The organism is Castellaniella defragrans 65Phen, from assembly GCF_000612685.1.
Lineage (GTDB): Bacteria > Pseudomonadota > Gammaproteobacteria > Burkholderiales > Burkholderiaceae_B > Castellaniella > Castellaniella defragrans.
In genome coordinates, this window is the sequence record NZ_HG916765.1 from 2202293 (window position 1) to 2313936 (window position 111644).

Annotated in this window: 106 protein-coding genes, 4 pseudogenes and 1 riboswitch (2 of these 111 running past the window's edge); of the genes and pseudogenes, 48 read left to right on the forward strand and 62 right to left on the reverse strand. The window is 67.7% G+C overall.

Annotated elements, in window-relative coordinates:
• Positions 1 to 73, reverse strand: partial view of a hypothetical protein gene (locus tag BN940_RS18985; RefSeq protein WP_148304940.1) — the start only. Its footprint begins 320 nt before the window's first position; only the first 73 of its 393 coding nucleotides appear in the window; the start codon lies at positions 71 to 73; its stop codon lies off the left edge, out of view.
• A gap of 140 nt (positions 74 to 213) precedes the next feature.
• Between BN940_RS18985 and tnpA (BN940_RS20310) the strand changes: the two genes are divergently transcribed.
• The 5 genes from tnpA (BN940_RS20310) (at position 214) to BN940_RS19225 (ending at position 4939) form a co-directional block, all read left to right on the forward strand.
• The gene (gene tnpA, locus BN940_RS20310; RefSeq protein WP_043679159.1) at positions 214 to 567 is read left to right on the forward strand and encodes an IS66 family insertion sequence element accessory protein TnpA; all 354 of its coding nucleotides are present in this window, start codon (positions 214 to 216) and stop codon (positions 565 to 567) included.
• Positions 567 to 923, forward strand: coding sequence for an IS66 family insertion sequence element accessory protein TnpB (tnpB, locus tag BN940_RS09835; RefSeq protein WP_043682583.1), 357 nt, complete (start codon positions 567 to 569; stop codon positions 921 to 923). Before tnpA (BN940_RS20310) ends, tnpB (BN940_RS09835) begins: the two co-directional genes overlap by 1 nt.
• 21 nt (positions 924 to 944) lie before the next feature.
• Positions 945 to 2678, forward strand: coding sequence for an IS66 family transposase (gene tnpC / locus BN940_RS09840; RefSeq protein ID WP_084330628.1), 1734 nt, complete (start codon positions 945 to 947; stop codon positions 2676 to 2678).
• Positions 2679 to 3060: 382 nt separating this feature from the next.
• A complete protein-coding gene (locus tag BN940_RS09845; protein ID WP_148304855.1) occupies positions 3061 to 4575 on the forward strand; it encodes an IS5 family transposase in 1515 nt (504 codons plus the stop codon).
• 190 nt (positions 4576 to 4765) lie between these two features.
• Positions 4766 to 4939, forward strand: a complete 174-nt coding sequence (locus BN940_RS19225; RefSeq protein WP_158386271.1) for a hypothetical protein — start codon at positions 4766 to 4768, stop codon at positions 4937 to 4939.
• A 24-nt stretch (positions 4940 to 4963) separates the two neighbouring features.
• On the opposite strand, the gene BN940_RS17955 is transcribed toward BN940_RS19225, so the two are convergent.
• The 9 genes from BN940_RS17955 to BN940_RS09890 form a co-directional block, all read right to left on the reverse strand.
• The gene (locus BN940_RS17955) at positions 4964 to 5590 is read right to left on the reverse strand and encodes a HutD/Ves family protein (RefSeq protein WP_052355768.1); all 627 of its coding nucleotides are present in this window, start codon (positions 5588 to 5590) and stop codon (positions 4964 to 4966) included.
• Positions 5591 to 5613: 23 nt separating this feature from the next.
• Positions 5614 to 6549, reverse strand: coding sequence for a formimidoylglutamase (gene hutG / locus BN940_RS09855; RefSeq protein ID WP_043682587.1), 936 nt, complete (start codon positions 6547 to 6549; stop codon positions 5614 to 5616).
• Positions 6546 to 7331: an amino acid ABC transporter ATP-binding protein gene (locus BN940_RS09860; RefSeq protein WP_043682590.1), complete on the reverse strand. Its 786-nt coding sequence runs from the start codon at positions 7329 to 7331 to the stop codon at positions 6546 to 6548. The genes hutG and BN940_RS09860 overlap by 4 nt, the downstream gene beginning before the upstream one ends.
• A complete protein-coding gene (locus BN940_RS09865; RefSeq protein ID WP_043682593.1) occupies positions 7328 to 7996 on the reverse strand; it encodes an amino acid ABC transporter permease in 669 nt (222 codons plus the stop codon). The genes BN940_RS09860 and BN940_RS09865 overlap by 4 nt, the downstream gene beginning before the upstream one ends.
• Positions 7993 to 8736, reverse strand: a complete 744-nt coding sequence (locus BN940_RS09870; protein ID WP_043682595.1) for a transporter substrate-binding domain-containing protein — start codon at positions 8734 to 8736, stop codon at positions 7993 to 7995. The genes BN940_RS09865 and BN940_RS09870 overlap by 4 nt, the downstream gene beginning before the upstream one ends.
• A 34-nt stretch (positions 8737 to 8770) precedes the next feature.
• Positions 8771 to 9529: an IclR family transcriptional regulator gene (locus BN940_RS09875; RefSeq protein WP_043682598.1), complete on the reverse strand. Its 759-nt coding sequence runs from the start codon at positions 9527 to 9529 to the stop codon at positions 8771 to 8773.
• A gap of 162 nt (positions 9530 to 9691) precedes the next feature.
• Positions 9692 to 10627 carry a LysR substrate-binding domain-containing protein gene (locus BN940_RS09880; RefSeq protein ID WP_043682600.1) on the reverse strand — a complete coding sequence of 312 codons (936 nt, stop codon included), beginning with the start codon at positions 10625 to 10627 and terminating at the stop codon, positions 9692 to 9694.
• 67 nt (positions 10628 to 10694) lie between these two features.
• Positions 10695 to 11867, reverse strand: coding sequence for an ABC transporter substrate-binding protein (locus BN940_RS09885; protein WP_043682602.1), 1173 nt, complete (start codon positions 11865 to 11867; stop codon positions 10695 to 10697).
• Positions 11868 to 11904: 37 nt separating this feature from the next.
• Positions 11905 to 13797, reverse strand: coding sequence for an FAD-dependent monooxygenase (locus tag BN940_RS09890; protein ID WP_043682605.1), 1893 nt, complete (start codon positions 13795 to 13797; stop codon positions 11905 to 11907).
• A 271-nt stretch (positions 13798 to 14068) separates the two neighbouring features.
• On the opposite strand from BN940_RS09890, the gene BN940_RS09895 reads away from it, so the two are divergent.
• The 3 genes and pseudogenes from BN940_RS09895 to BN940_RS09905 all read left to right on the forward strand — a co-directional run bounded on the left by BN940_RS09895 (position 14069) and on the right by BN940_RS09905 (position 17133).
• Positions 14069 to 14908, forward strand: a complete 840-nt coding sequence (locus BN940_RS09895; RefSeq protein WP_052355769.1) for a universal stress protein — start codon at positions 14069 to 14071, stop codon at positions 14906 to 14908.
• 86 nt (positions 14909 to 14994) lie between these two features.
• A pseudogene (locus BN940_RS09900) lies at positions 14995 to 15960 on the forward strand (zinc-dependent alcohol dehydrogenase family protein); the annotation flags it as partial.
• Positions 15961 to 16377: 417 nt separating this feature from the next.
• Positions 16378 to 17133, forward strand: coding sequence for a helix-turn-helix domain-containing protein (locus BN940_RS09905; RefSeq protein WP_084330841.1), 756 nt, complete (start codon positions 16378 to 16380; stop codon positions 17131 to 17133).
• 108 nt (positions 17134 to 17241) lie between these two features.
• Here the strand turns inward: BN940_RS09905 and BN940_RS09910 are convergent, their stop codons facing one another.
• A complete protein-coding gene (locus tag BN940_RS09910; protein WP_409360337.1) occupies positions 17242 to 18519 on the reverse strand; it encodes an arsenic transporter in 1278 nt (425 codons plus the stop codon).
• A complete protein-coding gene (locus BN940_RS09915; RefSeq protein ID WP_043686760.1) occupies positions 18519 to 19094 on the reverse strand; it encodes a TMEM165/GDT1 family protein in 576 nt (191 codons plus the stop codon). Before BN940_RS09915 ends, BN940_RS09910 begins: the two co-directional genes overlap by 1 nt.
• 79 nt (positions 19095 to 19173) lie before the next feature.
• Positions 19174 to 19316: riboswitch (yybP-ykoY riboswitch) on the reverse strand.
• 123 nt (positions 19317 to 19439) lie between these two features.
• On the opposite strand from BN940_RS09915, the gene nadA reads away from it, so the two are divergent.
• Positions 19440 to 20576, forward strand: coding sequence for a quinolinate synthase NadA (gene nadA, locus BN940_RS09920; protein WP_043686762.1), 1137 nt, complete (start codon positions 19440 to 19442; stop codon positions 20574 to 20576).
• A 58-nt stretch (positions 20577 to 20634) separates the two neighbouring features.
• The gene (nadC, locus tag BN940_RS09925; RefSeq protein WP_043682612.1) at positions 20635 to 21510 is read left to right on the forward strand and encodes a carboxylating nicotinate-nucleotide diphosphorylase; all 876 of its coding nucleotides are present in this window, start codon (positions 20635 to 20637) and stop codon (positions 21508 to 21510) included.
• A gap of 78 nt (positions 21511 to 21588) precedes the next feature.
• Here the strand turns inward: nadC and nadB are convergent, their stop codons facing one another.
• The 3 genes from nadB to BN940_RS09940 form a co-directional block, all read right to left on the reverse strand.
• Complete coding sequence (gene nadB, locus BN940_RS09930; protein WP_043682616.1) at positions 21589 to 23223, reverse strand: L-aspartate oxidase; 1635 nt, start codon at positions 23221 to 23223, stop codon at positions 21589 to 21591.
• A gap of 275 nt (positions 23224 to 23498) precedes the next feature.
• Positions 23499 to 26366, reverse strand: a complete 2868-nt coding sequence (locus tag BN940_RS09935) for an adenosylcobalamin-dependent ribonucleoside-diphosphate reductase (RefSeq protein ID WP_043682618.1) — start codon at positions 26364 to 26366, stop codon at positions 23499 to 23501.
• Between the two features lie 137 nt (positions 26367 to 26503).
• Positions 26504 to 26836, reverse strand: coding sequence for a c-type cytochrome (locus BN940_RS09940; protein WP_043682620.1), 333 nt, complete (start codon positions 26834 to 26836; stop codon positions 26504 to 26506).
• A 222-nt stretch (positions 26837 to 27058) separates the two neighbouring features.
• Between BN940_RS09940 and BN940_RS09945 the strand changes: the two genes are divergently transcribed.
• Positions 27059 to 27550, forward strand: coding sequence for a thioredoxin domain-containing protein (locus BN940_RS09945; protein ID WP_043682622.1), 492 nt, complete (start codon positions 27059 to 27061; stop codon positions 27548 to 27550).
• Here the strand turns inward: BN940_RS09945 and BN940_RS09950 are convergent.
• The 6 genes from BN940_RS09950 to BN940_RS09975 form a co-directional block, all read right to left on the reverse strand.
• Positions 27507 to 28295, reverse strand: a complete 789-nt coding sequence (locus BN940_RS09950) for a slipin family protein (RefSeq protein WP_409360336.1) — start codon at positions 28293 to 28295, stop codon at positions 27507 to 27509. The genes BN940_RS09945 and BN940_RS09950 overlap by 44 nt on opposite strands.
• Complete coding sequence (locus BN940_RS09955; RefSeq protein WP_052355770.1) at positions 28292 to 28621, reverse strand: NfeD family protein; 330 nt, start codon at positions 28619 to 28621, stop codon at positions 28292 to 28294. The genes BN940_RS09950 and BN940_RS09955 overlap by 4 nt, the downstream gene beginning before the upstream one ends.
• A 136-nt stretch (positions 28622 to 28757) precedes the next feature.
• Positions 28758 to 29138 (reverse strand): DUF488 domain-containing protein, encoded by a 381-nt coding sequence (locus BN940_RS09960; RefSeq protein WP_043682624.1) that lies wholly within the window; start codon positions 29136 to 29138, stop codon positions 28758 to 28760.
• A 103-nt stretch (positions 29139 to 29241) separates the two neighbouring features.
• Positions 29242 to 30645, reverse strand: coding sequence for a class II fumarate hydratase (fumC, locus tag BN940_RS09965; RefSeq protein ID WP_043682625.1), 1404 nt, complete (start codon positions 30643 to 30645; stop codon positions 29242 to 29244).
• A gap of 4 nt (positions 30646 to 30649) precedes the next feature.
• Positions 30650 to 31765 carry a type I glyceraldehyde-3-phosphate dehydrogenase gene (locus BN940_RS09970; protein WP_043682627.1) on the reverse strand — a complete coding sequence of 372 codons (1116 nt, stop codon included), beginning with the start codon at positions 31763 to 31765 and terminating at the stop codon, positions 30650 to 30652.
• A gap of 18 nt (positions 31766 to 31783) precedes the next feature.
• Positions 31784 to 32764 (reverse strand): D-2-hydroxyacid dehydrogenase, encoded by a 981-nt coding sequence (locus BN940_RS09975; RefSeq protein ID WP_043682630.1) that lies wholly within the window; start codon positions 32762 to 32764, stop codon positions 31784 to 31786.
• 210 nt (positions 32765 to 32974) lie between these two features.
• Here BN940_RS09975 and BN940_RS09980 point away from each other — a divergent pair, with 210 nt between their 5' ends.
• Positions 32975 to 33586 carry a glutathione S-transferase family protein gene (locus BN940_RS09980; protein ID WP_043682633.1) on the forward strand — a complete coding sequence of 204 codons (612 nt, stop codon included), beginning with the start codon at positions 32975 to 32977 and terminating at the stop codon, positions 33584 to 33586.
• A 138-nt stretch (positions 33587 to 33724) separates the two neighbouring features.
• Here the strand turns inward: BN940_RS09980 and BN940_RS09985 are convergent, their stop codons facing one another.
• From BN940_RS09985 to proC, 6 genes are all read right to left on the reverse strand, one after another.
• Complete coding sequence (locus BN940_RS09985; protein WP_043686770.1) at positions 33725 to 34426, reverse strand: ABC transporter ATP-binding protein; 702 nt, start codon at positions 34424 to 34426, stop codon at positions 33725 to 33727.
• A 2-nt stretch (positions 34427 to 34428) separates the two neighbouring features.
• Positions 34429 to 35193, reverse strand: coding sequence for a high-affinity branched-chain amino acid ABC transporter ATP-binding protein LivG (livG, locus tag BN940_RS09990; protein WP_043682637.1), 765 nt, complete (start codon positions 35191 to 35193; stop codon positions 34429 to 34431).
• Positions 35190 to 36425, reverse strand: a complete 1236-nt coding sequence (locus BN940_RS09995) for a high-affinity branched-chain amino acid ABC transporter permease LivM (protein WP_043682640.1) — start codon at positions 36423 to 36425, stop codon at positions 35190 to 35192. The genes livG and BN940_RS09995 overlap by 4 nt, the downstream gene beginning before the upstream one ends.
• A complete protein-coding gene (livH, locus tag BN940_RS10000; RefSeq protein WP_043682642.1) occupies positions 36426 to 37355 on the reverse strand; it encodes a high-affinity branched-chain amino acid ABC transporter permease LivH in 930 nt (309 codons plus the stop codon).
• 93 nt (positions 37356 to 37448) lie between these two features.
• A complete protein-coding gene (locus tag BN940_RS10005) occupies positions 37449 to 38567 on the reverse strand; it encodes a high-affinity branched-chain amino acid ABC transporter substrate-binding protein (protein WP_043682644.1) in 1119 nt (372 codons plus the stop codon).
• Between the two features lie 196 nt (positions 38568 to 38763).
• On the reverse strand, positions 38764 to 39597 hold the full coding sequence (gene proC / locus BN940_RS10010; protein ID WP_043682647.1) for a pyrroline-5-carboxylate reductase: 834 nt from the start codon (positions 39595 to 39597) through the stop codon (positions 38764 to 38766).
• Positions 39598 to 39796: 199 nt separating this feature from the next.
• On the opposite strand from proC, the gene ugpB reads away from it, so the two are divergent.
• The 4 genes from ugpB to BN940_RS10030 all read left to right on the forward strand — a co-directional run bounded on the left by ugpB (position 39797) and on the right by BN940_RS10030 (position 44059).
• Positions 39797 to 41107, forward strand: a complete 1311-nt coding sequence (gene ugpB, locus BN940_RS10015; RefSeq protein ID WP_043682649.1) for a sn-glycerol-3-phosphate ABC transporter substrate-binding protein UgpB — start codon at positions 39797 to 39799, stop codon at positions 41105 to 41107.
• A 20-nt stretch (positions 41108 to 41127) separates the two neighbouring features.
• Positions 41128 to 42009, forward strand: coding sequence for a sn-glycerol-3-phosphate ABC transporter permease UgpA (gene ugpA / locus BN940_RS10020; protein ID WP_043682652.1), 882 nt, complete (start codon positions 41128 to 41130; stop codon positions 42007 to 42009).
• 105 nt (positions 42010 to 42114) lie between these two features.
• Complete coding sequence (gene ugpE, locus BN940_RS10025; protein WP_043682655.1) at positions 42115 to 42957, forward strand: sn-glycerol-3-phosphate ABC transporter permease UgpE; 843 nt, start codon at positions 42115 to 42117, stop codon at positions 42955 to 42957.
• Between the two features lie 28 nt (positions 42958 to 42985).
• Positions 42986 to 44059, forward strand: a complete 1074-nt coding sequence (locus BN940_RS10030; RefSeq protein ID WP_043682657.1) for a sn-glycerol-3-phosphate import ATP-binding protein UgpC — start codon at positions 42986 to 42988, stop codon at positions 44057 to 44059.
• A 132-nt stretch (positions 44060 to 44191) separates the two neighbouring features.
• On the opposite strand, the gene BN940_RS10035 is transcribed toward BN940_RS10030, so the two are convergent.
• From BN940_RS10035 to BN940_RS10060, 6 genes are all read right to left on the reverse strand, one after another.
• Positions 44192 to 45313, reverse strand: coding sequence for a branched-chain amino acid ABC transporter substrate-binding protein (locus BN940_RS10035; protein WP_043682660.1), 1122 nt, complete (start codon positions 45311 to 45313; stop codon positions 44192 to 44194).
• Between the two features lie 124 nt (positions 45314 to 45437).
• Positions 45438 to 45965: a Dps family protein gene (locus tag BN940_RS10040; RefSeq protein ID WP_043682663.1), complete on the reverse strand. Its 528-nt coding sequence runs from the start codon at positions 45963 to 45965 to the stop codon at positions 45438 to 45440.
• Positions 45966 to 46057: 92 nt separating this feature from the next.
• Positions 46058 to 47014 carry a LysR substrate-binding domain-containing protein gene (locus BN940_RS10045; RefSeq protein WP_043682665.1) on the reverse strand — a complete coding sequence of 319 codons (957 nt, stop codon included), beginning with the start codon at positions 47012 to 47014 and terminating at the stop codon, positions 46058 to 46060.
• 21 nt (positions 47015 to 47035) lie between these two features.
• Positions 47036 to 49102, reverse strand: a complete 2067-nt coding sequence (gene recG / locus BN940_RS10050; RefSeq protein ID WP_148304941.1) for an ATP-dependent DNA helicase RecG — start codon at positions 49100 to 49102, stop codon at positions 47036 to 47038.
• 28 nt (positions 49103 to 49130) lie between these two features.
• Positions 49131 to 49517 (reverse strand): Rid family detoxifying hydrolase, encoded by a 387-nt coding sequence (locus tag BN940_RS10055; RefSeq protein WP_043682667.1) that lies wholly within the window; start codon positions 49515 to 49517, stop codon positions 49131 to 49133.
• Positions 49518 to 49662: 145 nt separating this feature from the next.
• Positions 49663 to 50439 (reverse strand): ferredoxin--NADP reductase, encoded by a 777-nt coding sequence (locus BN940_RS10060; RefSeq protein WP_043682669.1) that lies wholly within the window; start codon positions 50437 to 50439, stop codon positions 49663 to 49665.
• Between the two features lie 270 nt (positions 50440 to 50709).
• Here BN940_RS10060 and BN940_RS10065 point away from each other — a divergent pair, with 270 nt between their 5' ends.
• Genes BN940_RS10065 through BN940_RS10075 form a run of 3 tightly spaced genes read left to right on the forward strand, consistent with a single transcriptional unit; the run spans position 50710 to position 54223 of the window.
• Positions 50710 to 51750 carry a Fe(3+) ABC transporter substrate-binding protein gene (locus tag BN940_RS10065; RefSeq protein WP_043682671.1) on the forward strand — a complete coding sequence of 347 codons (1041 nt, stop codon included), beginning with the start codon at positions 50710 to 50712 and terminating at the stop codon, positions 51748 to 51750.
• A 10-nt stretch (positions 51751 to 51760) separates the two neighbouring features.
• Positions 51761 to 53431 carry an ABC transporter permease gene (locus BN940_RS10070; RefSeq protein WP_043682673.1) on the forward strand — a complete coding sequence of 557 codons (1671 nt, stop codon included), beginning with the start codon at positions 51761 to 51763 and terminating at the stop codon, positions 53429 to 53431.
• A 9-nt stretch (positions 53432 to 53440) separates the two neighbouring features.
• Positions 53441 to 54223, forward strand: a complete 783-nt coding sequence (locus tag BN940_RS10075; RefSeq protein WP_043682674.1) for an ABC transporter ATP-binding protein — start codon at positions 53441 to 53443, stop codon at positions 54221 to 54223.
• 26 nt (positions 54224 to 54249) lie between these two features.
• Here the strand turns inward: BN940_RS10075 and ntrC are convergent, their stop codons facing one another.
• From ntrC to rph, 6 genes are all read right to left on the reverse strand, one after another.
• Positions 54250 to 55818: a nitrogen regulation protein NR(I) gene (ntrC, locus tag BN940_RS10080; protein ID WP_043682675.1), complete on the reverse strand. Its 1569-nt coding sequence runs from the start codon at positions 55816 to 55818 to the stop codon at positions 54250 to 54252.
• A gap of 64 nt (positions 55819 to 55882) precedes the next feature.
• Positions 55883 to 56836: a nitrogen regulation protein NR(II) gene (gene glnL / locus BN940_RS10085; RefSeq protein ID WP_043682676.1), complete on the reverse strand. Its 954-nt coding sequence runs from the start codon at positions 56834 to 56836 to the stop codon at positions 55883 to 55885.
• A gap of 11 nt (positions 56837 to 56847) precedes the next feature.
• Positions 56848 to 58260 (reverse strand): type I glutamate--ammonia ligase, encoded by a 1413-nt coding sequence (glnA, locus tag BN940_RS10090; protein ID WP_043682679.1) that lies wholly within the window; start codon positions 58258 to 58260, stop codon positions 56848 to 56850.
• A gap of 432 nt (positions 58261 to 58692) precedes the next feature.
• Positions 58693 to 59913: a radical SAM family heme chaperone HemW gene (gene hemW, locus BN940_RS10095; protein ID WP_084330632.1), complete on the reverse strand. Its 1221-nt coding sequence runs from the start codon at positions 59911 to 59913 to the stop codon at positions 58693 to 58695.
• Complete coding sequence (rdgB, locus tag BN940_RS10100; protein ID WP_052355771.1) at positions 59910 to 60557, reverse strand: RdgB/HAM1 family non-canonical purine NTP pyrophosphatase; 648 nt, start codon at positions 60555 to 60557, stop codon at positions 59910 to 59912. Before rdgB ends, hemW begins: the two co-directional genes overlap by 4 nt.
• A gap of 55 nt (positions 60558 to 60612) precedes the next feature.
• Positions 60613 to 61365: a ribonuclease PH gene (rph, locus tag BN940_RS10105; RefSeq protein ID WP_043682682.1), complete on the reverse strand. Its 753-nt coding sequence runs from the start codon at positions 61363 to 61365 to the stop codon at positions 60613 to 60615.
• Between the two features lie 84 nt (positions 61366 to 61449).
• Between rph and BN940_RS10110 the strand changes: the two genes are divergently transcribed.
• From BN940_RS10110 to BN940_RS10125, 4 genes are all read left to right on the forward strand, one after another.
• Positions 61450 to 62361, forward strand: coding sequence for a YicC family protein (locus BN940_RS10110; protein WP_043682684.1), 912 nt, complete (start codon positions 61450 to 61452; stop codon positions 62359 to 62361).
• A gap of 376 nt (positions 62362 to 62737) precedes the next feature.
• Positions 62738 to 63001, forward strand: a complete 264-nt coding sequence (locus BN940_RS10115; protein ID WP_043682687.1) for a hypothetical protein — start codon at positions 62738 to 62740, stop codon at positions 62999 to 63001.
• Positions 62998 to 63981 carry a c-type cytochrome gene (locus tag BN940_RS10120; protein ID WP_084330633.1) on the forward strand — a complete coding sequence of 328 codons (984 nt, stop codon included), beginning with the start codon at positions 62998 to 63000 and terminating at the stop codon, positions 63979 to 63981. The genes BN940_RS10115 and BN940_RS10120 overlap by 4 nt, the downstream gene beginning before the upstream one ends.
• A gap of 13 nt (positions 63982 to 63994) precedes the next feature.
• Positions 63995 to 65710 carry a cbb3-type cytochrome c oxidase subunit I gene (locus BN940_RS10125; protein ID WP_198408264.1) on the forward strand — a complete coding sequence of 572 codons (1716 nt, stop codon included), beginning with the start codon at positions 63995 to 63997 and terminating at the stop codon, positions 65708 to 65710.
• Here BN940_RS10125 and BN940_RS10130 read toward each other — a convergent pair.
• Positions 65692 to 66603, reverse strand: coding sequence for an urea transporter (locus BN940_RS10130; protein WP_158386273.1), 912 nt, complete (start codon positions 66601 to 66603; stop codon positions 65692 to 65694). The two genes, BN940_RS10125 and BN940_RS10130, sit on opposite strands and share 19 nt — an antisense overlap.
• Before the next feature lie 220 nt (positions 66604 to 66823).
• Here BN940_RS10130 and BN940_RS10135 point away from each other — a divergent pair, with 220 nt between their 5' ends.
• Together BN940_RS10135 and BN940_RS10140 are read left to right on the forward strand one after the other, a co-directional pair.
• Positions 66824 to 68041 (forward strand): MFS transporter, encoded by a 1218-nt coding sequence (locus BN940_RS10135; RefSeq protein WP_043682690.1) that lies wholly within the window; start codon positions 66824 to 66826, stop codon positions 68039 to 68041.
• Positions 68038 to 69264, forward strand: coding sequence for a CynX/NimT family MFS transporter (locus BN940_RS10140; RefSeq protein WP_052355772.1), 1227 nt, complete (start codon positions 68038 to 68040; stop codon positions 69262 to 69264). The genes BN940_RS10135 and BN940_RS10140 overlap by 4 nt, the downstream gene beginning before the upstream one ends.
• Before the next feature lie 96 nt (positions 69265 to 69360).
• On the opposite strand, the gene fabB is transcribed toward BN940_RS10140, so the two are convergent.
• The 4 genes from fabB to BN940_RS10160 all read right to left on the reverse strand — a co-directional run bounded on the left by fabB (position 69361) and on the right by BN940_RS10160 (position 73421).
• The gene (gene fabB / locus BN940_RS10145) at positions 69361 to 70578 is read right to left on the reverse strand and encodes a beta-ketoacyl-ACP synthase I (RefSeq protein WP_043682693.1); all 1218 of its coding nucleotides are present in this window, start codon (positions 70576 to 70578) and stop codon (positions 69361 to 69363) included.
• An 11-nt stretch (positions 70579 to 70589) separates the two neighbouring features.
• Positions 70590 to 71102 carry a 3-hydroxyacyl-[acyl-carrier-protein] dehydratase FabA gene (gene fabA, locus BN940_RS10150; protein ID WP_043682696.1) on the reverse strand — a complete coding sequence of 171 codons (513 nt, stop codon included), beginning with the start codon at positions 71100 to 71102 and terminating at the stop codon, positions 70590 to 70592.
• Between the two features lie 271 nt (positions 71103 to 71373).
• Positions 71374 to 71823, reverse strand: a complete 450-nt coding sequence (locus tag BN940_RS10155) for a hypothetical protein (protein WP_043682698.1) — start codon at positions 71821 to 71823, stop codon at positions 71374 to 71376.
• Positions 71820 to 73421, reverse strand: a complete 1602-nt coding sequence (locus tag BN940_RS10160; RefSeq protein WP_052355773.1) for a methyl-accepting chemotaxis protein — start codon at positions 73419 to 73421, stop codon at positions 71820 to 71822. Before BN940_RS10160 ends, BN940_RS10155 begins: the two co-directional genes overlap by 4 nt.
• Positions 73422 to 73605: 184 nt before the next feature.
• Between BN940_RS10160 and BN940_RS10165 the strand changes: the two genes are divergently transcribed.
• Positions 73606 to 74370, forward strand: a complete 765-nt coding sequence (locus BN940_RS10165; protein ID WP_043682701.1) for an NRDE family protein — start codon at positions 73606 to 73608, stop codon at positions 74368 to 74370.
• Positions 74371 to 74517: 147 nt separating this feature from the next.
• A complete protein-coding gene (locus tag BN940_RS10170; protein ID WP_043682704.1) occupies positions 74518 to 74979 on the forward strand; it encodes a GatB/YqeY domain-containing protein in 462 nt (153 codons plus the stop codon).
• A gap of 12 nt (positions 74980 to 74991) precedes the next feature.
• On the opposite strand, the gene BN940_RS10175 is transcribed toward BN940_RS10170, so the two are convergent.
• Entirely contained in the window at positions 74992 to 76014 is a 1023-nt protein-coding gene (locus BN940_RS10175; protein ID WP_043682708.1) for an alkene reductase, read from the reverse strand.
• 227 nt (positions 76015 to 76241) lie between these two features.
• Between BN940_RS10175 and BN940_RS10180 the strand changes: the two genes are divergently transcribed.
• The 8 genes and pseudogenes from BN940_RS10180 to BN940_RS10215 form a co-directional block, all read left to right on the forward strand.
• Positions 76242 to 76898: a potassium channel family protein gene (locus tag BN940_RS10180; protein ID WP_043682710.1), complete on the forward strand. Its 657-nt coding sequence runs from the start codon at positions 76242 to 76244 to the stop codon at positions 76896 to 76898.
• A 66-nt stretch (positions 76899 to 76964) separates the two neighbouring features.
• On the forward strand, positions 76965 to 78329 hold the full coding sequence (locus BN940_RS10185; RefSeq protein ID WP_052355774.1) for a TrkH family potassium uptake protein: 1365 nt from the start codon (positions 76965 to 76967) through the stop codon (positions 78327 to 78329).
• A 163-nt stretch (positions 78330 to 78492) separates the two neighbouring features.
• Positions 78493 to 79311, forward strand: a complete 819-nt coding sequence (locus tag BN940_RS10190; protein ID WP_043682712.1) for a transporter substrate-binding domain-containing protein — start codon at positions 78493 to 78495, stop codon at positions 79309 to 79311.
• Between the two features lie 97 nt (positions 79312 to 79408).
• Entirely contained in the window at positions 79409 to 80125 is a 717-nt protein-coding gene (locus tag BN940_RS10195) for an ABC transporter permease (RefSeq protein WP_043682715.1), read from the forward strand.
• The gene (locus BN940_RS10200) at positions 80122 to 80805 is read left to right on the forward strand and encodes an ABC transporter permease (RefSeq protein WP_043682716.1); all 684 of its coding nucleotides are present in this window, start codon (positions 80122 to 80124) and stop codon (positions 80803 to 80805) included. Before BN940_RS10195 ends, BN940_RS10200 begins: the two co-directional genes overlap by 4 nt.
• A 111-nt stretch (positions 80806 to 80916) precedes the next feature.
• The gene (gene abiEi, locus BN940_RS10205) at positions 80917 to 81465 is read left to right on the forward strand and encodes a type IV toxin-antitoxin system AbiEi family antitoxin (protein WP_043682719.1); all 549 of its coding nucleotides are present in this window, start codon (positions 80917 to 80919) and stop codon (positions 81463 to 81465) included.
• Positions 81462 to 82388 carry a nucleotidyl transferase AbiEii/AbiGii toxin family protein gene (locus BN940_RS10210; RefSeq protein WP_043682720.1) on the forward strand — a complete coding sequence of 309 codons (927 nt, stop codon included), beginning with the start codon at positions 81462 to 81464 and terminating at the stop codon, positions 82386 to 82388. Before abiEi ends, BN940_RS10210 begins: the two co-directional genes overlap by 4 nt.
• Positions 82389 to 82398: 10 nt before the next feature.
• Positions 82399 to 82578 (forward strand): annotated as a pseudogene (locus BN940_RS10215) (YchJ family metal-binding protein); the annotation flags it as partial.
• 172 nt (positions 82579 to 82750) lie between these two features.
• Here BN940_RS10215 and BN940_RS10220 read toward each other — a convergent pair.
• Positions 82751 to 84064, reverse strand: a complete 1314-nt coding sequence (locus BN940_RS10220) for an IS1380 family transposase (RefSeq protein WP_043680954.1) — start codon at positions 84062 to 84064, stop codon at positions 82751 to 82753.
• 159 nt (positions 84065 to 84223) lie between these two features.
• On the opposite strand from BN940_RS10220, the gene tnpA (BN940_RS20315) reads away from it, so the two are divergent.
• The 5 genes from tnpA (BN940_RS20315) to BN940_RS10245 all read left to right on the forward strand — a co-directional run bounded on the left by tnpA (BN940_RS20315) (position 84224) and on the right by BN940_RS10245 (position 87677).
• On the forward strand, positions 84224 to 84577 hold the full coding sequence (tnpA, locus tag BN940_RS20315) for an IS66 family insertion sequence element accessory protein TnpA (RefSeq protein ID WP_043679159.1): 354 nt from the start codon (positions 84224 to 84226) through the stop codon (positions 84575 to 84577).
• Positions 84577 to 84933 (forward strand): IS66 family insertion sequence element accessory protein TnpB, encoded by a 357-nt coding sequence (gene tnpB / locus BN940_RS10230; RefSeq protein WP_043679156.1) that lies wholly within the window; start codon positions 84577 to 84579, stop codon positions 84931 to 84933. Before tnpA (BN940_RS20315) ends, tnpB (BN940_RS10230) begins: the two co-directional genes overlap by 1 nt.
• A gap of 21 nt (positions 84934 to 84954) precedes the next feature.
• Entirely contained in the window at positions 84955 to 86688 is a 1734-nt protein-coding gene (gene tnpC / locus BN940_RS10235; RefSeq protein ID WP_084330628.1) for an IS66 family transposase, read from the forward strand.
• Positions 86689 to 86770: 82 nt separating this feature from the next.
• Complete coding sequence (locus BN940_RS18555) at positions 86771 to 86962, forward strand: YchJ family metal-binding protein (RefSeq protein WP_158386323.1); 192 nt, start codon at positions 86771 to 86773, stop codon at positions 86960 to 86962.
• Positions 86963 to 87029: 67 nt separating this feature from the next.
• The gene (locus BN940_RS10245) at positions 87030 to 87677 is read left to right on the forward strand and encodes a glutathione S-transferase family protein (protein WP_198408266.1); all 648 of its coding nucleotides are present in this window, start codon (positions 87030 to 87032) and stop codon (positions 87675 to 87677) included.
• Between the two features lies 1 nt (position 87678).
• Here the strand turns inward: BN940_RS10245 and BN940_RS10250 are convergent, their stop codons facing one another.
• From BN940_RS10250 to BN940_RS10265, 4 genes are all read right to left on the reverse strand, one after another.
• A complete protein-coding gene (locus BN940_RS10250) occupies positions 87679 to 88779 on the reverse strand; it encodes an NAD(P)-dependent alcohol dehydrogenase (RefSeq protein ID WP_043682723.1) in 1101 nt (366 codons plus the stop codon).
• 126 nt (positions 88780 to 88905) lie between these two features.
• Positions 88906 to 90357 (reverse strand): flagellin N-terminal helical domain-containing protein, encoded by a 1452-nt coding sequence (locus tag BN940_RS19775; protein WP_043682726.1) that lies wholly within the window; start codon positions 90355 to 90357, stop codon positions 88906 to 88908.
• Between the two features lie 120 nt (positions 90358 to 90477).
• Complete coding sequence (locus BN940_RS10260; RefSeq protein WP_043682728.1) at positions 90478 to 91533, reverse strand: glycosyltransferase; 1056 nt, start codon at positions 91531 to 91533, stop codon at positions 90478 to 90480.
• 100 nt (positions 91534 to 91633) lie between these two features.
• Entirely contained in the window at positions 91634 to 92635 is a 1002-nt protein-coding gene (locus BN940_RS10265) for a DUF4351 domain-containing protein (protein WP_052355776.1), read from the reverse strand.
• Between the two features lie 192 nt (positions 92636 to 92827).
• Here BN940_RS10265 and BN940_RS19780 point away from each other — a divergent pair.
• The 4 genes and pseudogenes from BN940_RS19780 to BN940_RS10275 form a co-directional block, all read left to right on the forward strand.
• Positions 92828 to 93022 (forward strand): annotated as a pseudogene (locus BN940_RS19780) (Arm DNA-binding domain-containing protein); the annotation flags it as partial.
• Positions 93023 to 93081: 59 nt separating this feature from the next.
• Positions 93082 to 93702 carry a tyrosine-type recombinase/integrase gene (locus BN940_RS19785; RefSeq protein WP_420864829.1) on the forward strand — a complete coding sequence of 207 codons (621 nt, stop codon included), beginning with the start codon at positions 93082 to 93084 and terminating at the stop codon, positions 93700 to 93702.
• A 48-nt stretch (positions 93703 to 93750) separates the two neighbouring features.
• Complete coding sequence (locus BN940_RS19790; RefSeq protein WP_242404171.1) at positions 93751 to 94089, forward strand: site-specific integrase; 339 nt, start codon at positions 93751 to 93753, stop codon at positions 94087 to 94089.
• A 219-nt stretch (positions 94090 to 94308) separates the two neighbouring features.
• The gene (locus BN940_RS10275; protein WP_043682731.1) at positions 94309 to 95160 is read left to right on the forward strand and encodes a flagellin N-terminal helical domain-containing protein; all 852 of its coding nucleotides are present in this window, start codon (positions 94309 to 94311) and stop codon (positions 95158 to 95160) included.
• A 156-nt stretch (positions 95161 to 95316) separates the two neighbouring features.
• On the opposite strand, the gene BN940_RS10280 is transcribed toward BN940_RS10275, so the two are convergent.
• From BN940_RS10280 to BN940_RS10285, 3 genes and pseudogenes are all read right to left on the reverse strand, one after another.
• Positions 95317 to 98400 (reverse strand): glycosyltransferase, encoded by a 3084-nt coding sequence (locus tag BN940_RS10280; RefSeq protein ID WP_242404172.1) that lies wholly within the window; start codon positions 98398 to 98400, stop codon positions 95317 to 95319.
• 171 nt (positions 98401 to 98571) lie between these two features.
• Positions 98572 to 98946: pseudogene (locus tag BN940_RS20320) on the reverse strand (glycosyltransferase family 2 protein); the annotation flags it as partial.
• Positions 98947 to 98971: 25 nt separating this feature from the next.
• Entirely contained in the window at positions 98972 to 99640 is a 669-nt protein-coding gene (locus tag BN940_RS10285) for a class I SAM-dependent methyltransferase (protein ID WP_043682734.1), read from the reverse strand.
• A gap of 96 nt (positions 99641 to 99736) precedes the next feature.
• Here BN940_RS10285 and BN940_RS10290 point away from each other — a divergent pair, with 96 nt between their 5' ends.
• From BN940_RS10290 to BN940_RS10300, 3 genes are read left to right on the forward strand one after another with little or no spacing between them, the layout of a single operon-like run.
• Entirely contained in the window at positions 99737 to 100888 is a 1152-nt protein-coding gene (locus BN940_RS10290; protein ID WP_277355900.1) for a DegT/DnrJ/EryC1/StrS family aminotransferase, read from the forward strand.
• Complete coding sequence (locus BN940_RS10295; protein WP_043682740.1) at positions 100885 to 102162, forward strand: ATP-grasp domain-containing protein; 1278 nt, start codon at positions 100885 to 100887, stop codon at positions 102160 to 102162. Before BN940_RS10290 ends, BN940_RS10295 begins: the two co-directional genes overlap by 4 nt.
• Before the next feature lie 17 nt (positions 102163 to 102179).
• A complete protein-coding gene (locus BN940_RS10300; protein WP_043682743.1) occupies positions 102180 to 102638 on the forward strand; it encodes an adenylyltransferase/cytidyltransferase family protein in 459 nt (152 codons plus the stop codon).
• A 28-nt stretch (positions 102639 to 102666) separates the two neighbouring features.
• On the opposite strand, the gene BN940_RS19235 is transcribed toward BN940_RS10300, so the two are convergent.
• The 3 genes from BN940_RS19235 to istA form a co-directional block, all read right to left on the reverse strand.
• Entirely contained in the window at positions 102667 to 102957 is a 291-nt protein-coding gene (locus BN940_RS19235; RefSeq protein ID WP_158386277.1) for a hypothetical protein, read from the reverse strand.
• Between the two features lie 78 nt (positions 102958 to 103035).
• A complete protein-coding gene (istB, locus tag BN940_RS10310) occupies positions 103036 to 103833 on the reverse strand; it encodes an IS21-like element helper ATPase IstB (protein ID WP_173424572.1) in 798 nt (265 codons plus the stop codon).
• On the reverse strand, positions 103830 to 105149 hold the full coding sequence (gene istA, locus BN940_RS10315) for an IS21 family transposase (RefSeq protein WP_084330434.1): 1320 nt from the start codon (positions 105147 to 105149) through the stop codon (positions 103830 to 103832). Before istA ends, istB begins: the two co-directional genes overlap by 4 nt.
• Before the next feature lie 122 nt (positions 105150 to 105271).
• Here istA and BN940_RS10320 point away from each other — a divergent pair, with 122 nt between their 5' ends.
• Positions 105272 to 106168: a CDP-glycerol glycerophosphotransferase family protein gene (locus BN940_RS10320; protein ID WP_052355778.1), complete on the forward strand. Its 897-nt coding sequence runs from the start codon at positions 105272 to 105274 to the stop codon at positions 106166 to 106168.
• Positions 106169 to 106172: 4 nt separating this feature from the next.
• Here the strand turns inward: BN940_RS10320 and BN940_RS10325 are convergent, their stop codons facing one another.
• The 6 genes from BN940_RS10325 to BN940_RS10350 form a co-directional block, all read right to left on the reverse strand.
• A complete protein-coding gene (locus BN940_RS10325; RefSeq protein WP_043682747.1) occupies positions 106173 to 107198 on the reverse strand; it encodes a glycosyltransferase family 2 protein in 1026 nt (341 codons plus the stop codon).
• 56 nt (positions 107199 to 107254) lie between these two features.
• Positions 107255 to 108277 carry a glycosyltransferase family 2 protein gene (locus BN940_RS10330; protein ID WP_158386279.1) on the reverse strand — a complete coding sequence of 341 codons (1023 nt, stop codon included), beginning with the start codon at positions 108275 to 108277 and terminating at the stop codon, positions 107255 to 107257.
• Between the two features lie 92 nt (positions 108278 to 108369).
• Positions 108370 to 109236: a glycosyltransferase family 2 protein gene (locus BN940_RS10335; RefSeq protein ID WP_052355779.1), complete on the reverse strand. Its 867-nt coding sequence runs from the start codon at positions 109234 to 109236 to the stop codon at positions 108370 to 108372.
• A gap of 51 nt (positions 109237 to 109287) precedes the next feature.
• Positions 109288 to 110775 carry a glycosyltransferase family 2 protein gene (locus BN940_RS17970; protein ID WP_052355780.1) on the reverse strand — a complete coding sequence of 496 codons (1488 nt, stop codon included), beginning with the start codon at positions 110773 to 110775 and terminating at the stop codon, positions 109288 to 109290.
• A gap of 30 nt (positions 110776 to 110805) precedes the next feature.
• Positions 110806 to 111591, reverse strand: a complete 786-nt coding sequence (locus tag BN940_RS10345; RefSeq protein ID WP_043682752.1) for a cephalosporin hydroxylase family protein — start codon at positions 111589 to 111591, stop codon at positions 110806 to 110808.
• 22 nt (positions 111592 to 111613) lie between these two features.
• Positions 111614 to 111644, reverse strand: the final stretch of a protein-coding gene (locus BN940_RS10350; RefSeq protein ID WP_043682755.1) for an NAD-dependent epimerase/dehydratase family protein. Its footprint extends 785 nt past the window's final position; only the last 31 of its 816 coding nucleotides appear in the window; its start codon lies beyond the right edge, outside the window — the gene reads right to left on this strand; the stop codon is at positions 111614 to 111616.

Consider the following 111644-nt stretch of genomic DNA (forward strand, 5'->3'; position numbering starts at 1 on the left):
CTTTAGCTTGCCATGCCTTGCGAGCTGATAACACACGACTGGGGTGGTCCCAACCCAGTTCGAGCTCTTCCAATGCGCGCTCATATGGACACTTATAGCCCCAATGTGGCCAGCCACGCGGGTTGACCGTAAGCGCTCCATCTCCTCCATAATTGTTCGCTCTCGGGCCTTCCGGCATCGTATCGGTGTTGAACAAATACCGGAGAATCGAGAATGTCAGATGGAAAGGAAAGGGATCAGGCTTACTGGGAATCTCATCTGGAGTCGATCACCCGCGAAGGGATCGGCACCAAGGCTTACGCCCAACGTGAGGGTATTGCCGTCTGCAGCCTGTATTATTGGCGCCGACGTCTGAAGGCTCAGTGCCATGGGCCGCAGTTGCCGACCCAGAGCGCGAATGCCACGGCCGCACGGTTGTTCGTGCCTGTGAGCATGGACGCCGGCAGCGTCCCGGTCAACCGCTATATCCTGTCGCTGGGCTGCGACCTGCGCCTGGAGCTACCCGGGCTGCCCAGCCCACAGTGGCTGGCCCAGGTCAGTCAGGCGCTGCAAGGGCAGGCGCGCTGATGCACCCGGGCGCTTCAATCGGGCAAGTCTACCTGTGCTGCCTGCCCGTGGACTTCAGAAAGCAGATCGACGGCTTGGCGGCGCTGGTGGAAAGCGAGCTGGAGCTGAACCTGTTTGGCGATGCGCTGTTCGTGTTCGCCAATCGGCAACGCAGCCGGATGAAGATTCTTTACTGGCATCGAAACGGCTTTTGCCTATGGCAAAAGCGGCTGGAGAAAGCACGTTTTGCGTGGCCGGCGCCGGGCTCTGGCCCCACTGTAACGCTCACGCCCAAGGAGCTGGAGTGGCTGCTGGAGGGCTTCGATCTATGGGCAAATTATCCTCACAAAACTCTGAAATATCAATCAGTTATGTAATATTTTGAGGTATAATGTCGCATGTCTGAACGCCATGCGATTCCCCTCCTATCGAACGTCGAAACGGCGCCCCAACCGGGGGGGTTGCCGACCACCATCGAGGCCTTCCACCTGGCCTTACAGGCCGAACGCGAAAAGGTGTTGGCTGAACTGCGGCCTACGCTTGAGCGCGAAATCACCGAACACGTCACGGCACAAATCGAACGCACCGTGGCCGCACAAGTCGAAGCGCATCGCCAGGCCCTTGAGGCGAGCTTCGATCAACGGGTCGCCGCTGGCGTTGCACAAAAGGTTCAGGAAATCCTTGAGCAGTGGCGCCTGAGCCGCCACCGGATGTTCGGCCCCAGTAGCGAGTCACATCAAGGCGAACTGTTTAACGAAGTCGAAGCCCTGGCTGACCAGGCCGCCGGCACTGAAGACGAGCACGAAGGGGAACCAGCGCCTGTACAAGACAAGGCCCGCCCCAAACGCGGCCACCGCCGTGCATTGCCGCCGGAACTGCCGCGCGTTGAGCTCGTGATTGATGTACCCGAAGATGAGCGCCAGTGCCCTTGCGGCACACCTATGGTGCGCATCGGCGAAGACGTGAGTGAACAACTGGACATCGTGCCGATGCAGATCCGTGTCATCCGCACGGTGAGGCCGCGCTACGCCTGCCCCAAGGGCGACCAGGCTCCGGTGCAGCCACCGGCACCGGCGCAGATCCTGCCGCGCAGCAACTTCAGCGCCGGCTTCCTGGCGATGATGGCGGTGGTGAAATACGTGGACGGCCTGCCGCTGGCGCGCTTTGAAAAGGTCTTGGCTCGCCACCAGGTCGAGGTGCCGCGCCAGAGCATGGCGCGGGCCATGATCAAGCTTGCCCAGGCCTTGCAGCCGCTGCACAATCTGGCGCGCGACACCTTGTTGGAGGCGCCGGTCATCTACATGGACGAAACCACGGTGCAGGTCTTGAAAGAACCGGGGCGAAGTCCGACGGCAAAAAGTTATATGTGGGTGCAGCGCGGGGGGCCGCCGGGGCGTACGGCGGTGCTGTTCGATTACGACAAGAGCCGTTCGGGGAAGGTACCGTTGCGTCTGCTGGAGGGCTGGCAGGGCTACCTGATGACGGACGGCTACGAAGGCTATGCGCCGGTGGCCCGCTTGCCCGGTGTGGAGCACCTGGCGTGTGCAGCGCACGCGCGGCGAAAGTTCGTCGAGGCCAAACGCTCCAGCCCCAATGGCAAGAGCGCCCGCGCCGACTACGCGCTGGATCTGTTTGCCCGGCTTTACCGTATCGAGGCCAAGGTGAAAGACGCGAGCGATGCGCAGCGCTTCGAGGCGCGCCAGACGCACAGCTTGCCGATCCTGCAGAAATTGCGCGCCTGGCTGGATGAGACCTTGCCGCTGGTCACCCCCAGGAGCAAGCTGGGTGAGGCGCTGGGGTATTTGTGCAAAGTGTGGCCGCGCCTGATCCGTTACACCGAACGCGGCGACCTGCCCATCGACAACAACCTTCTGGAAGGCGGGGCGATCAAGCCGTTTGTGATCGGACGAAAGGGGTGGCTGTTCAGTGACACCCCCGCCGGGGCGCATGCCAGTGCGGTGCTGTACTCGTTGCTGCAGACGGCAAAGGCCAATGATCGCGAACCCTATGCGTGGCTGCGCTTCGTGCTGGAACGCCTGCCGCTGGCAAGAACGGTCGATGAAATTGAGGCCTTGTTGCCGTGGAATACCCATGACCAGGATTTAGCCATGAATCTGGCTGCCTCGGAATAATGGGGTAGATGCACCGCTTACAGAGCACCTTCGTCGGGGCGCTTCCAGCCGGAGGTGCCGAGATCCCCTTCGTTGCAGCGGCGACTGTATCTTCCCATCTTGCACCCGTTGGTCGTTACGGTTGTGGGAACGGCTGACGATAGAAACTATACAGTTTTGCTAGAAAAGTTGGAAGTAGCAGTGTTTTACCCGAACAATTTTCAAGTAAAACTATGAGCCATCAGAACAAAAGCAGCTTAAAGTCAATGGCTTACATAAGAAATCGGCCCTGAATTATAAATAACTCATTGATTTTATTGTAAAATAAAGCCACTCCAGACTATCAAATCCCCCAAAAACAGCCCGCTGGGGCTCATTTTCTGGGAGATTGCCCCGAAACCGCATGAGCCAGATTGACGATTTTTTCCGCAGCCGCCTGGACCAGATGATTGATCTGCGTAAACCCCTGGCGGTGCTTGCCACGCATATTCCTTGGCAGGAACTGGAGGCGGCTGTCGCACACCGTTTTGCGCGTCAGGTGCGCACCGGCCGGCAGGTTGAGGATATTGATCTGTTTGGCCCGACGATGGCCGTGGTAGGGGCCGGCCATTCAAACGCGGGGCGTCCCCGGCTGCCGATGCGGCTGATGATTTCGCTGCTGTATCTGAAGCACACCTTCAACGAGAGCGATGAAGGCGTCTGCGAACGCTGGAGCGATGCACCCACCTGGCAGTATTTTTCGGGGCAGGAGTATTTCGAGAATCGCCTGCCGTGCGATCCCAGCGCCATCAGCCGATTCCGGGGGCTGTTGGGTGAGGAAGGCGTCGAAGAGCTGCTGGTGCAGACTTTGGTGGTGGCCATCAAGCTGGGGCTGATCGAGCGCACGGCGATGCAGTCGGTGATAGTGGACAGCACCGTGCAAGCCAAGGCGGTGGCGCATCCCACCGACAGCCGTTTGCTGGAGGTGGCGCGCCAGAAGATCGCCTGCGCGGCCAAGGCGCACGGCATTGCGTTAAAGCAGAGCTACGCCAAGGAAGGCCGGGAGCTGGCCAGGAAAGCGGGCCGCTATGCGCATGCCAAGCAGTATCGGCGCATGCATAAGACGATCAAGCGCCAGCGCACGATTCTGGGTCGTCTGGCGCGTGACATTGAGCGCAACAAGACAGTGCTGGCGCAGAGCATCCAGGACGCCTTGGACCCGTTATTGGCTCGCGCACATAAGATCGCGGCTCAGAGCCGTCGGGGCGCGAAGGTGAAGGGAAAAGACAAGGTCTACAGCTGGCACGCCGATGAGGTGGAGTGCATCAGCAAGGGCAAGGCCCGTACGCCCTATGAGTTTGGAGTGAAGGTGGGCATTGTCACCACCTTGAAGGGGAATCTGATCGTGGGAGCACGCAGCTTCCCTGGCAATCCGTACGATGGCCACACACTGGCCGAGCAGTTGGAGCAGTCCCGCATCCTGATGGAGGCGGTGGACGTGGCTCCGCAGACCGTCTACACGGATCTGGGCTATCGAGGCGTTGATGCCGAGATCCCGGAATATAGCCTTAAACACCGAGGCAAATTCAAACGTCTCACCGACCAGGAGCGCCGAATGCTTAAACGGCGCCAGGCGGTGGAGCCGGTCATTGGGCATCTGAAAAGCGATCATGGAATGAATCGCTGTCATTTGAAAGGCCAAACGGGTGATGCGATCCATGCGGTGTTGTGCGCGGCAGGCTTCAATATCAAGTGGCTGCTGCGCATGATTGCCCGCAAGGGCATCGGCCCTTTATTTTTGTGCCGATTTATTGCGTGGATTGGTCGTCAGATTCAACGCCTGATGCCCATGATGGGCTCAAGAGGCGATTGGGTTGATCCGGTGGGCTGCCTGCCCTATCGAAATCCGTGGCCTCGGATCGCCGGAAATTCGGCCTGAAACAGGACAAATGAATTTTTCAGGGACGACTAAGAAGCTATCGACAGAGTTTTACTTGTATGAACGTCTACCTGTTCACGATCTTCCTGTGGCCGATCACGGTGCTTGCCGTGCTCTGGACACGGCTCGCTGCACTCCGCGATGCGCGGCATCGATGACGCGCCCTTGACCGCTACCGGAGGCCGACGCCATGACAGAGAAAGACACCCGTCCGGATGCCGCACGCAAGACTCCCGAACGTCTTCGGGAATCGCAGCCGCTGTGCCCGCAGTGCGGCGAGCCGATCGAGGCCTGCGATTGCGCGCAGCGCTGGGAGAACGAAGGCGGAGCGCCGTACCCGCGGAAAAACGGGAAACCCGGCTGACTTTTCGCCGTTCGCGCCGGCAATTCAAGCGGTCTCGATCCGCACGGCGATCAGGCAGGCGTCGCGGGATTTCGGCGTCAGCCTCAGGATCGGGCGGTCGCCCGCCGCCACGCAAAGATGCAGCGTGTCGCCGGCTTCCAGCACGCCGCGGCTCAGGCGGCCGGGCATGTCCACCTCGTAGGCTCCGCGCCAGCCGTGCCACAGCCAATGTCCCGGGGCGAGGCGCCGGGCGAGCGCGCCGTGGAACGCCTGCGCGTGGCCCTGCGCCTTCGTGCGCCGCAGCATCAGGTTGAAATCCCGCACGGGACCGGCGAGCAGTTCGCAGCGGTAAGGCTCCTCGCCGGCGAAGCGGAAGCCCTGGCCGGCCGGCAGGATGATGGCGCGTTCCGTGCGCTCCTGGATCAGGCGGATCGGGCCGCCCCGGGTGACGAGCAGCACGCGGTCGACACCCTCCCAGTGCGAGAACGGCCCGGGCGCCGCGACGTCGGCGGCGCTGACGCGCCACAGGAAATCGTCCATGCCCGCTCCGGCGGGATGGACCGCGATCTCGCGCGTGACGCCGCCGCCGTTCTTCCAGGGACTCTTGCGCAGCTCGGCGGCGCGGATGAAGCGCAGCCAGGTCGCGGCCGATCCGCCGCGGGACATCGACATGACGGGGATGCCTTCGGAATCCGCTAGGGCCTCAGCAGATGCCAGGCCAGCCGGGCGGCGGCGCGGGCCGTGTGGTGATCGACGTCGTGGTCCGGGTTCATCTCCGCGATGTCGGCCAGGCGCACTTTGCCGCTCTTCTTGACCGCCAGCACGCAGGCCTCCACGACGCTCAGGGGCACGCCCAGGGCGGCGGGCGCCGACACGCCGGGCGCCACGCCGGCGGGCAGCACGTCCAGGTCGATCGTCAGGTAGACCAGATCGGCCTCGGCCAGCAGGCCGTCGATCTGCCGCAGGCGTTCGGGCAGGTGGCGCTCCTGCATGTCCATGTCTTCGACGTGAAAGACGTCCAGTGCCCGGGCGTGATCGTACAGCCCCCGGGTATTGCCCACGGGCGACACGCCAAGGCACGCGTAGCGGATGGGCAGCCCGTGGTCGCGGCCGTATTCCAGGATCTGGTCGAAAGGAGTCCCCGACGACCCCGGCCGGCTGGTGCGCAGGTCGAAATGCGCGTCCAGGTTGACGACCAGGATGCGCGGCGGCGCCCCGCCCTCTCCTTCCAGATGGGCGGCCAGCCCCTGGAAGCTGGCCCAGGCGACCTCGTGCCCGCCGCCGAGCGTGACGGGACGCGCGCCCGCGTCCAGCACGGCGGCGACCTTGCGCGCCAGCGCCCGCTGGGCTTCTTCCAGCGCGTCGCCCTCGCAGGCCACGTCGCCCGCGTCCCAGAAACGTTCCAGGTCGTGCGCGGGCAGGTTCGCCAGCATGCGCCGGATCGCCCCGGGCCCTTTCGCGGCGCCCGGACGGCCGTGGTTGCGCCGCACGCCCGCGTCGCTGGCGAAGCCCAGCAGGACGGCGTCCCCCGCCCCGCAGCCGTCCAGCCCGGTGCGCACGATCTGGTGCAGCCGGCGGGTGTCCCCGCTTTCGGACGCGTCGTCGCGCCCCGTCCAGAGTGTGTCGCTCATGATGCGCCCGCCTCCATGGGACCCTTGCTGAGTACCGCCTGCAGGAACGAGCGGGTGCGCTCGTGCCTGGGCTGCTGGAAGATGACGTCCGGGCGGTCCGCCTCGATGACCCGGCCGTAGTCCATGACGACCACGGTGTCGGCCATTTCCCGGGCGAAGCCCATTTCATGGGTGACGACCATCATCGTCATGCCTTCCTTGGCCAGCAGCTTCATCACCTGCAGGACCTCGCCGACCAGTTCCGGATCCAGCGCCGAGGTGGGCTCGTCGAACAGCATGACCTCCGGCTCCATGGCCAGCGCCCGGGCGATGGCCACCCGCTGCTTCTGCCCGCCCGACAGGCTGTTGGGCATGGCCCGGGCCTTGGATGCGAGCCCGACCTTGGTCAGCAGCGCCAGCCCTTTTTCGTCGGCCTGCGCGGCCGAAGCGCCCCGCAGGGTGCGCGGGCCGATGGTGACGTTCTCCAGCACGGTCAGGTGCGGGAACAGGTTGAAGGACTGGAACACCATGCCCACGCGGGTGCGCAGGTGGTTCAGGGCCTTTTCGGGCATCAGCGCGCCCTCGTCGAGCAGGCGCTCGCCGCAGAGTTCGATGGTGCCCCGCTCGGCGACCTCCAGGCCGTTGCAGCAGCGCAGCAAGGTGCTCTTGCCCGAGCCGCTGGGGCCGATGACGACCACGACCTGGGACCGGTCGACCTCCAGGTCGACTCCTTTCAGGACCGCATTGTCGCCATACGACTTGTGGAGATCGCGGATCCTGATCATGACGTCGGACGTACTCATTGCACCATGCCTCCGGCCTGCAGACGCAGCTCGACGCGGCGCAGGATTTTCGATGTGGCGCTGGTGAGGATCCAGTAGATCAGCGCGATCACGAGATAGACCTCCAGCGAGCGGTAGGACACGCTGATGATCTTCTGGCCCTCGTGCATGACGTCGTGGATGGTGACCAGGGAAACCAGCGCCGAATTCTTGATCAGGGCGATGAACTCGTTGCCCAGCGGCGGGATCATGCGCACGACCGCCTGCGGCAGGATGATCTTGGCCATGGCCTGGGCCGAGGACATCCCCAGGGACCGGGCCGCCTCCATCTGCCCCTTGTCCACGGACTGGATCGCGCCGCGCACGACCTCAGAGACGTAGGAGGCCGAATACATGCCCATGCCCAGCACCCCGCAGACGAAGGCCGGCAGCAGGATGCCGAAGCGGGGCAGCCCGAAGAACCAGATGAAGAGCTGCACCAGCAGCGGCGTGCCGCGGAAGCAGGACAGGTAGACGCTGCATGCCTTGTAGACGATCCTGCGCCGGGGGTTCAGGCGGCCGATGCCGATCAGCAGGCCCAGGCAGCAGGAAAGCAGCAGCGCGCACACGGTGACCTCCACCGTCACCCAGGTGCCACGCAGCAGGTCTTCCCAGCCGGCGAGCGCGGGCGTGAAGTCCAGGTTCATTTCTTCCCCTCGAACCACTTGTCGACCAGGCGCTGGTACACGCCGTTGGCCTGGATGGTCTTGAGCGCCTGGTTCAGGTCCTTGGTCAGCCCGGGCTCGTTCTTGCTCACGGCGATGCCGTATTCCTCCGTCGTGATCTGCTCGTCCAACACCGTGAAGCCGGGATTCTGCTGCGCGAACAGCTTGGCGGCCGGCTTGCCGGTCACCGCCGCGTCCGCGCGGCCGATGTCCACCAGGTTGAACATTTCCTGGTTCTTCTCCACCTCGACCCGCTGCACCTTGGGATAGTGCTGCTGCATGTAGTTCACGGACTTGGTGCCGACCTGCACCGTGACGCGCCGGCCGTCCAGGTCCTTCAGCGTCTTGATCGGGCCGCCGCTCTTGGTCAGCACCACGAGCCCGCCGGCATAGTACGGATCCGTGAAGTCCACGGCCTGCTTGCGCGCGTCCGTGATGTAGATCGCCGACATGGCGGCGTCGGCCCGGCCGGACAGCACCGCGGGGATGAGCCCCTTGAAGTCGATGTCGGTCCAGGCGATCTTCTTGCCCATGGCCTGGGCCAGGGCCTCGGTCAGCTCGATGTCGAAGCCCGTCCGCTTGCCGTCCACGGTCATTTCCATGGGCGGGAACGTCGGGTCGGTCACCACGCGGATGGTGTCGGACGCCGCCTGGCTGGCGGCGGACGCGCCGCCCAGCGCCAGGGCCAACAGGGTGATTCGGAAGGTCTGGGAAAATTTCATGGAGAGTCTCCTCGGTGTGTGGGCTTGTCTCGGGTCAAAGGCTCTGCAGCCGCGATGAAATGTGCGCCGCCCCGCGCACGATCATCTCGATGAATCGTTCTTCCTGTCCTTGCGCCCGCAGCGAAGGCGCCATCAGGGTGATGACGGCCACGGCGGCATGGCCGTCATGCTGGAACAGGGGCGCGCTCGCCCCCCAGACGCCGGCGTCGACTTCGCCGTTGGTGACCGCGTATCCCTGGATGCGGATCCGCTCCAGCTGGTGTTCCAGGTCGGCCCGCGCGGCATCGTCGAGCAGTTGGTCGCGCTGCAATTGATCCAGCACGGCGCGCCGCCGCTCGACGTGCATGAACGCCAGCAGCGCCTTGGCCGAGGCGCCCTTGCACAGCGGCAGCATCCGTCCCTTGACGAAGGAGCAGCGCAGCGGATGCCGGCTTTCCACCATGTCGAGACAGACGATCTGGTGCTTGACGGCCATGAGCAGCCCGATCGATTCCCCGCTGAGGTTCGACAGGGCTTCCATTCTTTCGTGGGATTCGAGCGTGAGGAACGAGGACTGGTCGAATCCCCAGGCCAGGGGCACGCACATCGGTCCGGGCGAGAATTCGTTGTCCCGTCCGATCACGAAGCCCCAGCGCCGCAGCAGGGACAGCTGGCGGTACAGCGTGCTTTGCGCCAGGCCCGTCAGGTCCATCAATTCGGCGATCGTGGCGCCGCGTCCGAGCCGGGCCAGCGTCGCCAGGACGTGCAGGACCCGCTCTGCGCTGCCTTTGGCCACGGCGTGATCTTCTTGCATGCGGATGGGCCCTCGCGGAGGAAATGGCTGGCGGCGAAACCGTGGCGGCACGAGGCGGATCCTTGGCCGGCCCCCCCTGTCCCGCACGGAATGAAGCCCATCATAAATATTTTTTGATAATTTCTTGTCTTGTATTCTTATCCAGTGAGAATATAAGGGAAATCACTGAACCGCGCCAGGCTCGCGCAGCACGTGGCGGATGCAGTCCAGCGCCAGTTCCACCGCTTTCGGGCGGTATTCGTCCCGCCGCCAGTACATCGACACCGAGCCGAAGACCTGCAGCTTCAGCGGCAGGATGCGCAGCAGGTTCATGTCCGCCAGCGCGCTGGCCGAACGGTGCGAGGCGACGCCGATCGCGTCGCTGTTGCTCAGCAGCGCGATGTTGGCGATGACGGAGTTGGATTCGATGTAATTGGGCGGCAGACTCAGGCCCGCCGCGGCCAGCGCGGTCTCCAGCGCCTTGCGGATCGGCGATCCGCGCGGCCAGACGACCCAGCGGTACTGCCGGACGTCGTCCCAGCCGATCTCGGCGCGGCCGATCAGGGGGTGGTCGCGGCGCACCGCCAGATCGACCGGCTCGGTGTACAGGAGTTCGGCATCGAAGCCGGCCAGGCTCGCATCGTCTTCCATCGTGCGGCCGATGACGATGTCCAGGTCGCCCTGGCTCAGCAGATTGAGCAGCAGGTCCATGGTGCCTTCGACCAGGTCGATGCGCAGGGTGGGCATGCGCGCGGCCATTTCCAGCACGGCGAGCGGCCCGGCCTCGGTCGCCGCCACGCCGGAGGCCCCCAGGGCCACGCGCCCCGCCCCGCCCTCTCGCAGGATGTTCATGTCGGCCGCCGCCCGGTCGAGCTGGGCCTCGATGCGGCGCGCGTGCGCGATCAGCGCCTGGCCGTGCACCGTGGGTGTCAGCCCGCGGGCGTGGCGCTCGAACAGCGTCAGGCCGACGTCGCTTTCCAGGTCCTTGAGCCATTTCGACAGGCCGGGCTGCGTGGTGTGCAGCGCGGCCGCCGAGTGGCTGAGATTGCGCGTCTGGGCCAGGCTGAGCAGGAACCTGAGGTTGCGCAGGCGGATGCGGTCGGTCCAATCGCTACCCATGACGGGCTCCTGGAAGGCGGCGCGCCGCCGGCGCGGGGCACGCCGGCGGCACGGGACGGTCTCACGGCTACTTCTGCTTGCCCGGATCCTTCACGGCCTCGAAGGTGGCGAATTCGACGTTGCGCAGTTCGCCATCGACCCGCTCCAGCCTGCGGATGTATTCGTTCTGGATGATGTCGCGGGTGTCGGGATCGATCTGCACGGGGCCGCGCGGGCTTTCCCACTTCAGGCCCCGGGCGGCCGCGATGAAGGCGTCGCCGCTCGCGTCGCCGCCGGTCTTCTCCAGGACCTTGTAGATGAGCTGCATGCCGTCATAGCCGCCCACCGACATGAAGTTCGCGCTGTCCCGGTGGGCCTTGGCGTAGGCGGCGACGAAGGCCTTGTTCGCCGGCGAATCGTGCGCGGTCGAATAATGGAAGGCGGTGATCATGCCCAGCGCGTTGTCCCCCAGGGCCGGCAGGGAATTTTCGTCGGTCATGTCGCCGGGGCCCATTTCCTTGATGCCGAGCTTGTCCAGGCCCATCTCGCGGAAGTTCTTCGCCAGGGCCACCATCGAGCTGCCCGGCGGCACGAAGAAGAACAGCGCATCCGGCCGGCTGTCCTTCACGCGCTGCAGGAAGGGCGCGTAATCCGGCGTGTTGACCGGCGTGCGGACCTCGCCCACCACCTTGCCGCCCAGCTCGGTGAAAGTCTTCTTGAACTGCTCCTGGGCGTCGTGCCCGGGGCCGTAGTCCGCCACCAGGATGTAGGCCGAGCGGATGTCGTTCTTGACGGCCCACTGGGCGATGGCCCAGGAGCTCTGCGGCAGCGTCATCGAAACGCGCACGATGTAGGGCGACTTCTCGGTGATCGAGGAGGTGGCGGCGTTCATCACGATCATGGGCACCTTGGCCTCGGTGGCCAGGGGGGCGACCGAGAAGGCGTTGGGCGTCAGGTCGAATCCGGCGAGGATGTCGACCTTGTCCTTGATGAGCAGTTCCTGGGCCTGGCGCTTGGCCACCGCCGGCGCGATGCCGGTGTCGTCCTTGACGATCAGCGTGACCTTGCGGCCGGCCACCGTGTCGCCATGCTGGGCGATGAAGGTCTCGATGCCGTTCTGGATCTGCTTGCCGTAGTCCGCATACGGCCCCGACACCGACAGGACCAGGCCGATCTTCAGATCCTTGGCCTGGACCGGCAGCGCGAGCGCCACCCCGCCGATGGACAGGGCCGCGACGCCCAGGATTGTGCGCAGTTTCATTGTCTCTCTCCTTGGTTGACGAAATTCGTTGTCGCCGTCATCGCTGCCGGATGGCGAAGGTCCGCAGGAAGCCCGCCAGTGCGTCGGTGTCCGTCAGTGCCAGCACGCCGGCGACGTACTGGTCGGGGCGCACGATCACGATAGCACCTTGCCGGTCGATGCCGCGCAGCTGGAAGATGTCCTGGTCGGGCAGCGCCGCGTAGACGTTTTCCAGATCGGTCAGCTGGTAGGGGCCGACGCGCGGCAGGAACGCCCGGGGGACTCCGCCGATGTCCACCGCGGTGTGGTCCTGCTGGTAGACGACCTTGACGTCGAACCAGGCGTTCTCGTCCAGGCCGGCCGGCGTGTAGCCCCGGATGGGCGAATCGGGGGACTCGTCCAGCCAGCGCCCCAGGGCCGCCAGCGGCGAATCCTCGCCGGCGCGCGCCGCGTCGGCGAACACGTAGATCCGCCAGCGGCCGTCGGCGCGGGCCTCGTGCCCCAGGTGCAGGCGGTTGGCGTCGGCCACCCGCATCACCTCGGCGGAGCGGAAGCGCTTGCCGACCGGATAGCCCGTGGCCAGCGCCTGGCGGCTGTCCGCCAGCGTGATCATCGACGGCTCGTACTGGGTCATGAAGCCCTGGGCGAACTCGGTGATGCGCAGGTAGGCCTGCTCGAACTCGGCATGCGAGGCGAAAGCTTCCGCGGACTTGGCCATCTGCGTCGCCCAGCGCAGGTCCTGGTCGATGAGCGACTGGCCGACCTTCTGGCGCTCGGCGGAATAGGTGTCGAGCAGGCCGGCGGGGCTGCGGCCTTCGAGGACGTGGCCGAGCTTCCAGCCCAGATTGAAGCCGTCCTGCATCGAGGCGTTCGTGCCCTGCCCCGCCTTGGCGCTGTGGGTGTGGCTCGCATCCCCGGCGATGAAGACGCGCGGCATGCGGTGGCCCACCTGCTCCGGCGGCACGTCGTCGAAGTGGTCGCACAGGCGGTGGCCCACTTCGTACACGCTGTGCCAGGCCACGTGGCGCACGTCCAGCCGGTAGGGATGGAAGATGCGCTGCGCCCGGGCGATGATCTGCTCGACCGGCGTGCGGCGGATGGCGCCGCCGTCGTCCGGGGCCACGTCGCCCAGATCGACGTAGACGCGGAACAGGAAGCCGCCCTCGCGCGGGATCAGCAGGATGTTGCCGTCGGATTCGGACTGGATCGCGCACTTGGTGCGGATGTCCGGGAAATCGGTGTCGGCCAGCAGGTCCATGACGCCCCAGGCGTGGTTCGACGACACGCCGCGCAGCGTCTGGCCGATGGCCTTGCGCACGCCGCTGTGGGCGCCGTCCGACCCGAGGACGTAGCGGGCGCGCACGACGCGCTCCTCGCCGGCGTGGTCGCCCGTGCTGCGCTTCAAGGTGACCGTCACGGGATGGTCGCCTTCATCGGCGACCGTCAGGCCCACGAACTCGTAGCCATAATCCGGCTTCATGCGCGTGGGGGCGTTTTCCATGAATTCGGCGAAGTAGTCCAGCACCCGGGCGTGATTGACCGTCAGGTGGGGATATTCGCTGACGTTCTGCGGGTCCTCGTCGACGCGGGACACGCGCACGATGTTTTCGGGCTGCGCGGGATCGGGCTTCCAGAATGCGGTTTCGGTGACCTGGCAGGCCTCGGCGATCAATTGCTGCGCGAAGCCGAACGCCTCGAAGGTCTCGATGCTGCGCTTCTGCATGCCGTCGGCCAGGCCGATTTCCAGGCGCCCCGCCCTGCGTTCGACGATGCGGGTGACGATGCCGGGAAACTGGGACAGCTGGGCCGCCGCGATCATGCCGGCCGGCCCCGCGCCGACGATGAGGACGTCCACCTGGTCGGGCAGATCCTCCGGGCGGTCGATGCCGGCGCCGGCCGGCGGCTGGATGCGCGGGTCGGACGAAACGTAGCCGTGGTGATGATATTTCAAAGCAGTCTCCTGAGGGATTTTGTGGAGATCTTTTCGCGAGAAGAACTGCTGAATATTCTAGGGTTGAATCACGTCTATGTCATATTTTTATGAATGAAATATTCCTATCATCCATATGAAAAAAGATATACCTCGGGGCGGAAGAAGGAGCCCGGTGCGATGCCTCGCGGGGGGCATCCCGTCGGGACATTGCGTCATGTCAACGTCGAACGGCCGCCGCAGGCGTAGATTGGATTTCGAGATCCGATTGCTTCGCCGACAGGAGGCCGCCATGCTCGAACGTATTGCCCTCGACCTGACCAAGGACGCCAACCAGGCGCGCCGCGTGCAGCTGGCCATCCAGCTGGCGGCGCGCCACAAGGCCGAGCTGATCGGCATCTGCACCGATCCGCCCCTCCCGCGGTACATCTACGACGAGGGCGGCATTTCGCAGCAGATCCTGGCCAAGCTGCAGGAGCAATCCACGCAGGAAAAAATCGAGACCAAGACCCATTTCCTGCAGCAGGCCGCGCTGGCGGGCATCCAGGCTCAATGCCGGATGCCCCAGAGCCCCATCGAGGAAGCCCTGGCGGCGCATGCCCGTTCATGCGATCTGCTGATCATGAGCCAGACGGACACGGCGCAGGCGAACTGGGCCATACCGCCCAGCGTGGTCGATTCCGTGATCACGGCGGCCGGGCGGCCCGTGCTGGTCGCCCCCTACATCGGAGACGCGCATCGGCCCATCGGCCGGAAGGTGCTTTTCTGCTGGGATTACGGCCGCCGGGCCGCGCGGGCGCTGGCCGATGCCGCCCCGCTGCTGCGCGAGGCATCCGAGCTCACCGTCCTGACGGTCGATCCGCAGCCGGACATGCTGCGGGCGCTGGACATCCAGCCGGGAGACCTGGCGGCCTACTGCGCCGCGCATGGCTATCCCGCGCCCCGGACCGTGCACACGATGAGCGAAGGCGTCGGAGTCGGCAATGCCATCCTGAACGCGGCCACGGATTACGATTGCGACATGATCGTCATGGGCCTCTACAACCGCAGCCGCGTGCGCGAATGGATCCTGGGCGGCACGTCCAAGACCCTGCTGCAATCGATGACCGTTCCGATCCTGTTTTCGCACTAGCGCCCCGCCGCCCCGGGAATCCGCATTTTCCGGGCGCCGGCGGGCTTCAATGAGGAGCGGCAGCCATGACAGCGGAACGGCATCGCATGCAGGCGATGGTCCTGCATCGGACGGGGCGGGACCTGCGCTTCGAGGAACGGGACATTCCCTCTCCCGGGCCTGGAGAGGTGCGCGTGCGCGTCGAAGCCTGCGCCGTGTGCCGCACGGACCTGCACGTCGTGGATGGAGAACTGCCGGACCAGCGGGTGCCCATCGTGCCGGGGCACGAGATCGTCGGGATCGTCGAGGCGGCCGGGTCGGGCGTCGCCGGCATCGCGCCGGGCACGCGGGTCGGGGTGGCGTGGCTGGCCGGCACGTGCGGCGTCTGCGCGTACTGCCGGGAAGACCGCGAGAACCTCTGCGAATCGGCCGCGTTCACCGGCCATACGCGCGATGGCGGATTCGCGAGCCACGTGATCGCGGACGCCGCCTATGTGTTTCCCTTGCCTCCGGATGCCGACCCCGTCAAGCTGGCTCCCCTGATGTGCGCCGGCCTGATCGGCTGGCGCTGCCTGCGCGCGCTGGGCGCGGCGCGGAACGTCGGCCTGTACGGCTTCGGCGCGGCCGCGCATCTCGTCGCGCAGGTGCTCCGCTGGGAAGGCAGGGCGTTCCACGCCTTCACGCGTCCCGGGGACGAGCAGAGCCAGGCGCTGGCGCGATCCCTGGGCGCGGCCTGGGCCGGCGGCTCGGATGCCCTGCCGCCGGTGCCGCTGGACGGCGCCATCATTTTCGCGCCCGTCGGGTCGCTCGTGCCGGCGGCGCTGGGCGCCGTCCGCAAGGGCGGCCGGGTGGTGTGCGGCGGCATCCACATGTCGGACATCCCCTCGATGCCCTACCGCCTGCTCTGGGGGGAAAGGGAACTCGTCTCCGTGGCGAACCTCACCCGGCGCGATGGCCGGGAATTCCTCGAACTGGCCGGGCGGATCGGCATCGCGCCCAAGACGACCCCCTACGCCCTGCGGGACGCCAACCGCGCGCTGGACGATCTGCGCTCACCCGGCGCGATGGCCGGGAATTCCTCGAACTGGCCGGGCGGATCGGCATCGCGCCCAAGACGACCCCCTACGCCCTGCGGGACGCCAACCGCGCGCTGGACGATCTGCGCTCACCCGGCGCGATGGCCGGGAATTCCTCGAACTGGCCGGGCGGATCGGCATCGCGCCCAAGACGACCCCCTACGCCCTGCGGGACGCCAACCGCGCGCTGGACGATCTGCGGCAGGGACGGATCGACGGCGCGGCCGTCCTCGTTCCCTGACGGTCTTTTTCGCGCCGGCGGGCCGGCGTAGAATTGCAGCATGTCCGACCTGTGGCTCGCGGCGATGAATCCGCCTGCCCGATCCCTCGGGATCCAGCAGGATCGGGCGGTTCATGGGGGATGGTGCAATGGAGAATTTCGACGCAAGCCCTCCGGTTCCGCCGATGGCGCGCATGCCTCGTCCATCCGGACCCGGCCCCGCTTCTCCCGCTCCATGCAAACTGGCCGCCACGGGCGCCTGCCTGGTCCCCGGGCTATGCCGCAACCCGAAGACGGCGGTCGCCAGCCGTGCGAATGGCGGCCGGCCGCCCTCCCCGGCCGGCGGCGTCACGCGCCGCATCGTCCATCGGGGGCAGTCCCTGTACCGTGCCGGCGACGCCTTCGCCAATCTGTACCAGCTGTATGCGGGCTCGATGAAGCTGCGCATCACCAACAGCGCCGGCATGGAGCAGATCGCGTCGTTTCCCATCGCCGGCGCACTGCTGGGCCTCGATGGCATAGACACCGGACACTACGCGTGCGACGCCATTGCCCTGGAAGACTCCCTGACGTGCATCCTGCCGTTTGCCGACCTGGTGGCCCGCTCCAGGGCCGATGCGCCGTCGGCGCTGCAGCTCAGCAGAGCGATCGCGCAGGAGACGAACCATTACCGGCGCCTGATCATGGTGCTGGCCGGCATGAACAGCGAAGAGCGCGTCGCCCATTTCCTCCAGGACATCTCGGAGCGGATGGCCGCCGGCGGCTATTCCTCGCGGGAGTTCGTCCTGAAGATGACGCGCGCGGACATCGCCCGCTACCTGGGCATGAAGATCGAGACGGTCAGCCGCGCGTTCACCCGCCTGCACCTGGCGCGCATCCTGGACGTGCGCGGCCGGCACCTCCGCATACGCGACCCGGACGCCCTGCGCCGGCTGGGCGCCGGCCGCTGAGGGCGGCCCTCCGCTGGAGCGCTCCCCGCTCCGATGCGTCCTCGCGGCGCCAGGTCCGCCCCCCCGGCCGCCCGGCGCGGGAAGGGTGCCGGGCGCCGCCGCGCCCGCTCAGCCGATCCGCCAGGCCAGCGCCGCCAGCGCGGCGGCCAGCACCGGCAGCGTCAGCGCCAGCCCCATGCGGCAGTACTGCCCCCAGCCGATGCGGATGTCCCGGCCGCGCAGCACGTGCAGCCACAGCAGCGTGGCCAGGCTGCCGATGGGCGTGAGCTTGGGCCCCAGGTCGCAGCCGATCACGTGCGCGTAGACCATGGCCTCGCGCACCACGCCCTGCGCCTGGGACGCCTCGATCGAGAGGGCGCCGATCAGCACCGTGGGCAGGTTGTTCATCAGGGACGACAGGACCGCGCTCAGCAGGCCCGTGCCCAGGGTGGCCGTCCAGACGCCCTGCCCGGCCAGCCAGTCCAGCGCCTGCGTCAGGAATCCCGTCAGGCCCGCGTGGCGCAGGCCGTAGACCACCAGGTACATCCCCAGGGCGAACACGATGATCTGCCAGGGGGCGCCGCGCACCCGGCGCAGCACCGGGATGCGCCCGCCCCGGGCGGCGACCAGGGCCAGGGCCAGGGCGCCGGCCGCCGCCGTCGCGCTGACCGGGATGCCCAGGGGCTCCAGCACGAAAAAGCCCAGCAGCAGCCACGCCAGCACGCCCCACCCCGCCCGGAACGTCGGTCGGTCGCGCACGGCGGTCGCCGGCGCCGGCAGCCGCTGCACGTCGTAGCGCGCCGGGATGGCGCGGCGGAACACCCCGCCCAGGACCGCCAGCGAGGCGAGGATGGCGGCGAGATCGACCGGCGCCATGATGGCCGCGTAGCGGGCGAAGCCGATGCCGAAATAATCCGCCGTGACGATGTTGACCAGATTGGACACCACCAGCGGCAGGCTGGCCGTGTCGGCGATGAAGCCGGCCGCCATGACGAAGGCCAGCGTCGCGCGGGGCGAGAAGCGCAGCGCCGCCAGCATGGCGACGACGATCGGCGTCAGGATCAGCGCCGCGCCGTCGTTGTTGAACAGCGCGCTGACGCCGGCGCCCAGCAGCACCATCAGGACGAACAGGCGCCCGCCCCGGCCCCCGCCCCAGCGCGCCATGTGCAGGGCGGCCCACTCGAAGAAGCCGGCGGCCTCCAGCAGAAGGCTGATGATCACGACCGCGACGAAGGTGCCGGTGGCGTTCCAGACGATGCCCCAGACCACCGGGATGTCCGCCGGCCGGATGACGCCGGTGAGCAGCGCCAGCCCGGCGCCCAGACAGGCGCTCCAGCCGATGCCCAGGCCGCGCGGCTGCCAGACGACCAGCGCCAGCGTCAGGACGAACAGAGCCAGGGCGAGCATCAGGCCCCCAGCCCGCCGGCGGCGTGCAGCAGCGTCAGGCCGCCCAGGCCCGCGAACAGCACGGCGGCGATGCTGTGCACCAGGCGGACGGGCAGGCGGTCGGCGGCGCGGGCGCCGAAATACACGGCCGGGACGTTGGCCAGCATCATGCCCAGGGTGCTGCCGCCGACGACCGCGACGAGGCTGTCGTAGCGCGCCGCCAGGGCCACCGTGGCGATCTGGGTCTTGTCCCCCATTTCCGCCAGGAAAAACAGCACGAGGGTGGCCGTCAACACGCCCAGGCCGCGCATCGGCCTGGGCGCCTCGTCGAGCTTGTCGGGGATCAGCAGCCAGCCGGCCATGAGCAGAAAGGAGATCCCCAGCACCCACTGCAGGACGACGGGATCGAGCAGCTGGGCCACGAGCTGGCCGGCCAGGCCCGCCAGGGCGTGGTTGGCCAGGGTGGCGATCAGCACGCCCAGACAGATCAGGACGGGCCGGTGGTAGCGGGCGGCCAGCACCATGGCGAGCAGCTGGGTCTTGTCGCCGATTTCACCCAGGGCGACCACGCCGGTGGAAACGAGGAAGGCATCCATGAAGAGGAACATCCGGGGGCTGACGCGACTACGCCCCCGCCGGCCCCATGCGGCGGGAAACGCAGTCAGCGGTCTTGCCAGGCCCGGGTATGCGGATGCGGATACCGGCGGGCCGCGCGCGCCATGGCCGGACGGCCAAGCGTGTTGACGCATGCACCCGCGCATGGCGCGCCGTCCTGGACGGGCCTGTGCGCGAGTCGGCTACTCCCCGATGACGGGTGGCGCGAATTATACCGGGGATTTCCTTCCTCCCGATTCCCGCTTCGCGCGCAAGGGCGCGCCGGACGATGCGGGCGGCTTTGTCGTATGATGGTCTTCTACCCGTTTCTCCCCCTTCATACCATCATGCCCTCAGGTACCCGAATCGTCGAATTCGACCGCCCGGACATGGCCGTCGGCACCCATACGGTGGCCGAGGCCTGGGCCCGGGTGAATCCGCCGCTGTCCCCCCAGGAACGCGAATTCCAGAAGGACCGCGTCCGGCGCCTGCTGAAATCCCGCAACGCCGTCCTGGTCGCGCACTACTACGTGGACGCCGACATCCAGGACCTGGCCGAGGAAACCGGCGGCTGCGTCTCCGATTCCCTGGAAATGGCGCGCTTCGGGCGCGATCACGCGGCCGACACGCTGGTGGTCTCGGGCGTGCGCTTCATGGGCGAGACGGCCAAGATCCTCTCCCCCGAAAAACGCATCCTGATGCCCGACCTGGACGCCACCTGTTCCCTGGATCTGGGCTGCGACCCGGTGGCCTTCGCCGCGTTCCGGGCGCAGCACCCCGACCGCACCGTGGTGGTGTACGCCAACACCAGCGCCGCCGTGAAGGCCCAGGCCGACTGGATGGTGACCTCCTCCATCGGCCTGGACATCGTCGCCGAGCTGCACCGCCAGGGCAAAAAGATCCTCTGGGCGCCCGACCGCCACCTGGGCTCCTACATCCAGCGCGAGACCGGCGCGGACATGGTGCTGTGGCAGGGATCCTGCACCGTGCACGACGAATTCAAGGGCATCGAGCTGGACCTGATGCGCAAGGAGCACCCGGACGCCCTGGTGCTGGTGCACCCCGAATCGCCCGCCCCCGTCGTGGCCCAGGCCGACGTCGTGGGCTCGACCTCGCGGCTGCTGGCGGCCGTGACCGAATCGCCGGCCACGACCTTCATCGTCGCCACCGACCAGGGCCTGCTGCACAAGATGCGCCTGGCCGCGCCGGACAAGACTTTCATCGCCGCGCCCACGGCCGGCGAATCCGCCACGTGCAAGAGCTGTGCCCACTGCCCCTGGATGGCCATGAATTCCCTCAAGGGCGTGGCCGACGCGCTGGAATTCGGCAGCAACGAAGTCCACCTGGACCCGGCCCTGGGCCGCCGGGCCAAGGTCTGCATCGACCGCATGCTGGATTTCGCCGCCGCGCGCCGCCGCGACACGCGCCCCGGCCCCGACCTCGCCCAGGAGCAGGCCCTGTTTTCGGGGATCGGTCCGGCATGAGCACGCACAGCCGCTTTCCCTTCGGCCGCAACCCGGCGCGCCATGCCAGGGGGGCCGCATGAGCCCCGCGCCCTCCACGCTGCGCAACCCCTACGCCCCCTTTCCGCCCGCCCTGCAGACGTCCTTCGAGGCCAACATCGAGCGCGCCCTGGCCGAGGACGTCGGCACGGGCGACGTCACCGGCCTGCTGATCCCGGATGACCAGGTCGAGGCCGCCCGCGTCATCGTGCGCGAACCCGCCGTGCTGTGCGGCGCGCCCTGGTTCGAGGCCGTGATGCACCGGGTGGACGAGCGCATCCTGCTCGACTGGGCCTACGCCGAGGGCGACCTGATGGAGGCCGACTCGGTGGTCTGCCGCCTGCACGGCCCGGCGCGCGCGCTGCTCACCGCCGAGCGCACCGCCCTGAATTTCCTGCAGCTGCTCTCCGGCGTGGCCACGGCCACCCGCCGCTACGTGGACCTGATCGCCGGCACGCGCGCGGCCATCCTGGACACGCGCAAGACGCTGCCCGGCCTGCGCCTGGCGGAAAAATACGCCGTGCGCGTGGGCGGCGGCCGCAACCAGCGCCTGGCCCTGTACGATGGCATCCTGATCAAGGAAAACCACATCATGGCGGCCGGCGGCATCGCCGCCGCCCTGCGGGCCGCGCGGCAGGTCTCGGGCGGCGTTCCGATCCAGATCGAGGTGGAATCCCTGGACGAACTGCGCCAGGCGCTGGACGCCGGGGCCGAGTCCGTCCTGCTGGACAACTTCAGCCTGGACGACCTGTCCGCGGCGGTCGCGCTCAATGCCGGCCGCGCCCTGCTGGAGGCATCCGGCGGCATCCGCCACGACACCGTGCGCGCGATCGCCCGCACGGGCGTGGACCGGATTTCCATCGGCAGCCTGACCAAGGACGTCCGCGCCGTCGATTATTCCCTGCGGATCGTGTAGCCGGGGGCACCGCGGCCCCAGCCCGCGCGCCGGACGCGCCCGTGCGCCGAAGCCAGCCGGATGCGCCGCGGCCGCGCCTCAGCGGAAGCCGTCTTCCGGCGTCATCACCGTGGGCAGCGCCCGCGGCAGCGTCCAGGGGAAGTCCTGGCAATAGTGCAGGCCGCGGCTTTCCTTGCGCGACAGCGCGGCGGCCACCACCAGGGCGGCGACCTGGATCAGGTTGCGGCATTCCAGCAGGTCGCTGGTGACGCGGTGCTCCTGGTAATACGCCTCGATTTCCTGGTCCAGCAGGCTGATGCGCTGGCGCGCGCGGCCCAGGCGCTTCTGCGTGCGCACGATGCCGACGTAGTTGGACATGAGGCGCCGGACCTCGTCCCAGGCGTGCGTGACCAGCACGGCCTCGGAGCTGTCGCGCGCCCGGCTGTCGTCCCAGTCCGGCACCCGGCCGGCCAGGGGCTCCGCCGCGGGCTGGGCGTCGATGTCGTGCGCGGCGTTGCGGCCGATCACCAGGCATTCCAGCAGCGAATTGCTGGCCAGGCGGTTGGCGCCGTGCAGGCCGGTGTAGGCCGTTTCCCCCACCGCGTACAGGCCGGGGATGTCGGTGCGGCCGTTCATGTCGACCACCACCCCGCCGCAGGTGAAGTGCATCGCCGGCACCACCGGGATCGGCTCGCGGGTCATGTCGATGCCGAATTCCAGGCAGCGGGCGTGGATGGTGGGGAAGTGCTCGCGGATGAATTCGGCCGGCCGGTGGCTGATGTCCAGGTCCACGTGGGTCAGGCCGCGCTTCTTGATCTCGAAGTCGATGGCGCGGGCCACCACGTCGCGCGGCGCCAGTTCCAGCCGCTCGTCGTGCCACTGCATGAAGCGCTCGCCCGCCTGGGGGCCGGCCGAGGCCGGCAGGCGCAGCACCCCGCCTTCCCCGCGCACGGCCTCGGAGATCAGGAAGGACTTGGCCTGCGGGTGGTACATGCAGGTGGGGTGGAACTGCATGAATTCCATGTTGGCCACGCGGCAGCCCGCCCGCCAGGCCATGGCGATGCCGTCGCCGGTGGAGGTGTCGGGATTGCTGGTGTGCAGGTAGACCTTGCCCGCGCCGCCCGTGGCCAGCACGACGCGGGGCGCCAGAATGGTGTGCACGCGGTCGGCGCGCTCGTCGTAGACGTAGGCGCCCAGGCAGCGGGCCGGCTGGTGGGCGGCCACCGGCGCCTCGCCGTCCAGGATGCGGCTGGTGATGAGCTCGACCCCGGAATGGTATTCCAGCAGGGTGATGTTGCGGTGGGCCCGCACCTGCTGCTCCAGGGTGAGCTGGACCAGGTGGCCGGTGGCGTCGGCGGCGTGGATGATGCGCCGCTGGCTGTGGCCGCCCTCGCGGGTCAGGTGGAAGCCCAGTTCGGCGCCCTGGTCGGGGGTGAAGGGCACGCCCAGTTCGATCAGCCAGTCGATGGCCGAGCGGCCCTGCTCGACGATGTGGCGCGTGGCGTCGGTGTCGCACAGCCCGGCGCCCGCGACCAGCGTGTCGGCGATGTGCTCGTCATGGCTGTCCTGGGAGTCCAGCACGGCGGCGATGCCGCCCTGGGCCCAGTTGCTGGATCCGTCCAGCAGGGCCTTTTTCGACAGCACGACGACCTTCTTGTCGGCCGCCAGGTGCAATGCCACCGTCAGGCCGGACAGGCCGCTGCCGATGATCAGGACGTCGTATTGGTGATTCATGACACTTCTTGGTTGAGTGATCGAGTCCCCGGTCTCCCCGAGCCGGGGGAGTCATTCTATCCCTGTTTCCTCCACCTCGCCGCTTGCAGGCCGCTCGGATTCGACAGGCGGAATGTTCTCAAAGAGCGGCATCCCTCCACCTCGCGGCCTGCAGGCCGCTCGGATTCGACAGGCGGAATGTTCTCAAAGAGCGGCATCCCTCCACCTCGCGGCCTGCAGGCCGCTCGGATTCGACAGGCACGGGACAGTCCGCAGGGACTGTCCCGTGTCCTGTCTCATCCACATGCCCCTGTGTACCCGCAGTGGGTGCAGAACTGGCAGCCGTCCTTCTTGATGACGCTGTGCAGGTGGCATTCGGGGCACTCGGCGCCGTTGATGACGGGCGCCGGACCGGCCGGACGGGCGGGCGCGGCGGCGTCGGACTCGGCCTGCACCACGCCCATCTGCTCGACCGGCTCGCCGTGCTCGTCCAGGATGCCGAGCATCGCGTAGCGATGGATCAGCAGGCGGGCGATGTAGGCCTCGGTGGAGGGGAAGGAGCTGGACTTGTCGGCGCCGGGCACGCGGGCCAGGAAGTCGCCCTGGGGTTCGGCGTAGTTCATCAGCTTGCGCAGCTTCATGGCGATCCAGGCCGGATCGACGATGCGCATGTCCAGGCTCAGCAGCTTGAACAGGCCCTCGAAGGCGCGCGGGAACTTGCCGGCGCCCCAGACGGAATACGGCCGGGTGGAGCCGTCGGGCATGCGCAGTTCCTTGACCATCAGCACGAAATCGTCGCCCGTGACCGGATTGAGGACGTCGCAGATCCAGCCCATCGTCCCGTCCGGGCCGGTCTTGGGCTCGCGCGGCGCGATCAGGGCTTCCATCATGGCGGACTTGGCCTGGACCGAGGCGTCGATGCCCAGGGTGCGGTGGCGGAACGCCACCAGGCGCGCCAGGGCGGCCACGGTGGAGGGCACCCAGATCGGCTCGCCGGTTTCCGGATCGAGGATCTGGAAGGCCGTGCCCCCGTTGGTGCCGGCCAGGACTTCCAGCTTGCGGCTGAGCCAGGGGAAGTCGTCGGTGTACATGTCCAGGCTGAGCATCTTGGCCACGGAACCCAGGCCGCGCGGCGGACGGGCGCCGTTGACCCAGACCTCGAAGGGCCGGTTCTGCAGGTCGGACACGAAGACCACGAAGCTGCCTTCCGGGGATTCGATGGCGTCCGACGCCCAGCAGGACGCGCCGCGCGGCAACCGCGGGCGGTTGGGCCAGCGCAGGCTGTTGAGCACCGGCTCGATGACGCGCTTGAGCACCAGCCGGCGGTCGGCCTCGGACAGGGAGATGGCCTCGGGCTGGGCGGGCGCGTCGGCCGCCGGGGCGACCGACAGCACGGCGGCGCGCTTGCCGCTGGGCCGGTAGGTGGTGATGCCCTTCAGGCCGAGCTTCCAGGCCTGCATGTACAGGTCCTTGAAGTCCTCGTAGGGATAGTCCGCGGCCACGTTCACGGTCTTGGAGATCGCGGCGTCGACGTAGTCCTTGACGGCGGCGACCATCAGCGCGTGGTCGCGCGCGGAGATCTCCAGCGCGGTGCGGAAATACGGCGGCAGCGCGCCGGACACGTCGCCCCCCATCAGGCGGTAGAGGCGGTAGGCGTGGTCCTCGACCACGTAATCCTGCTTGCCGCCGTCGGCCATGCGCTTGGTGCGCGTGTAGGTCCAGGAAAACGGCGGCTCGATGCCGTTGGAGGCGTTGTCGGCGAAGGCCAGGGAAATCGTGCCCGTCGGGGCGATCGAGGTGAGGTGGCTGTTGCGGATGCCGTGTTCCGCGATGGCGGCGCGGATGTCCTCGGGCAGGCGCCGGGCGAAGCCGCTCGCCAGGTAGGGCCCCGCCTGGAAGCCGGGGAAGGGGCCGCGCTCGCGGGCCAGCTCGACCGAGGCGCGGTAGGCGGCATGGGCCACCTCGCGGGCGAAGCGGGCCGCCATGGCGCGCGCCGGCTCGCTGTCGTAGGCCAGTTTCAGCATGATCAGCGCGTCGCCCAGGCCGGTGACCCCCAGGCCGACGCGGCGCTTGTGGGCGGCTTCCGCCGCCTGCTCGGGCAGCGGCCAGACGGTGGCGTCGAGCACGTTGTCCAGCATGCGCACGGCCAGTGCGACGACCTCGGCCAGGCCGTCCCAGTCCACGGAGGGCTCGCCCTGCAGGCCGAAGGGGCTGCGCACGAAGCGCGTCAGGTCGATGGAGCCCAGGCAGCAGCAGCCGTAGCCCGGCAGCGGCTGTTCGCCGCAGGGGTTGGTGGCGTCCAGCGTTTCCAGGTAGTGCAGGTTGTTCTCGCCGTTGATCCGGTCGTGGAACAGCACGCCGGGCTCGGCGTAGTCGTACGTGGACTGCATGATGCGGTCCCACAGCGCGCGCGCCCGGATCTCGCGGTAGACCCACAGGCCGTCCTCGCGGCGATGGGCGCCGGCGGCCTTGAGGTCGTCCGAGGGCTCGGCCGCGTGGGTCAGGGGAAACAGCGCGTCGTCCTCGACGGCGCGCATGAACGCATCGGTGACGTTGACCGACACGTTGAAATTGGTCAGCTCGCCGGCCGTCTGCTTGGCCTCGATGAAGGCCTCGATGTCGGGATGGCCGACGTCGAGCACGCCCATCTGCGCGCCGCGCCGCGAGCCGGCCGATTCCACGGTTTCGCAGGAGCGGTCGAACACGCGCATGTAGGACACCGGCCCGGAGGCCTTCGAGGCCGTGCCCTTGACGATGGCGCCCGCCGGGCGGATGTGGCTGAAGTTGTACCCCACCCCGCCGCCGCGGCGCATCGTCTCGGCGGCCTTCTGCAGGGCGTCGTAGATGCCCGGCCGGCCGTCCACGGGATCGGACACGGAGTCCCCCACCGGCTGGACGAAGCAGTTGATGAGCGTGGCGGCGAGCTCCGTGCCGGCGGCCGAATTGATGCGCCCGGCGGGGATGAACCCGCGCTGCTGCGCATCCAGGAACGCGGCCCGGTAGCGCGCGCGCTGCTTGGGCTTTTCGACCGCGGCCAGCGCGCGCGCCACGCGCTGCTGGATCTCGACGATCGAGGTTTCCGCGCCCTTGGCGTATTTTTCCCGCAGGACTTCGACGGAAATGGATTGGGTTTCCAGGCCCGAGAAAACATCGACTCGGTTCATGCCGGCTCCTGTGATGAAAGACGATGATTGAAAAAACCCTGCGGCGGCCGACGGCCGCGCGCAGGGTCTCCGGACGCGCCCGGGGCCGTCCGGCCCGGCGATGGCCGCCAGGCCGGGGCCCCGCGAGGACCGGACGATCAGTGCGGGGCGCCCGCCACCAGCCAGTCGACCACCGTCTTGATGTCGGCATCGGAAATGCCGACATTGGGCGGCATCGGGATCGGACCGTAGACACCCGAGCTGCCGCCCTTGATGTGCTTGGTCAGGACTTCGGCGGCGTCCGCCTGGCCCTTGTGCTTGGCAGCGACTTCTTCGTACGCCGGCCCGATGACCTTCTTGTCGACCGCGTGGCAGGCCAGACAGGCGTTCTTGGTCAGGATGTCCTTGACCTGGGCGAAATCCGGCGCTGCGTGGGCGGCCTGGCCCACGACCAGCAGGGAAAGGCTCAGGGCGAGAGCGGACAGTTTCATGTGTGAATCTCCGTCAGACAGGGAAGTTTCCGATGGGCGCCCCACGAGCGCCCTGCATCACCCGCCGCCGGCGAAATGGCGGCGGAACCGCCTCATTACACCACGGGCGGCGGGCGGGCGGAAGATTACCACTACGATTTATAGGTTTTCGCACGCGGCGGCTTTTCGCCGGCGGGCGCCCGTCCTATCATGGAGCCACAGACCTCTGCGCGGAGCCTCATCATGATCAACGGCGCGCTGCCGCCCCCCTGGGACATCGAGACCTGGCTGAACGTCCACGACGCCCCGCCGACGCTGGAGTCGCTGCGCGGGTCGGTGGTGGTGGTGCACGCCTTCCAGATGCTGTGCCCGGGCTGCGTCTCCCACGGCCTGCCGCAGGCCAAGGCGATCCACGAGTCCTTTCCGCCCGGGCGCGTCCAGGTGATCGGACTGCATACGGTCTTCGAGCACCACGCCGCCATGGGCGAAGTCGCGTTGCGGGCCTTCCTGCACGAATACCGCATCCGCTTCCCCGTGGGCATCGACCGCCCCGCCCCGTCCGGCAATCCGATCCCCCTGACCATGCAGGCCTGGGGCCTGCAGGGCACGCCGTCCCTGGTGATCCTGGATGCGCGCGGCGGCGTGCGCCTGCATCATTTCGGCCGGCTGGACGACCTGCGCACGGGCGCCGTCATCGGTCAGCTTCTGGCCGAGGCGGACGCGATGGCCCCATGAACCCGGCCAGCAGGTCGATGGGAATCGGGAACACCAGGGTGGAGGATTTGTCGCCCGCCACCTGGGACAGGGTCTCCAGGTAGCGCAGCTGCATGGCGGAGGGTTCGCGGGCCAGCGTATGGGCCGCGTCGGCCAGCGCCTGGGCCGCCTGGCGCTCGCCTTCGGCGTGGATGACCTTGGCGCGGCGGTCGCGCTCGGCCTCGGCCTGGCGCGCCATGGCCCGCACCATGGTCTCGTTCAGGCCGATGTCCTTGATCTCGACGTTGGTGACCTTGATGCCCCAGCCGTCGGTCTGGGCGTCCAGGATGGTCTGGATGTCCAGGTTCAGTTTTTCGCGCTCGGCCAGCATCTCGTCCAGCTCGTGCTTGCCCAGCACCGCCCGCAGCGTGGTCTGCGCCAGCTGGCTGGTGGCTTCCAGGTAGTGTTCGACCTGGATGATGGCCTTGGCGGGATCCACCACCCGGAAATACAGCACGGCGTTCACCTGCACCGACACGTTGTCGCGGGAAATCACGTCCTGTGGCGGGATGTCCAGCGTCACCACGCGCATGTCCACGCGCACCGCCTGCTGCAGGAAGGGAATCACGATGATCAGCCCCGGCCCCTTGCTGCTGGTGTAGCGGCCCAGCGTGAAGATCACGGCACGCTCGTACTCGCGCAGGATGCGGAACAGCTTGAACAGCACGACCACCAGGAAGACGAGCACCAGCAGGCCGAGGCCCGTATCCAGTTCGAGGAACATCATGAGGGTTCTCCCAGAGAGACGTCCCTCTCGGGGACGGGTTCGACTTCCAGCATCAGGCCGCGCTCGGCCCGGACCCGCACGGTCTGGCCGGGCCGCAGCGGCGCATCCGCATGCACCTGCCAGATCTCGCCGCGCACCAGGGCGCGCGCCCTGCCCCGCAAGTCGGATGCCTGGGTGACTTCGCCGATCATGCCGGGCAGCTCTTCGTTGCCGCCCCGCGCCCGCCCGCGGTGCGCCTGGATGGCGATGACCGCGGCCAGCAGCAGGATCAGCCCCAGCAGCGAAAGGGCCCAGACCGACTGAGAACCGAAATAGACCAGCAGCATGTCCTTTTCCGAGAAAGTTGAGGCGCCCGGCCCGGTCCCGCCGGGCGAACACCGGTCCGGTTCGATCCGATCCGGCCGGGCCCGCCGCGGCGCAGCCGCGCGCCAGGGACACCCGCGCCGGGCGCCGGGGATGCGTTCAGGCGATGCGGTGGCGCCTGGCGTAGTCGTTCATCGCGTCGGCCAGGACCAGCGCGTGGTTGTGTTCGGGATCCTTGGCGCCGAACACCAGGGTGATGCGCCGGCCCCCGGCGGCCTCGAAGACCTCGCCCATGCGGGCCTGCGCCTGCTCGTCCTTCAATTCGGCGGCGTAGTCGCGGCGGAAGCCGTCCCAGTGCTCGGGCTTGTGGCCGAACCAGGTGCGCAGCGCCGGGCTGGGCGCCAGGTCCTTGCACCAGAGGTCGTACTGGAACGCGGCCTTGGACAGGCCGCGCGGCCAGAGCCGGTCGATGAACACGCGCAGGCCGTCGGTGTCCGCGGGGTCTTCGTATACGCGCTTGATCTGTACGGGCGATTTCATGCTGCATGCCTTGCACGGGCCCGCGGCCAGGCATCCGTGGCCGCGGGCCGTCTGTTGCGTCGCAGGCGCGGGACGGTCCGCGGGGACCGTCCCGTGTCCCGCCTCACCCCTTGCTCGGATGCGTCATGTCCAGGGGGACGATCCATTCATCGTACTGCCCATCGGTCAGAAAGCCCAGCGCCAGCGCCGCTTCCCGCAGGGTGCTGTGCTCCTTGTGGGCCTTCTTGGCGATCGCGGCGGCCTTGTCGTAGCCGATGTGGCGGTTCAGCGCGGTGACCAGCATCAGGTTCTTGTTCAGGTTTTCCTCGATGCGCGGCAGATTGGGCTCGATGCCCACGGCGCAGTGCTCGTCGAAGGACAGGCAGGCGTCGGCCAGCAGGCCGATGCTTTCCAGGACGTTGTGCACCATGACGGGCTTGTAGACGTTCAGCTGGAAGTTGCCCTGGGACCCGGCGAAGGCCACGGCGGCGTCGTTGCCGTAGACCTGGGCGCAGACCATGGTCATGGCCTCGCACTGGGTGGGGTTGACCTTGCCCGGCATGATGGACGAGCCCGGCTCGTTTTCCGGGATCAGCAGCTCGCCGATGCCGCAGCGCGGGCCGCTGGCGAGCCAGCGCACGTCGTTGGCCATCTTCATCAGCGCGCCGGCCAGGGTGCGCAGCGCCGCCGAAAGATTCACCAGCGCGTCGTGGGCCGACAGGGCGAAGAACTTGTTTTCCGCGCTGCGGAACGGCAGGCCCGTGATGTCGGCGATGCGGGCGGCGGCCAGCTCGCCGAAGCGCGGGTGGGCGTTCAGGCCGGTGCCCACGGCCGTGCCGCCGATCGCCAGGTCGTAGATGCCCGGCAGCGCCGCCTGCACGGCGTCCAGGGCGAAGTCGATCTGCGCCACCCAGGCGCTGATTTCCTGGCCCAGCGTGATCGGCGTGGCGTCCTGCAGGTGGGTGCGGCCGGTCTTGACGATGTCCTGGAAGGCCTTGGCCTTGGCGTCCAGCGTGGTGCGCAGGCGCCCGACGGACGGGAAGAAGTGGCGCGACAGTTCTTCCGCCACCGCGATGTGCATGGCCGTGGGGAAGGTGTCGTTGGAAGACTGGCCGCGGTTGACGTGGTCGTTGGGGTGCACCGGGGCCTTGGAGCCCACCTGCCCGCCGGCCAGTTCGATGGCCCGGTTGGAGATGACCTCGTTGGCGTTCATGTTCGACTGGGTGCCCGAGCCGGTCTGGAACACCACCAGCGGGAATTCGGCGTCGAGCTTGCCCTCGATGACCTCGTCGGCGGCGCGCACGATCAGGTTGCCGATGTCCGCCGGCAGTTCGCCGAGTTCGGCGTTGGCCTGGGCGGCGGCCTTCTTCAGCACGCCCAGGGCGCGGATCACCGGGGGCTGCCAGCGGAACCGGGCCACGCCGATCGGGAAGTTCTGGATGGAGCGCTGCGTCTGCGCGCCCCAGTAATGCGCGGCGGGCACCTCGATGGCGCCCATGGAATCGGTTTCGGTCCGGCTTTCGGCCATGATGTCAAACTCCAGAAGATAGGGATGAGGAAAGGGATGCGGATTCGGGCGCCGGCGCGGCCGCCTGGAAGCGGCCTGCCCAGGCCTGCGCCACGTCGAGCATGCGGTGGGCGAAGCCCCATTCGTTGTCGAACCAGATCAGCAGGTTGGCGAAGCGGCCCTGGTTGACGCGGGTCTGGCCCAGATCGACGATGACCGAGTGCGGATCGTGGTTGAAGTCCACCGAGGCGTGGGGCTGGCCGGTGCAGGCGATCAGGTCCGGACGGGCCCGGGCCGCCTCGGAAAAGATCGCGTTCAGGGCCTCGGGGGAGGTATCCCGGCGCAGGTTCACGGCGAGGTCGATGGCCGAGACGTTGAGGATCGGCACCCGCACGGCCTTGGCCTGGACGCGGCCGGCCAGGCCGGGCAGCATGCGCTCGATGCCCTGGGCCAGGCCCGTGGACACGGGCACGATGGACTGCATGGCCGAACGGGTGCGGCGCAGGTCGGCGTGGTGGTAGCCGTCGATCATGGGCTGGTCGTTCATCACCGAATGCAGCGTGGTGAGGAAGGCGCCGTCCACGCCCAGGCGGCGCTCCAGCAGGTCCAGGACCGGGACGGCGGCGTTGGTGGTGCACGAGGCCGCCGACACGATGCGCTGGCCGGCCCGCAGGTCGGCGTCGTTGAAGCCGTGCACGATGGTGCAGTCCACGTCGGCCGCGCTTCTGCCGGGATGCGAGACCAGCACCCGCGGGCAGCCCGCGTCCAGGAAGGCCTGCAGGCTGGCGCGCGTGGCGAAGGCTCCGGAGCATTCCAGCAGCAGGTCGAAGTCCAGCCGGCGCCAGGGGCCGTCGGCCGGCTCCCGCGCGTGGGAAACGGGAATCGCCTGCCCGGCGATCTCCAGCCCGCCGTCGATCTCGCGGACCTCGCCCGGGAAGATCCCGTGGGTGGAATCGAAGCGGGTCAGGTAGGCCATGGAGGCCAGGTCAGCGGGCTCGTTGATCGCCACGACGCTCAGGGCGCGGCGGTGCCGCGGGGATTCCGCCAGGGCGCGCAGCACGCAGCGGCCGATGCGGCCGTAGCCGTTGATGGCGATGCGCAGGGGGCGGGACGCGGCGGATTCGGGGCGGTCGGCGGGCATGGAGGCGTGTCGGGGAAATCAGCGGGCGGCGCGGTAGCCGGCGACCACGTTGCGCGGGTCGTCGCGCAGGAAGGCGTCGATATTGTCGCGCACCTGGCGGATCACCGTGCGGATGGCCGCGGAGCTGCTCCAGGCCACGTGCGGGGTGAGGATGAAATTCGGCAGGTCCAGCAGGCGCATCAGGGGATGATCGGGCGCGGGGGGCTCCTGGGACGAGACGTCGAAGCCCGCGCCGCTGATCTGGCCGGCGCGCAGCGCGTGCTCCAGCGCGTATTCGTCCACCAGCCCGCCGCGCGCGGTGTTGATGAGCAGCGGCTTGCGTTCCATCAGGGCGAATTCGGCCGCGCCGATCATGCCGCGGGTCTGGGCGTTGAGCGGGCAATGCAGGCTGATCACGTCGCTGGTGCGCAGGACGTGGTTGAAATCGGTGTAGTCGTTGGTGGGCTCGCCGGCGTCGCGCCGCGCGGCGAACTGGACCTTCATGCCGAAGGCGCGGGCGATCTCGGCCACGGCCTCGCCCAGGGCGCCCCGGCCGATGATGCCCAGGGTCGAGCCGGCCAGGTCATGGATGGGGAAGTCGAAATAGCAGAACTGCCCGCTCGCCTGCCAGCGGCCGTCGCGCACCGACTGGCGGTAGGCCAGCAGGTTGCGCCGCAGGGCCAGCATCAGGGCGAAGGTGTGCTCCGGCACGGCGTGCACGGCGTATTCGCGCACGTTGGACACGATGATGCCGCGCCGGTCGCAGGCGTCCAGGTCGATGTTGTCGGTGCCGGTGGCGGCGACCGCGATCATGCGCAGGCGCGGCGCCTGGGCGATCGCGTCGCCGGCCAGCACGACCTTGTTGACGATCACGACGTCGGCGTCGCGGATGCGCTCGGCCACCTGCGCCGGCGCCGTGCGCGGATACGTCACCAGTTCATGGAGCGCCTGCGGGCCGGTGAAATTCTCCGTCGCCGGCAGGGAATCCCGGTCGAGAAAAACGATGCGCAGGGGGTCCATGGAAGAAGCCTCATCGAAAGACAGCGTCAACCCTGTAGTCTACCCCATGGACGAGTCCGGACACCGGGCGGTCCCCGCGGACTGCCCGGTGCCTGACGAATCCGAACCGCTCGCAAGCGGTGAGGCGGGGGGATGCTTCAACCCGCGCCGGCGTCCGTGGTGGTATAAAAAGCAAGGCGAACCCGCCCTGCTCCTGAAACATCAAACACCATGAAACTCTACTATTTCCCCGGCGCCTGCCCCCTGGCCACCCACATCGTGCTCGAATGGATCGGCAAGCCCTACGAGACCGTCCGCCTGACCCGCGAGCAGATCAAGGAAGCCGATTACCTGGCGCTCAACCCGACCGGCGCGGTCCCGACCCTGGTGGACGGCGATTTCGTCCTGACGCAGAGCGCCGCCATCCTGAACTACCTGGCCGAGCTCAACCCCGAGGCCCGGCTGCTGGGCGACACCCCGCGCGAACGCGCCGAGACCCACCGCTGGCTGGGCCTGTGCAATTCCGACCTGCACAAGACCTTTTCCCTGGTCTTCGGCCCGGGCTACTACACCGGCGGCGACGAGGCCCTGGGCCAGGTCGTGGCCGGCAAGGCGGCCGAGAAGCTGCAGAGCCTGTTCGCCATCGTCAACGAGCGCCTGCGCGGCCGCGACTGGCTGACCGGCAGGCGCTCGGTGGCCGACGCCTACCTGTTCGTGCTGCTGATGTGGGCGGACGCCAAGCAGATTCCGCTCGCCGGCCTGGACGAGCTGCGCCGCTTCCAGGCCCGCATGCGCGCCGACGCCGGCGTTCAGGCCGCGCTGAAGGATCAGGGATTGGCCTGACTCGGGACAGCCCCCTGCGGGCGGTCCTGCGTACAGGCCAATGAAAATCGGCACAATGAAAATCGGCCCCGCCGGAAGACGGGGCCGATCGCCGTTCGGCGCGGGCGCGGAGGACCGCGACGCGATGCCGCAGCCGGCTCAGGCGCCGAGGTACGCCTTGCGGACCTCGTCGTTGCTGAGCAGGTTGGCGCCGGTGTCGGCCAGCACGACCTTGCCGGTTTCCAGGACGTAGCCCCGGTCGGCCACCTGCAGGGCCTTGTTGGCGTTCTGCTCGACCAGGAACACCGTCACGCCTTCCTCGCGGATGGTGCGGATGATGTCGAAGATCTGCGCGATGATCAGCGGCGCCAGGCCCAGGGTGGGCTCGTCGAGCAGCAGCAGCTTGGGCCGCGTCATCAGCGCCCGGCCGATGGCGAGCATCTGCTGCTCGCCGCCGGACATGGTGCCGGCGCGCTGGTTGGCGCGCTCGCGCAGGCGCGGGAACAGGTCGAAGACGTGTTCCATGCCTTCTTCGGTCTGGGCGCGGTTGAGGAAGAACGCCCCCATGTTGAGGTTTTCCGCCACCGTCAGGTCGGGGAACACCCGCCGGCCTTCCGGCGAGATGGCGATCCCGCGCTGCATGATGATGTGCGTGGACTGCTGGGTGATGTCCTCGCCCAGGAAGGTGATCCTGCCCGAGCGGGCGCGCGGATTGCCGCAGACCGACATGAGCAGCGTGGTCTTGCCGGCGCCGTTGGCGCCGATCAGGGTGACGATTTCCCCCTGGTTGACTTCCACGGACACTTCGTTCAGGGCCTGGATGGCCCCGTAGAACGTGCTGACGTTTTCGAGCTTGAGCACGGTCATTCCCCCAGATAGGCTTTGATGACGCGGGGATCCGCGCGGACTTCGTCGGGCAGGCCGGTGGTGATGGGCTTGCCGTGCTCCATGACGAGGATGCGGTCGGACACGCCCATCACCAGGCTCATGTCGTGCTCGATCAGCAGCACGGCCACGCCGAATTCGCGCCGCAGCTGGTCGATCAGCGATTGCAGGTCGCGCTTTTCCTGGGGATTCAGGCCCGCGGCCGGCTCGTCGAGCATCAGCAGGCGCGGCTGGGTGATCATGCAGCGGGCGATTTCCAGGCGCCGCTGGTGGCCGTAGGCGAGATTGCCGGCCTCGCGGTTGGCGTACTGGCGGATGCCCATGAAATCCAGCCACTGGACCGCGCGTTTCTTGGCCTCGGTCTCGGAATGCCGATAGGAGGGCAGCTTGAACAGGCCCTGCAGCAGGCCGGTTTCCATCAGGGTGTGCTGCGCCACCATCAGGTTTTCCAGCACGGTGAGGTTCTTGAACAGGCGCACGTTCTGGAACGTGCGCACCAGGCCGTGGCGCGCGACCTTGTGGCTGGGCATGCCGGTGATGGCCTTGCCGTCCATGACGATCTCGCCCGTGGTGGGCTTGTAGAAGCCGCCCACGCAGTTGAACACGGTGGTCTTGCCGGCGCCGTTGGGGCCGATGATGGCGAAGACCTCGTCGCGGCGCACGTCGAATTCGACCTGGTCGACGGCCAGCAGGCCGCCGAACCGCATGGTCAGTCCGCTGACCTTCAGCAATGTTTCACTCATGATTCCAATTCCACTTGCGGACGTTTCACCGGCAGCAGGCCCTGCGGGCGCCAGATCATCATGACGACCATGACCAGGCCGAAGATCAGCATGCGGTATTCGGCGAATTCGCGCGCGATCTCGGGGATGACGGTCAGCAGCACGGCGGCCAGGATGACCCCGAGCTGGGAGCCCATGCCGCCCAGCACGACGATGGCCAGGATCAGCGCCGATTCGATGAAGGTGAAGGATTCCGGATTGACCAGGCCCTGGCGCGCGGCGAAGAACGCCCCGCCGAAGCCGGCGAACATGGCGCCCATGGTGAAGGCCGAGAGCTTGATGTTGCGCGGGTTCAGGCCCAGCGAGCGGCAGGCGATCTCGTCCTCGCGCAGGGCTTCCCAGGCGCGCCCGATCGGCATGCGGATCAGGCGGCTGGTGAAGTACAGGGTGAACAGCACCAGCACCAGCGCCATCAGGTACAGGTAGATCACCACGTCCTGGCTGTTGAAGGACCAGCCCATCAGCTCATGGAAGGTGGGCGTGCCGTCCGTCGAGCGGCGCACCATCTGGTAGCCGAAGAAGGACGGCTTGGGGATCCCCGAGATGCCGTCCGGGCCGCCGGTGAACTGGGTCAGGTTGATGAGCAGCAGGCGGATGATCTCGCCGAAGCCCAGCGTCACGATGGCCAGGTAGTCGCCCCGCAGCCGCAGCACCGGGAACCCCAGGATGAAGCCGAAGAAGGCCGACACCAGGCCGGCGAACGGCAGCGCTTCCCAGAAGCCCCAGCCGGCCCAGTGGTACAGCAGGGCGTAGGTGTAGGCGCCGGTGGCGTAGAAGCCGACGAAGCCCAGGTCGAGCAGGCCGGCGAAGCCCACCACGATGTTCAGCCCCAGGCCGAGCATGACGTAGATCAGCACGAGCGTGGCGATGTCCACCTGGGCGCGCCCGGTGAAGAAGGGCCAGGCCAGCGCGAACAGCACCAGCACCAGGATCGCCCGGTGGCGGAACTTGTCGCTGATGGCGGGAATGCGGAACCGCGAGGGCGCCGCGGCCTTGCCGGCCCGGCGCTGGCGCAGCCAGGCGTTCAGGATCTGGACCACGAAGACGGCCAGCATGCCGCCGAGGATCATCTTCCAGTCGGGCTGCAGATAGGTTTCCTGGCCCCGGCGCAGGATCTGCAGGCCATACACGGGGGCAATGATCACCCCCGCCAGCAGCGAGGCGATCGCTGCATTCTTGAGATTCTGATTCATTTAGACTTTTTCCACCTCGGGTTTGCCCAACAGCCCCGTGGGACGGAACAGCAGGATGAAGACCAGCAGCAGGAAGGCGACGATGTCCTTGTACTGCGAGGAGATGAAGGCGGCGGCGAAGGTCTCGGCCAGGCCCAGCAGCACACCGCCCAGCATGGCGCCGGGAATGCTGCCGATGCCGCCCAGCACCGCGGCGGTGAAGGCCTTGATGCCGGCGATGAAGCCGATGAACGGGTTCAGCTTGCCGATGGCCAGGGCGATCAGCACCCCGCCGACGGCGGCCAGCATGGCGCCGATGACGAAGGTGATGGAAATGATCCGGCCGGTGTCGATGCCCAGCAGGTTGGCCATGCGCAGATCCTGCGAGCAGGCCCGCGAGGCCTGGCCGGTGCGCGAATACTTGATGAACAGCGTCAGGCCGATCATCATCAGCACGGTGACCACGATGATCAGGATGCGGGAATACGGCGCGGTCACGCTGAAGTCGCCATCCCCCACCGTGAAGTTGAACGACCCGGTGATCAGCGCCGGCACGGCCATGTCGCGGGCGCCCTGCCCGGTGGCCACCCAGTTCTGCAGGAAGATCGACATGCCGATGGCGGAGATCAGCGGCACCAGGCGGGGACTGTCGCGCAGCGGCGCGTAGGCGATCTTTTCGACGGCGAAGCCGTAGACCGCGGTCACCAGCACGGCCATGATCAGCATGATCAGCACCATCAGGGGCAGCGGCAGGCCGCTGCCCACGCCGATGGCCGAGAGCGTGACCAGACCGACGTAGGCGCCGATCATGTAGATCTCGCCGTGGGCGAAGTTGATCATGCCGATGATGCCGTACACCATGGTGTAGCCGATGGCGATCAGGGCATAGATGGCGCCCAGCGACAAGCCGTTGAACAGCTGTTGCGTCAATAGAGGAAGCAGGTCGGACATAATGTCGGGGGAGTGAGACGAGAAGACGGCCGGGCGGCGGGCGCCCGGAAGAACCGCAGCGGCCCCGGCGCGCGCCGGGGCCGGCCGAGCCCGTCAGGGCTGGATCTGGGTCAGGTTGCCGTTGGCATCCCAGCGGAAGACCGCGAATTCAAAGTGCTTGAGGTCGCCCTTCGCATCGTAGTCGACCTTGCCGATGGCGGTGTCGAAGCTGTGGCCGTGCATGTAGTCGGCGACCTTGGCCGGGTCGGCGCCGACGGCGTTGATGCTGTCGGCCAGCACCTGGACCGCCGCGTAGGCCGTCATGGTGAAGGCGCCGTCGGGGCTGCGCTGGTATTTCTTGAACTGCTCCAGGATCTGCTCGTTGCCCTTGCGCTTGGTGAAGTCGGCGGGCAGGGTCACCAGCAGCTTGTCCACGGCCGGGCCGGCGATGGCGGCGAGGTCCTTGTTGGCCACGCCTTCGGGGCCCATGAACTGGGTTTCCAGACCCTGTTCGCGCGCCTGGCGCAGCAGCAGGCCCAGTTCGGGGTGGTAGCCGCCGAAATAGATCAGGTCGGGGCCCAGGGCCTTGAGCTTGGAGATCACGGCGGAGTAGTCGCTGTCGCCGACGTTGATGCCCTCGAACATGGCGATGTTCACGCCGTCCTTTTCCAGGGCCTTCTGCACCTGGGTGGCCACGCCGTTGCCGTAGGTCTGCTTGTCGTGCAGGATGGCGACCTTTTTCGGCTTGAGCTGCTTGGCGATGTATTCGGCGGCGAAGGGACCCTGCTGGTCGTCGCGGCCGATGGTGCGGAAGAAGAAGTGCGGCTTGATGGTGTCGGTGACCAGCGGGGACGTGGCGCCCGGGGTGATGGCGACGATGCCTTCCTGCTCGTAGACGTTGACCGCGGGCACCGTGGTGCCGGAGCAGGCGTGGGCCACGGCGAACTTGGCGCCGGCGTTGACCACGCGGTTGGCGGCCGGCACGGCCTGCTTGGGCTCGCAGCCGTCGTCGATCAGCAGCGGCTCGATCTTCATGCCCTTGATGCCGCCGGTTTCGTTCAGCGCATCGATGGCCGTCAGCGCGCCCGCCTGGATCTGGTCGCCGTACTGGGTGTTGGGGCCCGTCATCGGCTGCGGAATGCCGATCTTGAGCGTGTCGGCATGGGCGCCGGCAGCCAGAGCCAGAGCTCCGAATGCGAGGATGCAGGGGGTGATGCGCAGTGTGAACTTCATTCGATAGTCTCCGGTAGAGGCGCCGTTGGCAATTTCAACAACCCGGTCGGGGTCGAAGCCAGGAGCGCCAAGCCTTGGTTGTGCTTCCGCCCTGAGCGGCACGCGTATTCTGACGGCTCGCCCCGGGGGTGTCACTACGGTTAATCCCTTATGACGGAACGTGACGATGCGCTTTCCCGGATTATTCGGGGACGGATCAACCCGAGAATTCGCGCGCCAGTTCGCCCGCCCGGCGGGCGGCGGCCGCGACCGCCTCGCGCATGATGCCGGACAGGCCGCGCTCCTGGAACACCGCCAGGGCCGCCGCCGTGGTGCCGCCCCTGGAGGTCACCCGCTCGCGCAGCACCGCGGGCGAGTCCGGCGACAGCGTTGCGAGCTGGGTGGCGCCGTGGAAGGTGCCCAGCGCCAGCTGGCGCGCCTGCTCCAGCGTCAGGCCCTGCTCGACCCCGGCCGCGATCAGGGCTTCGAGGAACAGGAAGACGTAGGCCGGCCCGCTGCCGGAGACGGCCGTGACGGCGTCGATGGCGGCGTCGTCGCGCACCCAGATCACCTGGCCGACGGCGCGCAGCAGCTCCTCGGCCAGGGCGCGGTCGGCTTCGTCCACGCCGTCCAGGGCCGCCATGCCCGTCATGCCGCTGGCGATCAGCGCGGGCGTGTTGGGCATGCAGCGCACGACCCGGGCGTAGGGCTCGGCAGCGGAACCCATCCAGCGGGCGATCGCCTCGCCGGGGATGCCGGCGGCGATGCTGATGACGAGGGTGCCGGGGCGCAGCCAGGGGCGGCACTGGCGCACGACCTCGGCCATGATCTGGGGCTTGACGGCGAAGAACCAGACGCGGCATTCGGACAGGCGCCCATCGGGCGCCGCCGCCGTGGTGGTGCCCAGCGCGTCCCAGCGCGCGCGGACGGCCTCGCCGGGGTCGATGACGTGGACGCTGGAGGCGGCGCAGCGCCGGCCGATCAGGCCGCTGGCCAGGGCGTTGGCCATGTTGCCGCCGCCGATGAGGGCGAGAGAAAGTTCGGTTTTCATGACCCGGCATTGTACGGACAAGCGCCATCACATAGAAAGCCCTGCGCGGGGCATCAGAAAGAAAACGCGCGAGAAACGAAAAGAAAAGCAAGGAAATCAGGGATTGCCAAAGCCGTCATAAGCTGATCACAATGGCTTCCTATAATCCCCTCCCGCCGCCACCCGGGCTGGATCGGGGGCACAACCACAGGAGACCACCATGTCTTTTTCCTTGTTTCGCGCGACCGCGCTGGCCGCCCTGCTGACCGGCGCGGGCACGGCCCAGGCCGCCACCGACGTCACCTTCTGGCACTCGATGGAAGGTCCGCTGGGCGAACGCGTGGCCAAGCTCGCCCAGGACTTCAACGCCAGCCAGTCCGACTACGTCGTGCACGCCGTCTACAAGGGCAACTACGGCGAATCCATGAACGCCGGGATCGCCGCCTTCCGCGCCGGCAACGCGCCCGACATCCTGCAGGTCTTCGAGGTCGGCACCGCCACCATGATGTACGCCAAGGGCGCCATCAAGCCCGTCCAGGCGCTGTCCGAGGCCGTCGGCGACCCCATCGATCCGTCCACCTTCCTGGGCGCCGTGGCCGGCTACTATTCGTCGCCGGACGGCAAGCTGGTGTCCATGCCCTTCAACAGCTCCACGCCGGTGCTGTACTACAACAAGGACGCCTTCCAGAAGGCCGGCCTGGACCCGGAAAAACCGCCCAGGACCTGGCCCGAGGTGGCCGACGCCGCGAAAAAGCTGCGCGCCGCCGGCATGGAATGCGGCTATTCCTCGGCCTGGCCGTCCTGGGTCCTGCTGGAAAACTTCGCCGCCTGGCACAACGTGCCCTACGCCAGCCAGGACAACGGCTTCGGCGGCCTGGACGCGCGCCTGCAGCTCGACAGCCCGCTGTTCCGCAAGCATCTGGGCTTCCTGGCCGACATGGCCAAGGCCGGCACCTTCACCTACGGCGGGCGCGGCGACGCGGGCAACGCCCTGTTCACCTCGGGCAAGTGCGGCATGTACACAGGCTCCAGCGGCATGCGCGCCTCCATCATCAAGACCGGCGGCTTCGCCTTCGGCACCAGCACCCTGCCCTACTACCCCGACGTCCAGGGCGCGCCGCAGAACTCCATCATCGGCGGCGCCTCGCTGTGGGTGTTCTCCGGCAAGTCCGACGCCGCCTACAAGGGCGTGATCAAGTTCTTCAAGTTCCTGTCCAGCCCCGCGCAGGCCGCCGCCTGGCACCAGGGCACCGGCTACGTGCCCGTCACCAAGGCGGGCTACCAGGCCACCAAGGAATCCGGCTTCTATGACAAGAATCCCGGCACGGAAATTGCGGTCAAACAGCTCGATGCCGCCACCACCGCCAACTCGCGCGGCATCCGGCTGGGCTACCTGCCGCAGATCCGCGACATCGAGGACAGCACCATGGAGCAGATCTTCGCCGGCAAGACCAGCCCCGGGGACGGCCTGAAGAAGATGACCGCCGAGGGCAACGCCCTGCTCGAACGCTTCGAGAAAAGCGTCAAGTAGGCCCGGGGCCGGCCGCGCTCATGGAGAAACGGGTCGTCTTCCGCCACCGCAGCCTGCCCTGGCTGCTGCTGGCGCCGCAGCTCGCCATCACGCTGGTGTTCTTCTTCTGGCCGGCGGGCCAGGCGCTGTGGCAGTCCTTCCGCCTGGAAGACCCCTTCGGCCTGTCCTCGCAGTTCGCCGGCCTGGACAACTTCGCCGAGCTGTTCGCCAGCGCCGACTATCTGGACTCGTTTCGCACCACGCTCTGGTTCTCGGCGCTGGTGGCCTTCGGCGGGCTGGCGATCTCGCTCGTGCTGGCCGTGATGGCCGACCGCGTGGCGCGCGGCGCGGGGATCTACAAGACCCTGCTGATCTGGCCCTACGCGGTCGCGGCGGCGGTCGCCGGGGTGCTGTGGCTGTTTCTGTTCTCGCCCTCGGTCGGCATCCTGGCGGTCTACCTGGCGCAGCTCGGCTTCGACTGGAACCCGCGTCTGGACGGCACCGACGCCCTGGCGCTGGTCGTCTTCGCCTCGGTCTGGAAGCAGGTGTCCTACAACTTCCTGTTCTTCCTGGCCGGCCTGCAGTCCATCCCCCGCTCGCTGATCGAGGCCGCCGCCATCGACGGCGCGGGCCCCGTCCGGCGCTTTCTCACCATCGTCTTTCCGCTGCTCTCGCCCACCACCTTCTTCCTGCTGGTGATCAACTTCATCTACGCCTTCTTCGACACCTTCGCGGTGATCGACGTGGTGACGCAGGGCGGGCCGGGACACGCCACCGACATCCTGGTCTACAAGGTCTACAACGCCGGCTTCAAGGGCCTGGACCTGGGCGCCTCCGCCGCCCAGTCCGTGATCCTGATGCTGATCGTCATCGGCCTGACGGCGCTGCAGTTCCGCTACGTCGACCGCAAGGTGAACTACTGATGCGAGGTCAACCGCCGATGCGAAGCGCATTGCTCATGCGGGGTGCGCCGCCGATGCAAGGCCCACCCTCGACGGCGGCCGGTCCCGCCCTTTCCGGAGGCGCCCATGGTTGAACGCCGCCCGCTGCTGGACATCGTCTCGCACCTCACGCTGATCCTGGGCGTGGCGGTGATCGCCTTCCCGCTGTACGTGGCCTTCACGGCCTCCACCCAGACCGCCCAGGAGGTCGCCCGGGCGCCGATGTCCCTGATCCCCGGCCCGCATCTCCTGGAAAACTACTGGGCCGTGCTCAAGGGCGGCGCGATCAACACCCCGCCCGTGGGCCGGATGCTGTGGATCAGCGCCTTCATGGCCCTGGCGATCGCCATCGGCAAGATCGCCATCTCCATGCTGTCGGCCTTCGCCGTGGTGTATTTCCGCTTTCCCCTGCGCATGCTGTGCTTCTGGATGATCTTCGTCACCCTGATGCTGCCGGTGGAAGTGCGCATCGCCCCCACCTACGCGGTGGTCGCCGGCCTGGGCATGCTCAACAGCTACGCCGGCCTGACGCTGCCGCTGATCGCCTCGGCCACGGCCACCTTCCTGTTCCGGCAGTTCTTCCTGACCGTGCCCGACGAGCTGGTCGAGGCCGCGCGCATCGACGGCGCCGGCCCCATGCGCTTCTTCAAGGACATCCTGCTGCCGCTGTCGCGCACCAGCATCGCCGCCCTGTTCGTGATCCAGTTCATCTACGGCTGGAACCAGTACCTGTGGCCGCTGATCATCACCACGCACGAGGACATGTACCCCGTGGTGGTGGGCATCCGCCGGATGATCGCCGGGGGCGACAGCGTGACGGAATGGAACCTGGTCATGGCCACGGCCATGCTGGCCATGCTGCCGCCCGCCGCCGTCGTCATCCTGATGCAGAAATGGTTCGTCAAGGGCCTGGTCGATTCGGAAAAATAGCTTCGGAAAAAAGGACGGCGCATTCCCCATGGCAACCCTCAGCTTCCGCGACGTGCGCAAGACCTACCCAGGCGGCGTGGCCGTCATCCACGGCATCGACATGGAGGTGCGCGACGGCGAGTTCGTCGTGATCGTCGGGCCGTCGGGCTGCGGCAAGTCCACCCTGATGCGCATGGTGGCGGGCCTGGAATCCGTCACCGGCGGCGAGATCGCCATCGGCGGCCGGGTCGTCAACGAGCTGGAACCCGCCGAGCGCGACATCGCCATGGTCTTCCAGAACTACGCGCTCTATCCCCACATGAGCGTGTTCGACAACATGGCCTACGGCCTGAAGATCCGCCGCCTCGCGCGCGACGAGATCCGCCGCCGCGTCGAGGACGCCGCCCGCATCCTCGAACTGGACCAGTTGCTGGACCGGCGTCCGCGCCAGCTGTCCGGCGGCCAGCGCCAGCGCGTGGCCATGGGCCGGGCCATCGTGCGCGAGCCGGCCGTGTTCCTATTCGACGAGCCCCTGTCCAACCTGGACGCCAAGCTGCGCGTGCAGATGCGCCTGGAAATCCAGAAGCTGCACCGCCGGCTGGGCACCACCAGCCTGTACGTCACCCACGACCAGGTCGAGGCCATGACGCTGGCCCACCGCATGGTCGTCATGAACAAGGGCGTGCCCGAGCAGATCGGCACGCCCGCCGAGGTCTTCGAGCGCCCCGCCACCGTCTTCGTGGCCGGCTTCATCGGCTCGCCGCCCATGAATCTGCTGCGGGTGGAGGTGGATGTGCAGGGCCGTGTGGCCGGCCCGGACGGCGCCGCCCTGCCCCTGGCCGCGCCCGCGGCGGCCGCGCGCGCCCTGGTCCTGGGGCTGCGCCCGGAGCACCTGGTGCTCGGCGCGCCGGGCCTGCGGGCGCGGGTCGAGATGGTCGAGATCCTGGGCTCGGAGCAGCTGATCCACGCACGCTGGGGCGAGCAGCCGCTGGTGCTGCGCTGCGCCGTGTCCGAAACCCGGCAGCGGCCTCCGGCCGCCGGCGACGAGATCACGGCCGGCCCGGACGGCGAGCACCCGGCGCACTGGTTCGACGCCGAAACCGGGAAGCGCGTCGGGGACTGAACCCGGCCGGCGCCGCGTGGACGGCCGGGGATGGCCGCGCGGACGGCCATGAAAAAACGGCGCGGCCCGGTTGGGCTGCGCCGTTTTCCCGCGTCCGGGGCGCCGCGCGGCGCCCCGGACATGGACCGGCTTTTACTTGAAGACGGACTTGGAGCCGTCGGCGTGCCAGGTGAAGACGTCGAACTTGAAGGACTTGAGATCGCCCTGCTTGTTCCAGGCGATGTCGCCGATCGGGGTCTTGACCGAGTTGCCGTGCAGCCAGGCGGCGACCTTGGCCGGGTCGTCCTTGCCCGCGCCCTTGATGCCGGCGGCGATGGCTTCGACGGCGGAATAGGCGGTGAGCTGGAAGGCGCCGCCCGGGTTGCGGTTCTTGTCCTTGAAGGCCTTGACCACGGACGCGTTGGCCGGGTCGGTGGTGAAGTCGGCGGGCAGGGTCACCAGCATGCCTTCGACGGCCGGGCCGGCGATGGCGTTGATGTCCGGGTTGCCCACGCCTTCGGGACCCATGAACTTGGCCTGCAGGCCCTGCTCGGCGCCCTGGCGCAGCAGCAGGCCCATTTCGGGGTGGTAGCCGCCGTAGTAGACGAAGTCGGCGCCCGCGGACTTGAGCTTGGTGATCACGGCGGAGTAGTCGCTGTCGCCGGCGTTGATGCCTTCAAACAGGACGACCTTGATGCCGGCCTTTTCGAGGTCGGCCTTGACGGCCGTGGCGATGCCCTGGCCGTACGACTGCTTGTCGTGCAGCACGGCGACGGCCTTGGGCTTGACCTTCTGGGCGATGAATTCCGCGGCGGCGGGACCTTGCTGGTCGTCGCGGCCGATGGTGCGGAAGATCATGTCGTAGTTCTTGCCGTCGGTCACCAGGGGCGAGGTGGCGGACGGGGAGATCATGACCACGCCTTCGTTGTTGTAGACGGGCGTGGCGGCGATGGTGGCGCCGGAGCACACGTGGCCGACGACGTAGTGGATCTTTTCATTGACGACGCGGTTGGCCACGACCGGACCCTGCTTGGGCTCGCAGCCATCGTCGATCACGACGGCTTCCAGCTTGTTGCCCAGCACGCCGCCACCGGCGTTGATGGTTTCGATCGCCGTGTCCACGCCTTCCTTGACCATGTCGCCATACTGCGTCAACGCCCCGGTGAAGGGCCCCGCGATGGCGATGCGGATGGTATCGGCATGCGCCACGGAAGAAAGCATCATGCCGGCGGCCAGGCCCAGTGCGGCTGCCATCGGCGTAAAGCGTACGTTCATAAGACCTCCTGTGAAAGACCTGGAAAAGAATACACGAAACCCCCGTACAGCGGTCATTGCGCCGTACGGGGGTTTTCCCGATATCGCGTTGCGCACCGCGGCAAAACGGCGCGCGGATCTGAGGTCAGGCCAGCAGGCTGCGCAACATCCAGGCGTTCTTTTCGTGCACGTCCAGGCGCTGCGTGAGCAGATCGGCCGTGGGCTGGTCGTTGACGGCGTCGGCGCACTGGAAGGCCCGGCGCGCGGTGCGCGCGACCGCCTCGTTGCCTTCGACCAGCATGCGCAGCATGTCTTCGGCCGACGGCACGGCGGCGGGCTCGGCGATGGAGCTGAGGCGCGCGTACTCGGCGTAGGTGCCGGGCGCGTAATGGCCGAGGGCGCGGATGCGCTCGGCGATGGCGTCCAGCGCCTGCCAGGTTTCCGTGTACTGGGTCATGAACAGCTGGTGCAGGGTGCTGAACATGGGGCCGGTCACGTTCCAGTGGAAATTGTGCGTCATCAGGTACAGCGTGTACGTGTCGGCCAGCGTCCTGGAGAGTTCCGCCACGACGGCAGCGCGATCCTGGGCCGAGATGCCGATGTCGATCGGCAGGCCGCTGGAGGGCGCGACGGCGGATTTCTTCGAGCTGGTTTTCTTGGCGGCTTTGGCCATGGGACACTCCTTTGAAAGGTCAGTCATACGGGTCCAGAATAGCATGCGCGGCGCGCGCCCGGCATCGCCGCGCCGCCCGGCGCGCCGCGGCCTCAGCCCGCCTCGACGGCCAGCGGGGCCGGGTCTTCGAGCATGGTCGCGCCCGGCATGCCGCAGTGGCGCACGGCCTGGATCAGGGCCTCGATGGCCGCCTGGCGCGGGAAGCTCTTGCGCCAGACCAGCACCACGCGGCGGTCGGGCGCCGGCGGCTTGAACGGCACGAAGCGCAGCAGCCGGCTTTCGGCCCCCCGCACGCCCAGCGCGCTGGCCGGCAGGACCGTGATGCCGATGCCCGCGGCCACCATGTGGCGGATGGTTTCGAGCGATGACCCCTCGAAGGTGCGCTGGATGCCTTCGCTGGAGGCCGAGAAGCGCGAGAGTTCCGGGCACACTTCCAGCACCTGGTCGCGGAAGCAGTGGCCGGCCCCCAGCAGCAGCATGGTCTCGTCCTTCAGGCGGCTGGAATCGATCTGCTTTTCCTTCGCCCAGGGATGACCGTGCGGCAGGGCGACGTAGAACGGCTCGTCGTACAGCGGGCATTGCGACAGCCCGGTGTCGGGCAGCGGCAGGGCGACGATGGCGCAGTCGATCTCGCCCTGGCGCAGCAGTTCCAGCAGCCGCGTGGTGTAGTTTTCCTGGAGCAGCAGGGGCATCTGCGGGGTGCGGCGGATCTGCTCGGGCACCAGGTAGGGCAGCAGGTACGGCCCCACGGTGTAGATCACCCCGACGCGCAGCGGGCCTTCGAGCGGATCGTGCCCCTGGCGGGCGATCTCGCGCAGGTTGGCGCCCTCCTCCAGGACCTTCTGCGCCTGGGCGACGACGCGCAGGCCGATGGGGGTGATGCCGACCTCGGCGCCGCCGCGCTCGAACAGCACCACGCCCAGTTCTTCCTCCAGCTTGCGGATGGCCACCGACAGCGTGGGCTGGCTGACGAAGCAGGCTTCCGCGGCGCGGCCGAAATGGCGCTCCCGCGCCACGGCGACGATGTATTTCAGTTCGGTCAGAGTCATGGTGAAAGTCCCCAGGTCGGGTCAACTGCGCAGATACTGGTCGGCGCCCGCCATCCAGCGTTGCCGGTGGGCGCGGGCGTGCTCGGGAAAATCGGCCGACAGCCAGGCGGCCGCTTCGCGGGCCTGCTCCAGCAGGTCCTCGTCGGATTCCAGGTCGGCGAAGCGCAGCAGGGCCTGGCCCGACTGGCGCAGGCCCAGGAGCTCCCCGGGGCCGCGCTGGGCCAGGTCGCGGCGCGCGATCTCGAAGCCGTCGGTGGTCTCGTACATGGCGCGCAGGCGTTCGCGGGCGATGGCCGACAGCGGCGGCTGGTAGAGCAGGACGCAGGTGGCCTCGCCGCCGCCGCGCCCCACCCGGCCGCGCAGCTGGTGCAGCTGCGCCAGGCCGAAGCGCTCGGCATGCTCGATCACCATCAGGCCGGCGTTGGGCACGTCCACGCCGACCTCGATGACGGTGGTGGACACCAGCAGGTCGATGTCGCCGGCGCGGAAGGCGTCCATGACCTCCGACTTTTCCCGCGCCGGCAGGCGGCCGTGCATCAGGCCGACGCGCAGGTCCGGCAGGGCCGCGCGCAGCAGTTCGTGGGTATCGACGGCGGTCTGCAGCTGCAGGGCCTCGCTTTCCTCGACCAGCGGACAGACCCAGTAGGCCTGGCGCCCGGCGCGCACGACCTCGCCCACGCGGGCCAGGACTTCGTCGCGCCGCCGGTCGTCGAACAGGCGCGTGCGCACCGGCACGCGCCCCGGCGGCAGCTCGTCCAGCACCGAGACGTCCATGTCGGCGAAAAAGGCCATCGCCAGGGTGCGCGGGATCGGCGTGGCGCTCATGCTGAGCTGGTGGGGGCGGTAGCGGGCCTGGTCGCCCTTGCGGTTCAGCGCCAGGCGCTGCCCCACCCCGAAGCGATGCTGCTCGTCGCTGATCACCAGCCCCAGCGACTCGAATTCCACCTTGTCCTGGATCAGCGCCTGGGTGCCGACCGCCAGCCGCGCCTCGCCGCGGGCCATGGCCTGCAGGGCCCGGCGGCGCTCGGCGGCCGGCAGGCCGCCGGTGAGCCAGACCGCCGCCACGCCCAGCGGCGCCAGCCATTCGGACAGCTTGCGCCAGAGCTGCTCGGCGAGGATTTCCGTGGGCGCCATCACGGCGACCTGGGCGCCGGACTCGATGGCCTGTGCGGCCGCGAAGGCGGCGACCAGGGTCTTGCCGCTGCCCACGTCGCCCTGCAGCAGGCGGTGCATGGGGTGCGTGCGCGCCAGGTCGGCGCCGATCTGCGCCACGGCGCGCGTCTGGGCGCCGGTGGGCTCGAACGGCAGGCCGGCGAGCAGGCGGCCCGTCAGGCTGCCGTCCCCCTTCAGGCTGCGGGCGGCCTGGGCGCGGCGCGCCGCCCGGGCGTCGGCCAGGGCGAGCTGCTGCGCCAGCAGCTCGTCGAACTTGATGCGCCGCCAGGCGGGATGGTTGTGTTCGGCCAGCGATTCCAGGGAAATGTCCGGTCCCGGATGGTGCAGCAGGCGCAGGGACGGCTCGAAATCGGCCAGCCGGTAGGCCTCGCGCACGGCGGCCGGCAGGGTGTCGCCCAGGTCGGCCTCGTCCAGGGCGCGCGCGATGGCCTTGCGCAGGGCGGCCTGCGGCAGGCCCTGGGTCGTGGGATAGACCGGCGTCAGGGTGTCGGGCAGCGGGGTGCCCGGCTCGGTGATCAGAGGATGCACGATCTCCAGGCCGTGATAGCCGGCGCGCACCTCGCCGCGCGCGCGCACCCGCCGTCCGGCGTGCAGGCGCGCCTGCTGGCCGGGATAGACGTGCAGCCAGCGCAGGCCCAGGCGGCCGGACTCGTCGGCCAGCGTGGCCTGCAGCTCGCGCCGGGGGCCGAAGCGGATTTCGCTGTCCACGATCTCGCCTTCAAACAGGGCATGGGCGCCGGGGCGCGCCGCGCCGATCGGCGTGATGCGGGTCTCGTCCTCGTAGCGCAGCGGCAGGTGCGTGGCGAAGTCGGCCGGGGTGCGCAGGCCCAGCCGCTCGAACAGGCGGGCCTGCGGGACGCCCGCCGTCTTGCGGGCGCCGGGCGCGGCCCGGCGCGGCTTGCCAGCCGAGGTCACGGCGTACGGTCCGGCGGGCGGCGGGGCGTCAGAGCGCCAGGACGGCCTCGACCTCGAACTGCGCGCCCTTGGGCAGGCTGGCGACCCCGAGGGTCGAGCGCGCCGGATAGGGCTGGGGAATGATTTCCGCCATGATGGCGTTGGCGCTGGCGAACTTGCTGAGATCCGTCAGGAACAGGGTGAGCTTGACGATGTCGTTCAGCGTGCCGCCGGCCGCCTCGATGACGGCCTGCATGTTGGCGAAGGACTGGCGGACCTGGCCCTCGAAGTTTTCCGATACCAGCTCGCCCGTGCCGGGCTCCAGCCCGATCTGGCCCGAGAGGAAGACCAGCTTGCCCGCCGGTGCGCTGACCGCCTGGGAATACGGGCCGACGGCGGCCGGGGCGGCATCGGTGTGGATGATTGCCTTGCTCATGGTGGGAGACTCGGTGATGGTTGAAAGACTATCAGAGTGTACCGACCAATAGCAAAAAATAAAAGCCGGCGCGAGCCCGCATCACCCGCTGTTCGAGGTGATGCGGACCCGCGCCGCGCCTGAACCGAGCGGTGAGTGCCGCGCCCTACTTTTCGGCGAAGGCGCGCTCGAAGACGTAGTCGCCGGGCTCGCCGACGCCCGGCGAGGCGACGAAGCCGCGCGCGTCCAGCATGGCGCGGATGTCGGTCAGCATGGCCGGGCTGCCGCAGATCATGGCGCGATCGACGGCGGGATCCAGCGGCGGCAGGCCAATGTCGGTGAACAGCTGGCCGGTTTCCACCAGCGTCGTCAGCCGGCCCTGGTGCTCGTAGGGCTCGCGCGTCACGGTGGGGTAGTAGATCAGCTTCTCGCGCACCATTTCGCCCAGGTATTCGTCCTGGGGCAGCTCGTGGCGGATGTAGTCGGAGTAGGCCAGCTCGCTGACGAAGCGTACGCCGTGCATCAGGATGACTTTCTCGAAGCGGTCGTAGACCTCCGGGTCCTTGATGATGCTGAGGAACGGCGCCAGCCCCGTGCCGGTGGCGAACAGGTACAGGTGGCGGCCCGGACGCAGGTCGTCGACCACCAGCGTGCCCACCGGCTTGCGGCTGACCAGGACGATGTCGCCCGGCTTGAGGTGCTGCAGGCGCGAGGTGAGCGGACCGTTGGGGACCTTGATGCTGAAGAACTCCAGATTGTCCTCGTGGTTGGCGCTGGCGATGCTGTAGGCGCGCATCAGCGGCTTGCCCTCGACTTCCAGCCCCAGCATCACGAAATGGCCGTTGTGGAAGCGCAGGCCGGGATCGCGGGTGGTCTTGAAGGAGAACAGCGTGTCGTTCCAGTGACGCACGCTGAGGACTTGCTCGGAATTGAAAGCGGCCATGACGAAGGTCGGACTCCAGGATTCGGGGTATGGACGGGGATGAACCGGTATGAATAGATGGTACGGCGATGGCCGGGAAACGCAAGGCCGGACCTTGCGAGGCGCAGGGGTTTTCTTGATTTCGCGCAAGATGGCGTGCGAAAGCGGGCCGCCGGGCCAGGATCGGGGCGCATTTTAATACGTTCAGCTTGCTTTAAACTGAACGCGATGCTAAATTTCGATCCTATTTGAGAACTATTCTCATTTTAACTCTTCGAGCGAGCCGCCGCCATGCCCATCCGTCTCCGCGCCCCTTCCGTCGTCCGACGCCTGTCCCTGCTGGCCGCCGCCCTGCCGCTGATGGCGGGCACCGCCCTGGCGGCGGAGGTCAATCTGTACACCACCCGCGAGCCCAAGCTCGTCGAGCCGCTGCTGTCCGCCTTCACCCAGGACACCGGCGTCAAGGTCAATACGGTCTTCGTCAAGGACGGCCTGCTGGAACGGGTGCGCGCCGAAGGCGCGCAATCGCCGGCCGACGTGCTGATGACGGTGGACATCGGCAATCTGCTGGACCTGGTGGACGGCGGGGTGACCCAGCCGGTCGACTCCGCCACGCTGAAGGCCTCGATCCCCGCGTACCTGCGCGGGGCCGACGACCAGTGGTTCACCCTGTCGCTGCGCGACCGGGTCGCCTACGTCGCCAAGGACCTGGACATCAAGTCCTTCCACTACGAGGACCTGGCCGACCCGCGCTGGAAGGGCAAGGTCTGCATCCGCTCCGGCCAGCATCCCTACAACACCGCGCTCATCGCCGCGATGATCGCCCATGACGGCCCCGAGGCCGCGGAACAATGGCTGCGCGGCGTGAAGGCCAATCTGGCCCGCCCCGCCGCCGGCGGCGACCGCGACGTGGCGCGCGACATCCTGGGCGGGATCTGCGACGTCGGCATCGCCAACGCCTACTACGCCGGCCACATGAAGAACGCGGCCGAAGGCAGCGACGCCCGCCGCTGGGGCGACGCCATCCGCGTCATCCGGCCCACCTTCAAGAATGCGCCGGGCACCCACGTCAACATCTCCGGCGCCGCCGTGGCGCGCCATGCGCCGAACCGCGCCGAGGCCGTCCGGTTGCTGGAATACCTGATCTCGGACAAGGCGCAGACCCTCTACGCCCAGGCCAACTACGAATACCCCGTCAAGGCGGGCGTGATGCTGGATCCGACCGTGGCGAGCTTCGGCCTCCTGCGCATCGACACCCTGCCCCTGACCGAGATCGCGCGCCACCGCAAGCAGGCCAGCGAGCTGGTCGATCGCGTCGGCCTGAACCGATAGGCGGGAAGTCTTGGCAAGGCGGGACGCCAGGGCGGCGGGCGGCCGGTTCCAGACCTGGCCCTGGCACGCCGGAACGGCCCTGGCGGCGCTGGGCGTGCTGGCGCCGGTCCTGGCCCTGGTGGGCCAGGCGGGCGCGGGCGCGGGCGGCCACTGGAGCCACCTGCTGCGCTTCGTGCTGCCGGACGCGCTGGCCCAGACCCTGGGCCTGCTCGCCGGAGTCGGCCTGCTGGCCGCCGCCCTGGGCGTGGGTGCCGCCTGGCTGGTGACGGCCTACGAGTTCCCCGGCCGCAGGATCCTGTCCTGGGCGCTGCTGCTGCCGCTGGCCGTGCCCACCTACGTCGTGGCCTACGCCTACCTGGACATCCTGCATCCCATCGGCCCCGTCCAGGAAGCCCTGCGCGCCCTGCTGGGCCATGCCAGCCCGCGCGACTTCCGCCTGCCCGACCTGCGCAGCCTGCCGGGCGCCATCGTGCTGCTGGCCTTCGTGCTCTATCCCTACGTCTACCTGACCACCCGCAGCATGTTCGCCAGCCAGGCGGCCCACCTGATGGAAGCCGCCCGGCTGCTCGGCCACGGCCCGTGGAGCGCCTTCCGCCACGTGGCCCTGCCACTGGCCCGTCCGGCCATCGCCGTGGGCCTGTGCCTGGTGCTGCTGGAAACCCTGAACGACATCGGCGCCTCCGAATTCCTCGGGGTCCAGACCCTGACCGTGGCCCTCTACACCACCTGGGTGACGCGCTCCGACCTGGCGGGCGCCGCGCAGATCGCGCTGGTGGCCCTGGCGCTGGTGACCGTCCTGATCGCGGTCGAGCGCCACGGCCGGCGGCGCCTGCGCTACACCGGCGCCCGCCGCGCGGCGCCGATCCGCCCGCGCCGGCTGCGCGGCGCGGCGGGCTGGCTGGCGGCGCTGCTGGGCCTGGCGCCGGTCGTGGCGGGCTTCGCCGCGCCGGCCGCCTACCTGCTGGCCCTCGCCCTCGAACGGCTGGGCGGCGGCCAGGGCCCCTCGCCCGCCCTGCTGCGGGCCGCGGAGCAGACGCTGACGGTCTCGGCCCTGGCCACGGCTGCCACCGTGGCCATCGGCCTGGTCGTCGCCTGGAGCCGCCGCATCCTGCCGCGGGCGGCCGCCTGGCGGCGCGCCCTGCCCCGGCTGGCGACGCTGGGCTATGCCCTGCCCGGCACCGTCCTGGCGATCGGCCTGCTGTTTCCCCTGATGGCGGTCGAGCGGGGCCTGGCGGCGCTGCGCGCGGGCGCGGGGCTGGACCCGGCGGGCCTGGTGCTGCTGGGCACCCCGACCGCCCTGGCGCTGGCCTACGTGATCCGCTTCCTCGCCATTCCCGTGGGGACGCTGGAAGCGGGCCTGGACCGGATCCCGCCGTCCCTGGACCAGGCCGCGCGGCTGCTGGGCGAGAACGTCCACGGCACGCTGCGGCGCGTGCACCTGCCGCTGCTGCGCCCGGCTCTGGCCGCCTCGGCGCTGCTGGTGTTCGTGGACGCGATGAAGGAACTGCCCGCCACCCTGCTGCTGCGGCCGCTGAACTTCGACACCCTGGCGACCTGGCTGTACGCCGAGGCCGCGCGCGGCACCTACGAGGAAGGCGCCATCGCCGCCCTGGGCATCGTCGCCGCCGGCCTGCTGCCCGTGATCCTGCTGGCCCGTTTGATGGACCGGCCCGCCGCCTGAGAGCCCGACATGCTGGAACTGGACCGGATTTCCCTGAGCTACGCCGCCGACGGCGGCCGGCGCCCCGTGCTGCGCGCCCTGAGCCTGACCCTGGAGCGCGGCCAGATCGCCTGCCTGCTGGGCGCCTCGGGCTGCGGCAAGACCAGCGTGCTGCGCGCCATCGCCGGCTTCGAGCCGCTGGACGGCGGTTCGATCCGGCTGGACGGGCGCCTGCTGTCGGGCGAAGGCGCCCGCGTCGAGCCCGAGCACCGGCGCGTGGGCATGATGTTCCAGGACTACGCGCTGTTCCCCCACCTGGACGTGGCGGCCAACGTCGGTTTCGGCCTGCGCCGCCTGGACGCCGCCGAGCGCGGCCGGCGCGTGCGCGCCCTGCTGGAGCTGGTGGGCCTGGCGGGCCAGGAGGCGCGCCGCCCCCATGAGCTGTCCGGCGGCCAGCAGCAGCGCGTGGCGCTGGCCCGGGCGCTGGCGCCCGAACCCGAGCTGCTGCTGCTCGACGAGCCCTTCTCCAACCTGGACGTGGACGCCCGCGAACGGCTGGCGTTTGAATTGCGCGACCTGCTGAAGGCGGCGGGGCGCACGGCGCTGGTGGTCACTCACAACCAGGCGGAGGCCTTCGCCGTGGCGGACCGGATCGGCATCCTGCAGGCCGGCCGGCTGGCCCAGTGGGACACGCCCTACGGCATGCACCACCACCCCGCCACGCCGGAGATCGCGGCCTTCATCCAGCGCGAGGCCCTGATGGCCCGGCGCGCCCAGGCCGCCCTGCGCGGCGCGCCCCCGGCCGCCGCCTGAGCGGTTCGAGACGCCGGCGCCCGACTTCAGTCCTCGTCGGGCCGATCCGTGTCCGGTTCGTCGAGCCCCAGTTCGCGGCATTTGCGGGTCAGGGTGTTGCGGCCGATCCCCAGGCGCAGCGCGGCCTCGCCTCGGCGGCCGCCGGCCTGGCGCAGCCCGGCCCGCAGCAGCGTGCGCTCGAAGTCCCGCTGCAGCGTGTCCATCACGCAGGGTTCGCGGCGGGCCAGCCGGCCGCGCGCCTCGGCCTCCAGGGCGGCGCGCCAGTCGGGCCGCGCCGCGCCGCCCTGCCCCGGCGCATGCGCGGGATCGAGGCCGGCGCCAGGGGCGGAACCGGCTCCAGCGGGACCGCTGCCCGGTCCGCTTGCGGAATCGGCCGCGCCGGCGGCATCGGCGCCCAGGATTTCCGGCGGCAGGTCCTCCAGCCCGACCTCGGCGCTGGGCGCCATCACCGTCAGCCACTGGCAGACGTTCTCCAGCTGGCGGATGTTGCCGGGATAGTCGAAGCGGCGCAGCGCCGCCAGCGCGGCGGGATCGGGCCGGCGCACCGGCACGCCGAGTTCCGCGGCGCTGCGCGCCAGGAAATGCCGCGCCAGGGATTCGATGTCCTCGCGGCGCTCCCGCAGGGGCGGCAGGCGCAGGCGGATGACGTTCAGGCGGTGGAACAGGTCGGCGCGGAACAGGCCCGCGCGCACGCGCTCTTCGAGCGGCTGGTGGGTCGCGGCCACGATGCGCACGTCGGCCTGGACGGGCCGCGCGCCGCCCACCCGGTAGAAGGCGCCTTCGGCCAGCACCCGCAGCAGGCGGGTCTGCAGCTCGGCCGGCATGTCGCCGATCTCGTCCAGGAACAGCGTGCCGCCATCGGCTTCCTCGAAGCGTCCCCGGCGCGACTGCACCGCCCCGGTGAAGGCGCCGCGCTCGTGGCCGAACAGCTCGGCCTCCAGCAGGTCGCGCGGGATCGCGGCGGCGTTCACCGCCACGAAGGGGCCGGCGGCGCGGCGGCTGTGCCGGTGCAGGGCGCGGGCCACGAGCTCCTTGCCGGTTCCCGATTCCCCGGTGATGAGCACCGTGGCGCCGGACTGGGACAGGCGGCCGATGGCGCGGAACACGTCCTGCATGGCGGGCGACTGCGAGGGCGCCATTTCCGCCTCGCCCAGCACGAATCCGGCATCGCCGGCGGAGTCTTCCCCCGCGGCGCCGGCCCGGGTGCGCGACGGCGCCGACTGGGCGGCGCGGCCGATCAGCTCGACGGCGGCCTGGATGTCGAAGGGCTTGGCCAGGTAGTCGAAGGCGCCCTGCTCGAAGGCCGCCACGGTCGTGTCCAGGTCGGTATAGGCCGTCATCATGATGACGGGCAGGCCGGGCAGGCGCGCGCGCACCGCCGCCAGCACGGTCAGGCCGTCGGGGCCCGGCATGCGGATGTCGGACACCAGCACGGCCGGCGCGCACGGGTCCTCCGCGCCCTCCAGCGCGTCGAGCGCTTCCTTCAGCGCCGCGCCGTCGGCGAAGCTGCGCACCGGCCAGCCGGCCCTGTCCAGGGCCTTTTCCAGCACCCAGCGCATGCCGGGCTCGTCGTCCAGGATCCAGATCGGGTTCATGCGGCTCCCTGTCTTTCGATGCCCCGCCTTCCGGCTGCCCGCCCCCTGGCTCCCCGCATCCCGCTCATGCGACCTCCAGCGGCAGCAGCAGGCGGAATTCGGTGCGGCCGGGGGCGGAATCGAATTCCAGCAGGCCGCCCTGGCGCTGCAGGCATTCCTGGGCCAGGCTCAGGCCCAGGCCGGTGCCCTGCGCCCGCCCGGTCACCAGGGGATGGAAGAGCTTGTCGCGCAGGGCCTCGGGCACGCCGGGACCGTTGTCGGCGACCGCGATCCGCAGCCCCATGCGGTGCTGGCCGTCGGCCAGCACCGGCTGATGCAGGATGCGGGTGCTGATCCGCAGCACCGGAGCGGCCACGTCCGCCGTCTCGGCCAGCGCCTGGGCGCCGTTGCGCGCCACGTTCAGCAGCGCCTGCAGCAGGGGGTCGCGGTCGGCGCGCATGTCCGGCACCGAGGCGTCGTAGTCGCGCTCCAGGCGGATCCGCTCGCCGAACTCCAGGCGGATCAGGGCCAGGACCCGCTCGCACACCTCATGGATGTTGAAGACGCTGGGCGCGGCGGCCGGCTGGCTGGGCGAGGCCAGGCGGGTCACCAGGTCGGCCAGGCGGTCGGCCTCGGCCACGATCACGCGGGTGTATTCGCGCAGGTCGTCGCGCGGCAGCTCCATTTCCAGCAGCTGGGCGGCGGCGCGCAGGCCCGCCAGGGGATTGCGCACCTCGTGGGCGAGGTTGCGCAGGGTCTCGCGCTGCGCGGCCTGGCGGCCGCGGGCCTGGCGCAGGTCGTCCAGGTGGCTGCCCTGATGGACCGGAATCTCGATCACCCAGGCCCAGGGCTGGCCGCGCAGCGGCGTCTTCAGGACGCTGTCGAAGCCCTCCAGCCAGGGCTGCGCGGGCTGCCCCGCCAGCTGGCGCAGGGACTGGCCCAGCAGTTCCTCCGCCGCGCCGTTGGCATGGCGGATGTGGTGGGACTCGTCCAGCAGCAGGACCGCGGTGCGCAGCAGGTCGAGGCCGGACGTGTCCACCCCGGGCCCCGCTAGAGCGTGTAGTACAGGTCGAATTCGACCGGGTGCGGGGTCACGCGCAGGCGGTCGAGCTCATTGGCCTTCAGGTCCAGGTAGGCGTCCAGCAGGTCGTTGCTGAAGACCCCGCCGCGCGTCAGGAACTCGCGGTCGCGGTCCAGGGCTTCCAGGGCCTGTTCCAGCGAGGAGCACACCGTCGGGATCTTGGCGTCTTCCTCCGGCGGCAGGTCGTAGAGGTTCTTGTCGGCCGGGTCGCCCGGGTGGATCTTGTTCTGGACGCCGTCCAGGCCCGCCATCATCAGGGCGGAGAAGGCCAGGTACGGATTGGCCAGGGGATCCGGGAAGCGCGCCTCGACGCGGCGCGCCTTGGGGTTGCTGACGTAGGGGATGCGGATCGAGGCCGAGCGGTTGCGCGCGGAATACGCGAGCTTGACCGGCGCCTCGTAGTGCGGCACCAGGCGCTTGTAGGAATTCGTGCCCGGGTTGGTGAGGGCGTTCAGGGCGCGGGCGTGATGGATGATGCCGCCGATGTAGTACAGGGCGAATTCCGACAGCCCGCCGTAGCCGTTGCCGGCGAACAGGTTCTGGCCGTCCTTCCAGATGGACTGGTGCACGTGCATGCCCGAGCCGTTGTCGCCCACCACGGGCTTGGGCATGAAGGTGGCGGTCTTGCCGTAGACGTGGGCCACGTTGCGGATCACGTACTTCATGATCTGGGTCCAGTCGGCGCGCTGCACCAGGGTGGAAAAGCGCGTGCCGATCTCCAGCTGGCCGCAGTTGGCGACCTCGTGGTGGTGGACCTCGACGGGCACGCCCATCTGCTCCATCAGCAGGCACATTTCCGAGCGCATGTCGGCGAAGGAATCGATCGGCGGCACGGGCACGTAGCCGCCCTTGACGGCGGGACGGTAGCCCAGGTTGTTGCCGTTGGACTCGCTGGCGTTGGACCAGGCGGCCTCGTCCGACGAAATCTTGACGAAGCTGCCGCTCATGTCCGCGTTCCAGCTCACGCCGTCGAAGACGAAGAATTCGGGTTCCGGGCCGAAGTAGGCGGTGTCGCCCAGGCCGCTGGACTTGAGGTAGGCCTCGGCGCGGCGGGCCAGGGAGCGCGGATCGCGGTCGTAGCCCTTCAGGTCGGACGGCTCGACCACGTCGCAGGTCAGGATCAGCGTGGTTTCCTCGCGGAAGGGATCCAGGCGGGCCGTGCCGGCGTCCGGGATCAGGATCATGTCGGAGGCCTCGATGCCCTTCCAGCCGGGCAGCGACGAGCCGTCGAAGGCGACGCCCGATTCCATCCGGTCCTCGTCCACCAGTCCCGCGGGGACGGTCAGGTGATGTTCCCGACCCAGGGTGTCGGTAAAGCGGAAATCCACGAACGCCACTTCGCGTTCGGCGATCATCTGCACAACGTTTTCAGGGGTGGACATAAAAGCTCCTGCGCCAAGTCATGTCGTCAAAGGGGAAAGCCCGAGGCTTCGTCGGTTTCATTAGCAATGACCGTGCCAACTTTCAGGGCCGCGATTCCAGGGGGCGTGAGCCCTTTGCCGGTGCCGGGGCGGTCATTTCGGCGCATGGACGCACCATTCAGGTGCACATTCTAGTGCAGATCCGGGTGTATGCACCAGAACGGTGCGAATCCGCGTGCATGGATGCGGGGATGCGGGATGCGGGATGCGGGGTGCGGGGAGCCAAGGGCCGGACATCCCGGCGCGTCTCCGCCCCGGGACCGGCCCTTTCCGGCATTCGACGTCCGGCGGCGGGCCAGTGTCCGGGCCCGGCGTCCGGTGTCTGTCGTCCGGTGTCTGTCGTCCGGTGTCTGTCGTCCGGTGTCTGCCGTCCGGTGTCTGCCGTCCGGCGGCTCAGGGCAGGAATTCCATCTGCAGTTCGTTCAGGAAGCGCCAGCCCTGGGGCGTGGCGCAGATCCGGTCCAGGCCGGGTTCGAGCAGGCCGCGGTCCACCGCGCGGCGCATGGCCGGCAGGAGGGCCATCAGCGACAGGCCGGTGCGCTCGATGAACAGCCCGCCCTCGACGCCTTCGCGCAGGCGCAGGGCGTTGAGCATGAACTCGAAGCCCAGATCGCCGTGGCTCAGTTCGCGGCGTTCGACCACGTGCCGGCCGGCCCCCTCGGTCGCCAGCCGCATCCAGGCGTCCGGCATGCGCGCCCGCGCCTGGCGCGTGATGCGGTCCTGGAAGGAGATCTTGGAATGCGCCCCCGGGCCGATCCCCAGGTAGTCGCCGAAGCGCCAGTAGTTCAGATTGTGCTGGCAGGCCTGGTGGGGCCGCGCGTAGGCCGAGACCTCGTAGCGGTCGAAGCCCGCCGCCTGCACCAGTTCCGCCACCCGGTCCTGCATGGCCGCGCTCAGTTCGTCGTCCGGCACCCGGGGCGGGTATTTGGCGAAGACCGTGTTGGGCTCCAGCGTCAGGTGGTAGAGCGACAGGTGCCCCGTGCCGAAGGCCAGGGCCTCGCGCACGTCCCGTTCGCACTCGGCCAGGGTCTGCTCCGGCAGCGCGAACATCAGGTCCAGGTTGACCCGGTCCACGGCGCGCTGGGCCATTTCGATGGCCGCGCGCGCCTGGGCGGCGTCGTGGATGCGTCCGAGGCGGCGCAGCTTGTCGTCGTCGAAGCTCTGGATGCCGAGCGAAATCCGGTTCACCCCGGCCTGGGCGTAGCCCTGGAAGCGGGCGGCCTCGGCGGTGCCCGGATTGGCTTCCAGGGTGATCTCCACGCCGGGGGGCAGGTTCAGGTAGGCGCGGAACAGGCCGATGATCCGGTCGATCGCCTCGGCCGACAGCAGGCTGGGCGTGCCGCCGCCGAAGAACACCGTCGAGACCGGCCGGCCCCAGACGTCCGGCACGGCCTGCTCCAGGTCGGCCTGCAGCGCCTGCAGGTAGGCTTCTTCCGGCAGCTCGCCGCTGCGCTCGTGCGAATTGAAGTCGCAATACGGGCATTTGTGCACGCACCAGGGCACGTGCACGTACAGCGACAGCGGCGGCAGCGCCACCAGGCCGGGCTTGCCGCGCACGCCGGGGCGGCCATCGCCTTCGCGTTCGGGCGTGGGAACGGGCACCAGGCGCTTCATCGCGGCGCTCCGCCCGCCGGGCCGCCGTCCTGGTCCGGGAACGAGCCGAATTCGCCGCGCAGCGCCCACAGCAGGCCGCGCAGGGCGCGTGCGCGGTGGCTGAGGATGTTCTTCTGCTCCAGGGGCAGCTCGGCGGCGGTCATGCCCAGGTCGGGCAGGTAGAAATACGGGTCGTAGCCGAAGCCGTTGGCGCCCCGCGGGGCGTCCAGGACCTCGCCGTCCCAGGAGCCCTCGACCACGATGGGGCGTGGGTCGTCGGCGCTGCGCATGTAGACCAGGACGGCGACGTAGCTGCCGCGCCGGTCGGTGCGGCCGGCCATCTCGGCCACCAGCCGGGCGTTGTTGGCCGCGTCCGAGCGCGTGCCGTCCGGCATCCGGGCGTAGCGCGCCGAATGGACGCCGGGCGCGCCGCCGAGGGCGTGGACGCACAGGCCGGAATCGTCGGCCAGCGCCGGCAGGCCGGTGGCGCGGCTGGCGTGGCGCGCCTTGGCCAGGGCGTTTTCCACGAAGGTGTGGAAGGGTTCCTCCGCCTCGGACACGCCCAGCGCACTCTGCGGCACCATGTCGATGCCGGCGGCCGCCAGGCTGGCGGAAAACTCCCTCAATTTGCCCGGATTGCCCGAGGCCAGCACGACCTTTTTCATCGCCGGGCCGTCCCGAGACGAGCTGGCCGCAGGCGCGGCGTGGGGGCCACTTTTTTCATGCCGCCTCCAGGGCGCGCGCCTGCGCGCGGATCAGGGCCTGGATGCCGACGGTGGCCAGGTCCAGCAGACCGTCCAGCTCGTCGCGGCGGAAGCTGCCGCCTTCGCCCGTGCCCTGCACCTCGACGAAATCCCCGGCGCCGGTCATGACCACGTTCATGTCGGTGTCGCAGGCGGCGTCTTCCGGATAGTCCAGGTCCAGCACCGGGCGCCCGTCCACGATGCCGACCGAGACGGCGGCCACCTGGCCGCGCAGCGGATCGGCCGCCAGCTGGCCGCCGGCCATCAGACGGCGCACCGCCAGCGCCGCCGCCACCCAGGCGCCGGTGATGCTGGCGCAGCGGGTGCCGCCGTCGGCCTGCAGCACGTCGCAATCCAGGTGCAGCGTGCGCTCGCCCAGCGCCCGCAGGTCGAACACCGCGCGCAGGCCGCGGCCGATCAGGCGCTGGATTTCCTGGGTGCGGCCGCTCTGCTTGCCGCGGGCCGCCTCGCGCTCGCCGCGGGTGTGCGTGGCGCGCGGCAGCATGCCGTATTCCGCCGTGACCCAGCCCTGCCCGCGCCCCTTCAGGAAGGGCGGCACCTTGTCCAGCACGCTGGCGTTGCACAGCACGCGGGTGTCGCCCATGCAGGCCAGTACCGAGCCTTCGGCGTGGCGCGTATAGCCGGTCAGCAGTTCGATGGGGCGCAGTTCGTCGGGCCGGCGGCCGGACGGCCGCGGCGGGGCGGAAACGGGGGCGGAGGGGAGCGTCATGAGGGAATTTCCTGCGATGGGCCGCGCGATGGGGCCGGACTACAATAAGGCCCCATTGTAGATAAACGCCGACGAGACCGCCCCATGATCCGCAGCATGACCGCCTTTGGCTCCGCCCGTCTGGATTCCGACGCCGGCTCGATCAGCGCCGAGATCCGCAGCGTCAACAACCGCTTTCTGGACCTGAGCCTGCGGATCCCGGAAGATCTGCGCTTCGCCGAATCCCGCCTGCGCGACCTGGTCGGCCGCCAGGCCCTGCGCGGTAAGGTCGAGCTCAAGCTGAGCTACGCCGCGCTCGACCGCGAGGCCCTGCGCCCGCTGGATCCCGAGGCGGTGCGCGCGCTGGCCGAACAGCTGCAATGGGCGCGCCGATTCATTCCCGACCTGCCCGCCCCCACGCTGGCCGAACTCCCGCGCGAAGGCGGGCTGCGCGGCGGGCTGGACGCCGAAGTCTGGCTGCCCCTGTGCGAGCAGGCCTGCGCGCAGGCCCTGGAGGAATTCGGCGCCGCGCGCCAGCGCGAGGGCGCCCGGCTGGCCGAGGCGATGCTGGCCATGGCCGGGGAGGTCGATGCCATCGTCGCGCGCGTGGAAACCGAACTGCCGGCCCTGGTGCGCCAGCACCAGGAGCGCGTCGCCCAGCGCCTGCGCGAGGCCCTGGAGGCCGCCAGCCCGGAGGGCTTCGCCGCCATCGGCGGGGCCGAGCTCACCGCCCGCATCGCCCAGGAAGCCAGCCTGTTCGGCCTGCGCGTGGACGTGGCCGAGGAACTCACCCGGCTGCGCTCGCACCTGCAGGAACTGCGCGAGATCCTGTCCGGCAGGCATGCGTCCGCGGCGCGCGGCGGCAGCGGCAAGCGGCTGGACTTCCTGTTCCAGGAAATGAACCGCGAGGCCAACACCCTGGGCTCCAAGGCCGCCGCCCTGTCCGTCACCCAGGCCGCCATCGACCTGAAGCTGCTGATCGAGCAGATGCGGGAGCAGGCGCAGAACATCGAGTGACCGCCTGGGGGAAACCCCCATTTCTGCGTCATCTTGATCCAAGTTAAGGCGCTCGACCCCGGTAATTGATCTCGGGGGTTCGGGCGCTCTGCGCGCCGCCTTTGGGCACCCGGTCCGTGCCGCTCAGAAAAAACATCAAGAACATTTCGTATCTCTATGATACATAGGAATATGTTCTTGAAAAACAATCTCTTGGACGCGGTCATTCACGCCGTTTCTCCATCTTGCGCCGCAGCAAAGAAAACCATCGTTTGATGTTTTCCTGATCTTTCATGCATCAACCATATCCCGCATCCGGCTTGATGGCTTCGCGGCTGCCCGGCCACCCCCGCTCCTAGACTGTCCCTGCCATCCACAACCTGGAGGAAAGGGAATCATGGCGCAACGCATCATCGACGGGGTCCTGGCGGCCCTGGCGGGCCTGGTCAGCGTGCTGCTGTCCTGGCCCTATTGGCGAGATTTCGAGTACTGGCCGGAATCCCATGCCATGTGGTGGCTGTACATCGCCACGGGCTACGTCCTGGCGGTGTACGTGTTCTACATCTTCATGGGCAGCCTGCGCACCCTGTTCCTGCATGACGAGCAGGCGCGGGCCCCGGCCGCCGGACGCGAAGGCCTGGCGCGGGAGGAACGGTCATGAGCTGCCTGAATGGTGCCGACTGCCGCGAACCGGCCATCCGCCGCGGCGCCCTGGCCGTGCTGGGGCTGATGCTGGCGATCTTCCTGCTGCTGTCGGTCTGGTCCTTCCTGCCTTCCCGGGTGCAGGCCATCCCCGACTCGATCCAGTACGGCGGCGTGGACGCGGTGGAAGGCAAGCGCGTCTTCCAGGCCTACAACTGCATGGGCTGTCACACCATCGTCGGCAACGGCGCCTATTTCGGGCCCGACCTGACGCGCATCTACGCCGACGCCGGGCCGGCCTGGCTGGCCGCCTTCCTGCCCTCGGCGGGCGGCTGGCCGACCTCGGCCGCCGTGCGGGTGCAGCTGCAGAACCCCGCGGCCCAGGAAGACGCCGGCTCCGCCGACCTGCAGGCCTACCTGCGGCGCCATCCCGGCGCGGCCGAACGGCTGGACCAGCGTGGGGGCCGGCACACGCTGATGCCCAACCTGCCGCTGGACGCGCGCGAGGTCACGGCGCTGATCGCCTTCCTGAAATACACCTCGGCCATGCACACCGAGGGCTGGCCGCCCAAGCCGCGCGAGGACCGGCGGATTCCCGCCGGCCTGGCCGGGCCGGCGGCGGCCGGCGGCACGGCAGCCCCCGTGGCTCCCGCCACGACAGCCTCCGCCCCGGCGGCCGCGGCCGCCGCGCCGGACGCGCAGGCCCAGGATCCCGTGGCGCGCGGCCGCCAGCTGGTCTCCGACCTGGGCTGCGTGGCCTGCCATGCCACCGACCAGAAGCGCACCGTGGGCCCGGGCTGGGGCGGCCTGGCCGGCCACGCGGTCGAGCTGGCCGACGGCACCACCGTCACGGCGGACGAGGCCTACCTGGTCCGCTCGATCCGCCAGCCCGACGCCCAGATCGTCGCGGGCTACCCGCCGCACGTCATGCCGTCCTACGACGCGCTGATCGACGAGGCCGACATGAAGGCCATCGTGGCCTTCCTGCGCAGCCTGTGAAAAGGAAGCCATCATGATCAAGATCGACTATCAGACACAGCGCCTGAGCCTGCGCTTCTTCCTGCTGATGCTGGTGCTGTTCGGATTCCAGGTCCTGTTCGGCCTGCTGATCGCCGTGCAGCACGTGGACCCGCACCTGCTCTCGGGCATCCTCAACTTCAACGTCCTGCGCGCCGAGCACACCAATCTCGGCATCCTCTGGATCCTGTCGGGCTTCATCGGCACCATCCTCTTCATCGGCCCCCTGCTGTCGCGCCGCGAGCTGGCCGCTCCCGGCCTGATCCGCTTCCTGTTCTGGGCCCTGCTGGCGGTCACGCTGTGGAACGTCGCCACCCAGTCCCTGGCGGCGCGCGGCATCGCCGGCTGGTGGCTGGGGCAGCCCTGGCTGCAGGAAGGCCTGGAATACCTGGAGGCCGGCCGCGCCGCCGACATCGTCATCTTCGTCGGCTTCGCCATCCTGGCCTGGGTGGTGCTGCGCACCTTCCCGGCGCGCCGCGAATGGAACGAGATCCACTGGGGGCTGGCGATCGGGGTCACCGCCCTGACCTTCGTCTGGCTGTTCGGCGTGTTCTTCGTCGAGCGCCTGGACCTGCAGGAATACTTCCGCTGGTACGTGGTGCACTACTGGGTCGAGGGCGTCTGGGAAGTCATCCACATCAGCCTGGTCGGCTTCCTGCTGGTGCTGATGTTCAAGGCCGACGTCAAGGCGGTGGGCTACGCCGTGTTCTGGGGCGTGGCGATGGTCTGGCTGTCGGGCCTGATCGGCAACGCCCACCATTACTTCTGGATCGGCACGCCGGAATTCTGGCAGTTCTGGGGCTCGCTGTTCAGCGCCCTGGAACCGCTGCCGCTGGTGTTCTGCTTCTGGCACATCTACCTGGACGCCCACCAGGACCGCCGCCCGCTGGAAAACGCCCCGGCCTTCTACTTCATCCTCGGCTCGGTGGTGCTGGAGCAGGTGGGCGCCGGCATCCTGGGCTTCACCATGACCTTCGCGCTGACCAACGTCTGGTCGCACGGCACCTGGGTCACGCCCAGCCACGCTCACCTGGCGCTGTTCGGCACCTTCGGCATGCTGGGCATCGCCTCGGCCTACTACGCGCTGCCCCTGCTGCGCGGCGTCAAGGACTTCGACCAGCGGCTGGGCCGGATCGCCTTCTGGCTGGTCTTCGCCGGCATGCTGGGCATCGCCTTCGCCTTCGCCATCGGCGGCACGATCCAGGTCTTCCTGTACCGCGCCATGGGGCTGAACTGGTTCGGCGGCCAGGTCTTTCCCGCGATGCAGTTCTACAAGGTCCTGGTGCCGGTGTTCGGCCTGGTCTTCCTCACCGGCGCGGGCCTGCTGATCTACGACCTGCTGACGCTGGGGCTGCGCGCCCGCACCGCTCCCCGTCCGCAGGTGGTCCCGCCCGCGGCCGGCGCGGGACGCTGGGGCCGCACGCTGCACGGCGCGGAAGCCGGCCTGTGGCTGATGGGCATGTGGCTCTTCGGCGCCTTCATCACCCTGGGGCTGCTCAGCTTCAACCTGGATGCCGTGGCCCAGGGCGATCCGACCATCCCCTACGTCCTGGCCGGCCTGGGCTACCCGGGCCTGCTGCTGATCACGCTGCTGTTCGTCTGGCGCTTCCTGGCCTCGCTGGAGGCGCGGGTGGCCGGGGCGGCGGGCGAACCGGCGCCGTCCGGCCCCGCCGCCGGCCCGGCACCGCTCGATCAGGCCGCCCGGGCCTGAGCTCCCCGGCGCAGGGCGGCCTGGCGCACCGCCCAGGCCGCCAGCAGGAACGGCGCCGTCAGCGGCGGCAGTTCCAGCGCCTGGAAGCCCCGCATCAGGCCGAGGCTGAGCAGCGCGCCCAGGCAGGGCCACAGCCAGCGGTCGAGGCGGCCCGGGCGGACCGCCCGCAGCGCCTCGGCCGCGAGCACGGCGTTGAAGCCGTACAGGCCCAGCCCGGCCGCGTCGGACGGGAAGCCCGCCAGGGCCGCCGCCAGCAGGCACAGGCCCGAGGCCAGGCCGGCGGACAGCGCCGCCCCGGGCGCGCCCAGCGCCAGGCCCAGCAGGCACAGGGCGCCGGCGCGGGGATCGTCCAGGAACATCACCTGCCCCACCCCGCGCAGCAGGCCCTGCACCGCCTCGCCCCAGCCGGGATCGACGGCGGCCGCGGCGGCGGCCCGCGGCAGGTCCAGGCCTTCGGCCGCCGCCATCAGCAGCCAGGTCACGAGGACGAAGGGCGCCGTATAGGGCGGCGCCGCGCACCGGTTGCGCCATACCCGCGCCGCCCACGTCGCCAGACAGGCCAGGGGCGCCACCAGGGACCAGGCGAGCGGCCCGGGCGGCAGCACGACCATGATTCCCAGCCCGGTCAGCGCGCCGTTGTAGCCGTCCAGGCCGGCGCGGCCGCCGGCGTCGGCGCGGCCCGCCGACAGGCCCCACACGGTCCCGGTCAAGGCGCCCAGCAGGCAGGCGCCCGCCAGCGTCCAGGACTGCCAGGCCACGGCGGCCAGCAGGACGGCGCCGGCCCGCGCGCTGGGCAGCAGATAGACCTGGCCGATCCCGCGCAGCACCCGGCGGCCGAAGACGGCGCCGAACGGAAACGGATCGCCGGACGAATCATGAACCCGCTGGAACATGGAGCGCGCCTGGAAGATGAATGAATCAATGAATGACGTGGCTGTCGGACCGGAGCCGATGACGGACCGGAGCCGATGAGGGGCCCCAGCCGCGATCGTACAGCGGGAACGGCGCGTGCGGGCGCGGCCGGCGGAATAGCCTCCATTACGGCCGGCGCATGTCCCGGCCCGGCCTCCAGGACCGGCGTACAATCGGGCGGATGTCATCGTCCGATCCATCATGAAAAACTCTCTCGCCACGGCGCCATCCGCCGCGCCTCCGTCCGAGCCCGGCGTCGCCTTCCCCGTCCTGGGGGCCATCAGCCTCACCCACCTGCTCAACGACATGATGCAGTCGGTGCTGCTGGCCATCTACCCGGTGCTGCAGGGCCGCTTCGACCTCAGCTTCGCCCAGGTCGGCATCATCACCCTGGCCTTCCAGTTCTCGTCCTCGCTGCTGCAGCCGCTGGTGGGCCGGTTCACGGACCGCCGCCCGCTGCCCTATTCCCTGCCGATCGGCATGGGCTTCACCTGCTGCGGCCTGCTGCTGCTGTCCCAGGCCTGGAACTTCCCCCTGGTGGTGCTGGCCGCCACGCTGGTGGGGGCCGGGTCCTCGGTGTTCCATCCGGAATCCTCGCGGGTGGCGCGCATGGCCTCGGCCGGCCACCACGGCCTGGCCCAGTCGATCTTCCAGGTGGGCGGCAACATCGGCTCTTCCATCGGCCCGCTGCTGGCGGCCCTGCTGATCGTGCCGCACGGCCAGGAAAGCGTCGCCTGGGTGTCGCTGGCCGCGCTGGCCGGCATCTGCATCCTGCTGGGCGTCAGCCGCTGGTACGCCGCCAACCTGTCCGGCGTGCGCGGACGCGCGTCGCTGCGCAAGACCGACAACGGCCTGTCGGCGCGCCAGGTGCGCGGCGCGGTGTTCATCCTGCTGCTGCTCATCTTCAGCAAATATTTCTACCTGGCGGGACTGAACAGCTATTTCACCTTCTTCCTGATCGACCGCTTCGGCCTGGACGTCCAGCAGGCGCAATATTCCCTGTTCGTGTTCCTGGCCGGCGTGGCCACCGGCACGCTGGCCGGCGGCCCCATCGGCGACCGCGTCGGCCGCAAGCGCGTCATCTGGGGCTCGATCCTGGGCACGGCGCCGTTCTCCCTGGCGCTGCCCTACGCCAACCTGCACTGGACCCTGATCCTGGTATTCTGCGCCGGCTTCATGATCGCCTCGGCCTTCCCGGCCATCATCGTCTACGCGCAGGAACTCATGCCCGGCAAGACCGGCACGGTCTCGGGCCTGTTCTTCGGCCTGGCCTTCGGCATGGGCGGGATCGGCGCCGCCGCGCTGGGCCGGCTGGCCGACGCCACCAGCATCGCCTTCGTCTACCACCTGTGCGCCTTCCTGCCGCTGCTGGGCCTGGCCGCCTTCTTCCTGCCGGACACCCGGCGCCGCGCCGCATGAAGTCGGCCGTCACCCGCCCGGCGGTCTGGCTGACGGCGGCCAGCCTCCTGCTGCTGGCCGCCAACCTGCGCCCGCTGTTTCCCAGCACCGCCATCCTGCTGCCCGAACTGACCCGGGCCCTGGGCCTCACCGGCGCCCAGGCCGGCTACCTGACCACCCTGCCCGTGCTCTGCATGGGCCTGTTCGCCCCCTTCGCGCCGCGCCTGGCGCAGCGCACCGGCATCGAGCGCACCCTGCTGCTGGTGCTGGCGCTGATCGCCGCGGGCACGGCCCTGCGCGGCGTCCTGGGCGTGACGGGCCTGTTCCTGGGCACCGGCCTGGCGGGCGCGGGCATCGCCCTGGGCAACGTGCTGCTGCCCAGCCTGGTGAAGCGGGATTTTTCCGACCGCGCAGCCCTGATGACCGGCCTGTACACCATGAGCCTCGTGGGCGGCGCGGCCCTGGCCGCCGCCGTCACGCTGCCGGTCACCCGGGCCCTGGATGGCCGCTGGGACCTGGGCCTGGCGCTGTGGGCCGTCCCGGGCGTGGCAGCGCTCGCCGCCTGGGCGCCGATCGCCCTGCGCGCGCCCGGCCGCCCGGCGGGCGGGCGCCACATCCTGCCGGTCGACGGTCTGCGGCGCGACGGCCTGGCCTGGGCCGTCACCCTGTTCATGGGCCTGCAGTCGGCGCTGGCCTATTGCGTGCTGGGCTGGATGGCGCCGATGCTGCGCGACCGCGGGCTGGATGGCACCGAGGCCGGCCTGGTGACCTCCCTGTCCATCCTGCTGCAGGTCGCCGCCTGCCTGCTGACGCCCGTGGCGGCCGCGCGCTGCCGCGACCAGCGCGGCCTGGCGGTCGTTCTGGCGGCCGCGGCCACCCTGGCCCTGATCGGCATGATCCTGGGGCCGCGCTGGGCCATCTGGCCGCTGGCCGTGATCCAGGGCATCGGCCAGGGCGGGCTGTTCGCCCTGGCCCTGATGCTGATCGTGCTGCGCTCCGGGGATGCCCACGTGGCCGCCCACCTGTCCAGCATGGCCCAGACCACGGGCTACGTGCTGGCCGCCAGCGGCCCGCTGCTGATCGGGGTGCTGCACGACTGGGCGGGCAATTTCCGGGCCTCGACCGGACTGCTGGCCGTACTCGGCGTCTGCACGGCGCTGGCCGGCTGGCGCGCGGGCCGCAATGCGCTGGTGCGCGCCACCGTGGTCCAGGCCGCGGACGGCGCCGCGGCCGGGGCGTCCTGAGCCCAGCCCGACCGCATCGAAAGCCGGAACGGCCCGCCGTGCGGTGCGCGCGGCGGGCCGTTCCGGATCAGGCCTAAGGATGCGATGCGGGCGGGATCAGAGCCCCGCGCGCGAGAACACCAGGGTGGCGTTGGTGCCGCCGAAGCCGAAGCTGTTGGACAGCGCGGTCTCGATGCGGGCCTGCGGCAGGGTCTCGCGCAGGATGTTCATGCCTTCGGCCGCCGGGTCCAGGGTGTCGATGTTGGCCGAGGCCGCGACGAAGCCATGCTGCATCATCAGCAGGGTGTAGACCGCCTCGTTCACGCCCGCCGCGCCCAGCGCGTGGCCGGACAGCGACTTGGTCGAGGCGATCCAGGGCTGGTCGTCGCCGAAGACTTCGCGGATGGCTTCGAGTTCCTTGGTGTCGCCCACCGGCGTGCTGGTGCCGTGGGTGTTGATGTAGTCCACGCGGGCGTCCACGCCCGCCAGCGCCTGGCGCATGCAGCGCACCGCGCCTTCGCCGGACGGCGCCACCATGTCGTAGCCGTCGGACGTCGCCCCGTAGCCGACGATCTCGGCCAGGATGCGCGCGCCGCGCGCCTTGGCGTGCTCGTATTCCTCGACCACCAGGATGCCGCCGCCGCCGGAGATGACGAAGCCGTCGCGGTCGGCGTCGTAGGTGCGCGAGGCGCGTTCGGGCGTGTCGTTGTAGCGCGTGGACAGCGCGCCCATGGCGTCGAACATGAAGGACAGCGACCAGTGTTCTTCTTCCGCGCCGCCGGCGAAGACGATGTCCTGCTTGCCCAGCTGGATCTGCTCGACCGCGTTGCCGATGCAGTGCGCGCTGGTGGAGCAGGCCGAGCTGATGGAGTAGTTCACGCCCTTGATCTGGGCGCCGGTGGCCAGGCAGGCGGACACGCCGCTGGCCATGGCCTTGGTGACCATGTAGGGGCCGACGCGGCGCACGCCCTTTTCGTGCAGGGTCCGGATGCCGTCGTTGATCGAGGAATGCGAGGCGCCGCCGGCGCCGACGATCAGGCCGGTGCGCGGATTGGACACCAGGTCGGGCGTCAGGCCGGCGTCCTGGATGGCTTCCTGCATGGCCAGCCAGGCGTAGGCGTGGCCGTCGGCCATGAAGCGGCTGAGCTTGCGGTCGATCCGGTCGAGCGCATCGAGATGCACCGAACCCGCCACGTGCGAGCGCAGGCCCTGTTCGGCGTATTCCGGCTGGAAAGTGATGCCGGAGCGGCCCTGGCGCAGGCTGTCGAGGACCTCGGACTGGTTGTTGCCCAGGCTGGACACGATGCCCATGCCGGTGACGACGACACGACGCATGATCGAAGCTCCTAGAAATTGTCCGTGCGGGTGAACAGGCCCACGCGCAGGTCGTGTGCCGCGTAGATCTCGTGGCCGTCGACCTCCATGCGGGCGTCGGCGATGCCCATCACCAGCTTGCGCATCATGACGCGCTTCATGTCGATGGTATAGCGGACCAGCTTGCCGGTGGGCAGGACCTGGCCGGTGAACTTGACCTCGCCCACGCCCAGGGCGCGGCCCCGGCCCTGGCCGCCGCAGCAGCCCAGGAAAAAGCCCACCAGCTGCCACATGGCATCCAGCCCGAGGCAGCCCGGCATGACCGGATCGCCCTTGAAATGGCAGTCGAAGAACCACAGGTCGGGGCGGATGTCGAGCTCGGCCACGATCTGACCCTTGTCGTGCGCGCCGCCCTTGTCATCGATGTGCGTGATCCGGTCGAGCATCAACATGGGCGGCAGCGGCAGCTGGGCATTGCCGGGACCGAAGAGTTCCCCGCGCCCGCACGCCAGCAGTTCGTCGTAGCTATAGCTGTTCTTTTGCATGATTTTCCGTCTGAGATCCCCGGCTCGGCGGTCGTGGCGGGCGCAGGGGCGCCCTCTAAACCAGGTAAGCTGACTAGTATAACCCGATCCATTTTCAGCCGACGGCGCCGCCGGCCGGTACCCCTGGAAGCCCGGGCCGCGCGCCCGAGGCCCTGCCGGAATCCGGGCAGGCACTGCCAGCGGCAGCCACGCCCGCATCCTTCCCGCGCATCCTTCCCGCGCATCCTTCCCGCGCATCCTTCCCGCGCATCCTTCCCGCACGTCCGGCCCGTCAAGGCTGTCCGTCGTCGAACCACACCGTCACCGTCCCGCGGACGAAGACGGGCGGGTGGCCGCCGCCCCAGCCCTCGACCCGGTGCACCAGCAGCAGCGGTCCGCGCGCCGCCCGGCCCCGCAGCAGACCCGTCTCGATGCTGCGGCCCTCCAGCGGCACGCACGGCCCCTTTTCGGAACCCCAGCACAGGCGGGTGGAGATCCGCGCGCTGCTGTCGTAATCGCGCGACGCGTAGACGCGGGTGATGCGCGCCGAGTCCGGCACCGCCGGATCCCGCGGGCCCGGCGCGTAGAGGACCGCCACCGCACGCCCCTGCGCCTGCAGGCCCTGGCTGACCCAGTCCCGCGTCCAGGCCCGCTCGCCCGCCTGCGCGGCGCCCGCCGCCAGGAGCAGCGCGAGCGAGGCGGCGGCCCCCGCACCGCGCGGGATCAGGCCAGCACGCCTCATTCCTGGGGCAAGGCGGGCGCGCCCGGCCCGCTCAGCTGGAAGACGCCGACGGCGCGGTTCAGGCCGTTCATCTGGTCGTTCAGAGACTGGGCGGCCGTGCCCGCCTCGACCACCAGCGCGGCGTTCTGCTGGGTCACCTGGTCCATCTGGCCGATGGCGAGGTTGATCTGCTCGATGCCGGCGGCCTGCTCGCGGCTCGCCAGGGTGATTTCCGACATGATGTCGGCCACCCGCTGCACGCTGGAGACGACTTCGGTCATGGTCTGGCCCGCGCCGTCGGCCATCTCGGCGCCGGCCTGGATCTTCTGCACGGTGCTGTCGATGAGGCTGCGGATTTCCTTGGCCGCGTTCGAGGACCGCTGGGCCAGCGCGCGGACCTCGGAGGCCACCACCGCGAAGCCCTTGCCCTGCTCGCCGGCGCGGGCGGCCTCGACCGCCGCGTTCAGGGCGAGGATGTTGGTCTGGAAGGCGATGCTGTCGATCACGCCGACGATGTCCGACATCTGGCGCGTCGAGGCGTTGACCTCGCCCATGGTCTCGACCACCCGGGAGACGTTCTGGCCGCCGCGCGAGGCGATCTCGGAAGCGGTGGCCGCCAGCGTGTTGGCCTGCTGGGCGTTGGCCGCGTTGTGGTTCACCGTGCTGGTGATTTCTTCCATGCTGGCGGCGGTTTCCTGCAGCGAGGCGGCCTGCTGCTCGGTGCGCGCCGACAGGTCGAGGTTGCCGTGCACGATCTGGCCGACGGACTGGCCGATCCACTCGGTGCCCTGGCGCACCTGGGCCACGGCCTGGGCGATGCCGTCGCGCATGACCCGCATCGCATGCATCAGGCTGGCCTGGTCGCCCGGGCGCACCGGGATGTCCACGCGCAGGTCGCCGCGCGACATGCGATCGGCGATCTGGATGACCGCGTCGGGCTCGCCGCCCAGCTGGCGCACCAGCCGGCGCGACAGGACGGCGCCCAGGACCAGCAGGATGAGCGCCAGGATGGCCGCCGCCAGCGCGAAGCCGCCGGCCTGCCCCCAGACGACGGCGTCGACCGTGTCCAGGTACACGCCCGAGCCGAGGATCCAGCCCCAGGGGGCGAATTCCTTCACGTAGGAGACCTTTTCCACGGGCTGGTCGACGCCCGGCTTGGGCCACAGGTAGAACACGTAGCCGTCGTGCGTGGGGCTCGCCTTGACGGTATCCACGAACGCCACGAACAGCTTCAGGCCGTTGGGATCCTGCATGCCCGACAAGTCCTTGCCTTCGAGTTCGGGCTTGATCGGGTGCATCACCATGCGCGGCGCCATGTCGTTGATCCAGAAATATTCCTGGCCGCTGTAGCGCATGCCGCGAAGGACCTCCATGGCCTGCTTCTTCGCCTGCTCCTCGGGCAGGGCGCCGGTCCCGGCGAGGCGGTGGTAGTAGGTGATCACCCCATAGGCCGTTTCGACCGCCTGGCGCGCGCCGACCTGCCGTTCCTGCAGCAGGGCGCCGCGCTCCATCCACAGCAGGGATGCCGTCAGCACGATGATCCCGATGATCGCCGCCAGGGTGAACAAGGCGAATTTGAACGCGGTCGTGCGCGTCCAGGCTTTCAATGACCGTGACATGATGTCTTCCTCTTCTTATTGTCCGCATTCCGGATGCGCCCGCGGTCTTCGACGGGGCGGCCGCTGGCGGAGACAGCGCGGTCGCGAAATCAGTATACGATTGGAGCATTCCGCCCAAGTCGCAGAAAAAGGGCCATATCCCGGGATTCCGGCCGCGCCGGTCCCGCCCCCCATTCCATACCCTATGTGCATCGCCTACCTGTCCCTGGGGGCTTCCGGCCAGCCCCTGCTGATCGCCGCCAACCGCGACGAATTCCACGCGCGGCCGACGCGGGCGGCACGCCCCTGGGCCGAAGCCCCGCAGCTGCTCGCCGGCCGCGACCTGCAGGGCGGCGGCACCTGGATGGGCGCCACCGCCGCCGGCCGCTACGCTCTGCTGACCAACTACCGCGAGCCCGGACGCCCCATGCCGCCCGGCGCGCCGTCGCGCGGCCTGCTGGTGCGCGACTTCCTCCTGAGCGAAGACGATCCCGCCGCCTGGATCGCCGCAATCGCGGCGCGGATGGACGCCTGGGCGGGCTTCAACCTGATCGCGGGCGATGCGCGCCAGGCCTGGTACCTGGGCAACCGCGATCCCGCCCGCGCGCCCCGCCGCCTGGGACCGGGGCGGTACGTGCTGTCGAACCACCTGCTCGACACCCCCTGGCCCAAGGCCGCGCGGCTGCGCGCCTCGCTGGACGCCCTGCCGCCCGCGGCCTGGGAGGCCGCGCCCGAACAGGTGTTCGAGCGGCTGCGCGACACCACCCCGGCCGACGACGCGCGGCTGCCGGCCACCGGCCTCGCCCCGGAGCGCGAACGCCTGCTGAGCAGCCCCTTCATCATCAGCCCGGACTACGGCACGCGCTGCTCGACGGTCCTGGCGGGGACGGCCGACGGGCGGGTCTTCTTCAGCGAGCAGGGCTACGATGCCGCGGGGCGCCCGCTGGAGCGCCACGACTGGCGGCTGTAGGCCGGGACGGCCGGCCGGTCCCCTGGCGGCATCGCGCAGCACCGCCGCACGGGCCGCATCACGCCGGGCGAGAGCGCGCCAGGCCCGAGCGCGCCGGGACGGGCCGCGCGCTAAAATGCCGTTTTCAACGCCCCACAGGAAATCCCCATGAGCACCGGGCTCGCCAGCCAGATATCCGACGCCGTCAAGGCCGCCATGCGCGCGCACGACAGCACCCGCCTGGGCACCCTGCGGCTGCTGCAGGCCGCCATCAAGCAGAAGGCCGTGGACGAGCGCGTCGAGCCCGACGACGCCGCGATCCTCGCCATCATCGAAAAGCAGGTCAAGCAGCGGCGCGAATCCATCGCGGCCTTCGAGTCCGCCGGCCGCACCGACAGCGCCGCCCAGGAACGCGCCGAACTGGACATCCTGAAGGAATTCCTGCCGCAGGGCGCCTCGCCCGAGGAAATCGCGGCCGCCCTCGATGCCGCCGTCGCTCAGGCCGCCAGCCAGGGCCTGCAGGGCGGCGCCGCCATGGGCGCCGTCATGGGTCAGCTGAAGAAGGCCCTGGCCGGCCGCGCCGACATGGCCGCCGTATCCGCCCAGGTCCGCGCCCGGCTCAACGGCTGATCGGGCGCGCGCTCAGCCGCCCGCGGCAGCCAGCGGCTCCGCCGGCGCGGCCTCCGGCACCAGCGGCTGCCCGGCCCTGAGGCGCCGCACCAGGTCGGGATTGCGCACGAACGCCCGCCCGAAGGCGACCGCCTCGCCCCGCTCCGCCTGGACGGCGCGCAGCGCCGATGCGGGATCGTAGCCCTCGCTCAGCACCAGCGCACCGCTGAAGGCGTCCCGGATCACCGGCGCCAGCGCGTCCGGGCCCTCGTGCTCGCGCACGCAGATGAAGGCCACGCGGCGCTGGCCCAGTTCGCGGGCCACGTGGCGGTACAGCGCCGCGGGATCCGAATCCCGCATGTCGTAGCGGTCGCCGCGCGGCGACAGGTGCACGCCGACCCGGCCCGCGCCCCAGATGCCGGCGCAGGCCTCGACGATTTCCAGCAGGAAACGGCTGCGCTTGCACACCGAGCCGCCGTAGTCGTCCTGCCGGCCATTGGAGCCGTCGTGCAGGAACTGGTCGATCAGGTAGCCGTCGCCGGCATGCACTTCCACCCCGTCGAATTCCGCCAGCCAGGCGTGGCGGGCCGCCTGCTCGAAATCCGCGATCACGCGCCGGATCTCGTCGAGCCGCAGGCTGCGCGGCACGACGAAGCCTCCCGCCTGAGGGCAAGGTCCCCGGCCGCAGGGAATGGCGCTGGGCGCCACCGGCATCTCGCCCGACAGGTATTCGGGGTCCGACACCCGGCCGGCGTGCCACAGCTGCAGGACGATGCGCCCGCCGCGCCGATGCACGGTGTCGGTCACCGTCCGCCAGGCCTGCGCCTGGGAGGAATTCCAGATGCCCGGCGTGTTCGGATGGCCGATGCCCAGCGGCGACACCGAGGCCGCGCCCGCCAGGATCAGGCCCGCGTCGGCGCGCTGCGCATAATAGGCGCGCATGCCCTCGTCGGGCACGCGGCACTGCACGGACCCCGGGCCCGCGGCGGGCGCCATGACGATGCGGTTGGGCAGCTCGATTTCCCCCAGCCTGACCGGATCGAACAAACTTGTCATATCATGCGGGAAAAAGCGGGGCTGGTTCAGCGCATTCCCTGTCGTAATTTGCTGCAACGCACCATCCAAATATCAAATTCAAGCAAAAATCCATCAGGGTTTTTACCAGATTTTCGGGCGTCTGACCATGGTCAAAACGCCATCCGGCGTCCGCTGGCCGAACTCTGGCGCCCCGTCCCGGCGCCTTGTATGCTCAAATCGCCCTAAACGGACACTGAGGAAGCACCATGGGACAATTCGCCGTCATCGGCCTGGGCCGTTTCGGCAGCGCCACCTCGCTGGAACTGATGCGGCTGGGCCATTCGGTCCTGGGCGTGGACGCCGACAGCCGCGTCATCGACCAGATGGCCGACCGGCTGACCCGCGCCGCCATCGCCGACGTCACCGACCGCGACGCCCTGGCCGAACTGGGGCTGCCCGAATACGACGTGGTTCTGGTCGCCATCGGCGAGGATCTGCAGGCCAGCCTGGTCTGCACCGTGCACCTGAAGGCGCTGGGCGTGAAGGTCCTGTGGGTCAAGGCGTCCTCGCGCGCGCACCACCTGATCCTGGCCAAGCTGGGCGCCAACCGCATCATCCATCCGGAAGACGAGATGGGCATCCGCATCGCCCAGGTGCTCAGCTACCCCATGGTCAACGACTACATCTCGCTGGGCAACGGCGACTTCGTGGTCGAGATCGAGGCCAGCGCGCAACTGGACGGCCGCACCCTGGGCGACGCCCTGACCACCGATCCCCCGGGCGCCATCCACGCCCTGGCCGTCAAGCGCAAGGGCGAGACCACCGTGCACCCCACCGACCAGTTCGTGGTGCGCACCAAGGACACCCTGATCCTGTTCGGCCCGCTGCACTACCTGAAGAACGCCGCGCCGAAACTGCGCTGACCGTTCCCCGGTCCGGCCTCCCGCCCCTTCCGACCGGCCCCACCGATTCCGACCGATTCCGACAGCATGGCGCGCATCAACATCCACCCCCTGCAGGCCTACCGCCAGGCGCGCCGCACCGGCCAGCTGCAGGCGAGCCCGCCCGCCGTCCTGGCCGGCAGCTTCCTCATATTGATCCTGGTCGGGACCGTGCTGCTGTCCCTGCCGGTGGCGCAGCGCCATCCCTTCGGCATGTTCGAGGCCCTGTTCACCGCCACCTCGGCCGTCACCGTCACCGGCCTGATGCTGATCGACCCCGCCACGGACCTGAGCTTCTTCGGCCAGGCCGTGCTGCTGGCCCTGGTGCAGATCGGCGGCATCGGCTTCGTCACCTTCGCCATCATCGCCACCCTGACCCTGGGCAGGCGCGTGAGCCTGAAATACCAGGCCCTGGCGCTGGAGGCCTTCAACCAGACCAGCGTGGCCCGCATCCGCCAGACGGCGCTGACGGTGCTGAAGTTCTCCCTCGTGATCGAGGGCGCCGCCATCCTGATCCTGACGCTCTGGTGGTGGCGCCACGACAGCCTGGAGCACGCCTTCCTGCTGGCCGGCTTCCACGCCGTCTCGGCCTTCAACAACGCCGGCCTGTCGCTCTTTCCCGGCAGCCTGGCCGGCTTCGCCCAGGACCCGGTCACCACTTTCGTGATCACCGGCTGCGTGATCCTCGGGGGATTGGGCTTCAGCGTGCTGGCCGACATCCAGCAGAAGCGCAGCTGGACGACGCTGGCCTACTACACGCGGCTGATGCTGATCGGCACGCTGGTCCTGAACCTGGCCGGCTTCGCGCTGTTCTGGCTGATCGAGGCGCGCAACCCCAACACCCTGGGCGCGCTGCCGGCCGCGGGCCAGGGGCTGGCCGCCTGGACCCAGGTCGTCGCGGCGCGCACGGCCGGCTTCGCCAGCGTGGACGTCGATCAGCTCTACGACAGCTCGCGCTTCCTGCTCACCGGCCTGATGTTCATCGGCGGCGGCTCGCTGTCCACCGCCAGCGGCATCAAGCTCGCCACCTTCATCGTCCTGCTGGCCGTGGTCCGCGCCTACATCCTGCAGCGCAAGGAAGTCGTGCTGATGCACCGCACCATCGCCCCCGAGACCATCCACAAGGCCCTGGCGCTGATGATGGTGTCGGGCCTGCTGGTCTGCCTGGGCATCTTCCTGGTCAGCCTGTTCGAGGACATGCCCTTCATCGCCGTGGTCATGGAAGTGATGTCGGCCTTCAGCACCACCGGCATCAGCCCCGATCTGACCCGCGTCCTGAGCCTGCCCAGCCAGATCGTGCTGATGCTGCTGATGTTCGTCGGCCGCCTGGGGCCGCTGACCCTGGTCTACAGCCTGGGCACGCAGCGCCGCAGCCGGGTGCGCTACCCGGAAACGGTGGTGCAGATTGGATGAGCCCGGACACGGAACAGCCCCTGCGGACTGTTCCGTGCAGGGCGAATCCGAGCGGCATGCAGGCCGCGAGGTGGAGAGATGCCTGCCCCACCCCGATCCTCAATGTACTAATATTCCTCTTTCCGCATTTCCCAAGACCCAACCTCTCATTAGGATCCCGTCCATGGTGATTTCCATCGCACGACAGGCGGCGCTGTGCGCCGCCCTCGGCCTTGCAGGCCTGGCCGCCACGGCTTCGGCCGCCACGCTGAAAATCGGCACCGAAGGCGGCTACCCGCCCTGGAGCATGGTCGACGCCAGCGGCAAGGTCACCGGCTTCGACGCCGACGTCGGCCATGCCCTGTGCAAGAAGCTCGACATGAAGTGCCGCTTCGTGGTCCAGGCCTTCGACAGCCTGATTCCCGCCCTGCAGGCCGAACGCTTCGACCTGGTGATCTCCGGCATGTCCGTCACCGCCGAGCGCGCCAAGGTCATCGCCTTCAGCATCCCCTACGCCACGGAAGATTCCGCCTTCGTGCTGCCCCAGGGCGACGCGCTGCTGAAGGCCGCCGATCCCAAGGCCCTGATGGCCGGCCTGGCGGGCAAGACCGTCGGCGTGCAGAGCGGCACCACCCAGGGCGCCTACCTGCAGAAATACGCGCCGGACCTGAAGCTCAAGACCTACGAGACCCAGGACCAGATGCAGATGGACCTGTCGGCCGGCCGCCTGGACGCGACCTTCTCCGAAGTCACCCCGCAGAGCCAGTTCCTGGACACCACCGGCAAGGGCAAGTTCGCCCTGGCCGACGCCGTGGTCAAGAGCAGCGCCGACCCGGACATCCTGGGCCTGGGCATCGGGGCCGGCATCAACCAGAAGAACACCGAGCTGAAGGCCAAGGTGGACAAGGCCCTGTGCGAACTGATCGCCGACGGCACCATCAAGTCCTCCAGCACCAAATGGTTCGGCGTCGACCTGTCCAACTACGCCGCCTGCAAGAAGTAATGCCCGACGACGCGGCCGGCGCCTGCGGGCGCCGGCTTCATTCCCCCGGGGCCGCCGGCCGCCCGCCGGCACCGTCCCGGGGTTTTCCATCCATCCCATGATCCAGACCCTGCACGACATCCTGAGCGCCGGCTGGGGCGCCATGCTGCTGCGCGGCGCGGCCATGACCGTCTTCATCAGCGTGTGCGGCATCGGCCTGGGCATGGCCATCGGCATCGCCGGCGCGGCCGCCAAGACCGGCGCCAACCGCCCGGCGCGCGCGCTCGTCGGCCTGTACACCCTGGTCGTGCGCAGCGTCCCCGAACTGCTCATCATCTACCTGCTGTTCTTCGGCGCGGTGCAGCCCGCCGCCGACCTGGCCGACTGGCTGGAATGGGACGAGCTGATGAGCACCGTCTTTCCCATGCTGATCGGCATCCTGGCCATCGCCCTGATCTCGGGGTCCTACAGCGTGGAAGTCTTCCGCGGCGCCTTCAAGGCCATCGACCCCGGCCAGCTCGAAGCCGCCCGCGCCATCGGCATGGACCGCGGCCAGTGCCTGCGCCGCATCACCCTGCCGCAGCTCTTCTGGTACGCCCTGCCCGGCGCCAACAACGTCTGGCAGGCCGCCCTGAAGGACACCGCCCTGATCTCCCTGGTGGGCCTGGTCGAGCTGATGCGCGCCGCCGTGCTGGGCTCGGCCGCCACGCGCGCGCCCCTGATCCTGTACCTGATGGCCGGCATCCTGTATTTCCTGATCGGCGCCTGCAGCCAGGGGCTGTTCGTCTGGGCCGAGCGCCACTTCGGACGCGGCATGCGGGGGGCCGGACGATGATCGAACTGTTTGAAAAAGCCGTGCCCGTGCTGATCGAGGGATTCTGGATCACCCTGCGCATCGGCCTGTTCTCCATCCTGTTCGCCTCGCTGCTGGGCCTGGGCGCGGCGCTGATGCGCACCGCGCGCAACCCGCTGGTCGCGGGCGCGGCCTTCGCCTACAGCACCGTCTTTCGCGGCACGCCGCTGCTGATCCAGCTCTTCCTGCTGTACTACGGCATCGGCACCCTGGGCTTCGTGCGCGAGCAGCCCGCCCTGTGGTGGCTGTTCTCCGACGGCGCGCGCTGCGCCATCCTGGCCATCGCCCTGAACAGCGGCGCCTACATGAGCGAAGCCATCCGCGGCGGCCTGCAGTCCGTGCCGGCCGGCCAGCTGGACGCCGCCGCCTCCTGCGGCATGAGCCGCCTGCAGATCTTCCGCCGCATCCACTTTCCCCTGGCCATCCGCCAGGCCTTCCCGGCCTACAGCAACGAGCTGGTGCTGGCCATCAAGGGCACCAGCCTGGCCTCCACCATCGCGGTCATGGAGCTCACCGGCTTCGCCCGGCGCCTGATGAGCCAGAGCTACCTGATCGTCGAGACCTTCATCATCGCCGGCATGCTGTACCTGGCCATCAACGTCACCCTGCTCGGCTGCGCCTGGCTGGTGGAGCGCAGGCTGGGGATCCGGACGGGGGAATAGGATCGCAGGCCACCACCCCTTCGAAATCCGCAGAGGGACATGCAGCGCCAGAGTGGTTCATAAGTCTACGCAAACACCATATAAACAGGGTGCTGATGTACACTTAATCCCATGAACCAGCGCCAAGCCATTCGCGTTCTCCGTGCCCTGGACGACGCCGGCCGCTATGTATTCCGGCGCCAGCATCTGCGCACCTGCTTCCACGAGGATTCGGAAAAGACCTTTGCCGCCGGGCTGGCCCGCCTGGTCGATACCGGCGTCCTGACCCGCGCGGGCCGGGCCGTCTACGTTCATGACGCGGCGAAATCCCGCGACGGGTACACGATCGAACGCATCGCCATCGCCCTGCGTCCCGCCGAGCTCAGCTACATCAGCCTGGAATCCGCCCTGGCGGAATACGGCGTCATCTCGCAGATCCCCATCGATCGCATCACCCTCATGACCACCGGACGCGAAGGTGAAATCCGGACCCCTTACGGCACCATCGAGTTTGTGCACACCAAGCGCGATCCGGCCGATCTGCGCCAAGCGACGCTTTCTTCCGATCATCCCTTGCGCATGGCCAAGATCGACACGGCCATCCGCGACTTGCGGCGTGTCGGCCGCAATCTGCATTTGATCGACCCGGAAGCCCTCCAGGAGGCCTTGGCCAAACCATGAAAGAAAACTTCAATCATCTGGTGGAACTGGCCATGCGGGACGCGGGGCGCGCCCATATGCGTCCCGTCATCGAAAAAGAACTGCTGCACTATGACATCCTGTTCGCCCTAAGCGAAGCCAAGCTGCTCGACACTTTGACGTTTCAAGGCGGGACTTCGCTGCGCCTATGCCATGGCGCCCCACGCTTCTCCGAAGACCTGGATTTCGCAGGCGGACCGGGGCTGAACACGCGCAAGCTGCAGGACATCAAACAATGCCTGGAAGACTACCTGGGAAGCCGCTATGGCCTGGATGTCCGGGTTCGTGCCCCGCAAATCCGGGGAATGGATGACGGGCCGGCAGAGCCCGGACACACGCAGATCGCAAAATGGCGGATCAGCATCCAGACCGCCCCCTCTCGCCCTGATCTTCCCAGGCAGCGCATCAAACTCGAAGTAGCCGATATCCCCGCCTACACGCGAGACATCAAAAGCCTGGCGCGCAATTACCCTTTCCTGCCCGATGGTTACGCGGATGTACTGCTGGGCGTTGAGTCTCTTGACGAAATCATGGCCGACAAATTGGTCTCCCTGCCAGCCTGTGTCCGCTACGTGCGGCACCGGGACATCTGGGACCTGCGCTGGCTCAAACAACAAGGCGCAAGCCCCGACGTTGCCCTGGTGGAGCGCAAGATCGAAGACTACGGCGAAGTCCGCTACCTGGACAAGCTGCGGGCGATGATCGACCGGCTCGGCGAAATCGTGCGTGGCACGCCATTCACACAAGAAATGTCGCGCTTCATCCCCCAGGATGTACAGGACAGGACGCTGCACCGGAACGGATTTGGCACCTTCCTGACCAACGAAGTCCAAGGCCTGTTGCGAGTGGTGGAAAAGGCGCTGGACTCAGGCACCCGCGCCGACGATTCCTCTTTTCCAATGTAGAACATCCGGCATGAAGCGCGCATCCGACCAGCCCGTCCCCTGCCCCTGCGGCCTTCCCGCCGCCTACGCCGATTGCTACGGCCGCTGGCACCATGGTTCCTTGCACCTGCAAGCGCCCGACGCCCAGGCCCTGATGCGCTCGCGCTACAGCGCCTACGTGCTGGACGAACTGGACTACCTGCTGCGGACCTAGCCTGGACATTTCGTCAGCAAGCCTGGTGAAGTGATTTTCGGGTGGTCAGGCTGCTCCGGCGACGCGGCGGCGGGGATCGGCGGCATGGGAAGCGTTTTTTCAGTGCCGCAGGCGCAATTCCCCCTACCCCCGTTGTTTTATAGCGTGCCGGGGCAGCACTTTCTCAGCGCTACGGGGCCATGGCGCGGGCGGCATGCGCGTAGACATGGCGCAGCGGATGATGTGAGGCCAGCAGGATGCGGACCCGCCGGGTATTGCGCACGATGGCCGCACCGATCTTCAGCAGGCGTACCCGGATCGTGGCGGCGCTGGCACGCTCCAGTTCAGTCCCTCGCAGGGCCGTTTCGCGCAGGCGCTGCATCAGCGTATAGGCCAGGGCCGCCAGCAACAACCGGAACTGGTTGGCGGCGAACCGGTGGCAACTGGCACGTGTGCCGAACAGATCGAGCTGCGCCTCCTTGATGCGGTTCTCGGCTTCGCCCCGAGCGCAGTACAGCTGATCGTACAGCTGCATGGCATCGCCGTCCCGGATGTTGGTGACCACGAAGCGCGGGTTCACGCCCTGGGCGCCGTATTCGAGCCGGGTCAGCACGCGCCGGGGCCGATCCCACGACCCGGCCGCGTAGGTAAACTCGCTGACCAGACGTTGCTTTTTCCCAGTGCGCGCGTAATCGCCTTTGAGGATTTCCTCAGCCTGCCCGACACGCGCCTGAAGCCGTTTATTGCGTGCCAGGCCGATGACGTACTGCACGCCGCTGCGCTCACACCAGCGGATCAGCGGCTGGCGGCAGAACCCCGAGTCCCCACGGATGATGATCCTGACCTCGGGCCATGCCTGACGCAGCCGGTTCACCAACAAGCGCAGCACCGCCGCCGCGTGCCTGGCCCCGTCAATGCGGCTGGGGCGCAGCAGGCAGGCCAGCATCGACTGGCCGCAGAACACGTACAGCGGCAGGTAGCAGTGATGGTCGTAATAAGCATGGAACTGCTTGAGCTCCTGCTCACCGTGCAACGGGATATCCGAGGCATCCACATCCAGAATCAGCTCCTCAGGCGGCGTGGCGAAGCTGGCGATGAAGTGTTCGATGAGCACCCCATGCAGCGCCCAGGCGTCGGCGCGGGTAGCACCCGTTTCCAGACGGCTGAGCGTGGGTGAGCTGGCCAGGGGACGATCCCGTCCGACGGCTGTTTGCATCAGCAGGTCCTCACGCAGCGTATCGTGATCGTTCAGATCTTCGTAGCCGCAGCACAGGCCGTACAGGCGCTGGGCCAGCAGATCGCGCAGGCGGTGGTGGACCCGGCCCGCGGCTCGACGATCCGTCAGCGCCTTGGCCGCCATACGCGACAGGCCCGTGCGCGCATCAATTCTTCGCAGCAGCATCAGCCCGCCGTCGGAACTGAGGTCACCGCCTTGGAAATTCGCCTGCAAATGGCGGCGTCCAAGGCGTCCAAAGTTCAGTTCTTCAGTGGTACGATTCGGCATAGGCGATTCTTTTTGGTTGTTTGGCGTGAGAACCAATAACCATAAGCCCTCGGGCAAGAATCGCCTATTCCTTTGTAAGCGCTCCATCTCCTCCATAATTGTTCGCTCTCGGGCCTTCCGGCATCGTATCGGTGTTGAACAAATACCGGAGAATCGAGAATGTCAGATGGAAAGGAAAGGGATCAGGCTTACTGGGAATCTCATCTGGAGTCGATCACCCGCGAAGGGATCGGCACCAAGGCTTACGCCCAACGTGAGGGTATTGCCGTCTGCAGCCTGTATTATTGGCGCCGACGTCTGAAGGCTCAGTGCCATGGGCCGCAGTTGCCGACCCAGAGCGCGAATGCCACGGCCGCACGGTTGTTCGTGCCTGTGAGCATGGACGCCGGCAGCGTCCCGGTCAACCGCTATATCCTGTCGCTGGGCTGCGACCTGCGCCTGGAGCTACCCGGGCTGCCCAGCCCACAGTGGCTGGCCCAGGTCAGTCAGGCGCTGCAAGGGCAGGCGCGCTGATGCACCCGGGCGCTTCAATCGGGCAAGTCTACCTGTGCTGCCTGCCCGTGGACTTCAGAAAGCAGATCGACGGCTTGGCGGCGCTGGTGGAAAGCGAACTGGAGCTGAACCTGTTTGGCGATGCGCTGTTCGTGTTCGCCAATCGGCAACGCAGCCGGATGAAGATTCTTTACTGGCATCGAAACGGCTTTTGCCTATGGCAAAAGCGGCTGGAGAAAGCACGTTTTGCGTGGCCGGCGCCGGGCTCTGGCCCCACTGTAACGCTCACGCCCAAGGAGCTGGAGTGGCTGCTGGAGGGCTTCGATCTATGGGCAAATTATCCTCACAAAACTCTGGAATATCAATCAGTTATGTAATATTTTGAGGTATAATGTCGCATGTCTGAACGCCATGCGATTCCCCTCCTATCGAACGTCGAAACGGCGCCCCAACCGGGGGGGTTGCCGACCACCATCGAGGCCTTCCACCTGGCCTTACAGGCCGAACGCGAAAAGGTGTTGGCTGAACTGCGGCCTACGCTTGAGCGCGAAATCACCGAACACGTCACGGCACAAATCGAACGCACCGTGGCCGCACAAGTCGAAGCGCATCGCCAGGCCCTTGAGGCGAGCTTCGATCAACGGGTCGCCGCTGGCGTTGCACAAAAGGTTCAGGAAATCCTTGAGCAGTGGCGCCTGAGCCGCCACCGGATGTTCGGCCCCAGTAGCGAGTCACATCAAGGCGAACTGTTTAACGAAGTCGAAGCCCTGGCTGACCAGGCCGCCGGCACTGAAGACGAGCACGAAGGGGAACCAGCGCCTGTACAAGACAAGGCCCGCCCCAAACGCGGCCACCGCCGTGCATTGCCTCCGGAACTGCCGCGCGTTGAGCTCGTGATTGATGTACCCGAAGATGAGCGCCAGTGCCCTTGCGGCACACCTATGGTGCGCATCGGCGAAGACGTGAGTGAACAACTGGACATCGTGCCGATGCAGATCCGTGTCATCCGCACGGTGAGGCCGCGCTACGCCTGCCCCAAGGGCGACCAGGCTCCGGTGCAGCCACCGGCACCGGCGCAGATCCTGCCGCGCAGCAACTTCAGCGCCGGCTTCCTGGCGATGATGGCGGTGGTGAAATACGTGGACGGCCTGCCGCTGGCGCGCTTTGAAAAGGTCTTGGCTCGCCACCAGGTCGAGGTGCCGCGCCAGAGCATGGCGCGGGCCATGATCAAGCTTGCCCAGGCCTTGCAGCCGCTGCACAATCTGGCGCGCGACACCTTGTTGGAGGCGCCGGTCATCTACATGGACGAAACCACGGTGCAGGTCTTGAAAGAACCGGGGCGAAGTCCGACGGCAAAAAGTTATATGTGGGTGCAGCGCGGGGGGCCGCCGGGGCGTACGGCGGTGCTGTTCGATTACGACAAGAGCCGTTCGGGGAAGGTACCGTTGCGTCTGCTGGAGGGCTGGCAGGGCTACCTGATGACGGACGGCTACGAAGGCTATGCGCCGGTGGCCCGCTTGCCCGGTGTGGAGCACCTGGCGTGTGCAGCGCACGCGCGGCGAAAGTTCGTCGAGGCCAAACGCTCCAGCCCCAATGGCAAGAGCGCCCGCGCCGACTACGCGCTGGATCTGTTTGCCCGGCTTTACCGTATCGAGGCCAAGGTGAAAGACGCGAGCGATGCGCAGCGCTTCGAGGCGCGCCAGACGCACAGCTTGCCGATCCTGCAGAAATTGCGCGCCTGGCTGGATGAGACCTTGCCGCTGGTCACCCCCAGGAGCAAGCTGGGTGAGGCGCTGGGGTATTTGTGCAAAGTGTGGCCGCGCCTGATCCGTTACACCGAACGCGGCGACCTGCCCATCGACAACAACCTTCTGGAAGGCGGGGCGATCAAGCCGTTTGTGATCGGACGAAAGGGGTGGCTGTTCAGTGACACCCCCGCCGGGGCGCATGCCAGTGCGGTGCTGTACTCGTTGCTGCAGACGGCAAAGGCCAATGATCGCGAACCCTATGCGTGGCTGCGCTTCGTGCTGGAACGCCTGCCGCTGGCAAGAACGGTCGATGAAATTGAGGCCTTGTTGCCGTGGAATACCCATGACCAGGATTTAGCCATGAATCTGGCTGCCTCGGAATAATGGGGTAGATGCACCGCTTACATTCCTTTTTACCCGCCTGACGAAATTTCCGGGCTAGCACCCCGACACCCGGCCGGCCGCGCTGGAACCCAACGAGCCCGGCACCCGCTGGCTGGGACTGGACGTGCGCCGCCACGTCCGGGTGGACGCCGACCACGAGGTCGTGGAATTCGTCGCGCGGGTGCGCGTCCACGGCCGCGCCACCCGCATCCATGAAACCAGCCGGTTCACGCGGGTGGACGGGATGTGGGTGTATGTGGACGGGGCCGCTTGAGTACACTTGAGTGATCCTCCCGGTCCGACCGCCCCGGTCGTCCTTCTTCGAACCCCACCCCCGTGCCATGATGCTGATCTACGATGCCCAGAGCCCCGCGCCGCGCTGCCTGCGGATGTTCCTGCTCGAAAAACAACTGCGGCTGCCCGCCACGACCATCGACGTGATGACGGGGGAAAACCGCCAGACGCCCTATCTCGCCATCAATCCGGCGGGCCAGACGCCGGCCCTGCGCCTGGACGACGGCACCCCCCTGGCCGAGGCGGTCGCCATCGCGGAATACCTGGAAGAACGCCATCCCGAGCCCGCGCTGATCGGCCGCACGCCCGAACAGCGCGCGCAGACCCGGCAATGGTGGCGCCGGGTCGAACTCAACATCACGGAATTCATCCACAACGCCTACCACTACGCCGAAGGGCTGGCCCGCTTCGAGTCGCGCATCCCGGTCGCGCCCGAGGCGGCCGAGGGCTTGAAGCGGGTAGCCCGGGACCGCCTGCGATGGCTCGACGGCCTGTTCGGTCCCGACCCCTACCTGTGCGGCGAACGCTTCACCGCCGCCGACATCTGGCTGTACGTCTGGCTGGATTTCGGCGAATCCGTCGGCCAGCCTTTCGACCACGGCCTGCCGCGCATCGGTCCGTGGTTCGAGCGCGTGGCGGCGCGGCCCAGCGCGGCGCGCAGCCGCGCGCTGCTGTCATCCGCCAGGCCGGCCTGATTCAGAACGGCTTGATCGCGACCTTCAGCACGCCGTCGCGCTGGTGGGCGAACAGATCGTAGGCCGCGACGATGTCGTCCAGCGGATAGTGGTGGGTCACCAGCACGCCCAGATCGAGGCGTTCGGCGGCGATCACGTTCATCAGGCGGCGCATGCGCTCCTTGCCGCCCGGGCACAGAGCGGTATTGATGCGATGGTCGCCCAGGCCGGCGGCGAAGGCGTCGAGCGGGATCTTCAGGTCCTGCGAATACACCCCCAGGCTGGAGAGCGTGCCGCCGGGCTTGAGGCAGCGCAGGGCCTGCTCGAACGTGGTCTGCGTACCGAGCGCCTCGATGGCGGCATCGGCGCCGCGCCCGCCGGTGAGCCGCATCACCTCGGCGACCACGTCGCAGGTATTGAAATCGAGGGTGACGTCGGCGCCCAGCCGCCGCGAAATGCCCAGGCGGTGCTCGTTGCCGTCCACCGCGATGATGGTGGTCGCGCCCAGCAGGCGCGCGCCGGCCGTCGCGCACAGGCCGATGGGGCCCTGGGCGAAGACGACCACCGTGTCGCCCAGGCGGATGTTGGCGTTTTCCGCCCCCTTGAAGCCGGTGGACATGATGTCCGGACACATCAGCACCTGCTCGTCGGTCAGTCCGTCCGGAATTGGCGCAAGGTTGGCCTGCGCATCCGGCACCAGCACGTATTCGGCCTGGGTGCCGTCGATCAGGTTGCCGAAGCGCCAGCCGGCGGTGGCCTTGTAGCCATGACAGCCGCACCGCCCCGAGGGGATCAGGTAGCTGCCGTCCTGCGACGGCACGCCGTCCTGGGCGGCGTAGGAGCCGAAGTTCGGGCAGATCGCCCCGGCGATCACGCGCTGCCCTTCCTGGTAGCCGGTGACCGCGCTGCCGAGCTTTTCGATGACCCCCACGGGCTCATGGCCCACCGTGAGACCCTGGGCGACCGGATACTCGCCCTTGAGGATGTGGATATCGGTGCCGCAGATCGTGGTGGTGGTGATGCGGATCAGCGCATCGTTGGGGCCGACCTCCGGGATGGGTTTCTCGGCCAGTTCGATCCGGCCAGGTTCGACGAATACGGCGGCTTTCATTGTGGCGACCATCGGGTGCTCCTTCCATGAGATCGGCGGGTTCGTGGCCTGCCCGCCCGCAGGCGATGGTCTCATCGTAACGGCTTGCCGCAGCCCGATGCTTGCGCCAGGTCATGGAAATCCCCATTCACCATGGGGTCATCCACCCTGCCCCGAAATCAGCGACAGCATGTCGCGCGGCACCTGATTGGCCTGGGCCAGCACGGCGGCGGATGCCTGCTGCAGGATCCGGGCCCGCGTCATGCTGGAGACCTCGACCGCATAATCGGCGTCCTGGATGCGGGACTGTGCGGCGGCCGTCGCATTGCGTTCCTGCGCCAGGTTCTGGATGGCGCCCTCGAAGCGATTGGTCAGGGCGCCGTACTGCCCCCTGTAGGTGTCCACCTTGCCCAGAGCCTCGCTGAGCCTGGCCAGCGCCTCGCGCGCCTGCTCGATCGGATCGAGCTCGACCGTGTCCAGACCCAGGGACACGCTGTCCGAAGGCGTCGGCTCGATCGTGACCTTCTCCACGTCCTGCCCGAAATTGGCGCCGACCACGATATCGGTGGGCTCCGAATAAGGCGGCTGGATCCGGGTCTCCGGACGGGGCATCACGTCCCAGCTGGCCGTGGCCTGAAACGCCCCCTGTCCCACCACGAGGATCAGCAGATCCTCCGTGACCTCGTCGATCGACAGCCGCTCCAGCCGGCCGCCGGCGCCATTCGTGCCGTCGTTGAACGCCGCGTCCGTCTCGTAGCGGTCGCCATCGCCACTGTACGAAAAATTCATGCCGTTGTAGCTGCCCGATGCGCTGCCGTCGATGTCGAACGCGGGACCGCCCTGCACGAGCAGACTGTCGTCGTACGCCGCCCCGGGCAGAAACCCGTTGGACTCCGTCAGGACCCGCCCCTGGATCGACGCAGCATCGACCACCTGATTGTTCTTCCAGACGGCATCCCCGCCCGCTCCCAGGATCGGCGTTCCGGCCAGGTGCTTGCCATCCCGCGTGAACAACTGGATGTCGTCGTCCGCGCCCAGGGAATCGATGTCCAGCACGAAATTCTTCGCCCCGGTCGGGATGTACGCCGTCGACACGATGCCGGAGGTGAACGAAGCCGGCTGGCCGCTTCCCGGAAACTTCGCAAAGATCGGCGGCGTGTCGCCGATCTTGACGGGCACCTGCGTCGAGGCATCCGGCGCCAGGGGATGGCGGCCGAAGATTTCCGTCCCGTAGGCGATCCGGTCGATCTCCGCGCGGATCTGATGGAACTCCTGGTTGATCGCCGCCCGGTCCGAATCCGACAAGGTCCCGTTGGCCGACTGCACGGCCAGTTCGCGCGCCCGCTGCAGCAGATCGTTGATGCCGTCCAGGCCGCCTTCGGCCGTCTGCATCAGGCTGATGCCGTCGTTGATGCCCCGCATCACCTGCGCGCCCGCCCTCAGGCCGGCTTCCATCCGATTGGCGATCGACTGGCCGGCGGCATCGTCCTTGGCGCTGTTGATGCGCAGCCCCGACGACAGCCGCTCGATCGCCTGCCCCAGCGCATTGCCCGCCTGCCGGTTGCGATCCTGCGTCTGCAGGGAAGAAACATTGGTGCGGACGGAAACCATGGAATCTATCCAAATCGAACGAGACCCTGCGAAATATAACAAATCGCGTCAAGAAGGGGGCGGATTCAGTATCGCCAGAGGGGCCCGTCTTGACGCGGTGGTGGGGCATCCTTCGGCAGTCTAGCCTTCCCGCATCTCCCCGGCCTTTTTCCGGTACTCGGCCGCCAGCGCCGCCCGTCCCGTGTTCTCGTACAGCACCGCCAGGTTCTGCGCCGCCAGGTAGCTGCCCCGGCCGGCGACCGATTCAGACAGATCCGGGCGCTCGCCGATTTCCAGGCATTTCAGCCAGCTGGATTCCACGATCGGCAGGAACTGCGATTCCGCCTCGGCAGGATGCCGGATCGCCCAATCCAGAAAAACGTCCGCGACGCAAAAGAAATAATCGGGGGAATCCTGCCAGTACGGGAATTCCTCCTCGGCCAGCAAGATCGCCTGCTCCAGCCGGCCGGCCCGCTTCAGGCAGTACAGGGCGCGCATGATCAGGTCGTAGCGGAACGACTGGTCCCGGGCGCACAGCGACACCGCCCGGGAAAAATGGTCGGCCGCCTCCTCATGCCGGTCATAGAGGGCGAGTTCCTTGCCCAGCTGATAGAGCAGATAGGGATCTTCCGGCACCTCGGCCAGCGCCACGCGCAGCAGCGCCTCGTTGCGCCCCTTCTTGGCCTCCAGGCCCTCGGGCATGTAGCCGTCGTGGCCGACACGGATATCCAGCCGCTTGCGTGGCAGATTGCCGGGATTGGCCGCCTGCTCATGGATCCGGCCCACATAGCGCACCCCTTTGGGCAGCACGCGGGTTGTCCATTCGGTCGCCTGACGGACCTCGCCGCCCTGCACGAAGCGATTGAGAATGGCGACCTGCCCGAGGAACGGCGCTGACCCCAGGCGGCGCAGCTGCTCGTGTCCCGACTCCAGCCAGTTGTCGGCGTCCAGGATCAGATTCCAATCCGCCGCGGAATGATCCAGCGCCGCATTCCGGGCGGCGGAGAAATCATCGACCCAGTCGAAATGATGCACCCGGGCGCCGAAGCGCCGGGCGACGGCAACCGTGTCGTCCGTCGATCCGGTGTCCAGCACGATGAGTTCATCGATATGGCCCTGCACGCTGGACAGGCAGCGGGCCAGCGTGGCCGCGCCGTTCTTGACGATCATCACCAGGGCGATGGTGGGAGGGTTCATCTGATTGACTCGCAAACGGGGCAGCCGTGATCATGCCCCAATCCCCAACCCAGCGCCATCGGAATACATCGCGCAAGCCCCCGGACGGCGCACAGCGCGGTCAATCCTTGAACACCTCTTCCAGCGAAGCGGCGTCCACGAAATTCAGCGACCAGGTTTCCAGATCCTCCGTGCCGGCGGCGCGGATGCGCTGGACGACCGCCTCGTCCACCGGCCCGAAGCGGCGCTGGATCTGGCGCAGCAGCAGGTCGGCCTGGCCGCGTACCATCCCATGGCGCTCGGCGATCGTCACGTAACTCATTTCATGCTCCTGTTCCAGCCGCTGGGCAGCCAGAAAGTAGTCCGTCTCCATGTCCGCCGGCAGGCGGAGCATCCATTCCACCAGTCGCAGCAAGGGGCCGATCCCATCCCGCGCGTAGCCATAGCCATACAGGCGGCGAGTCAGATCCAGCAGCGGCGCCAGCCGGCTGGCCTTGTCCGGATGCCCCGCCGCCTGCAGCTGCGCCATGATCACCACGGCAAACGGATTGGCCGGCGCCAACGCATCCAGCTCGTCCCAGCGAGTCCGCCAGTCGTTCAATTCTACAATCGGAAAGGTGAACCGGGTCCGCTGCGCCAGGAAGTCGCTCTGATAGGTCAACGTGGCGGCCGGCGCGTCCTGCGGCGAGCGCCAAGGCTGGTCGATCAGAACCCCCAGGCTATAGACCTGCGGCGGCAGCAGTGCCCTGCCCTTGCGCCGTTCCCGCTGCCGGATCAGCACGTTGTATTCCAGCATCCGCCAGCCAAAGACCTGCAGGGCCAGCGGGCCGGACAGGCGGCCCTGGACCTCGACATGCACCAGCAGCAAGGCGTCATCGCCGCTGCGCAGGCGAACCCGGGCCAGCTTGTCGGCATGGCGGCGGCCCTGGCCGGGTGCGCTGGCGCGCAAGACCGCCTGCAATTCCTTGTCCAGGAATTCGACCGGCACCGACCTGTCGATGAGGGAATACAGGTCCGGGGTCAGCAGGGCCAGCGCCTGGGGAAAATAGAGTTCGAGCGCGTCCTTCCATGGACTGTCGTGATCGTCCGCGAGGGCGGGCGGCGATGCGTTGCGGGCGGACATGGCGGGCTTCCTGGCTCGGGAAGCCTTATTCTGCGCAGACGATGCTGGTCCTGCCAGACTGGGAAATACGGACGGAGGAAAATATCCCGCTTATATCATTGATAAATAAGACATTTCGTACAAATACACTGATCCGGGGAAAAAGCAATGTGTATATATCTGTGTGCTCTTTTGTAATGGAGAAAGCAGCACATGGCTCAGAACCTTCTATCCACCCGCACGATCAACTCCGCCAAGGCGGCTGGCAAACCCTATCAACTCCGGGACGGCGGCAGCCTGTTCCTGTCGGTACAACCCAGCGGAAGCAAGCTCTGGCGCTACCGCTACCGCCTGAGCGGCAAGGCCCAGGTGTACGCCATCGGGCGCTATCCCGATGTCACCCTGGCTCAGGCCCGGCGGGAACGGGACCGCGTACGCGACCTGATCCTCCAAGGCATACACCCCCTATGGGAGCAAATCCACGCACGCATGACGAGCCGCCCGCACCTCCTTCGTTTGAAGCGGTCGCGCGCGCCTGGCTGGCCGCCAACCCGCAATGGAGTCCGGGGTACTCCCGCCAGATACGGCGGTATTTTGAAAATGACATCCTTCCCGCCATCGGAACTGTGGCGGTCGCCGACCTCACCCCCACGCACATCCGCGCGCTCATCGCATCGATCGCGGATCGCGGCGCCCGCTGCGCCGCGCTGCTCGCGCAGCAGTGGACATCCCAGGTCTTCTCCCACGCCATCCTGCAGGGGCTGCGCGAGGACAACCCGGCCAGCCTGCTCAAAGGCTTGGTCAGGCGGCCGACCGTGCGCCACCATCCGCCGCTCGGCTGGTCCGACATCCCGGAATTCTTCCAGCGCCTGGACGCCTGGGACGGGCATCCCGACATCGCCATCGGCCTGCGCCTGCTGGCGCTGACCTTCGTGCGGCCTTCGGAGCTGCGGCTGGCCCGCTGGCAGGAGTTCGATTTCGACAATGCCGTCTGGATCGTTCCGAAGGAGCGCATGAAGATGCGCCGGCCGCACATGGTGCCGCTCTCCCGGCAGGCCCTGGCGATGCTCCGCTCCCTGCGCGCCTGATCCGGCCACGGCCCCACGCTGTTTCCCAACCGCCGGGACCCGGACGGCGTGCTTGCCGCGAGCAGCTTCAACCACGCCATCGGCCGCCTGGGATACGGCGGTCGGTTTTCCGCGCACGGATTCCGGGCGACCGCCACGACCCTGCTCGGCCTGCTCGGCTATCCCGACAAGCTGGTGGATCTGCAGCTTGCGCACCGCCGCCGGGACGCCTCCCGGGCGCCCTACGATCACGCGCGTTTCGTCGGCTCCCGGACACTCCTCATGCAGGACTGGGCCGACATCCTGAGGGCCCTGGCCGACGGCGAGCGGTATGCCCGCCTGTCCCAGGCGTTCGGCCCCCTGTCGGAGCGCAGGACCCGGATGCTGAGCGTGATCGAGCGGGAATGATCCGCCCGCGGGAAGACGCCCGCGCCGCCTGGCATGCGGCTGCTTTCCGCCCTCGAAAGGACCCAGCCCGCCCCAGGGCGGCCCGGGGGCAAAAAAACTCGCGGACCGCCCTAAAGTTCCCTCGCCCCCCTCCGTTAACGGGGCAGAACAGGAGGTCACTCGGTTTGTCATCCTGGGCAAAAAGGGCGAATCCTTCGCCGAATCTCTTAGGAGTCTCTCATGGCTGTTATCAACACCAACTACCTTGCTCTGGTCTCCCAGAACAACCTGAACAAGTCCCAATCCTCCCTGAACTCCGCCATCCAGCGCCTGTCCTCGGGCCTGCGCATCAACAGCGCCAAGGACGACGCCGCCGGCCAGGCCATCGCCAACCGCTTCACCGCCAACATCAAGGGCCTGACGCAAGCCGCCCGCAATGCCAACGACGGCATCTCGATGGCGCAGACGACGGAAGGCTCCCTGAACGAAATCAATAACAACCTGCAACGTATTCGCGAGCTGACGGTCCAGGCCTACAACGGCACGAACTCCTCCGATGACCTGAACTCGATCAACGCCGAAATCAAGCAGCGCCTGGACGAAATCCAGCGCGTCGCCGACCAGACCCAGTTCAACGGCACCAAGGTCCTGAACGGCTCCGCCGCGTCCGGCATCGCCATCCAGGTCGGCGCCAACGACGGCGAGACCATCACGATCTCGGGCACCGACGCCCGCGTCAACACGCTGCTGAGCGGCACCTCCGCCATCAACTCCAACGGTCTGGTCATTACCGCTTCCGGCGGCGTGTCCTCCGTGGCCTCCGGCGCTCTGGCTGAAATCGACGCCGCCATCAACAACGTCGACAAGATGCGCAGCGACCTGGGTGCGATCCAGAACCGCTTTGAATCGACCATCGCCAACCTGAACAACACCATCACCAACCTGACGGCTTCGCGCTCGCGCATCGAAGACGCCGACTACGCGGTGGAAGTGTCCAACATGACGCGGGCCCAGATCCTGCAGCAGGCCGGCACCGCCGTCCTGGCGCAGGCCAACCAGGTCCCGCAGACCATGCTGTCCCTGCTGCGCTAATTCGCCAGACTGCATCGGGGCGGGTCCTACCCCGCCTCGTCCAGACTCCAGAAGCAGCAAAGCCGCCGGCTGTCATCCCTGGCGGCTTTTTTTCGTCTTCCGGCCTCGATGGGCCGGAGCCCTGGCATCCCTCCCCGCCAAGGCCTTCGCGCGCTCTCAGTCGGCCGCTGGCGCCACACCCCAGGCGCGGGCCCACTGATCCAGGAATTCGCCTTCCAGCATCCAGCGCCCCAGGACCGCATCGCGCAAGGCGTCGCCCTTGCGCGCCAGGGCATCGGGATCGGCCAGATGGGCGCGAATGGCCTCCATCCAGTCCTGGTGGCGGTTGCGCACCCGCGTCACGGGCAGATCCCCGCGATACGGCTCGATGTCCGTGGCGATCGCCGGCACGCCGCAAGCTCCCAGTTCCAGCAGGCGCAGGTTGCTCTTGCAGCGGTTGAACTGGTTGGTTTCCAGCGGCACCACGGCCAGGTCCAGGTTGAGGCCGGCCAGCTTTTCCGGATACTGGCCGATCGAGACCCCGGGATGATATTCGCACTGCACGCCCTCGGGCTTCATGCCCATGAAGACCCACTCGACCTCGTCCCGCAGATCGTGGACGACCGAGCGGATCTCCGCCAGGTCGCCCGCATGGCTGACCCCGCCGGCCCAGCCCACGCGCATCTTCCGCCCCGCGCGGCGCCCGGCCGAAAGACCGCGCCACGAAGCCGGCGGCAGGCCATTCAGGGCCACGCGGATATCGCCGTGGTAGTCGGCATATTCCTCGGCCAGCACCGGCGTGGAAACCACCAGCCAGTCCACCTGCTCGATCGCGCGGCGCATGTTCTTGATCACGCCCTGGGGCAGCTTCTTGCGGTAGATGCTGCGCGTCGGGATGTTGGGCAGGTAATCGTCGAACTCCAGGACGACCTTGGCGCCGGTGATCTCGCGGTAGCGCCGGATCTGGGTCAGGATCCCCTCGTTCAGCCACGCGCCCTGCAGCACGATCACGTCCGGCTGGATGCGCGCCACGTCGGTGAAATGGAAGTCGCCCAGCTTGAGCCCGCCTTCCAGGCGCAGTTCGCCGGCCATGGCCTCGAAGGGGTACAGGATCCGGTAATGGCCGCAGCCCTGCCAATCCGCATGGGCCGCCAGCACCACGGGCAGCGGCCTGCCCGGCAGCGGCTCCTGGATCCGCGAAGCATCGGCGCTGAGGTCGAAGCCCGGCGAGCGCTTGCCGAAGGCCGGATGATAGTGCGGGTCGCGTGCCAGTTGTGGCAGCCACCGGTGATACAGCCGATCGCGCTGCGCGTCGTCGGGGCTGGCTTTCAGGCCGAACTTTTCGGTCAGCAGCCGGGTGGCGCCGCCCATGTGCAGCAGGCCGGTATCGGGCTCCAGCGCCAGCAGATATCCCGCCTGCGTCGCCTTCATGCACAGGTCCGCATCCGCGTAATAGACGGGGAAGGATGCGGCATCGAAACCGCCCAGTTCGTGGAAGACCTCCCGCCGCATCATCAGGCACGAGGCGCTGAGCGCGCTGACGTTCTGCTGGACGATCAGGCGGCCCATGTAGCCCTGCCGGTCGGAAGGCAGGCCCCGGAACGCCGCGCCGACGCTGTTGTCCATCCCCAGCACCTGGCCGCACTGCTCCACCCCGCCATCGGGCAGGTCCAGGCGCGAGCCGGCCATCCCCACCTCGGGCCGCAGCGCATGCCGCAGCAGGCGCTCCAGCCAGTCCGTCCGCGTGCGCGGCGAAAACTGGATGTCGTTGTTCAGGAACAGCAGCACGTCCCCGCGCGCCTGGCCGGCGGCGAAATTGTTCATGGCCGCGAAATCGAAGGCCTGCGGCCAGCGCAGCACGCGGATCCGGTCCGTTCCCATGCCTTCGAGCCCGGCGAGGAAGGCCACGGCATCGGGCTCGACGCTGCCGTTGTCCACGATCAGCAGTTCGTAATGGGGGTAGGCCGTGTGCTCCATCAGCCCTTCGACGCAGGCCCGCAGGACCGGCTGCTGGTCACGCGTGGGAATGATGATGGAGACCAGCGGCTGCGTGTCCAGCGGGTATTCGATGCGCTGCAGGCCGGGCGCCAGTCCAGGTCCGATCCGGGCCTCCAGGCCCATGCGCACGAAATGAGCCTGGATCACGGCGGGGAACCAGGCCATCGTCGCCGGATCGCGCACCCAGTCCATCAGGCTGCGCCCGCCCAGCTGCAGGACTTCGGGCACGTGCCCCACCACCGGCGGGCCGACCTGCTCCACCAGGCGCCAGATCAGGTCCACAGCCGCCAGGTCGGCGACCCGCTCGTCCAGTCCGCCCGCCGCCTGGATGGCCGCCGTGCTAATGACCGGATTGCGGCCGATATAGGGATAGCTGCGCAGGAGATCGACGTTGAAATCCGGCTTGAGCATCGGATTGACCGGCACGTCCGCTTCGAGGACGGCCTCGTCCGCGTACCAGACCAGGGGATCGGGCTTGCGCAGGCGGTATTCCCCCAGCGCCAGCGTCGCATGGGGCACCAGGCGGTCGCCCGCGTACAGGATCCACAGGAAGTCGGGCACGCCTCCCCGATCGATCCGGTCCGACAGCTGCCTCGTCCAATGGACCTGGCCGCGCAGCAGCTCGATGCCGTTGCCGGCCGCCTCGTCCGGGATGTCGCGGCCGATCAGCCAGACGCCATCGACGGGCCGATGCTGGGTGCCCAGGCTTTCCAGGGTCGCCACCAGCGCCTGCACGTCCGCGCCATCCGGCACGATCACGGCGGCGCCCAGGGTGCCGACATCCGGATTCGCCTGCAGCAGGGTCTGGATCGCCAGGATGCGGGCGGCCGAAGGCGCACGGTCGGCCAGCCATTCGGAAACGCCCCAGCTCTTGATTTCCTCTTTCCGGACCAGAGCCTTGGCCCGATCGCGGATGCGCGCCCCCAGGTTGATCGGCGTGAAGCCTTGCTTTGGATCGTTCAGGGGCCTGATGCGAACGAGATGGTTGTTTTCGGAGCGGTACCAGCCCAGCTCGCGGATCATCCGCCGGAAGTCGCTATGGCCTTTTTCTCCGATCCCGGGCTGGTCGCGGCCCTTCTGGCTGAATTGTTCTCTCGAGACGCGGAAAGCGGAATAAGGCTGATGCAGCAGGGCCAGGTGGCCGCGGCGCAGCAGCTTGATCGTCATGGCCAGATCGCCGACCCACTCGATATACTGGCCGCCCAGCTTGAGCAAACCGCGATGCTCCACGACGATGGGATCATAATCGTCCCGACGGAACATGATCGAGGAGGGCTCGCCAATGAAATTCAGCGTGACGTCGCCCAGGAATGAAACGGCATCCTTTCCATGAATGACGACGTCCTCGTCGAACAGAGGAACCGTTGCAACGCTGTCGGGCAGTCTTTCGCCTTCCTCGCCCACCAGGAACCGGCGGGATCCGACCACGGCGACGCGCGCATCCTGCGCCAGGACCTCCACGAACCGGGAAATCATCCCGGGCAGCAGGACATCATCGTCGAACAGCGGCTTGATATACTTTCCGCGCGCCTTCTGGATGCACGAAGACAGATTGCCCCCGCCACCCAGGGAAGTTTCGTTTCTGCAATACCGAAAATTATCGATCCGCCTGTCTTCGACGAGTTTTTTGAACAGGTCGAAAACGTCCTCGGTGGGGCAATCGTCTCCCACCACGATCTCGTAATCCGAAAAATCCTGCGCCAGCAGGCTGTCGATTGCCGCCTGGAGATATTTCGACCTGAATGCCGGAATCACCACGGAAACCAGGGGAGGACGCTCGCTTCGAGACGTTTCAAAATCCATTGCCATCAATCCATTTCCGGTAAGCGTTGAATCACATCTTCTGGATCAGGTAGCTGTTCTCGAATCCGCGAACGGATCCCAGGACATTGAATCCATTGAAATATCCCCCCGCGCGCAGCAGATCGACCGCGGGCCCGACCTCCGGACTGTACCGGACGTCCATGTAGTCGTCGAACACGATGAATCCCTGGGAAACCACGCTGGGGGAATACAGCAGAAAATCCAGCAGGACATTCCTGCCCTCATGCCCGCCATCGATATGCAGCAGCGCCACGCTGGGGGAAAGATCGTAGTACCGCTCCGCGCACAATTCGGAGAGGCCTCTCAGCACGACGGCATTCTGGAACAGCAGGTTCCTGTAATGGCTGAATTCCTCGTACTGCTTCGGCAATGCGAAGGGATCGATCCCGATGATTCTTCTTTCGTGATTGCACGCCTCGTTCATCAAGGACAGCGATTTTCCCTTCCAGACCCCGATTTCGACGATATCGCCCGGCAGATCGGCGATCAGCGCGCACAGATAGGCCAGCAGCCTGACCTGGTCGTGGAAAGAAAGCTCCTTGCGTTCCATCGCCTGATCCTGCGGCAACAGCGCCTGGGCGTGCTGGAAGCCCTGGCCGAGCAGATCCCAGACCGTGGCGACCATTTCATTCAATTGCGGATTTTCCAGGAGTTCGTACAGCTCTTTTCTGGTGATCATTTTTGTCCCTGAACGATCGAAATGGCGCCTATATTTCCAGGAAATCCGGTGAATTCCCGATCGGCCGATAGAGTAAGATCGGTACGGTTTCCCACAGTGCTTACGCGGCCCATCCGGGCACAGGACGACATGATCTCACAGCGCCCCGTTTTCGTCACCGAGCCGCACCTGCCGCCTTTGCAGGAATTCATTCCCTACCTGGAAAAGATCTGGGCCAGCAAACGCCTGACCAACGGCGGCCCCTTTCACGAGCAACTGGAAAACGAACTGGCGGCCTACCTGGGCGTCCGCCACCTCAGCCTGTTCGCCAACGGAACCCTGGCGCTGGTCACCGCCCTGCAGGCCTTGCGCATCGGCGGCGAAGTCATCACCACACCGTATACCTTCGCCGCCACCGCCCATTCGCTGCTGTGGAACAACATCAAACCCGTGTTCGTCGACATCGATCCGGACACCTGCAACCTCGACCCGGAACGCATCGAGGAAGCCATCACCCCCGCCACCACGGCCATCCTGCCGGTGCATTGCTACGGCCTGCCCTGCGACGTCGACCGCATCCAGCAGATCGCGGACGTCTACGGATTGAAGGTCATCTACGACGCGGCGCACGCATTCGGCGTCAAGAAAGACGGCGCGAGCATCCTGAACCACGGCGATCTGGCCGTCCTGAGCTTCCATGCCACCAAGGTGCTCAACACCTTCGAGGGCGGCGCCATCGTCTGCCCGGACGCCAAGATCAAGCAGCGCATCGACTACCTGAAGAACTTCGGCTTCGCGAACGAAGTCACGGTGGTGGCACCGGGCATCAACGGCAAGATGAACGAAGTCTGCGCGGCCATGGGGCTGCTGCAGCTCAAGCACATCGACCGGGCGCTGGAGATCCGCACGGCCATCCATCGGCGCTACCAGGAAGCCTTCAAGGACATCCCCACGCTGCGCATGCAGCAGGTTCCGGCCAACCTGGAATGGAACCACGCCTACTGCCCCCTGTTCGTGCATCCCGACCACCCCGTCGGCCGCGACGAACTGTACGCCCTGCTGAAGTCGCACCAGATCCACGCCCGGCGCTACTTCTATCCCCTGGTCAGCTCGTTCCCCATGTACCGCGGGCTGGCCAGCGCCGCCGCCGAACACCTGCCCAATGCCCATGCGCTGGCCGAACGGGTCATCTGCCTGCCCATCTATCCCACCCTTCAGACGGAAGACCAGGAGCGGCTGATCGGCATCATCCTGCAGACCGCCCGATGAGCAAACGCATCCTGGTCTTTCCCTGCGGCTCGGAAATCGGCCTGGAGATCCACCGGGCTCTGTGCTATTCCACCCATTTCGAGCTCATCGGCGCCTCCAGCGCGGACGATCACGGCCGCTTCGTCTACGACAATTACGTGGGCGGCCTGCCCTTTCACGACAGCCCGGATTTCGCGCCCCGCCTGGCCGAAATCATCCAGACGCATCGCATCGACGCCCTCTACCCGACGATGGACGCGGTGGCCGAAACGCTGCAGGATCTGGCGGAACGCCTGGGTGTGCGCGTCATCGGCAGCCCGGCGGCCGTCACCCGCATTTGCGCCTCCAAGACCCTCACCTACGACACACTGGACGGCCTGGTTCCGATTCCTGCGCGCTACCCCGACCTGGCGGCGGTCCCCGCCTATCCGGTCTTCATCAAGCCCGACCGGGGCTATGGATCGCGCCATGCCGCCCGCGCCGACGATGCCGCCGGCGCCGCCGCGCTGCTGGCCCGGCAGCCCGGCCGGGACATGCTGATCCTGGAATACTTGCCGGGACGCGAATGGACCGTCGACTGCTTCTCGGACCGCCACGGGGTGCTGCTGTTCCATGCGGTCCGGGGGCGCGACCGGATCAGCAACGGCATCAGCGTCCACACCTCGCCCAGCGCCGACTTCGCCGGACTGTTCACGGACTGGGCCTCGGCCATCAACGAAAAACTGCGGCCGCGCGGCGCCTGGTTCTTCCAGGCCAAGCTGGACGGCGCCGGCCAGCCCAAACTGCTGGAAGTGGCCGCCCGCTTCGCGGGATCGTCCGCCCTGCAGCGCGGCCTGGGGGTGAACCTGCCGCTGCTGAGCGCATTCGACGCCTTCGACTGGCCCGTCTCGGTCGCGGCCAACGACTACCCGATCGAACTGGACCGCGCCCTGGAAAACCGCTTCCGCATCCAGCTCGACTACCGGCACGTGTACGTCGACCTGGACGACTGCCTGCTCGTCAGGGGACGGCTCAACACGGCGCTGATCGCCTTCCTGTACAAGGCCATCGACGGGGGCTGCACGATCACGCTGCTGACGCGGCATGCGGACGATCCGCGCGAGACCTTGCGCCGCGTCCGTCTGGGAGCGATCTTTGACCGCATCATCCACATCACCGACGGCAGTCCCAAGTCGACTCATATCGATCTGCTGCCGGCCATTTTCATCGATGATTCGTTTCGCGAAAGAGACGCGGTGGCCCGGCACCTGGGCATCCCTGTTTTCGCCCCGGACATGATCGAAGCCCTGTTCTGAGAAGTCCCGAACCCGCCATGAAAACCGTCCTGACCTACGGCACCTTCGACCTGTTCCACATCGGCCATCTGCGTCTGCTGCAACGCCTGAGCGCCCTCGGAGACCGCCTGGTTGTCGGAGTCTCCACCGACGAATTCAACCATATCAAGGGCAAGAAGACCGTGGTCCCGTTCTCCGACCGGATCGAGATCATCCGGGCGCTGCGATGCGTCGATCTCGCCATTCCGGAAACGTGCTGGGAGCAGAAGGCCGAGGACATCAAAACGCATGGGGTAGCGGTCTTCGGCATGGGCAGTGACTGGGAAGGCCGCTTCGACGAGTTGAAGGCCTACTGCGAAGTCGTCTACCTGCCACGCACCGAAGGCATTTCCAGCACACACATCCGAAAAACGCTGAAGATCCTGGACCAGACGCATATCGGGGAGCTCAAGCAGGCACTCGACCTGATTTCCTCCATCATCGACCGCTTCGACTGAACGAGTCTCCCGTCCCATGATGCGGCTTCTATTCCCCCTGTTCCATCCGCTGTGGCGGCTGGTCGATTTCATGACCCCCAAAAGGGCGGATCACTGGGCCTTTGCGACGCACCACCTGCATACGAACCGTTTCATCGAGAATCAACGCGCGATGTTCGAGGCGGTCAAAAGGGACCCCGCCATCCGCAAGATCGTTTTCTACCGTGGTCAGACGCCCGACCTCCAGATAGAGGATGCCGTCCGGTACGAGGTCGTCAGGCATGGCAGCTTGCGAGGGTTGCTGTTGCTCGCGCGCTGCAAAGTCGTTTTCCTGACGCATTCGGTGTCCATGGACTACTCGCTTCTGTCAAGCGACACCAGGAATTGACCCCCTGGCGACACCTAAAACTGACCCCCCCTACGGTTGAACGAACGGCTGCCCGATGGCAGCAGAACTGGGTTTGATGAGCCCTGCCTTACGCTTTGTACGCAGCCGGTAGCTGTCGCCCCGGATGGTGAGGACATGGCTGTGATGCAGCAACCGATCGAGGATGGCGGTAGCCACCACGGCGTCGCCGAAGACCTCGCCCCATTCGCTCACGGCGCGGTTGCTGGTCACCAGCAGGCTGCCCCGTTCATAGCGCCGCGAGACAAGCTGGAAGAACAGGTTTGCCGCCCCCGGCTCCAGGGGCAGGTAGCCCAGCTCATCGATGATCAGCAGCTTGGGCTTGGCGAAGTGACGCAGGCGTTCCTCCAGGCTGCCCGCGGCATGTGCACTCACCAGTTGCGTGATCAGCGCCGTGGCCGTGGTGAACAGCGTCGAGTAGCCCGCCCGAACGGCTTCACGCCCCAGGGCGACGGCCAGGTGGCTCTTGCCCACCCCGGGCGGCCCAAGCAGCAGCAGCGCATCGCCGTTGGCAATCCACCGCCCGCAGGCAAGCTCCCTGATCTGCGCGGGGTCTACAGCGGGCTGGGCACTGAAGTCGAACCCGTCCAGGGTGCGCACGAACGGGAAGCGGGCAATCGACAGCCCCATCTGGATGCGGCGGTCCTCCTTGCGGGCCACCTCCTGCGCGCACAGGTAGGCAAGCGCCTCGCGCAGGCTCAGCTCCTGGCGCGCCGCCTCATCGAGCAGGGTATCGAGCCGTTCGCGGATCGCCGTGAGCTTCAGGCGCCCAAGCATGGCGTCGAGCCGGTCTGGATCCTGGATGATCATTGCCAGCCTCCGCCGGTGATCGCCTCGTAGACCGAGAGGTCGCGCTGCAGCAGTGCCTGTGGCACGACGGGAATGGGTCCCTGCACCTGATCGCCGGGTGCCGTGGACCTTGAGGGCTGCCCCGGGGCTCGGTAGCCAACGATGCCCTGCAGGTGCTCGGGCAGGCAGCGCGTCTGGCGCCGCCCGGCAAGCTCGGGGTGGCAAGCGACCTCGCGCCCGTCATCGAGCACGCGCAGCTCGCAGCCCGCGATATGAACCTGTACCAGGCGCCCCGCCAGGCGCCACGGCACGCTGTAGCGATTGGTGTCGACCTCGACGGTGGCGTCGCGCGCGACGCGTCGCGACAGACTGCGCGTCTGCTCGAAGGGCGGCCGATCCGCCAGCGGCATCAGGTGCAGGCGCTCGAGACGGAAGCGCTCTGCGGGGATCTCGCCCGTGGTGCCGTGCACCCGCTGATCGGCCACCTCGCGCATCCACCAGTCCAAGTGGGCTTGCAGGTGCGCCCAGGACTCGAAGGTGTGGCCCGCCATGGCGTTGCGCTTGACGTAGCCCACGCTCCTCTCGTCCTTGCCCTTAGTGCGCGGCCGATAGGGGGCGCAGGCCACGGGCCGGAACCCCCAGTGATGCGCCAGCGCGCGGAACCGGTCATTGAAGACCACCTCGCGGCTGGCCGCGTCGTGGTGCTCGACTAGCGCCCGCGCGTTATCGACCAGGACCTGGCGGGGAACACCCCCAAAGTGCTGCAGCGCCGCCTCGATCCCAGCAAACCAGGCCGACTGGTGCTGGTGCGGGAAGGCCTGCACAAAGATGCGACGGCTGTGGCCCAGCGTCGCAACAAATAGCTGCACGCCGACTTCCGCACCAGCGATCTGGGCCTTACGGCTGCCAAAGTCGATCTGCATCTGCTGGCCCGGCGGCGTCTCGAAGCGCACGGTGGCCTGAGCGCAGGCGGCCAGCTCCCGGCGCCACGGGGCACAGGCCCGCTCCACCGTGCGTAAGCTCACCGTGATGCCATGCTCGCTGCGCAGCTCCTGCTGCACGACAGCGGCGTTGCCTGCATGGGCCATGAAGCGCTCGCGCAGCCACGGCGCCACGCCGTCGAGTGCCCGCATGCGCTGCGGGCTTGCGTACGGTGCCCAACCGCCCTGGCGCAGATAGCGCTTGACGGTGTTCCTACTGATCCCCAATTCGGCGGCGATACGCTTGGTTCCCCAGCCGCAGGCCTTGAGCCGACCGATGGCGACGACATCCTCTGGGCTTTGCATCGGTTCCCCCCGTGACTGAACAAGGGGTTGGTTGTACTCGGCTTCTTGCATGGATGATCCCTCCTGATGTGATCATGAAGGGGTCAGTTCTCCATGTCGCCAGGGGGTCAGTTTGTCATGTCGCCTGACAGCTTCGCTGGGAAGGCGGGCGATTCAGCATCCTGAAGCTGGCCATGGGCGCACGGCTGGTCGTCAATCTGTGGCACGGAATCCCCCTGAAGCGGCTGCTCTATGCGGCCAACGAAGCCACGTCCCGCCATACCGACCGGATGAAGTACCGGGTGGAGGAGAGGCGGGGCTATGCGGGGCTGATCGCTTCGTCCGACATCGACAGCTATGCCATGGCGGCCATGTTCTATCCCTTGAACTATCGTCAGATCTGGAGCACAGGCCTTCCGCGCAATGATTTTCTGACCCAGGCGGAAGAGCGGCTGCCCCGCTATATCCGTGATTCCCTGCAACTCATCCGCCGGAAGCGTCAGGCGCGCAAGCTGGTGCTTTATGCCCCAACCTACCGCCAGACGGCCGTCAGTGAGAGCGCGTGCTATTACCAGTTTTCGGACGATGAAATCGGCCGCCTGAAGTCCCTCCTGCGCGCGCGAGGCGCCGTCCTGGGATACCGGCCGCATTACTTCAGAAACAGCACGCTCTATTTCAACCTGGACCGCTACATCGACGACGAGCTGATATTCGACATGTCGCAAGACGCGATACCGGAATTCTCCGCTCTTGCCAGGGAATGTGATCTTCTGGTCACGGACTACTCCAGCGTCTATATCGAAGCGCTCTATCTTGACAAGCCCATCATCTGTTTCGGCTATGACATCGAGCACTACAAGGCTCACGAGGATGGATTGCTCTACGACATGGCGCTGGCATTCCCCGGTCCCATTGCGCAGGACTTCGACACCTTGATCCAGCGCATGGACGAGGCGTTGGGCCATGACGGCGAGCCCTCCCATCGGCAGCAACGGACCACCGCAAGAAGGATATTCTTCAAGTACAACGACTCGATGAACTCGGAAAGAGTCAGGCAGGAAATACTGAAGCGCCTAGAAAACCAGGCGTGAAACATCATTTTTGTGCTCTGCTCCGCAGCCTGTACGCCAACCCCTTCAGGCGATGCACCCTGAGCGCCCATCCGGCCACCAGGGAATATATTCTGCTGTTTCCGGTGGCGGCCGCCAGCAGCAGCGGATCGGGTCCCCACAGGCGCAGCATGCGGCGAAAGTCCTTCAACAGTGCCGATATTTCTTTCAGGTAATCCCCTTCCCTCGCCTTCGGGATGCGCGATCCGGTATTGATGACACCGAACAAGGTGGATCGTATGTAGCCATAGATCTTCGCCCCGTACCACCGTCGATAATCGGCTCGGTCCTTCAGCAAAGACTCGACGCAGCGGCATTCGCGGATGATGTTGAAATGACCGTCATGGGTCGTATGCAGGCTGGACCGGGGGTGCCTCCTGTAGTTATGTAAGACATCAGGTATGAAATAGAAGGTGCCGGCCTCGACCGCCGCGCGGATGCTCCACACCATGTCTTCGTAGAAGGTCTGACGGGGGAACAACAGCCCATGATCCCTGATGAAGCCCATTCTGTAGGCTTTGTTCCAGGGAACATGCAGATTCCTGATGGCGCCTTTCCTGACGGCCGGATCCGTCAGATCCACCCACCGATCGCCCAGATCGACATACCGGTTGGGAACATTGGGGATTTTCCTGCCATCCGGCCACACCTGCTGATGATTGAACATCAGGACATCCGGTTCCCATTCCTTCAGGCGGCTCACGATCGTCGGGATGGCTTGCGGCTCGAACCAGTCATCGCCGTCGAGAAACATGCAATATTCCCCGGAGGCATGTGCCAGCCCGATGTTTCTTGCCTCCCCGGGACCCAGGTTTTCGTGGTTCTCGACGACCCTGAACGCCGATCCGCATCCCGCTGCCATGCGATGGATCAGTTCCAGACTCCGGTCCGTCGAGCCATTGTCGACCACGATGATCTCGTGGTCCGCCCCGGCCAGGCACAGACAGCTCGACACCGCCTGCTCGATGTAGCGCTCGCCATTGAAAGAAACGATGATGATAGACAGCAGCATTGCAGCAATATACCCATCCGGAACGAAGCCGGTCTTCCGCCCGCTGGAACGCCGCGCTACGGCCGGACGAACTTCATTTTAAAATCGAACGCGATCTTCCCCATCCGTTTCATCCGGGCCGCCCACGCCGCCGCGCGGAAATAGACACCCCGGCGCCCCGTCATGGCGGCATAGAACAACAGATCGGGCTTCCATATCCCCAGCAAGGACCGGAATTCCCTCAGGAGGACCACCATGTCCCGGAGATAGGCCTCTTCCCTGGACTCCGGGATGCGGTATCTGGTATTGATCACGCCATACAGCGCCGATTGCGCATATCCATACAACGGCATGCCATACCAGCGGCGGTAATCATCATGCTCGCCCAGGAAGTCCTTGAGACGCCGGCACTCGTGGATCACCGCGAAATGGCCTTCGTTCCTGGTGTTGATGCTCGACTGCGGATGCTGCCTGTAGTTGTAGACGATGTCCGGCATGAAATGGAAGGAGCCCGCGCACACCATCGCCTTGATGCTCCACAGCAGGTCCTCATGATAGACGAGCCTGGGGAATTCGAGCCCGTGCTTTTCCACGAACCGCCTGCCATAGGCCTTGTTCCATGAGATGTGCAGGTTCCGGATGGCCCCCTTCCTGACGTCCGGATCGCTCAGGTCCGCGGCCTCGTCGCGCAGATCGACATACCGGTTCGGGATGTTCGGTATCCTTCTGCCATCCGCCAGGGCGCGCTGATGATTGAACATCAGCAGATCGGGGCGCCACTGGCGCAGGCGATCCATCACCCGCCGGATCGCTCCGGGCTCGAACCAGTCGTCGCCATCCAGGAACATGAAGTAGTCGCCGGACGCCTGGCGCATGCCGATGTTGCGCGCTTCCCCGGGCCCCACGTTCTCGTCGTTCGAGACGAGCCTGAGCGGCCATCCCCGCCCGTCCATCAATTCATGGACGACCTCGCCCGTGCGATCCGTCGACCGGTTGTGGACGACGAGCACCTCGCAATCGGGGTCATCGAAGCACGCGCAACTGGCGATCGCCTGCTCGATGTAGTCCTCGTTGTTGTATGCGACGACGATTATGGACAATAGCATTGCGGTAGCATCCTCGCATGGCTGCACGCCGGATGGTCGAAAAAATCGGGATGCCCGATGAGGAGAGCCTGATCCTGCATGCCGGATCAGGAACGGTTCATCCAATATTCCCTGTCATCCTGGGCATGCAGGGACTGGAGGGTATAACGATCCGCCAGAATGCCGATGACCAGGCTTTCGAGATGGCGCAGGATCCTGGCATCGCCGCGATACAGTTTCTGCAGATCGTCCAGGTAGTAGATCACGAGATCGTGGATCGTCAATACATCCCGGCTGCCCGTGATCCTTTGCGAATAGTCCACGGTACGGGCCTCGTCGAAGTATCTGCGAAAATAGATTTCATCCTCCAAGTAGCGCACTCCGCCATGCCAGAGAAGGCGACTCAGCATCACGTGATCCAGGCCTCTGACGTGCCTGAACTCCAGGTCGTCGAGGCAGTATCGCCGAAAGACGGAGTAAAACATCGTGCAGTTGGTCAGCAGTCTGACTGACTGCATATACCTTTCCACGCGCCTGCGGCTGAAATCGTAGATGGCGTCCGGCATGGGCACGGGCTCCGATTCGCCGACGAAACGGAATGGCCGGCCTGCTGCCAGGGCAACGCCGGGGTCTTCATCCAGACACCGCACGGATTTTTCCAACAGCGCAGGGGATATATGATCGTGCGCACCGAGCCACATGAAATACTCGCTCATGGAATTCCTGAGCAGGAACTCAGTGTTTTTCGCCGCGCCAATATTTTCCGCGTGCCGATACAGCACGAACCGCTCGTCGCCGGCGCAACGATCCTGGATCAGATCCCAGCTGCCATCCGATGAGTGATTGTCGCAAACCAGATACTTCACTTCACCATAGGTCTGTGCTTTCAGGGAATCCAGCATCCGGTCCAGGTATCCCGCCTCGTTGTATACGGGAACCCCCACGCAAAGTTTGCAGGCTCGATCGACTAGCATGCGCCCCCCCACTGACAAAATACGTCACTCATCTTCAACTCCATCATGCGTTCACTTTGACACCAGACCCGATTCCAGCAACGCGCGTCTGGCCTGGATGGCATCGACCCGCATTTCCTCCGGCGCATCAAAGGGGCGGCCATCGATCCAGAACAAAGGATCCTGACCCTCCGGCATTCGGCCGTTGCGCAGGCAACCGATGTGCCAGGCATTGAAAGACTCGGTATACGCCAAGCGCGAAGGCGGAAAGCGTCCTCCCCGGAAGCCGACGTCGTCCTGGGTAGTCGTCAGCGTCCCCTTGCGATAGGAAAGCAGAGAAAGCGGCTCACGGACCTGCAGGATCGACTGCGGACCGTAGACAAGCCGCAGCCGCCAGAAGAACTCGGCATCGGCGCCCATGCGCACTCCGCAGTCCCAGGCGCCGGTTTCCCGCAACACCCTGGCCCTCCGGAACAACAGGGAAGAATAGTTGAAGTGGACCGGGTCGGCGTGGCTGCTGGTATTGATCGAGCCATCATCATGAATACGCACGGCGCAGGACGTCGTGGCGATCAGATTTTCGTCGCGCAGCAGGGGCGCCATCTGGAATTCGAGCTTGAGGGGGTGTGACCAGTCATCCGAATCGAGACATGTCACGAATTCACCACGCGCATGACTCAAGCCGATGCTTTTAGCCAGATAAGTGCCGACATTGTGCCGCAACCGCACCATGCGCACGCGAGGATCCCGATCAGCCCATGCCTGTATCAAATCAGGTGTATCGTCGCCGCTGGCATCATCCACGACGATGACCTCCAGATCCTCGTAAGTCTGGCGCAGTGCGGACTCGATCGCAGCGGAAAGCCGGGTTCCCGCGTTGAAAGATGTCATCAAGACGGTGACGAGCGGTCCATGCCTGCCGGGCAGCGCGGCCGGGACCGCGACATTGCAAGGATTGAGCGGCAAAGAGGCATCCAGCGGTGCCAGGGGGGGCATGCCATAGGCGCCCAGCACGCGGCTGAGCAGATCGGCCTGCTGCGCCGGAGGGACGACGTCCAGCGCCATCCGATACAGGTAAAGCTCGGGATATCGGCCGGCCAGTCCCTCATCCAATGCCGCTTCCAACACGGCCCTGGCCTGGTCCATGCACCCCGCCCGCTGCAGCAGCAGTATGCGCAACGTCGGCGGCAGTTCGTGCAGCGAATCCCCGGCCAGAGCGAGAGATTCGCGAGGTAGATAAAACGAGAGGTGCTTGGCGATGGAGAGTCGCAGCGTCTTCGGAACATCGTCCCAGGGAACCGACGCCAGCAGTTCCATGACTCGCGCGTCCTGACCGCAGGCAGCCATCGAAATCACGGACGGCAGCAGATGACGCCCGATGTACTGTGGATCGGCGGACCGCAGCGGCAACGCGGCGACCGTCGCGTACATGCCCAGTCTGAAATAGGCCCAGGGTTGCCAGATGCCTGTTTCGTCGGTCGGTCCGGATCGGGTCAGCGCCAGCGCGCGCGCGAACTCATCACGATCCGCATAGTTTTGGGCACGAAGCGTCCCGGACATGTGTCACCCTCAAGATCAAGATACTCAGTTTCATATCCGTTTCAGGAACCCGTCGGGCGCCACCGTGATCTGCAGCTTGTCGTGCATGCCCCGGTCGATCTCGAACTCCGGGTGCCGCTCCAGATACGCACGCACCGCCGTTTTCGGATTGTTTCCCGGGTCCCACGGACGGTCCTCGAAAAAGCCCGGCGGCATGTCCTCCACGAAGGTATCGAACACCACGCAATAACTGCCTACGCTCACCAGCGGCGCGTACGCGTCCAGCTCGGCCAGCACGTGCTCGTGCGTGTGATTGCTGTCCAGGCACACCATCACCTTCGAATGGCCCGCCGCCAGGCCGCGCACGCGCTCGACCGTCTCGCCGGCAACGCTCGAGCCCTCGATCATGTGGATGCGGGAGGCCATCGGATGCCTTTCCATCGCGACGCGGTTGTGCGCCCGGATGTCGATATCGATGCCCAGCACCTTCCTTTTCGAGACTCGAGGATCGAACGACACGCCCGCCTCGATCGCATCGCACATGTCCAGCAGCGCCAGCATCGAGGCGCTCAACGCCAGCGACCCGCCATGGGCGATGCCTGTCTCGATGATCAGGTCCGGCCTGACCGCCCAGATCAACTCCTGCATCGCCACCATGTCCTGGGGATACTGAATGATGGGCCGGCCCATCCAATCGAAGTTGTAGACGTACTTGCGCGCCATGGACTCGCGCAGCCAATCCTGGGACAGGCGCTTGAAGTCCTCGTCCCGCCCGTACCGGACGATGCGCTCGGCCCGCTCCTGGTGGAACGCGGCGATGGGGTCTTGATTTGTCATGTGATGAACCAGTATGAGTGATTTATTGATCGAGGCATTTCCGGAATTCCTCC

Excerpts from the sequence above, each read along its gene's own strand:
- tnpA (WP_043679159.1), top strand. The coding sequence starts at position 214 with ATGTCAGATGGAAAGGAAAGGGATCAGGCTTACTGGGAATCTCATCTG.
- tnpB (WP_043682583.1), top strand. The coding sequence starts at position 567 with ATGCACCCGGGCGCTTCAATCGGGCAAGTCTACCTGTGCTGCCTGCCC.
- tnpC (WP_084330628.1), top strand. The coding sequence starts at position 945 with ATGTCTGAACGCCATGCGATTCCCCTCCTATCGAACGTCGAAACGGCG.
- BN940_RS09845 (WP_148304855.1), top strand. The coding sequence starts at position 3,061 with ATGAGCCAGATTGACGATTTTTTCCGCAGCCGCCTGGACCAGATGATT.
- BN940_RS19225 (WP_158386271.1), top strand. The coding sequence starts at position 4,766 with ATGACAGAGAAAGACACCCGTCCGGATGCCGCACGCAAGACTCCCGAA.
- BN940_RS17955 (WP_052355768.1), bottom strand. The coding sequence starts at position 5,590 with ATGTCGATGTCCCGCGGCGGATCGGCCGCGACCTGGCTGCGCTTCATC.
- hutG (WP_043682587.1), bottom strand. The coding sequence starts at position 6,549 with ATGAGCGACACACTCTGGACGGGGCGCGACGACGCGTCCGAAAGCGGG.
- BN940_RS09860 (WP_043682590.1), bottom strand. The coding sequence starts at position 7,331 with ATGAGTACGTCCGACGTCATGATCAGGATCCGCGATCTCCACAAGTCG.
- BN940_RS09865 (WP_043682593.1), bottom strand. The coding sequence starts at position 7,996 with ATGAACCTGGACTTCACGCCCGCGCTCGCCGGCTGGGAAGACCTGCTG.
- BN940_RS09870 (WP_043682595.1), bottom strand. The coding sequence starts at position 8,736 with ATGAAATTTTCCCAGACCTTCCGAATCACCCTGTTGGCCCTGGCGCTG.
- BN940_RS09875 (WP_043682598.1), bottom strand. The coding sequence starts at position 9,529 with ATGCAAGAAGATCACGCCGTGGCCAAAGGCAGCGCAGAGCGGGTCCTG.
- BN940_RS09880 (WP_043682600.1), bottom strand. The coding sequence starts at position 10,627 with ATGGGTAGCGATTGGACCGACCGCATCCGCCTGCGCAACCTCAGGTTC.
- BN940_RS09885 (WP_043682602.1), bottom strand. The coding sequence starts at position 11,867 with ATGAAACTGCGCACAATCCTGGGCGTCGCGGCCCTGTCCATCGGCGGG.
- BN940_RS09895 (WP_052355769.1), top strand. The coding sequence starts at position 14,069 with ATGCTCGAACGTATTGCCCTCGACCTGACCAAGGACGCCAACCAGGCG.
- BN940_RS09905 (WP_084330841.1), top strand. The coding sequence starts at position 16,378 with ATGCCTCGTCCATCCGGACCCGGCCCCGCTTCTCCCGCTCCATGCAAA.
- BN940_RS09910 (WP_409360337.1), bottom strand. The coding sequence starts at position 18,519 with ATGCTCGCCCTGGCTCTGTTCGTCCTGACGCTGGCGCTGGTCGTCTGG.
- BN940_RS09915 (WP_043686760.1), bottom strand. The coding sequence starts at position 19,094 with ATGGATGCCTTCCTCGTTTCCACCGGCGTGGTCGCCCTGGGTGAAATC.
- nadA (WP_043686762.1), top strand. The coding sequence starts at position 19,440 with ATGCCCTCAGGTACCCGAATCGTCGAATTCGACCGCCCGGACATGGCC.
- nadC (WP_043682612.1), top strand. The coding sequence starts at position 20,635 with ATGAGCCCCGCGCCCTCCACGCTGCGCAACCCCTACGCCCCCTTTCCG.
- nadB (WP_043682616.1), bottom strand. The coding sequence starts at position 23,223 with ATGAATCACCAATACGACGTCCTGATCATCGGCAGCGGCCTGTCCGGC.
- BN940_RS09935 (WP_043682618.1), bottom strand. The coding sequence starts at position 26,366 with ATGAACCGAGTCGATGTTTTCTCGGGCCTGGAAACCCAATCCATTTCC.
- BN940_RS09940 (WP_043682620.1), bottom strand. The coding sequence starts at position 26,836 with ATGAAACTGTCCGCTCTCGCCCTGAGCCTTTCCCTGCTGGTCGTGGGC.
- BN940_RS09945 (WP_043682622.1), top strand. The coding sequence starts at position 27,059 with ATGATCAACGGCGCGCTGCCGCCCCCCTGGGACATCGAGACCTGGCTG.
- BN940_RS09950 (WP_409360336.1), bottom strand. The coding sequence starts at position 28,295 with ATGATGTTCCTCGAACTGGATACGGGCCTCGGCCTGCTGGTGCTCGTC.
- BN940_RS09955 (WP_052355770.1), bottom strand. The coding sequence starts at position 28,621 with ATGCTGCTGGTCTATTTCGGTTCTCAGTCGGTCTGGGCCCTTTCGCTG.
- BN940_RS09960 (WP_043682624.1), bottom strand. The coding sequence starts at position 29,138 with ATGAAATCGCCCGTACAGATCAAGCGCGTATACGAAGACCCCGCGGAC.
- fumC (WP_043682625.1), bottom strand. The coding sequence starts at position 30,645 with ATGGCCGAAAGCCGGACCGAAACCGATTCCATGGGCGCCATCGAGGTG.
- BN940_RS09970 (WP_043682627.1), bottom strand. The coding sequence starts at position 31,765 with ATGCCCGCCGACCGCCCCGAATCCGCCGCGTCCCGCCCCCTGCGCATC.
- BN940_RS09975 (WP_043682630.1), bottom strand. The coding sequence starts at position 32,764 with ATGGACCCCCTGCGCATCGTTTTTCTCGACCGGGATTCCCTGCCGGCG.
- BN940_RS09980 (WP_043682633.1), top strand. The coding sequence starts at position 32,975 with ATGAAACTCTACTATTTCCCCGGCGCCTGCCCCCTGGCCACCCACATC.
- livG (WP_043682637.1), bottom strand. The coding sequence starts at position 35,193 with ATGAGTGAAACATTGCTGAAGGTCAGCGGACTGACCATGCGGTTCGGC.
- BN940_RS09995 (WP_043682640.1), bottom strand. The coding sequence starts at position 36,425 with ATGAATCAGAATCTCAAGAATGCAGCGATCGCCTCGCTGCTGGCGGGG.
- livH (WP_043682642.1), bottom strand. The coding sequence starts at position 37,355 with ATGTCCGACCTGCTTCCTCTATTGACGCAACAGCTGTTCAACGGCTTG.
- BN940_RS10005 (WP_043682644.1), bottom strand. The coding sequence starts at position 38,567 with ATGAAGTTCACACTGCGCATCACCCCCTGCATCCTCGCATTCGGAGCT.
- proC (WP_043682647.1), bottom strand. The coding sequence starts at position 39,597 with ATGAAAACCGAACTTTCTCTCGCCCTCATCGGCGGCGGCAACATGGCC.
- ugpB (WP_043682649.1), top strand. The coding sequence starts at position 39,797 with ATGTCTTTTTCCTTGTTTCGCGCGACCGCGCTGGCCGCCCTGCTGACC.
- ugpA (WP_043682652.1), top strand. The coding sequence starts at position 41,128 with ATGGAGAAACGGGTCGTCTTCCGCCACCGCAGCCTGCCCTGGCTGCTG.
- ugpE (WP_043682655.1), top strand. The coding sequence starts at position 42,115 with ATGGTTGAACGCCGCCCGCTGCTGGACATCGTCTCGCACCTCACGCTG.
- BN940_RS10030 (WP_043682657.1), top strand. The coding sequence starts at position 42,986 with ATGGCAACCCTCAGCTTCCGCGACGTGCGCAAGACCTACCCAGGCGGC.
- BN940_RS10035 (WP_043682660.1), bottom strand. The coding sequence starts at position 45,313 with ATGAACGTACGCTTTACGCCGATGGCAGCCGCACTGGGCCTGGCCGCC.
- BN940_RS10040 (WP_043682663.1), bottom strand. The coding sequence starts at position 45,965 with ATGGCCAAAGCCGCCAAGAAAACCAGCTCGAAGAAATCCGCCGTCGCG.
- BN940_RS10045 (WP_043682665.1), bottom strand. The coding sequence starts at position 47,014 with ATGACTCTGACCGAACTGAAATACATCGTCGCCGTGGCGCGGGAGCGC.
- BN940_RS10055 (WP_043682667.1), bottom strand. The coding sequence starts at position 49,517 with ATGAGCAAGGCAATCATCCACACCGATGCCGCCCCGGCCGCCGTCGGC.
- BN940_RS10060 (WP_043682669.1), bottom strand. The coding sequence starts at position 50,439 with ATGGCCGCTTTCAATTCCGAGCAAGTCCTCAGCGTGCGTCACTGGAAC.
- BN940_RS10065 (WP_043682671.1), top strand. The coding sequence starts at position 50,710 with ATGCCCATCCGTCTCCGCGCCCCTTCCGTCGTCCGACGCCTGTCCCTG.
- BN940_RS10075 (WP_043682674.1), top strand. The coding sequence starts at position 53,441 with ATGCTGGAACTGGACCGGATTTCCCTGAGCTACGCCGCCGACGGCGGC.
- ntrC (WP_043682675.1), bottom strand. The coding sequence starts at position 55,818 with ATGAACCCGATCTGGATCCTGGACGACGAGCCCGGCATGCGCTGGGTG.
- glnA (WP_043682679.1), bottom strand. The coding sequence starts at position 58,260 with ATGTCCACCCCTGAAAACGTTGTGCAGATGATCGCCGAACGCGAAGTG.
- hemW (WP_084330632.1), bottom strand. The coding sequence starts at position 59,913 with ATGAAGCGCCTGGTGCCCGTTCCCACGCCCGAACGCGAAGGCGATGGC.
- rdgB (WP_052355771.1), bottom strand. The coding sequence starts at position 60,557 with ATGAAAAAGGTCGTGCTGGCCTCGGGCAATCCGGGCAAATTGAGGGAG.
- rph (WP_043682682.1), bottom strand. The coding sequence starts at position 61,365 with ATGACGCTCCCCTCCGCCCCCGTTTCCGCCCCGCCGCGGCCGTCCGGC.
- BN940_RS10110 (WP_043682684.1), top strand. The coding sequence starts at position 61,450 with ATGATCCGCAGCATGACCGCCTTTGGCTCCGCCCGTCTGGATTCCGAC.
- BN940_RS10115 (WP_043682687.1), top strand. The coding sequence starts at position 62,738 with ATGGCGCAACGCATCATCGACGGGGTCCTGGCGGCCCTGGCGGGCCTG.
- BN940_RS10120 (WP_084330633.1), top strand. The coding sequence starts at position 62,998 with ATGAGCTGCCTGAATGGTGCCGACTGCCGCGAACCGGCCATCCGCCGC.
- BN940_RS10125 (WP_198408264.1), top strand. The coding sequence starts at position 63,995 with ATGATCAAGATCGACTATCAGACACAGCGCCTGAGCCTGCGCTTCTTC.
- BN940_RS10130 (WP_158386273.1), bottom strand. The coding sequence starts at position 66,603 with ATGTTCCAGCGGGTTCATGATTCGTCCGGCGATCCGTTTCCGTTCGGC.
- BN940_RS10135 (WP_043682690.1), top strand. The coding sequence starts at position 66,824 with ATGAAAAACTCTCTCGCCACGGCGCCATCCGCCGCGCCTCCGTCCGAG.
- BN940_RS10140 (WP_052355772.1), top strand. The coding sequence starts at position 68,038 with ATGAAGTCGGCCGTCACCCGCCCGGCGGTCTGGCTGACGGCGGCCAGC.
- fabB (WP_043682693.1), bottom strand. The coding sequence starts at position 70,578 with ATGCGTCGTGTCGTCGTCACCGGCATGGGCATCGTGTCCAGCCTGGGC.
- fabA (WP_043682696.1), bottom strand. The coding sequence starts at position 71,102 with ATGCAAAAGAACAGCTATAGCTACGACGAACTGCTGGCGTGCGGGCGC.
- BN940_RS10155 (WP_043682698.1), bottom strand. The coding sequence starts at position 71,823 with ATGAGGCGTGCTGGCCTGATCCCGCGCGGTGCGGGGGCCGCCGCCTCG.
- BN940_RS10160 (WP_052355773.1), bottom strand. The coding sequence starts at position 73,421 with ATGTCACGGTCATTGAAAGCCTGGACGCGCACGACCGCGTTCAAATTC.
- BN940_RS10165 (WP_043682701.1), top strand. The coding sequence starts at position 73,606 with ATGTGCATCGCCTACCTGTCCCTGGGGGCTTCCGGCCAGCCCCTGCTG.
- BN940_RS10170 (WP_043682704.1), top strand. The coding sequence starts at position 74,518 with ATGAGCACCGGGCTCGCCAGCCAGATATCCGACGCCGTCAAGGCCGCC.
- BN940_RS10175 (WP_043682708.1), bottom strand. The coding sequence starts at position 76,014 with ATGACAAGTTTGTTCGATCCGGTCAGGCTGGGGGAAATCGAGCTGCCC.
- BN940_RS10180 (WP_043682710.1), top strand. The coding sequence starts at position 76,242 with ATGGGACAATTCGCCGTCATCGGCCTGGGCCGTTTCGGCAGCGCCACC.
- BN940_RS10185 (WP_052355774.1), top strand. The coding sequence starts at position 76,965 with ATGGCGCGCATCAACATCCACCCCCTGCAGGCCTACCGCCAGGCGCGC.
- BN940_RS10190 (WP_043682712.1), top strand. The coding sequence starts at position 78,493 with ATGGTGATTTCCATCGCACGACAGGCGGCGCTGTGCGCCGCCCTCGGC.
- BN940_RS10195 (WP_043682715.1), top strand. The coding sequence starts at position 79,409 with ATGATCCAGACCCTGCACGACATCCTGAGCGCCGGCTGGGGCGCCATG.
- BN940_RS10200 (WP_043682716.1), top strand. The coding sequence starts at position 80,122 with ATGATCGAACTGTTTGAAAAAGCCGTGCCCGTGCTGATCGAGGGATTC.
- abiEi (WP_043682719.1), top strand. The coding sequence starts at position 80,917 with ATGAACCAGCGCCAAGCCATTCGCGTTCTCCGTGCCCTGGACGACGCC.
- BN940_RS10210 (WP_043682720.1), top strand. The coding sequence starts at position 81,462 with ATGAAAGAAAACTTCAATCATCTGGTGGAACTGGCCATGCGGGACGCG.
- BN940_RS10220 (WP_043680954.1), bottom strand. The coding sequence starts at position 84,064 with ATGCCGAATCGTACCACTGAAGAACTGAACTTTGGACGCCTTGGACGC.
- tnpA (WP_043679159.1), top strand. The coding sequence starts at position 84,224 with ATGTCAGATGGAAAGGAAAGGGATCAGGCTTACTGGGAATCTCATCTG.
- tnpB (WP_043679156.1), top strand. The coding sequence starts at position 84,577 with ATGCACCCGGGCGCTTCAATCGGGCAAGTCTACCTGTGCTGCCTGCCC.
- tnpC (WP_084330628.1), top strand. The coding sequence starts at position 84,955 with ATGTCTGAACGCCATGCGATTCCCCTCCTATCGAACGTCGAAACGGCG.
- BN940_RS10245 (WP_198408266.1), top strand. The coding sequence starts at position 87,030 with ATGATGCTGATCTACGATGCCCAGAGCCCCGCGCCGCGCTGCCTGCGG.
- BN940_RS10250 (WP_043682723.1), bottom strand. The coding sequence starts at position 88,779 with ATGGTCGCCACAATGAAAGCCGCCGTATTCGTCGAACCTGGCCGGATC.
- BN940_RS19775 (WP_043682726.1), bottom strand. The coding sequence starts at position 90,357 with ATGGTTTCCGTCCGCACCAATGTTTCTTCCCTGCAGACGCAGGATCGC.
- BN940_RS10260 (WP_043682728.1), bottom strand. The coding sequence starts at position 91,533 with ATGAACCCTCCCACCATCGCCCTGGTGATGATCGTCAAGAACGGCGCG.
- BN940_RS10265 (WP_052355776.1), bottom strand. The coding sequence starts at position 92,635 with ATGTCCGCCCGCAACGCATCGCCGCCCGCCCTCGCGGACGATCACGAC.
- BN940_RS19785 (WP_420864829.1), top strand. The coding sequence starts at position 93,082 with ATGGGAGCAAATCCACGCACGCATGACGAGCCGCCCGCACCTCCTTCG.
- BN940_RS10275 (WP_043682731.1), top strand. The coding sequence starts at position 94,309 with ATGGCTGTTATCAACACCAACTACCTTGCTCTGGTCTCCCAGAACAAC.
- BN940_RS10280 (WP_242404172.1), bottom strand. The coding sequence starts at position 98,400 with ATGTTCCGTCGGGACGATTATGATCCCATCGTCGTGGAGCATCGCGGT.
- BN940_RS10285 (WP_043682734.1), bottom strand. The coding sequence starts at position 99,640 with ATGATCACCAGAAAAGAGCTGTACGAACTCCTGGAAAATCCGCAATTG.
- BN940_RS10295 (WP_043682740.1), top strand. The coding sequence starts at position 100,885 with ATGAGCAAACGCATCCTGGTCTTTCCCTGCGGCTCGGAAATCGGCCTG.
- BN940_RS10300 (WP_043682743.1), top strand. The coding sequence starts at position 102,180 with ATGAAAACCGTCCTGACCTACGGCACCTTCGACCTGTTCCACATCGGC.
- BN940_RS19235 (WP_158386277.1), bottom strand. The coding sequence starts at position 102,957 with ATGCGTCAGGAAAACGACTTTGCAGCGCGCGAGCAACAGCAACCCTCG.
- istB (WP_173424572.1), bottom strand. The coding sequence starts at position 103,833 with ATGATCATCCAGGATCCAGACCGGCTCGACGCCATGCTTGGGCGCCTG.
- istA (WP_084330434.1), bottom strand. The coding sequence starts at position 105,149 with ATGCAAGAAGCCGAGTACAACCAACCCCTTGTTCAGTCACGGGGGGAA.
- BN940_RS10320 (WP_052355778.1), top strand. The coding sequence starts at position 105,272 with ATGGGCGCACGGCTGGTCGTCAATCTGTGGCACGGAATCCCCCTGAAG.
- BN940_RS10325 (WP_043682747.1), bottom strand. The coding sequence starts at position 107,198 with ATGCTGCTGTCTATCATCATCGTTTCTTTCAATGGCGAGCGCTACATC.
- BN940_RS10335 (WP_052355779.1), bottom strand. The coding sequence starts at position 109,236 with ATGCTAGTCGATCGAGCCTGCAAACTTTGCGTGGGGGTTCCCGTATAC.
- BN940_RS17970 (WP_052355780.1), bottom strand. The coding sequence starts at position 110,775 with ATGTCCGGGACGCTTCGTGCCCAAAACTATGCGGATCGTGATGAGTTC.
- BN940_RS10345 (WP_043682752.1), bottom strand. The coding sequence starts at position 111,591 with ATGACAAATCAAGACCCCATCGCCGCGTTCCACCAGGAGCGGGCCGAG.